Source organism: Mesorhizobium sp. B2-9-1 (assembly GCF_006439455.1).
GTDB lineage: Bacteria > Pseudomonadota > Alphaproteobacteria > Rhizobiales > Rhizobiaceae > Mesorhizobium.
On record NZ_VFTP01000008.1, the window covers coordinates 112,158 to 207,291 of the forward strand.

Sequence of the window (95,134 nt, forward strand, 5' to 3'; positions counted from 1 at the left end):
ACGCCATTCCAAAAGATTTTGCCGGCTGACGAAGAGCCGATAGATGGTGCGGATGATGGCATCGCCCATCATCCAGGCGAGATGCGCCATCAGAAGCACCTTGAGCGCCACAAGCGCTGTGCCGAACACGGTATCGCGGGCCAAGGCGGAGAAATGGCCGCGCGGCGTCTGGTCGCCGCTCTTCGGCAGGATGCCGTTCACGATGTCGAAGGTCGGCGCCATGAACAGGCTGAGGATCATAAGAGCCTGCCACTGCGCCGCCTGGGTGAAGGGCAGCAGCGTCCAGCCGGCGACGCAGGCCATGACCCAGAAGATCGGGGTGACCGAGCGGCGCAGATTGTCGACCATCTTCCAGCGCGACAGCGCAGGCACGCCGGACCGCGGATCGAAGATGTAGCCGAGCAGCTGCCAGTCGCCGCGCGCCCAGCGGTGGTGGCGCGAGGCGTCGACCGAGTAGCGGGTCGGATAGTCCTCGACCAGCTCAACGTCGGTGACCAGCGCGGCGCGCGCCAGCGCGCCTTCGAGCAGGTCATGGCTGAGGATGGTGTTTTCGTCGATGCGGTTCTTCAGAGCCGCTTCGAAGGCGTCGACATGGTAGAGGCCCTTGCCGGTGAAGGAGCCGTCGCCGAAGACGTCCTGGTAGAGGTCGGAGACCGCGAAGACATAGGGGTCGAGGCCGCGATTGGCCGAGAAGACGCGCTGGAAGAAGGAGGCGTCGTCGCCGCTGGTGAGCGAAGCGGTGATGCGCGGCTGCAGGATGGTGTAGCCGGCGGTGACGATGCGCTTGACCGGATCGAAATGCGGGCGGTTCAGCGGATGGGCGAGCTTGCCGACCAGGTCCGAAACCGCGTCGCGCGTGGTGCGCGTGTCGGCGTCGAGCGTCATCACATAGACGACGTTTTCCGGCAGCGGCACGTCGAGCGGCAGGAAGGTGGTATCGCTGTCGCCGCGCAAAAGAAGGTTCAGCTCATGCAGCTTGCCGCGCTTGCGCTCCCAGCCCATCCAGCAGCCCTGCGCCTGGTTATAGAGCCGGCGGCGATGCAGGAGGTAGAAGCGCGGCGAACCTTCGGACGGATAGCGGGCGTTGAGCCTGGCGATCTCGTCGCGGGCGTATTGCAGGATCTCGATGTCGGCGACGTCGATCTCGGTCTTGGAATCCGGCCAGTCGGACAACAGCGCGAAACGGATCTCGTCCGCCGTGTTGGCGAGGTGGTGCACCTCGATGTTGCGGATGTTTTCCTCCACGTCGTCGCGCGAGCCGATCAGCGAAGGCACCACGACCAAGGTGCGCGATTCGGCCGGAATGCCGTGCTTGTTGTAATCGTAGCCGACAAGCCTGGTCGGCTTCAGGAACAGCGCCACCACGGTGTTGAAGAAGGCCAGCGCGCCTTCGCTGGCCGGAACGGCAAACAGCGCCAGCATCAGCGTGATCGATTCCACCGACAGGCCGAGATTGACGAGCGCTTTGCCCGACAGCACCAGCAGCAGCGCCGTCAAAAGGAAAACCGGCACGACGATGCCCAGCCAGCCGGCGCTGGCAAAGCCTCGCTTGAAGGTCACATAGAAAGGCGGCCGGTAGCCGATCGCCCTTTCCAGTTCCTGCCGGCGCGGCCCGACCAGGAAGAAGCCGACATCGGTGTGCACGGCGGGGTCGGCGGTTTCCGGCACGCCGGACGCATCGGTGAGGCCGGGCGTGTGGCCGGCAAGCTCGATCGCCTTTTCGGCGACGCGGTATTCGGAGAGATGCGAGCGGCGCGCCAGCTGTTCGATCGCGGTGCGGTACTGGTCGCGCGAGAAGAAATCGAGGTTGGCGAAATCGGTCTTTTCGCGCAGCAGCGTGTCGATGCGGCTGACGCCCTCGAACCAGACCGTCCAGTCGACGTCATTGATGAGGCGCAGACCGCGAATGATGTTGCCGGTGGTGACATTGCCGCTAGAGAGCGTCTGATGCTCGGAGATGATGATCTCCTCGGCATCGGAACCGGTCTTTTCCAGCTCGCCTTCCAGCCATTCCAGCGCGCGGCCGGCGTTCTGCGACCCGTCGCGCAGGCGGTAGAGCAGCTGGGTGGCGAAGGTGGTGTCCTGCGCATGCGCGCTGTAGTTGGACAGGATCCTGGTGCGGTCGGCATTGTCGTCGGTCGCGAGAACCCGGTCGGCGACCTCGTTGGCGACATGGCGCATCTGCCTGGTGCGGTCGACGCGAACGGCGATGCGGCGCAGGTTCTCGATCAGCACGAAACGCAGCAGCGACGGCAGCGCCCAGAGTTCGCCGATCTTCATCGGCTCGACCGACTGGAAGCCCTCGACGATTGCCTTGAACATGCTGGCGGAGACCGAGCTGTCGGAATGCTCGACATAGCTCCAGGCAACGACGAAGGCGCGCGGCAAGACGGTGCCGTTGCCGAGCGTGAGCGTCGGCAACTGCCGATAGAAGCGGCGCGGCAGGTCGCGCTTGACCTGGAAGATGGTCTCCTCGACAAGGTAGTTGTTGTCGAGCAGCCATTGCGCGGCCGGCGTGATGGTCTCGCCCTTGGCCTGGGCGGCATTGGTCGAGCGGTAGACTTCGAGAATCTTCTTGGCGCTGTCGCGGATGCGGGCGTGGAACTCGAACGGGGCGAGGCCGAACAATTCCTTGACTTCACCGTTGGCGAGCCCGACGCCCAAGGCGCGCAGCCGGTCCTCAGGCAGGAAATTGGAGCGTATCGGCGCTTCCGTCGCCGCCGGGAAACCGGCGCTTGTCAGTTCAATCTTGTTCGGGTTCGTCTGAATGTTCATTGAAAATTCCGTAAGGCGGGCGCAATGCGGCGTCACCGCCACGGCAATGCCCCTAAAACCGGTTCAATTGCAATTGGTTGCATGACTGGTTGGCCGAAAGTTTGTTCTGCGCACCACAACAGGGGCGTGCCCTTTCGACAGCTTTTGGGCGAACGCCCCTCGCTCTCCGCCCCCGGTTGGATCAGGGCAAGGATTCAGGCTTTTTCGTGGTACATGCAAGGGGCCGGGCGATAATTCGCCCAAGCCGCGATCATGTTTGGCAACAGCCGTTAATGGTTGGCCGCGAGGCGGTGGAGCCCGATCACGAAAAGCAGGCCCCGCCCCTTGGGCTGAAGCCGCGATTCCGGGCTGTCGCGGTCGAGGATCAGCGTGTCGAGCGGTCCGAGGCTCGGCCGAGCGTCCGTGATGAGTGTGGCGCCGGCACCGACGGCAAGAACGAGGGTGGTGTCGGCGCGCGGCGCGATCCGAATCTCGGCGGTGAAAGACCGGCGCTCGACATCATGGGCCATGCGGCCACGGCGGGTCATGATGTTGAGATCGGTGATCGGGCCGCCGATCAGCGCCGCGCCGGTCGGCACGTCGCCCGGAAAGGCGAGCGGCGCTGAGGCGGTGGTCAACCGCGCCGGCGCCTGGCCGGCAATGTCGAGAATGATCCCCTCGCCTTCCAGCACCGACAGTGTTCGATCTATGCCCGCGAAGCTTGAGAACGGCCCGCTCGTCTCGACCCGGGCCATCGAGACGCGCCAGTCGAAATCCTCGAACCCGGCGCCGTCGGGCGAAACGGCGATCTCGGTGGTGGTGCCGCCGCCATTCTTCCACGGCATAACGCGGTAATCGGCGGCACGAAGGATGCGCATTCGGCTCAGACCCGGACGATTTCAAGTCGATTCGACCTGAAATCATCCAGCTCTGTCTTTTTGGTTAGGAGCATGATGTTGCCCGAAAACCGCCTCACACTTTTCGGCATCATGCTCAGCCCAGGATGCCCGGCAGGTTAAGCTGGTGCTCCTTGGCGCATTCGATGGCGATGTCGTAGCCGGCGTCGGCATGGCGCATGACGCCGGTCGCCGGGTCGTTCCACAGCACACGTTCCAGGCGCTTAGCCGCGTCAGCCGTGCCGTCGGCGACGATGACCATGCCGGCATGCTGCGAGAAGCCCATGCCGACGCCGCCGCCATGGTGCAGCGACACCCAGGTCGCGCCGGACGCGGTGTTGAGCAGCGCGTTGAGCAGCGGCCAGTCGGAAACGGCGTCGGAGCCGTCCTTCATCGCTTCGGTCTCGCGGTTCGGCGAGGCGACCGAGCCGGAATCGAGATGGTCGCGGCCGATGACGACCGGCGCCTTGAGCTCGCCCTTGGCGACCATTTCGTTGAAGGCGAGACCGAGCTGGTGGCGGTCGCCGAGGCCGACCCAGCAGATGCGCGCCGGCAATCCCTGGAACGAGATGCGCTCGCGCGCCATGTCGAGCCAGTTGTGCAGATGGGTGTTGCCGGGGGTGAGCTCGCGCACCTTGGCGTCGGTCTTGTAGATATCTTCCGGATCGCCCGAGAGAGCGGCCCAGCGGAACGGGCCGATGCCACGGCAGAACAGCGGCCGGATATAGGCCGGCACGAAGCCCGGGAATGCAAAGGCGTTCTCGAAACCCTCGTCCTTGGCGACCTGGCGGATGTTGTTGCCGTAGTCGAGCGTCGGCACGCCGGCGTTCCAGAACGCCACCATCGCCTCGACATGCTCGCGCATCGAGGCGCGGGCGGCCTTCTCGACGGCCTTCGGATCCGAGGTGCGCTTCTCGCGCCACTCGGCCATCGACCAGCCCTTCGGCAGATAGCCGTTGATCGGGTCATGCGCCGAGGTCTGGTCGGTGAGGATGTCGGGGCGGATGCCGCGCCTGAACATCTCCGGCACGATCTCGGCGGCGTTGCCGAGCAGGCCGACCGATCTTGCTTCGCCGGCCTTGGTCCAGCGATTAATCATCTCCATCGCTTCGTCGAGCGTCTCGGCCTTCTCGTCGACATAGCGGGTGCGCAGGCGGAAATCGATCGAGTCCGGGTTGCACTCGATGGCAAGGCAGCAAGCGCCGGCCATGACGGCTGCCAGGGGTTGGGCGCCGCCCATGCCGCCAAGGCCGCCGGTCAGGATCCACTTGCCCTTGAGGTCGCCATTATAGTGCTGGCGGCCGGCTTCCACGAAAGTCTCGTAGGTGCCCTGAACGATGCCCTGCGTGCCGATATAGATCCAGGAGCCGGCCGTCATCTGGCCGTACATCATCAGGCCCTTCCTATCGAGCTCGTTGAACTTCTCCCAGGTTGCCCAGTGCGGCACGATGTTGGAGTTGGCGATGAGCACGCGCGGCGCGTTGGCGTGGGTCTTGAAAACACCGACCGGCTTGCCCGACTGCACTAGCAGCGTCTCGTCCTCGCCCAGCGTCTTCAGCGAAGCGACGATGCGGTCGAAATCGTTCCAGGTGCGCGCCGCCCTGCCGATGCCGCCATAGACGACGAGCTCGTTCGGGTTCTCGGCGACCTCCGGGTCGAGATTGTTCATCAGCATGCGCAGCGGCGCTTCCGTCGTCCAGTAGCGAGCATTGAGCTTGTCGCCGCGGGGGGCGCGCACTTCACGGATGTTGTGACGAGGATCGGTCATCATTGTCCCTTTCAAGCAAGGCGGGCGGCGCGGGTCAGCGCCCGGCCCAGTCAATGGCGGTTTCGAGGATTGTTTTCAGCGTGGCGCGGATCGGCGCGGCGTAGCTTGGGTCGTAAGGTACCGGCCAGTTTTCCGGCGAACCTTTTTCCGCAGGCTCGCGCATGTAGCCGCGGTTGGAGAGCTCCATCTGCAGCGCATGCACGCCGTTCCCGGGCTGGCCGAAGCTTCTGGTGATCCAGCCGCCCTTGAAGCGGCCGTTGGCCACCCAGGTCTCGCCGGTCGCGGCCAGGATGGCGGCCACTTTTTCCTGCAGCACGGGATCGGCGCTCTTGCCATCATTCGTACCGAGGTTGAAGACCGGCAGCGTGCCGTCGAACAGGCGCGGCAGCACCGAGCGGATCGAATGGCAGTCATAGAGCACGATCTTGTCATGCATGCCGCGTAGCCGGTCGATCTCGGCCTGCAGGGCGGCATGGTAAGGCTCGAAATAGGCCGCGCGGCGCTGATCGATCTCGGATGGGCTCGGCTCCTCACCCATGCGGTAGAGCGGATCGCCGTCAAAAGTGTCTGTCGGGCAAAGGGTGGTCGTCGCCTGCCCGGGATAGAGCGAAACGCCCGACGGATCGCGATTGACGTCGATCACGGTACGCGAGATGGCGGTGTGCACGACCGTGGCGCCGAGGTCGGTCGCGAAATCATAGAGCTTGTCGATCCACCAGTCGCAGTCGCGCCGGCCGAGCCAGGTCGAGACGAGGCGCGAGTCGAGGCCGGCAAGGTCGATGCCGGTGTGCGGGATCGAAACCAGCAGCGGCGCGGTGCCCTGGGTGACGGTGAGCCAATTGGGTGAGGTCATGAGAGACCTCCGCAAGCTGGAACTCTACGGCGCCCCCCTCTGCCCTGCCGGGCATCTCCCCCTCTTGGGGGGAGATTGGCTGTCGCGCCGGCCTTCGCCAATCGCCTGCGTTGAAGGAAGAGCGGCGCCAAAGCCGCTGCTGATCTCCCCCCTAGAGGGGGAGATGGCCGGCAGGCCAGAGGGGGGCGCGACGGAACGCGACCTATCCTGGAGAGCGCTCTCACGACGCAATCCCCGGCAGCTTCACGGCACCCGCCGCATTCACCGCGGCGCCGCTGCGGACCATGGCGATCGCCTTCTCCATGTCGGGATGGAAATGGCGGTCATTGTCGAGATGCGGGACTTCGGCCCGGACCAATTTGCGCACCGCCTCCAGCGCATCGCTGGACGCAAGCGGCGCGTGAAAATCGCAGCCTTGCGCGGCGGCCAGCAATTCGATGCCGATGACGGCGGTCGCATTCTCGATCATGCCGAGCAGCCGGCGCGCGCCGTGGGCGGCCATCGAGACATGATCTTCCTGGTTGGCCGAAGTCGGAATGGAATCGACGCTCGCCGGATAGGCCTTCTGCTTGTTTTCGGAAACGAGCGCTGCCGCCGTCACCTGCGGGATCATGAAACCGGAGTTCAAACCCGGCTTCGGTGTGAGGAAGGCCGGCATGCCGGACAGTGCCGGGTCGACCAGCATGGCAATGCGACGCTCCGACAGCGAGCCGATCTCGCAGACGGCGAGCGCAATCATGTCGGCGGCGAAGGCCACCGGCTCGGCGTGGAAATTGCCGCCTGAAAGCGCGGTGTCGTCCTCGGCGAAGATCAGCGGGTTATCGGTGACGCCGTTGGCCTCCGTCTCGAGCGTATCGGCGGCCTTGCGAAGCACGTCGAGCGCGGCGCCCATCACCTGCGGCTGGCAGCGCAGGCAGTACGGATCCTGCACGCGCTCGTCGCCGACACGGTGCGATTCACGAATGGCGCTGCCGGCCATGAGATTGCGCAGCGCGTCCGCCGTCTCGATCTGGCCGCGATGCTTGCGCAACAGATGGATGCGCGGGTCGAAGGGGGCGTCCGAACCTTTGGCGGCATCGGTCGACAGCGCGCCGGCGACCAGCGCCGACTGGTAAAGCACCTCCGCTTCGAACAGGCCGGCCAGCGCGAAGGCGGTCGAGAACTGCGTGCCGTTGAGCAGCGCGAGACCCTCCTTGGCGCCTAATGTCACCGGCTCCAGTCCATGCGAGACGAAGGCGACCTTGGCCGGGAACCGGCCATGCGGGGTAAAGCATTCGCCGACGCCGATCATGACGGCGGTCATATGCGAAAGCGGCGCGAGGTCGCCGGAAGCGCCGACCGAGCCTTGCGCCGGCACAACCGGAATGACGTCGTTGGCGAGCATCGCTTCAAGCAATTCGATAGTCTGGGGCCGCACGCCGGATGCGCCTTGGGCCAGGCTGGCGAGCTTCAGCGCCATCATCAGCCGCACCACGGCGACGGGCATCGGCTCGCCGACGCCGGCGGCATGGGACAGCACGATGTTGCGCTGGAGCGTTTCGAGATCGTCAGCCGGGATGCGGACACTGGCCAGCTTGCCGAAGCCGGTGTTGATGCCATAGACCGGCTCGCCCTTGGCGACGATGCGGGCGACGGCCTCGGCGCTGTCCCGGATCTTCGGCCGGCAGGCGGCGTCAAGCCGCGGCACGGCGCCGCGATAGATGTCGCGCCAGTCGGCAAGCGTCGCGTTGCCGGGCGTCAGGGTAAGTTCGGTCATTGTCCTCTCCAGATACGGGCATGGAGCGGGTTGAAGCCCATGCGGTAGACGAGTTCGGCTGGGCGCACGATGTCCCAGATGGCGAGATCGGCCAATTTGCCGGCTTCCAGCGTGCCGGTGCTTTCAAGCAAGCCCAACGCCCGCGCGGCTTCGCGAGTGACACCGGCGAGGCATTCGTCGACGGTCATGCCGAACAGCGTCGCGGCCATGTTCATGGTGAGCAGCAGCGAAGTAAGCGGCGAGGTGCCGGGATTGGAGTCGGTGGCGACAGCCATTTTCACGCCGTGGCGGCGGAAGAGATCGAGCGGCGGCTTCTTCGTCTCGCGGATGAAGTAGTAAGCGCCGGGCAGGATCGTCGCCACAGTGCCGGCCTTGGCCATCGCGGCGGCGCCTTCCTCGTCCGTATATTCGAGATGGTCGGCCGATAGTGCGCCATAGCGGGCGGCAAGCGCCGCGCCATGCAGATTGGAGAGTTGGTCGGCGTGGAGTTTTACGGGCAGGCCGAGCGCCTTTGCCTTATCGAACACGCGCGCCATTTGCTCCGGCGAGAAGGCGATGCCCTCGCAAAAACCATCGACCGCGTCGGCGAGCTTTTCGGCGGCGACCTCGGGGAGGATCGTGCCGGCGACGAGATCGATGAACGCGTCCCTGTCGCCCTTGGCTTCCGGCGGCAGGGCGTGGGCGGCGAGACAAGTGGTGCGGATCGTCACCGGCCGCTCACTGGCCAGCCGGCGGGCGGCGCGCAGCGACTTCTTCTCATTGTCGGCATCAAGGCCATAGCCGGACTTGACCTCGACGGTGGTGACGCCTTCGGCGATCAGCGCGTCGAGCCGCGGCAGGGTCTGGGTGACCAGCTCGTCCTCGCTCGCGGCGCGCAGCGACCTGACCGAGGAGACGATGCCACCCCCTGCGCGTGCCACTTCCTCATATGTGGCGCCGGCCAGCCGCATCTCGAACTCGTTGGCGCGATTTCCCGCATAGACAAGATGCGTGTGACAGTCGATCAGGCCGGGGGTGATCCAGCGTCCAGCGCAATCGACAGTCTCGGCGCCCTGCCCGGCCGCAGCCGGCATGTCGGCTTCGGGGCCGGCATAGACGATAAGCCCGTCACGCGCGGCGACCGCGCCTTTCTCGACGATGCCGAGGCCGGCCGCACCCTCGGCCATGGTCGCCAGGCGCGCATTGCGCCAGACCCGATGGCCGCTCCTGTTGTTTGCTCCACCCATCATCTTTTCCATTTGAAAGGACGGCGATTATGTATATACATATTGAAACGCGACGCAAGCAATATCGTCGCTCACGCATCAAGATTTGGAGACGCAGGTGACGGCGATCTTTGCGGAACAGGCGCTTCTGCCCGAGGGCTGGCAAAGCAATGTGAGGATCGCTTTCGACGGCGGCCGCATCTCGAAGGTCGAGGCCGGCGCTTCCGCGCAAGCAGGCGACGAGCGCCACGCCATCGTCATGCCCGGCATGCCCAATTTGCACAGCCACGCCTTCCAGCGCGGCATGGCGGGTCTGGCCGAATTGCGCGGACCTTCGGCCGACAGTTTCTGGAGCTGGCGCGAAGTGATGTACCGCTTCGCGCTGTCGATGACGCCGGACCAGGTCGAGGCTGTGGCGGCGCAGCTTTATGTCGAAATGCTGGAGGCCGGCTTTTCGCGCGTCGGCGAGTTCCACTACCTGCACCACGATCGCGACGGACAGCCTTACGCCAATATCGCTGAGATGGCAGAGCGGATCTCGGCTGCCGCCTCAGACACCGGCATTGGCCTGACGCTGCTGCCTGTCTTTTACGCCCATTCGTCCTTCGGCGGCGCCGCACCCAACCAGGGCCAGCGGCGATTCATAAATGATGTCGAGCGCTTCGGGCGTCTGCTTGAGAAAAGCCGCGAGGGGGTTCATTCGCTGGAGCAGGCCGTCGTCGGCGTTGCGCCGCACAGCCTGCGCGCCGCAACACCGGACGAGCTCGATGCGATCGCCGCGATGGCGCCGGACGGACCGATCCATATCCACGTCGCCGAACAGGTGAAGGAAGTCGAGGACTGCGTCGCCTGGTCGGGAATGCGTCCAGTCGAATTCCTTCTCGCCAACGCCAAAGTCGACAAGCGCTGGTGCCTGATCCATGCCACCCATATGACCGAGGTCGAGACGATCGCCATGGCCCGGACCGGCGCCATCGCCGGGCTCTGTCCGATCACCGAAGCCAATCTCGGCGACGGTACGTTCGCGGCGCCACTGTTCATCGAGCATGGTGGCCGCTTTGGGGTCGGCTCCGACTCCAACGTGCTGATCGGCCTGCCGGACGAGCTTCGGCAGCTCGAATATTCGCAGCGCCTCGCCCATCGTGCCCGCAATGTGCTGGCCCGCGCCGGAGGCTCGACGGGGCGCGCGCTGTTCGACGCCTCGTTCGACGGCGGCAGCCAGGCGCTCGGCGCAGGCCAGTCGCGGATTGCCGCCGGCGGCCCTGCCGATTTGGTCTCGCTCGACGGCGGCCATGCTTCGCTTGCCGGCAAGGCGGGCGACGCGGTCCTCGACGCCTGGATCTTTGCCAATGGCAGCAAGGTCGATTGCGTGTGGGTGCATGGCAAAAAGCAGGTCAGCGGCGGCAGGCATGCCAAGCGCGAGGCGGTTGCCAAGCGGTTCCGCGATGTCATGACCGCATTGTCGCAGCGCTGAACAGGAACATCCGATGAGCCTTGTCGAGATAGATGACATCGAAGGCGGCGAGATCCTCTCGCTGCATCAACGCATCCTGTCGGATATCCGCGAAAAGATCCTGTCGGGCGCCTGGGCGCCGGGCCATCGCATCCCCTTCGAGCACGAGCTGACGGCTCACTATAATTGCTCGCGCATGACGGTGAACAAGGCGCTGTCGCAACTTGCCAAGGCCGGGTTGATCGAGCGCCGCCGCCGCTCCGGTAGTTTCGTGCGCCAGCCGCAGTCGCAGGCGGCGGTGCTGGAGCTGCACGACATCAGGATAGAGGTCGAGGCGCTCGGCCTGCCCTATCGCTATGAGCGGCTGGAACGTGTCAAGCGGCGCAGCGGCGCCGAGGACCGAGCGCTGCTCGGACTTTCCGCGCCGGGTCCGGTGCTGGCGCTGGAGGGTCTGCATTTTGCCGGCGAACGGCCGTTCGCGCTCGAGCAGCGGCTGATCAATCTTTCAGCGGTGGCCGAGGCCGGCGAGGAGGAATTTCTCGATATCGCGCCGGGCCCCTGGCTGATCGGCCGCGTGCCATGGAGCGAGGCCGAGCACCGCATCCGCGCCATGGCCGCCGACGAGACGATCGCCGATGCGCTGGATATCGACGCGAGCGCGCCCTGCCTGGTGGTCGAACGCCGCACCTGGAGCGCCGAGCATCCGGTGACACATGTTCGGTTCGTCTATCCGGCGGAAAGCCACACGCTGGTGGCAAGATTCACGCCATCGCAGGGGTGAGTGCCAGCGGTCCCTTCTCCCCTTGCGGGAGAAGGTGGATCGGCGCTTCAGCGCCGAGACGGATGAGGGGTGTTCCAGCGGAGTGAGACGCTGGCATTCCCTGGAGCACCCCTCATCCGGCCGCTTCGCGGCCACCTTCTCCCACAAGGGGAGAAGGAAAAGCGGGCGCTTAAATCGCCGCCGTCACAATGATCTCGACCAGATACTCCGGGGCGGCGAGCTTGGCTTCACCGGTGGCGCGCGCCGGGGTGTGGCCCTGCGGCACCCACTTGTCCCATTCCGAATTCATTTCGGCGAAGGTGCCTATGTCGGCCAGCCAGATGATCGCCTGGACGATCTTGGTCTTGTCGGTGCCGGCCTTGGCCAGCAATTCGTCGATGGTCTTGAGGATGTCGCGGGTCTGCGAAGCGACGTTGCCGCCGGGCTCGCCGACCTGGCCGGCCAGATAGACGGTGTTGCCATGGATGACGATCTGGCTCATGCGCGGGCCGACATCGATGCGACGAATGCTCATTGGAGGTTCCTTCGTTATGGGAGTCGCTGCTCTTTAGAGTCCGGGCCGGCGCGGGGCAAGGCCGGCGGACACGAAACCAATTGAGCCAATTGTCCGGTCTCTGCCGCCCACCTACACGGCGAGTTGACCGGTCGTGACACAATTGCGCCAGCCTGGCGTGTTGACTAATGTAATAACATCACATATCGACAGCGCACTCGATTTCGCGGACCGCCGCCCGATGACCAATGCCTGCCTGACCTTCCGCGACCTGACGCTGGGCTACAACAGCCACGCGGCCATCCATCATTTGAACGGCACCGTCCGCAAAGGTTCGCTGACCGCGGTGGTGGGCGCCAACGGCTCGGGCAAATCGACGCTGATGAAGGGCATTGTGGGCGTGCTGAAGCCGATGGAAGGCGCGGTGGTCCGCATGCCGGGCGTCCGTACCGCCTATCTGCCACAGCAGTCGGAGCTCGACCGCTCCTTTCCGGCGCGCGTCGTCGACCTGGTCTCGCTCGGCCTGTGGCCGAAGCGCGGCATGCTCGGCCGCTACACCGGGGAAGACCGCGACTCCGTCAGCAGGGCGCTGATGGCGGTCGGGCTCGGCGGCTTCGAGAAGCGGCCGATCGACACGCTGTCCGGCGGCCAGTTGCAGCGCACGCTGTTTGCTCGCGTGCTTCTGCAGGACGCCGATCTTATCCTGCTCGACGAGCCGTTCAATGCGGTCGACGCCAAGACGGTCGGCGATCTCATCCAGTTGATAAAGCGCTGGCATGGCGAGGAGCGCACGATCATGGTCGTGATTCACGATCTCGATCTGGTGCGGCAGAATTTCCCTGAGACGCTGCTGCTTGCCCGTCAGCCCGTCGCCTGGGGCGAGACCAAGGACACGCTGCGGCCCGAAAACCTGCTCAAGGCAAGGCGCTTCCACGAGGCGTGGGAAGAAAACGCGCCCTGGTGCGAGCCGAGTGGGCATGAGCACAGCCATGATCACGAAGATCATGATCATGCGCATGACCCCCGACACGACCATCATCACGGCTCCGGGCCGAGGGCGGCGTGATGGATTTCCTCTACGGCCTGTTCATCGCGCCCTTCGCCGACTTCGCCTTCATGCAGCGGGCGCTGTTCGGCTCGCTGATGCTGTCGCTCGGCGCCTGCCCGGTCGGCGTCTTCCTGATGCTCAGGCGCATGAGCCTGTCGGGCGACGCGATGGCGCATGCCATCCTGCCCGGCGCTGCCGCCGGCTTCCTGCTTTATGGCCTCGAAATCCTGCCGATGACCATCGGCGGGCTGATCGCCGGCATCATCGTCGCGCTCGGCGCTGGCGCCGTCTCTCGCTTCACCATCCAGCGCGAGGACGCCTCGATGGCGGCCTTCTATCTCATCTCGCTGGCCGTCGGCGTGCTGATGGTGTCGATCCGCGGCTCCAGCGTCGACCTGATGCATGTGCTGTTCGGCACGGTGCTGGCGCTCAACGACGAGGCGCTCATCCTGATCGGCGGCATCGTGGCGGTGACGCTCGCCTGTCTCGCCATCTTCTGGCGCGCGCTTGTCGCCGAATGCCTCGACCCGCTGTTCCTGCGCTCGGTGAGCCGCATGGGCAGCCCGGTGCATTTCATCTTCTTAGGCCTCGTCGTGCTCAACCTCGTCGGCGGCTTCCAGGCTTTGGGCACGCTGCTGTCGGTCGGGCTGATGATGCTACCGGCCGCCGCGGCCCGCTTCTGGACGGCGCGCGTGGAGCCGATGTGCGCGCTGGCGGTGCTGATCGGCTTCGCCTCCTGCATCGCCGGACTGCTCCTGTCCTACCACGCCTCGCTGCCCTCCGGCCCGGCGATCATCCTTTCGGCCGGCGTCGTCTATTTCTGCTCGATCCTGTTCGGCACGCGCGGCGTGCTGCGTGCCCGCATCGTGCATCACCGACACCGAACCGCCTGACCGCAATCCTCAAGCAAGGAGACCACCCAATGCTGAAATCCTTCCGTGCCGCGCTGACGTTGAGTGTTATAACATTAAGCGCTTTCGCAACATCGTCCGCTTTCGCGGCGCCGCTCAAGGTCGTAGCGAGCTTCACCGTGATTGCCGACTTTGCGAAAAATGTCGGCGGCGACCGGGTGAACATCACCACCATCGTCGGGCCGGACGGCGACGCCCATGTCTATGAGCCGAGCCCGGCGGACGCGGTGGCGATGGCCAAAGCAGACGTGGTGCTGGTCAACGGCCTGCATTTCGAAGGTTTTCTCCAGCGCCTGGTCGACGCCAGCGCCACCAAGGCCGCGATCGTGACGCTGACCAAGGGCGTGACGCCGATCGACTTCAAGCCGGAATTCGCCGATGCGGACGCCGCCGAAGGTGCTGGCACTGGCGGCGGCAAGACCGTCACCGATCCGCACGCCTTCCAGTCGATCGCCAACGCCAAGATCTATGTGAAGAACATCGCCGAGGCGTTCTGCACGGCCGATAGCGCAGGCTGCGACAGCTACAAGGCCAATGCCGCCGCCTACACCGCCAAGCTCGATGCGCTGGACGGCGAAGTGAAGGCGGCGATCCAGTCGATCCCCCAAGCCAAGCGCGTCGTCATCACCTCGCATGACGCCTTCGGCTATTTCGAGCACGACTACGGCCTGACCTTCCTGGCGCCGCAGGGCATCTCGACCGATTCCGAACCGTCGGCGGCCGATGTCGCCAAGCTGGTTGGCCAAGTCAAGCAGGACAAGGCGGCGGCGATCTTCGTGGAAAACATCACCAATCCGCGGCTGATCGAGCAGATCGCCGGCGAGACCGGCATCAAGGTCGGCGGCACGCTCTATTCGGATGCGCTGTCGGGGTCCGATGGACCGGCATCGACCTATATCGACATGATGCACAACAACATCACGCAGATCAAAGGCGCTATCCTCGGCAGCTGAGCGGCATCCTCGGCAGCTGAGCGGCGAGGCATCCAACCGGGCCGGCATTTTGGGTTGCCGCAGCGTCCATTGCGTGTCCAAGAGGTACGCGGCGCTGCGGGAGCCCGGTTGGATTTTCCGGCCCACATTCTCTATTTGGCAGAGAAATCCGCTCGTACGGATTGCCGCTCATGTCCCGGGGTGGCATGACTGCGCCAAAGAGATTGCGAGGACCACACCATGGAATACCGCCAGATCAGCGACGACTATTCGGTCTCCGGCCAGATCCAGCCGCAGGACATCGCCGCCATCAAGGACGCCGGCTTCAAAAGCGTGATCTGCAACCGGCCGGACGACGAACAGCCGGGCCAGCCTTCGGCCGATGCCGTCAAGGCGGCGGCCGAGGCGGCCGGCCTCGGCTTCCGCTACATCCCGGTCATCAGCGGCCAGATCACCATGGACAATGTCGAGGACCAAGCGGCTGCGCTCGACGAGCTGGAAGGCCCGGTGTTCGCCTATTGCCGCTCAGGCGCGCGCTGCACCAATCTTTATGGGCTGATCCAGCAGCAGCGGGGGTGACGGCTTAGCGCGATAGGCCAACTCCGCAGGCTGGCGATCCTTCGCGCCGTCGTATCCGATAAATTTGCGAAAATTTAAATCGGCAGCGCACCGGTTTCCTTAAGCGTCTCCAGCACGATCGCCGTCTTCACGTGCTGCACGGATTCGTGCGGCAGGAGCACGCCGTTGACGAATTCGGACAACGATTTGAGATCGGGCGTCACCACCTTCAGTATGTAGTCCATCTCGCCGGTCAGCGCGTGCGCCTCCTGCACTTCGGGCAGGCGGGCGACCAACTCGCCGAAGCGGCGGGCGTTATCGCGGTTGTGGGTGGCTAAAGTCACCGAGATGACGTTGACCAGCGAAAAACCCAGACGGTCGCGGTCGAGCACGGCGCGGTAGCCCTTGATATAGCCGTCCTCTTCCAGCCGCAGACGGCGGCGCGAGCATTGCGAGGGCGACAGGTTCACGCGCTCCGCCAGATCGCTGTTGGTGAATCGCGCATCATCCTGCAGAAGCGCCATTATCTTGCGATCAAATTGATCGAGACGCGCATCATCCATGAATTTCTCTCCATTCATGCACAAATTGCGCACATGATGAGCATTTCAAGCGGTTGAATGCAAGCACCGTGCGGATACTGCGCGCTATCATCGCGAAAATCGGCCAAGCACGGCCGCAACAGCTTTCGGAGGACTGCCATGGGCCCCTTCCCGCACGACGCCCCGCCAGCCAAGATCAACAAGCAAAACCCGGCCGGCACCGACGGTTTCGAATTCGTCGAGTTCGCGCATTCGGAGCCCGAAAAGCTCGCGGATTTGTTCACCCGCATGGGCTATGTCGCGGTCGCAAGGCACCGCAGCAAGGACATCACAGTCTGGCGCCAGGGCGACATCAATTATGTCGTCAATGCCGAGCCCGGCTCGCATGCGATGAAGTTCGTCGAAAAGCACGGCCCCTGCGCCGCCTCGATGGCGTGGCGCGTGGTCGATGCCAAACATGCCTTCGACCATGCCGTGTCGAAGGGTGCCACGCCCTATGAGGGAACCGACAAGGCGCTCGACGTGCCGGCCATCGTCGGCATCGGCGGCTCGCTGCTTTATTTCATCGAAGCCCATGGCGAGAAAGGCTCGGCCTATGACGCCGAGTTCGAGTGGTTGGGCGAGCGCGACCCGAAGCCCGAAGGCGTCGGCTTCTATTATCTCGACCACCTCACCCACAATGTCTATCGCGGCAACATGGACAAATGGTGGGATTTTTATCGCGACCTGTTCGGCTTCAAGCAGATCCATTTCTTCGACATCGACGGCAAGATCACCGGCCTTGTCAGCCGCGCCATCACCTCGCCCTGCGGCAAGATCCGCATTCCGCTGAACGAGTCCAAGGACGAGACCAGCCAGATCGCCGAGTATCTGAAGAAGTACAATGGCGAGGGCATCCAGCATATCGCGGTCGGCACCGATGCGATCTACGAGGCCACCGACAAGCTCGCCGCCAACGGGCTGAAATTCATGCCCGGCCCGCCCGACACTTATTACGAGATGTCGCATGAGCGCGTGCACGGCCACGACGAGCCGATCGAGCGCATGAAGAAGCACGGCATCCTGATCGACGGCGAAGGCGTCGTTGACGGCGGCACGACCAAGATCCTGCTGCAGATCTTTTCCAAAACCGTGATCGGCCCGATCTTCTTCGAGTTCATCCAGCGCAAGGGCGACGAAGGTTTTGGCGAAGGCAATTTCCGCGCGCTCTTCGAATCGATCGAGCAGGACCAGATCAAGCGCGGCGTGATCAAGCTGGACGGCAAGGCGGCCTAAGCCGCTCGATTCAGATTGTTGCGGCGCGATCAATTATGACCTAAATTATGGTCATAAAGGATCGCGTCCATGAATGTGTCCATCGCCGAAGCTAAGGCCAAATTGTCGGAGCTCGTAAGCCGCGCGGAAGCCGGTGAGGAGATCGTGCTGACGCGCCACGGCAAGGTGGCCGCGCGTATTGTACCCCCGGCAGTCGTGGAACCGCTGCCGCGTATCGGCGCCTTGAAGGGCAAGATCTGGATTGCGGACGACTTTGACGAACTCGGTCCCGAATGGGACGAGTACGTCAAATGACGACCGGCGCGTTTCTCGCCGATACGCATATCATCCTCTGGTCTATTTCGGACGATCGACGCCTCAGCGGCCACCATCGCGCTATCCTCGCATCGGAGGCAGTGGTCTTCGCCAGCGCGGCAAGCGTTTGGGAGATCGCCATCAAACGGTCAATTGGAAAGCTTCAAGCGTCAGACGATCTGCCGGTGTTGCTGCCGAGGATGCGGTTTCAGCCCCTGGCCGTTACCTTGCAGCACGCGCACGCAGTCGGCGACTTACCTCTGCACCACGGCGATCCATTCGACCGGCTGCTGATTGCACAAGCGCAAATGGAGAAGCTTGCAATCCTGACATCGGACCCGCATTTCGCCCGTTATGAGGTCGCATTGGCCTGACGCCATGCGATCGAGCTACTTTTGGAGGCCGGCGGCTTTGCGCAGGATATCGTTGATCCGGCTCTGCCAGCCGGGTCCGCCGGCGCGAAAGCGGGCAATCACGTCGCTATCGAGCCGCAGCGTCACCTGCTTCTTCGGATTGTCGAGCGCCGGTCGGCCACGCGATCGGCGAATGCTTTCGGCAAGGTCGGGAAAGACCTCGGTGAAGGGACGAGCGTTTCGAAAGTCCTCCTCAGTCCACTCGGGATTGTCGGAAACGGTGTCCCAGTCTTCCTTCGTGAAGCCCTTGCCTGGCTGGAATTCCTTGTCTGGCTTCGTGATGTTCAGCTTAGACTTTGCCATCGAACAATCTCCTTTCCGCCTGGTTGGCCGGCCGCATCGAAATTATCGAAATGCCCTCTTCAGGTCGTCTCGTTCACAACCCCAGTCGCTCGACTTCATCCTTTCTGAGCTTCAGGTCATAGTCGAGCAGGAATTCGTCGAGCTGCGGGGGCGCGACCGAGGTGCCGGAAAGCATGGCATGCACCTGCCCGCGGTGGTGGATGTCGTGCAAGAAGACATGCGCGAGGATGTCGCCGATCCGCTCGGGGATCATGCCGTCCTCGCGCCGGTCGGTGATGACGCGACGATCGAGATCGGCCTCGGACAGACCGTCGCAAAAGGCGATCAGCTTGCGGTCGAAATCGGCCTGTGCCTCGGACAGCCCGACTGCGTCGTTGAAGGGCACGAAATCATCATAAGCCGAGGCTCCGAGGCCACCGTTGGTCAGGAAGTCGAGATAGAGAAGGTCGACTGCCAGGATGTGGTTAAGCGTCTCCCCGATCGACGGAAAGAAGCTGGTGCGCCCGGCCTCGAACTCGCCGGGCTGAAGCGCCAGCACGGCACGATAGAGCCGGTCGTTCGACCAGAGATTGTTGCGCGCCATGCGGCGCAGGTGCTCCAGCATGGTCACCGGGTCAATGCTCCCCTCACTCCTCGTATTTCTCGACCTTCTGCTCGATGGCGCCGAAGATCGAATGGCCGGTTCTGTCCTTCATCTCGATGCGCACCGTGTCGCCGAAACGCAGGAAGGGCGTCTTCGGCTCGCCGCCTTCGATGGTCTCGATCATGCGCAGTTCCGCAATGCAGGAATAGCCGGCACCGCCCGCCGAAACCGGCTTGCCCGGGCCGCCGTCGAGCTTGTTGGAGACGGTGCCCGAGCCGATGATGCTGCCGGCGGCGAGCGGCCGGGTTTTCGCGGCATGCGCGATCAGCGTCGGGAAATCGAAGGTCATGTCGACGCCGGCATTGGCGCGGCCGAACGGCTTGCCGTTAACGTCGACCAACAGCGAGAGATTGACCTTGCCGCCGTCCCAGGCATCGCCCAGCTCGTCGGGCGTGACCGCGACCGGAGAGAAGGCCGACGAGGGTTTCGACTGGAAGAAACCGAAGCCTTTGGCCAGTTCCGGCCCGGTGATGGCGCGCAGCGTGACGTCGTTGACCAGCATAATGAGGCGGATTGCCTGCTTCGCTTGTTCCAGACTGGCGCCCATCGGCACATCGTCGACGACGACGGCGACCTCGGCCTCCATGTCGATGCCGAAGGTTTCGTCCGCCATGCGGATCGGATCGCGCGGCGCAATGAAGGAGTCCGAACCGCCCTGGTAGATCAGCGGGTCGGTCCAGAAGCTTGCCGGCATCTCGGCGCCGCGCGCCTTCCGCACCAGCTCGACATGGTTCACATAGGCCGAGCCGTCCGCCCATTGATAGGCGCGCGGCAGCGGCGAATGCGCGTCGTGCTCGTGGAAACGCGCCGAGGGAACTGCGTTGGTCTCAAGCGATTCGGCCATGGCCGCCAGATGCGGCGCAATGCGGCGCCAATCGTCGAGCGCGGCCTGCAGCGTCGGCACCAGGAAGGAAGCGTCGGTGAACCGCGTCAGATCGCGCGAGACCACGACCAGTTTTCCGTCGCGCGTCCCGTTCTTCAATGTGGCAAGCTTCATGCGGTTTCCTCTCCTGATGCGGCCTTCTGACCGCTTAGCCCCACAACAAGGCCGTCGCGGGCAATCGTCAAGTCGCCGGACCAAGTTTTCCTGACGGCGGCGGTCCAGTCGGCCTCGCCGATTGCCGGATCATCGGCTGGTATCAGATGGTTGAGCACCAGCCGCTTCACCCCGGCCTCGCTGGCGATGCGGCCTGCTTCGTCGGCAAAACTGTGGCTGGCTAGGAGATGCTCGCGCAGCCGCGCGCCGTTGCCGGTGCGGGCGACCAGTCGCTCCACGCCCTCCTCCAGCATGGCCTCATGGACAAGGATGTCGGCTCCTTTGGCAAACTCAGCCAGTGGCGGAAAGAAGGCAGTGTCGGCGGAAAATACCACGCTCTTGCCGCCCTGCTCGAAACGCAACGCAAAACAGTCGGTGACCGGCGGATGGTCGACGCGCAACGCAGTCACCGTCAGACCTCGCTCGTCCAGAACCGACCCTTCGCCGAACTCCCCGACCGTGATCAGGTCGCGGATGTCCGGCCTGCCTTCGTCGATGATGCGGATCTCGATGTCGAACTCCATCGCCTGGCAGAAGCATTGCCAATAATGCCCCGTGCCGGGTGGGCCAAAAACGGTCACCGGCGTCGCCAGCCCCGCCGTCCAGGCGGTGTGGATCAGTGGCCCGAGTTCCAGAACGTGGTCCGAATGCAGGTGCGTGACGAAGATCAGGTCGAGCGCCTTCAGGTTTAGGCCGGCATCGACCAGGCCGCGCGTGACGCCCAGCCCGCAATCGACAACAATGGTTCGTCCACCGAGTTCCAGCAGCGAGGAGGTCGGCCATGGACCGCCCGGCCGCAACGCCGGGCCGCCCTTGGAGCCCAGAAGCACCAGCCGGTCATTCATCGGGCGTGCCTCAAGACCAGTCGCCTTCCGGGGTGCCGTTGAAACGCTTCTTCAGGTCGGCCCAGCAGTCGATATAGTTCTCCTGCAAGGTGCCGAGCTCGGCGGCGTAGCGCGTCAGCATCTGCGGAAAGCGCGTCTCGAACATGAAGGCCATGGTGTTGTCGAGCTTGACCGGCTTCAGGTCGGCGCGCGTCGCCTTCTCGAAGCCGGAAGCGTCCGGGCCATGCGCCAGCATCTGGTTGTGCAGGCTGATGCCGCCGGGCACGAAACCTTCCTCCTTGGCGTCGTACTGGCCGTGGATCAGGCCCATGAACTCGCTCATGATGTTGCGGTGGTACCAGGGCGGACGGAACGTATTTTCGGCCACCAGCCAGCGCGGCGGGAAGATGACGAAGTCGACATTAGCCGTGCCCTCCTCGCCGCTCGGCGCCGTCAGCACGGTGAAGATCGATGGATCGGGGTGGTCGAACAGGATGGCGCCGACGGGCGAAAACGTCGCCAGATCATATTTGTAGGGCGCGTAGTTGCCATGCCAGGCGACGACGTCGAGCGGCGAATGGCCGAGTTCGGTGACGTGGAAGGCGCCGCACCACTTGACGATCAGCCGGCAGGGCGTCTCCTTCTCCTCGAACCAGGCGCAGGGCGTCTTGAAGTCGCGCGGATTGGCCAGGCAATTGGCGCCGATCGGGCCGCGGTCGGGCATGGTGAACTTGGCGCCGTAATTCTCGCAGACATAGCCGCGTGCCTCCTCGTCGGCGAGCTCGACCTTGAAGACGAGACCGCGCGGCAGCACCGCGATCTCGCCGGGGCGAAGCTCGATCACGCCCATTTCGGTGACGAAGCGCAGCGCGCCCACCTGCGGCACGACCAGCAACTCGCCGTCGGCGTTGAAGAAATGATCGTCAACCATCGACCGGTTGGCGACATAGACATGCGCGGCCATGCCCGACTGGCCAACCGCATCGCCGGCCGTGGTAAAGGTACGCATGCCGGATATGAAGTCGGTCGGCTCGGTCGGCATCGGCGTCGGGTTCCAGCGGTATTGGCCGAGCGCCAGCTCGTGGTCGCCGATATTGGGCCCGGTCTTCCACAAGGGGTAGCTGGCGCCCTTGAATCGGCCGGTGTGCTTTACGCTCGGACGGATGCGGTAGAGCCAGGAGCGCTCGTTGGTGCCGCGCGGCGCGGTGAAGGGCGAGCCCGAAAGCTGCTCGGCATAGAGGCCGTAGGCCGGCCGCTGCGGCGAGTTGCGGCCCTGCGGCAGCGACCCGGGCAGCGTCTCGGTCTCGAAATCATTGCCGAAACCCGGCATGTAGGAAAAGCCCATCCGATCCTCCCTGATCCCGACTTGCAAGCTTCAAGAACCTGGCCTGCCGGCGATGTTGACCAAACTGGTTTCATTTGTAACCATTGAAAATGTAACTATCAACGGCTGACGCTTTCGCGGTGCGACCATGGAAATCCTCGAGCTGGAAAGCTTCCTGCCCTACCGACTCTATCGGTTGGCGGATACCGTCAGCCGCGAATTTTCGCGCATCTACAAGGAGCGCCACGGTCTGACGCGGCCGGAATGGCGCACGCTGTCGGGACTTGGCGAGCGGGGCACGATGACGGCGACCGAACTCGGCGAACAGTCGGCCATGCACAAGACCAAGGTGTCGCGCGCGGTAGCCGAGTTGGAACGGCGGCGGTGGTTGACGCGCACGCCGGATGAGAACGACCGCCGCGTAGAGCGCCTGGCGCTGACCAGGGCTGGGCTCGCGGCCTATCGCGAGATGGTGCCGCTGGCGAAGGCGTTTGAAAGGGAGTTGCTGGGGAGGCTGAGTGTGGACGAGCGGGTGGCGATTGCGAGAGGGGTGGCTGCGCTGGAAGGGGCTTTGGAGGGAAAGTAGATGAGAGGCCGGCGGGACAGCGCCCCCCTCTGTCCTGCCGGACAGAGGGGGCGAAGGAACTCGACGTCTCTTCAGCCCCTCACCAGTCCATCACCACCTTGCCGGAATTTCCGCTCCTCATCGCATCGAACCCCACCTGGAAATCGTCGATCCCGATGCGATGGGTGATCAGCCCCGAGACATCCAGCGGGCCTTGCACCAGGGCGATCATCTTGTACCAGGTCTCGAACATCTCGCGGCCGTAGATGCCTTTGAGATGCAGCATCTTGAAAATGACCTTGTTCCAGTCGATCTCGAAGCCGGTCGGCGCGATGCCGAGGATGGCGATCTTGCCGCCATTGTTCATGGTGTCGATCATGTCGCGGAAAGCGGGAGCCGCGCCCGACATCTCCAGCCCGACGTCGAAACCTTCGCTCATGCCAATCGACGGCATCACGTCGCGCAGCTTTTCCTTCGAGGCGTCGACGACGTGCTGCACGCCGAGTTTTCGCGCCAGATCCAGCCGGACCGGATTGATGTCGGTGATGACGACCTTTCTGGCGCCGACGCATTGCGCCACCAGCGCGCCCATGATGCCGATCGGGCCTGCGCCGGTGACCAGCACGTCCTCGCCGACCAGATCGAAGGACAAGGCGGTGTGGACCGCATTGCCCAAGGGATCGAAGATGGCGGCGATCTCGTCCGGCACGTCGTCGGGGATCGGCACGACATTGTGCTGTGGGATCGCCAGATACTCGCCGAAGGCGCCGGGACGGTTGACGCCGACGCCGAGCGTGTTGCGGCAGAGATGTCCTCGCCCGGCGCGGCAGTTGCGGCAATGGCCGCAGACGATGTGGCCCTCGCCCGAGACGCGCTGGCCAACCTTGTATTCGGTGACCGCTGCGCCGAAATCAGCGACCGTGCCGACGAATTCGTGGCCGGTCACCATCGGCACAGGCACCGTCTTCTGCGCCCACTGGTCCCAATTGTAGATATGGACGTCGGTGCCGCAGATCGCGGTCTTCTTGACCTTGATCAGCACGTCGTTGGGGCCGATCTCCGGCACCGGCACCTCTTCCATCCAGATGCCCGGCTCGGCCTTGGCCTTCACCAGCGCCTTCATCATGTTCGACATGCGTCTCTCCAAACAATGCGGAGGCTTGCGTTCCTTCTCGCCCCCCTCTGTCCCGCCGGACATCTCCCCCACAAAGGGGCGCCGTAGAGCGTAAACATTCGCGATTATCCAATTATGCCCAGTTCCTTGCCGATCGCCCCGAACGCTTCGACCGCGCGGTCGATGTCGGCGCTGGAATGGGCGGCAGACATCTGCGTGCGGATGCGCGCCTGGCCTTTCGGCACCACCGGGAAGGAGAAGCCGATGACATAGATGCCGCGCTTCAGCATGCGCTGCGCCATCTCCTGCGCCAGTGCCGCGTCGCCCAGCATCACCGGGATGATCGGATGATCGGCGCCAGCCAGCGTGAAGCCGAGTTTGCCCATCCTGGAGCGGAACCGGTCCGCATTGGCATATAGGCGCTCGCGCAACGCGTCGCCATGGCGGATCAGGTCGAAGACTTTGATCGAGGCGCCGGCGATCGCCGGCATCAGCGTGTTGGAGAACAGATAGGGGCGCGAGCGCTGGCGCAGCCAGTCGACCACCTGGCTTTTGCCCGACGTGTAACCGCCCGAGGCACCGCCCAGCGCCTTGCCGAGCGTGCCCGTGATGATATCCACCCTGCCCTCGACGCCGCAATGCTCGGCCGAGCCACGGCCGTTCTTGCCAACGAAGCCGACCGCATGGCTGTCGTCGACCATGACCATGGCGTCGTATTTCTCGGCGAGGTCGCAGACGCCCTTGAGATTGGCGATGATGCCGTCCATCGAGAACACGCCGTCTGTGGCGATCAGCCGGAAGCGGCAGTCCTTGGCCTCCTTCAGCCGGGCCTCGAGATCGGCCATGTCATTGTTGGCGTAGCGGAAACGCTTGGCCTTCGAGAGCCGCACACCGTCGATGATCGAGGCGTGGTTCAGCGCATCCGAGATGATGGCGTCCTCCTCGCCGAGCAGCGTTTCGAACAGGCCGCCATTGGCGTCGAAGCAGGAAGAATAGAGGATGGTGTCGTCCATGCCGAGAAAGGAGGAGATCGTCGCTTCGAGTTGCTTGTGTTCCTCCTGCGTGCCGCAAATGAAGCGCACCGAGGCCATGCCGTAGCCGTAGCGGTCGAGCGCGTGCTTTGCCGCATCGCGCAAATCCGGGCTGTCGGCGAGGCCGAGATAGTTGTTGGCGCAGAAATTCAGCACCTTTTCGCCGCCGACCTCGATCTCGGCGGATTGCATCGAGGAGATCACCCGCTCGGACTTGTAGAGTCCGGCCGATTTCAGGCCTTGAAGCTCGCTGTCGATATAGGAAAGGAATGCTTTGCTCATAGTCCGGCCCTGTTCGGTTCGAGGCCGGACTGTCGCGCTACGGGCACGAAAAATCCATCGCAAAAGCGACCGCTTCGGTGGCGCTGCGAAAGCCCGGTCGCAATCCCTGCGATGGCGGGGCGGCAATACGATAAAAAAACGGGGTGCGGGAAAGGACGTGATAACCATCTTGCAAGCATTGTCGAACCGCCATGACAGCCGCCGCTCCCCCTTGCCGACCTGTTAACCCTTTCAAGGCAAGCATTTACCCGCCACGAATCCTTGGCAGGAATCCGTCGACCGGAGGGGTCACCCAGTTATGTCGCAGCAGCCAGTGCAGAGCGTTTCACGCACGCTGATCCTGCTCATCAAGACCGGCTACTGGCTGGCGCTGACGATCATCGCCGCCATGGTGGTGGCGTCCTTCATTCTTCTGCAGCAGTTGATGGCGCAGCAGCAACATAACGACGCACTGCTCGACATCGTCTCGACGCAGAAGGCGCTGTCGCAGCGCATCGTGTTCCTGGCCAGCGCCACGGGTGCTGCCTCGCGCGACAAGCAGCCGGCGCTGGTGACCGCGCTCAAGCAGGCGACCGGCGAGTTCGAGACCAACTACGACCGGCTGCTCACCGAGACCGGCGCCGACCCGCTGTCGCCGGCGCGCAACGATCCCAAGTCGATCGAATATGTGCTGTTCAGCAAGCCGTTCCATCTCGACTATTTCTCCGTCGGCCTGGTGGCCAACGGCGAGCGACTGGCCTCGTCTTTCGGATCCCAACTCGGCATGCAAAGCGACGGCTACAAGGGCGGCACCGAGCGCGCCGGCCTCGACGCCTCCGTCGCCAATGCGACCTTGTCCGGCTATGCCGCGCTCGGCCAGCGCATCAGCGCCTTTGCCGACGAACGCTCCGGTCAATTGCTCAACCTGCACCGCACGCTGTTCTTCGCCACCCTCGGCGTCATCGTGCTGGTCGCGCTGTTCATCTTCCGGCCGATGTCCAACGCTATCCTGCGCAAGACGCGCGAGCTGGTCGACGCGCGCAACTCGATGGCTTTCATCGCCGTGCATGACGGCCTGACCGGGCTGCACAATCGCACCTTCCTCACCGACCATTTCGAAACGCTGATCAAGGGCGCGCACCGCCGCCGCGAGCGGCTAGCGGTGATCCAGCTCGATCTCGATCGCTTCAAGCAGATCAATGACACGCTTGGCCATGCCGCCGGCGACTACGTGCTGGTGGTGACCGCGCAGCGCATGCGCGATTCCTGCCGCGCGTCGGATCTGTGCGCGCGGCTCGGCGGCGACGAGTTCGTCATGATCCTCAACGGCGCCGGCAGCACCGAGGACATTCATGCGCTGGCCAAGCGCATTCTCGGCGAGATCAACGAGCCGATCACGTTCCAGGGCACGACCATCATGCCCGGCGCCAGCGCCGGCATCGCCGTCTATCCGGTCGACGCCGACAACGCGCAGGACCTGCTCGTCCATGCCGATCTCGCGCTTTATTCCGCCAAGAAGCTCGGCGGCGGCAACTTCTCCTTCTTCTCCGAGGAACTGCGCCGCGAGCTCGACTACCGCAAACAGCTCGAACAGGACATCCGCACGGCGATCGCCAACAAGAGTTTTGAGGTCTATTTCCAACCGCAGGTATCGCTGACCAGCGGCAAGATCAGCGGCATCGAGGCGCTGGTGCGCTGGAAGCACGCGACGCGCGGCATGATCTCGCCCGGCGAATTCATCCCCGTCGCCGAGAAATGCGGCTTCATGCCGGATATCGGCCGCATCGTCATCGCCAAAGCGATCGAGGAAGCCGCCGAATGGAACCGCGCCGGCATCGATTTCGGGCGCCTCGCCGTCAACGTCTCGGGCACGGAGCTGCGCGAGCCCGATTTCGACGCCTTCCTGTTCGGCACGCTGGAGCGGGCCGGGCTGCCCCCACAGAAGCTGGCGCTGGAGATCGTGGAATCCGTCATCCTCGATGACGAGAAGACCGGGATCGCCGCGAAGCTGCGCCACATCCGCGCCGCCGGCGTGCATCTCGAGCTTGACGACTTCGGCACCGGCTATGCCTCGCTCAGCCACGTCAACCCCAACGAGATCGACCGGCTCAAGATCGACCGCCGCTTCGTCCAGAACATCAACGAGAACGGCGACAACTCCAAGATCGTACGCGCCATCACCGAGCTTGCGCGGGGGCTGGGCATCTCGATCGTCGCCGAGGGCGCCGAAACCGAGGCCGAGCTCGACTCGCTGATGGCGATCGGGTGCGACCAGGTGCAAGGTTATTCCATCGCCTTTCCGATGCCGCAGGACAAAGCGCGCGAATGGCTTTTGGCGCGCAGCCCGAAGAAGGCGAAGCTGAAGGTGCTGCACGGCAGCTTGGCCTAACTAGCCCAGTCTTCAACCAGCTTGACACGTCGGTTCAGCCATGGCGGCCTGAGAGACCGCAACCGGATCTCGCGGATGCCGCTTCGTCTTATCCTGCCGCTGCTGTTGTCGATCGCATCGCCGGCAGTGGCCGCCGATCGCACCATTTATCTCACCTTCGATGACGGTCCGCTGAACGGCACCAGCAACATCCTCGACGTGCTGCAGGCCGAGCAGGTGCCGGCGACGCTGTTCATGGTCGGCATGCACGCCGAGGCGAACGCAACCAACCGGGCGTTGCTGCAACGAGCAAAATCGGTGCCGCTGGTGACGATCGGCAATCACAGCTACAGCCATGCCTACAATCACTACCGGCATTTTTACGGCGATACCGAAGGTGTTGTCGCCGATATGCTCAGGGCCAATGCCGTGCTCGGCCTCAAGCCGGCCGTGCATGCGCGGCTGCCGGGACGCGACGTGTTCCGGCTGCCCAATTACTCGAAGGACGACAATTCGCTCGGGCTGGCGGAGGCGGGGCGCGAGGATCCGGACTACGAATTCGTCGCGGCCTCCGGCTTCTGGCTCTACGGCTGGGACCACGAATGGGTGCATGAAGACAGCGGCAAGCCGGTGCAGAGCATCGACCATCTGGTCAGCGAGATCGACCATCTGTTCGGCTATGGCCATTTCGCCAAGCCGAACAAGCTGATCCTGCTCATGCATGACGAAATGTTCCAGGACGCTTTTGACGGCAAGACGAAACTGACGGCGCTGATCGCGGCGCTCAAGCTGCGCCACTACGCCTTCGGCGCGATCACGGGTTACGACTGAGGCAGCTCGGCGTTGCGCCTAAGCGCCGCAAGCACCTCAGTGAATTCGGCGAGCTTGTCATCGGGGATGCCAGCCCGCAGACGCTTGTCGAAGGCGACCGCCGCAAGCCGTAGTTTCTCGAACAGCGCTTCGCCGGCTTCCGTCAGCGCCACTTGATGGACCCTGCGGTTTTCCGGATCGCGACGGCGCGTCAGCAACCCTTGCGCCTCCATGCCGTTGAGGTGGTGGGTGAGAGTCGCGCCCTGGATACCGATCATGCCGGCAAGCTCGCGCTGGTTCGCCAGTTCCTTCGACTTGACCGATAGCAAGGTCACCCAGACCGGCAGCGTTCCGCCGGCCTCGACCATCGCGGCGTCGAAAGCCTGCGCCACCACTTTCGAGGTGCGAGCCAGAGTCATGCCGACGGGCGGACGGTCAAACGGTGTCATGACCTGACAGTAGAGCAAAGCGATTGGAACATGAAACCTGGCTTCATGATTGACATCTAACCGTTAGATATCTAACTTTGTCTTATTGATGGCGTCGACATGCTGCGACGCGCGGCGGGCGGCAGAGAGGAATGCGGTCATGCAATATGTCTATATCGTCACCATCGGTCTGCACGTCATGGCCGGCGTGTTCTGGGCCGGCACAACCATTGCGGTTGCGCGCGATCCGGAGATCAAGGCGGAGCGCTTCATCCGACCGCAGCTCGGCGCCTCCGGCCTGGCGTTCCTGACCGGCATACTGCTTTGGTATTTCTTCCACGAGGGGGCTTTCGGCTCGATGGAGAAGGTGCTGGCGCTGGGCATTTTGACGGCGCTGGTCGCCGCCGGCGTGCAGGGCGCGCTTGTCGCCTCCGCCAGCAGACAGCTGGCCGGTGCCGATCAGGCGACGCAAACCCAGCTGCGGGCGAAGATGACCAGAGGCGAACGCATTGCCGGCGGGCTGCTGGTCATCACCGTGTTTTGCATGGCGTCTGCCAAGCTGTTTTGAAATCGCACGGCCGGCAAAACCGACCGGGCGCGGCGCGCAACGGACCAAAGCGGCAGGTGGCTCTCCTTGCAAAGGTCCGTTGCGCGTCACAACCCTCAGATCCTGATCCCGAACCGGATGCCGTCATAGATGGCGGCGTGGATGTTGCGCGAGGCGACAGCGTCGCCGATGCGAAACAGCACGAAGCCGCCTTCGGCATTGCGAGCGGGGAAGATGTCGCCGCCGCTCACCAGCCGCTCATAATCGACGGCACCGCAATTCTTCGACAGGGGTTTGAGCGACAGATAAAGATCATCGAGCGGTACGGTGCCATGCTCGACCACCACCTGGTCGACGCGCCGCTCGCCGCGCCAGCCTTCGGCGAAGTCCGATGCCAGCTCGGCGACGAGCTGATTGCCCTCGCGCCGCACCGAGCGCAGGCGGGTGTTGATGGTGACGGTGACGCCTTTTTCGTGGAAGGCGCGCATATAGGGCACGTGGTTCATGCCGCCCATTTCCGGCGCGAAGAAGCGCTCGGGCGAAACCAGTTCCAGCTTCGAGCCGCTGTTGGCGATGAGCTCGGCGGCGCCCATGCCCTGATGGCCGCCATTGTCGTCGTAAAGCAGCACATTCTCGGCCGGCTTGACGCTCCCAGCCATGATGTCCCAGCTCGAGGTCACCAGATTGTCGCCGGCCGTCAGCGGCGGGTTCTGCGGCATCCCACCGGTCGCCACGATCACCACATCCGGCGCCAGCGCCAGCACATCGTCCTTCTCGGCCCAGGTGTCGTAGCGGATCTCGACACCAAGGCGGTCGAGCTCGGCCAATCGCCAGTCGATAATGCCGATCAGTTCCTTGCGGCGTGGATTCTGGGTTGCGAGCCTCACCTGGCCGCCTGCCTGGCTGGAGGCCTCGAGCACCGTCACCTGATGACCGCGTTCGGCCGCGACGCGGGCGGCCTCCAGACCGCCGGCGCCAGCGCCCACCACCACAACAATCTTCTTCGGTCCTTCGCTCTTCGCGATGATATGCGGAATGGTCGCCTCGCGGCCGGTCGCCGCATTGTGGACGCAAAGCGCCTCGCCGCCCTCATAGATGCGGTCGAGGCAATAGGTGGCGCCGACGCAAGGCCGGATCTCGTGCTCGCGACCCTCCATCACCTTCAGGACGATATGCGGATCGGCGATATGGGCGCGGGTCATGCCGACCATGTCGAGCTTGCCGGTGGCGATGGCGTGGCGGGCCGTGGCGACATCGGAAATGCGCGCCGCATGGAAGGTCGGGAACTTCGTCGCTGCCCTCACCTCGCCGGCGAAATCGAGATGCGGCGAGGACCGCATGCCGGCCACCGGGATGACCTTGGTCAGCGACGCGTCGGTCTCGATCGTGCCGCGGATGATGTTGAGAAAATCGACCTTGCCGGATGAGGCCAAGCGCCTGGCGATCTCGACGCCAACTTCCTTCGAAATGCCCTTTTCGACGTCCTCGTCGGCGACCATGCGGATGCCGACGATGAATTCTTTACCGACCGCGGCGCGCACGGCGTCGAGCACCATGTCGGTGAAGCGCAGCCGGTTGTCGAGCGAGCCGCCGAACTCGTCGTCGCGATGGTTGGTGAGCGGCGACCAGAAGCCGTCCATCAGATGTCCGTAGGATTCGAACTCGATGCCGTCGAGCCCGGCTGCCTGGCAGCGCTGCGCGGCCGCGGCATAGTCGGCGACGATGCGCTCGATGTCCCACTCCTCGATGGTCTTCGGGAAGGCGCGATGCGCCGGCTCGCGCACCGGCGAGGCCGACAGCACCGGCAGCCAGTCGGCCTTGTTCCAGCCGGTGCGACGGCCGAGATGAGTGATCTGGATCATCACCTTGCAGTCATGTTCATGGCAGGCATCGGCGAGTTCGGCCAACCACGGCACGATCCTGTCGTCATAGACATGCAGGTTGCCGAAGGCGGCCGGGCTGTCGCGCGAGACGATCGCCGAGCCCGCCGTCATGGTCAGCGCCATGCCACCCTTGGCTTTCTCGGCATGATAAAGCCGGTAGCGCTCCTTCGGCATGCCGTCCTCGGAATAGGCCGGCTCATGGCTGGTCGACATCACCCGGTTCTTCAGCGTCAGGTGCTTGAGCTGATAGGGTTGGAGAAGCGGGTCGTTGCTGGTCATCTTCTTCCTGCCATTTCAATTGTGTTAAGGAGCCGCCAACAGCCGCGCCCGATTGGCTTGCGGCAGCAAGGAGCCACCATGACCGACGCCAAGAACCTCACCCAGCTCGGCAAGCACGTCGAGACGCCACAGAGCCCCGAACAGGCGGTCCTGGAGACCGTGCCGTTCCAGCGCGGCGACGGCCCGCCGGCGATCGTGCGCTTCACCTGCCCCGAATTCACCTCGCTGTGCCCGGTCACCGGCCAGCCCGACTTCGCCCACATCGTCATCGACTACGCGCCCGACCGGACACTGGTGGAATCGAAGTCGCTGAAATTGTTCATGACCTCGTTCCGCAACCACGGCGCCTTCCATGAGGAGTGCACGGTGATGATCGGCCGCCGCATCGTGGAGGCGACCAAGCCGCTCTGGCTGCGCGTCGGCGGCTATTGGTTCCCGCGCGGCGGCATTCCGATCGACGTCTTCTGGCAGACCGGCGCGCCGCCGAAGGACGTATGGCTGCCGGATACCGGCGTTGCGCCTTATCGCGGAAGGGGCTGAAATTTGTTGCGAAAGGCTGGCGAGACAGCGCGCGAAGGAACGCCAGCCCTGATCTTCAATAACCATTATCATTCGCACTGATATTGGCTGAGCGCCCATTCGCCGGTGACCGACAGAAGGTCGGAGACCTTCCAGGCGCCGCCGACCTTCTTCAGCTTCCATTCCAAGCGATGCTGATGGCCTTCGACGACGAAGGCGACGACCACCTTGGCCTCGTCGCCATTGACGGCTTCGATGGTGCGCAGGCTCCGGTCGATGGCGAGCTTGTCGTAATCTGCATTGTCGAGCGCCATGTTGGGGTCGAGGCACTCGCCCTGCCCCGAGACGCGTAGCGCATCGCTCTTGTCGAGCACGGTTTTCGCCGGATCGATGAAGTTCTTGCGCTGAGAAGGGTCGAGTTCCAGCCCGACATGTTCGTAGAACGGCTTCACCACCGCGGTCGGCGATCCGGGCAGGACAGGTGCGACGGGCGCCGGTTCGGCCGGCTTGCTTTCCGGCGCCGCGGCAGGCGGCGACTTGTCGACCGCTGGCGGCGAACTATTATCCGCTGGCGCTTTGTCGCCTGAAGACGCGTTCGGGGGCGGCGAGCCGAAGAGCGCCTGCGCCGAGGCTCCGCCATTCAGCCCCGCGGCCAGCATCGACAAGCTCGACAGCACGAGGACGAACCAGCGAAGCACGGCGTCACTCCGTCGAGGCGCCGCATTCCAGCGCGCTGAGCTTCCAGTCGCTGGTCTTTGAGGTGATATCGGCGATCTTCCACTTGCCGTCCACTTTCTTCAGCGACCACACCATTTCGCGTTTGGAGTCATCGCCTTCCGGAAAAAGATTGAAGCTTGCCGTCACCTCGGCGGTGTCGCCATTGACGGCCTCGGTGAGCTTCAGCGTCTTCGACAGGGTCTTCTGATCGAAGTCCTGGGCGTCGAGGCCGGGGTCGAAGTCGATGCAGGACACCTCGTCGGGCTTCTCCTTCTGCGCCTTGTCGTTGGCTTCGAACAGCTTGGTCACCGGCTCGGTGAAGCGGTCGCGGTATTTGGCGTCCGCCTCGAACCTCACTTCCGGCACATAGAAGAACTTCACAGTGTTGGAAGCCGGCCCGGCAAGCACGGCGCCGGGCAAGGCAATCGACATGGCAGCGGCAAGCACTATCGGCTTCATGCAGGATCTCCGAGGTTCGGTGCGTGGCGGCGAGATAGCCACCACGCATCCTGCATACCGGCTTTTTTGCGGCTCATGAAGTCCAGGCGCGCTCAGGCATCCAGCCAGACGTTCTGGAAGTCCATTTCGTAGGTCTGGTGCATCGAATAGTTCTTCACCTTCTTGTTCATGTGGCAGTAGAGCTTCTGCCAGAAAGGCTGGATGATGACGCCGGAATCCTGCAGGATCTGCTCGACATCCTTCATCACCTCCTTGCGCTTGGCGACGTCGATCTGCGACAGCGCCTCCTTGAGCTTGGCGTCGAACTCGGGGTTGGAATAGGCCGTCTCGTTCCAGGCCTCGCCGGTGCGGTAGCCGAGCGCCAGCACCTGCACGCCGAGCGGGCGCATGTACCAGATGGTCATCGAATAGGGATATTTCGTCCAGTCGTTCCAGAAGGTCGAGCCGGGCAGCACCGTGCGCTTCACCTTGATGCCGGCGTCGCGCAGCTGGCCGGCAATCGCATCGCCGGTGTTCTTCTGCCATTCGTCCTCGACCGTGATCAGCTCATGCTCGAAATCGGCCTGGCCAGCGTCGGCCATCAGCTTCTTGGCGCCGGCGGCGTCGCGCTCCTTCTTGGGCAGCGGGTAGTATTCGGGATGGATCGGGGCGACATGATGGTTCTCACCGACCGTGCCGCGGCCATTGTAGCCGAGCTGCATCACCTGGTTGTTGTCGACCGCCATCTGCAGCGCGTTGCGCACCCGCTTGTCGTCATAGGGCTTGTGCGTGATGTTGGTGCGGGCGACCAGCGTGGTCGCCGTCGCGACCTCCGACTTCACCAGGTCCATCTTGTCGAGCGGGTCGATGAAATCGGCCGGCGTTTCGAAGTCGAGGTCGATCTCGCCGGAATCGAAGGCGTTGAGCGTGGCGTTGAAGTCGGTGCCGTAGTCGATGAATTCCACCCCGTCGAGCGGCGCTTCGCCGCCCCACCACTTGCCGTTCTCGCGGCGCTTGACCACCGCCTTCTGACCAACCGAATAGGACACCAGCTCGAAAGCTCCGGTGCCGATCGGCTTCTTGATCGGATCGGCGCCGTCCTTGTCGAAGTCGCGGTGCACGACCAAGGCGGGATAGTCGGTGAGGCCGGGAATGATCGCGATGTCGGCTTCGTTGAGCTTCAGCTTGACCGTATGGTCATCGACCTTGGTGATCGCGCCGTCCTTGGCCTTGCCGGTCTTGGCATCGATCAGCGCGCCGACACGAGCCGCCATGGAATTGCCGGACGCCCCCTTCTCGCACCAGCGATTCAGATTGAAAACCACATCATCGGCGTTGAAGGCATCGCCATTGTTCCAGGTCACGCCCTTGCGCAGATGCAGCGTGTATTCGGTGGCGTCGTCATTGACGTCCCAGCTTTCGAGCAGCACCGGCTCGAAAGTGAACTGGTGCGTGTAGCGCACCAGCGGTTCCAGCCACGTGCGGGTGACGTTTGCCATCTCCGTCCAATCATAGGTGCGCGGATCCTTCTGCGCCTTGACCGACATCGCGACATGCAGCGTACCGCCCTTCTTGGGCTCGTCGGCTAGGGCCTTGGTCGGCGCGGCAAGGCCGAGCATGCCATAGGCGAAAGCCGTCGATGCGCCGAAGGCGCTTGCCAGGGCCAGGAATTCGCGCCGGTCGACGCGGCCCGCCCGCGCCTCCTTCGCCATCGCCTCGATAGCGGCCGGGACCCGGTCGCCATTGCTTCTGAAAAGTGTCATTCTCGTTCTCCCATTGATTTCTTCAGGTCTTCGCCCGGTTGGTTTCAACTGTCGTTGATCTGCATCAACTAACGCTGTCCGGCAGCTTTTCCTCACGCCGCGCGATCAAATCCGCGAGACCCTCGGCGATGCCCTCGTCGAGTTTCGGCTCCTGGTAGTCGGCCAGCATGGCGCGCGCCTTTTCGCGGCCGCGCGTATCGTGGTCCTTGGCGCCTTCGGCGCTCCACTGCTCGAACGAATTGAAGTCCATGATGTTGGGCATGAAGAAGGCGCTCTCGAAATGCTCGAGCGTGTGCTGCGTGCCGAGGAAATGCCCTTGCGGGCCGACCTCGCGGATTGCCGCCATCGCTTCCTTGAAATCGTCGAAGGGAACGCCGCCGGCATATTTATACCAGCCGACGAGCTGCTCGCAGTCGGTGGCGAATTTCGAATAGCCACAGGTGAGGCCCGCCTCCAGCCAACCGGCGGAATGCCAGATGTAATTGGCGCCGGAAAGGATCGCGGCATGCATCAGCATGTTCGCTTCATAGCCGGCCTGGGCGTCGTTGAGCTTGGAGCCGACATGGAAGCCGGAGGTGCGCCACGGCAGCTTGTATTTCCTGGCCAGGGCGCCCATCAGATACATCATCTGCGCCGCTTCCGGCGTGCCGCCCATCGGCGCGCCGGTCTTCATGTCGACTGTGACCATGAACTGGCCGTAGAGCTGCGGCGAGCCGGGCCGGATGAGCTGAGTGAGCGCCACGCCGGCGAGCGCCTCGGCGTTGACCTGCGCCACCGCGCCGACGGCGGAGGCCGAGGTCGAGGCGCCGCACAGCGCGAAAGGCGCCAGGATCAGCGGCTGGTTGTGGCTCGCATAGACCCGCATGGCGTCGATCATGGTGGCGTCCCAGACCAGCGGCGAATTGCAGTTGGTGATCGCCACCAGCACCGGGTTGTCGCGCACGAAGTCCTCGCCGAAGACGATGCCAGCCATCGCCATCGTGTCCTCGGCGCGCTCCTTCGACGTCACGATGCCCATAAACGGCTTGTCGGAATGTTTCAGCGCCGAATGGATGATGTGGAGATGCCGCTTCGGCACCGCGATTTCCATCGGCTCGCAGATGACCGAGCTCGACGAATGCAGCGCCGGCGCCATGTAGGCCATCTTGTGGAAATTGTTGAGGTCGGCGAGCGTGCCGTAGCGGCGCTTGTTGTCGACGTCGCGGATATAGGGAGCGCCATACATCGGCACGAAGATCGAGTTCTTGCCGCCGACGCGCACGGTGCGCTCCGGATTGCGCGCGTTGAGCGTGAACTCAGGCGGAACTTTCGAGACGAGTTCCATCAAGAGCGCGCGGTCGATGCGGACGCGCGTTTGCCTGACATCGGCGCCGGCCGCTTTCCAGAGCTCTATCGCCCCGTCGTCGCGGAATTCGCAGCCCACCTCCTCGAGGATCTTGAGCGATTCCTCGTGGATCAGCTCCACCGCCTCGTCGGGCACGATCTCATAGACGGGGATCTTGCGCACAAGGGTCGGGAAGGACGCGATCGGCGCGCTTCTCAGCGCCTTGCGGCCAAGACGGCCACCGCCGCGGCGGTGGGTCTGTTCGGTCAATTCAACGGCCGGTGCGTTCATGGAGGCTCCTTCTTCCCGCCACTCACGTTAGCGAGGCAAAATATGGCTGTGACGCTGGAAAATCCTGATCTTCTGTATAAGTTCACCTTATGCGAAGCCTGCGCCACCTCCTGCCCTCGGCCGGCAGCCTCATCGTCTTCGAAGCCGCCGGGCGGCTGTCGAGCTTCACCGCCGCTGGGCGCGAGCTCGGCATGACGCAGGCCGCCGTTTCCTATGCCGTGCGCGGGCTGGAGGAGCAGCTCGGCGCCAAGCTCTTCCAGCGGCGCCACCGCCAGGTGCTTCTGACGGAAGCCGGCGAGCGCTTCCATGCCGACGTCTCGCTCGGCCTGTCGCATATCCGCAAGTCGGCGGAGGATCTGCGCCTGCAGGCGACCGGCGGGCACGTGACGTTAGCCGCCTCGACGGCTTTCGGCTCGTTCTGGATGATGCCGCGCCTGCAGCAGTTCCGCGACGAACTGCCGGGTATCGACCTGCGTATCCAGACCGCCGACCGCGACCTCGATATCATCGCCGAGGGGATTCCGCTCGGCGTGCGCGGCGGCGTCCCGCGCGACTGGCCGGACTATCACTCGCTGTCGCTCTCCGACGAAGAGATCTTCCCGGTCGCCGGCCCGAGCTATCTCGCCAAATTCGGCAAGCCGAAGACGGTCGAGGAATTGGCAACGCACCGGCTGATCCATCTCGAGGAACCCTATCGCGAGGCGCCGAATTGGGACGAATGGTTCGCCTCGGCCGGAACCAGCCTGCGCAACGCCGAACGCGGCCTGCGCATCAACGATTATGCGTTGGTGATCCAAGCGGTGATGGAGGGACAAGGCATCTCGCTCGGGTGGCGGCATCTGGTTGAGCGGCTGGTGGCATCAGGGCTGCTGGTGCCGGTGACCGATCATGTCATGCGGACCGGCATCGGCTTCCACGTCATCTGGCCGAAGAACCGCGACCTCAGCGAGAATGCGCGCAGGGTCAGGGACTGGCTGGTGGCGCAGGCGTGAAGCTATCAATTTGTCGTTGTGCAACTCTATGATTTTTGGATAGAACTTATACCCAGAGGTTTTTGGTTGTTTATGTCATTGCCTAGGGAAAAATGGGAACGGTAATTGCGACATACTCCGAACGCGACCAACGCTTCTATAGATTGGCCCGCAAGCTCGAATTATCACCGGAAGGAGTTCGTCGAATACGCGCGTCCCCGATGCGTTACTGCCTTGGATCTAATATGCTTTATGTTCCTACAACGGATGACGACCATAGTCACCTTTGCTGGGCGAGAATATGGTCTCAAATCATTTCCGAATACTCACTCGATTTTGGTGACTCAATCGTGGGTAAAGGTGAACGCCTTGTCGGTATAACGGCCTTGGAAGAGGCTGGCATCATGATCGGCGATCGATACCTAAGAAGGTTGAAGGAGGAAAACGGGCAATTTGTTCCGGTACAAGAGTTTTGCTCTCAGCAATTGATAGACGCGCTTGCAGAAAACCCTGAGGCATTGCCATCTGTGAGCAGCGACGATTTCGAACAACTTTGCGCTGAGATTTTCGCGCGACGAGGTTTTAAGGTAGACCTGTTTCGCCGCACAGGTGACGGCGGCATTGATTTCCTCGCGGTCCAGGATGAACGCACTGATCCGACTATCTTTGCTGTCCAAGTGAAACAACCGCAAGAGCGGGCCGGAAAGGCCAGACGCTCTGTGGGGAGGCCCGTTGTCCAACAGATATATGGTGCTGCAAAAGCTTGGGATATGAAAGGGGGTATCGTCGTTTCAGGATCAACCTATAGTCAAGAGGCGAAGACCTTTGCCGAGATAAAGCCAGAAGAGATGAAAGTTCACGACGGAAAAGCTGTGCTTGAGTGGATCATGAAATACCGTTGGAACGAGGACGAATTAGCCTAAGGCAGGAAAATCGACTCTCCCCTACGCCGTTCGAATCCGCCTATAATCGCCTGATGCCCATCCGCCAGCTTTCCGAAACGATGATCAACCAGATCGCCGCCGGCGAGGTCATCGAGCGTCCGGCGAGCGTGGTGAAGGAACTGGTCGAGAATGCGCTCGACGCAGGAGCCTCGCGCGTGGAGATCGTCACCGCCGGCGGCGGGCTCAATCTCATCCGCGTCACCGATGACGGTTCGGGCATTCCTGAACAGGAACTCGCTCTGGCGATCGCGCGCCACTGCACCTCCAAGCTTTCCGACAGCATCCATGACATCCGCTCGCTCGGCTTCCGCGGCGAGGCGCTGCCTTCGATCGGCTCGGTGGCGCGGCTGTCGATCCGCTCGCGCACGGCTGGCGGCGACAGCGCGGCCGAGATCGGCATCGACGGTGGTCGCGTCTCGGCGGTGAAGCCGGCGGCGGCGAACCGCGGCACCACGGTCGAGGTGCGCGACCTTTTCTTCGCCACCCCGGCCAGGCTGAAATTCATGAAGGGCGAGCGCGCCGAAAGCTCGGCCACCAGCGACGTGGTGAAGCGCATCGCCATCGCCTTTCCCGCTGTCCGCTTCACGCTGGCCGGCGCCGACCGCTCGACGCTGGAACTGCCGGCAACCAGCGACACGCCGGAGGGCCGGCTTGCCCGCGTCGCGCAGGTGATGGGCAAGGATTTCCCGGACAATGCCATTGCCATCGATGCCGCGCGGGAGGGAGTTCACCTTGCCGGCCACGTCTCGATCCCGTCCTACACGCGTGCCAATGCGCTGCAGCAATATGCCTATGTCAATGGACGGCCGGTTCGCGACAAGCTGATCGCCGGCGCGATCCGCGGCGCCTTCGCCGACGTGCTGCCGCGAGATCGGCACGCGGTGACGGTGCTCTTCCTGTCGCTCGATCCCTCGACCGTCGACGTCAACGTCCATCCCGCCAAGGCCGATGTGCGTTTCCGCGATCCCGGCCTGGTGCGCGGGCTGATCGTCGGCGCCATCCGCGAGGCGCTGGCCGGCGCCGGCATCCGCGCGGCGACGACGGGCGCCGCCGGCATGATGGCGGCATTCCGGCCGGGCGCGGCGCCCTACTCGCATCCCGGCCCGGCCAACGGCCATCGCAGCTACGAGGCCGCTTATCGCGCTTCCGGAGGCTTCGACCCGTTGCGCTCGGCGCAGCGGCCGCTCGACATGGACGAGGCACGGACGCCACGAAACGGCTTCGCCGAGAACGAGCAGGCGGCCTTCGACACCGGGCCGCTCGCCAGCGCCGATGTCCGCGCCGGCATGGCCGAGCCGACTGAGGCGCTGCTCGGCATGGTGCTGGGCGCGGCGCGCGCGCAGGTGCATGAGAACTATATCGTCGCCCAGACCAGGGATTCGCTCGTCATCGTCGACCAGCATGCCGCGCATGAGCGGCTGGTCTACGAGGCGCTGAAGAATGCGCTGCATTCGCGCGCCGTGCCGTCGCAGATGCTGCTTTTGCCCGAGATCGTCGACCTGCCGGAAGAGGATGCGGAGCGGCTGGCGATGCATTCCGAGACGCTCGCCAAGTTCGGCCTAGGCCTCGAACGCTTCGGCCCAGGCGCGGTGGCGGTGCGCGAAACGCCGTCGATGCTGGGCGAAACCAATGTGCAGCAGCTGGTGCGCGACCTTGCCGACGAGATCGCCGACAACGACACCGTCGAGACGCTGAAGGAGCGGCTGGACAGAATAGCCGCCACCATGGCCTGCCATGGTTCGGTGCGCTCGGGCCGGCTGCTCAAGGCCGAGGAGATGAACGCGCTGCTGCGCCAGATGGAGGCGACGCCCGGATCCGGCACCTGCAACCACGGCCGCCCGACCTATATCGAGCTCAAGCTCGCCGATATCGAGCGGCTGTTCGGGCGGCGGTGAGCGTACGCCAAGGCCCCTCACCCAGCCTCCGCTTCGCTCGGCTGACCTCTCCCCGGTGGGGAGAGGAGACTTTCGGCGCCGGCGCCAATCTCTTCTCCCCGACGGGGAGAAGGTGGCCGCGTAGCCGCCGGATGGGGGGCAAGAAAAGAGCCGCTCGAAGCGGCTCTTTTCTTGAGTCAGGAAAATTCTTCAATTCACCGGTCTACCGCTTCAAATTCACAACGATCACGCCACCCAGCGCCAGCGCGCCGCCCAGGATGCCGAGCAGCGACGGCACTTCGCCCAGCCAGAAGAAGCCGATCAAGGCGGAGGTCGGCGAGACGAGGTAGAGGAAGTTCGAGGCGCGCGCGGCAGGCAGGCGGGACAGCGCGGTCGCCCATGCAGCATAGGCGATCAGCGAGGGCACGATGCCAAGATAAATGACGGCGCCGAGACCGGCGGTGTCGGCGACCGCCGCCTGCGAAAACGCTTCCGGCAGGAAGGGTGACAGACAGAGCGCGCCGAGCACCATGTTGGAAGCGGATATCGTCAGAGGATGATGGCGGGCAAAGAGCGGCTTCTGGACGATGGTGTTGACGGCGGAGCAGAGCGCGGAGCCCAGCACCAGCAGCGCGCCGGCGTTGAAATGCAAGCCGTGCCCGTCGGCCACCGCGATGATGCCGATGCCGGCGAAAGAAATGACCGTGCCGAGCCACGCCAGACGCGAGAAGCGCTCGCCGAGCAGCGCCATCGCCATGATGGCGGTGAAGATCGGGCTGACATTGATGATGAAGCCGGCCGCGCCCGCCGAGACGGTGAGCTCGCCGAAATTGAGCATGGCGGTGTAGAGCGCGACGAAGATGGCGCCGCCGAAGCCGAAGCGCCACAGCTCGCCCATCCGGGGCAGTGCCGGGCGCTTCACCGCGAGGAAGATGGCGGCCGGAACCGCCGCGATGGCAAAGCGCAGCGCGCCGAGCTCCAGCGGCTGGAAGGCGGCAAGGCCAGCGCGAATCGCCGGGAAAGCCGAGGCCCAGCCGATGACCGTCAGCGTCACCGCTATTGCGGCGGCGGTGTCCATGCGCTGTGTCTCATTCAACGTGCCGGTGTAAGCGCTCATTGCCGTAGCCTCGTCCTTCTGCGTCATGGATGCAGAAAACGCTATTGCCGGCCGATTGACAAACGACCAATTCGAGGGTCAGCTGTGACCATGGATCACAGCTCTGACCAGATATTGCCGCTGGAAACCCTGCGTGCTTTCGATGCGGCGGCGCGCATGGGGAGTTTTTCCGCGGCGGCTGAAAAGCTCAACCTCACCCATGGCGCGGTCAGCCGGCAGATCGCCAAGCTGGAGGACTGGCTTGGCTTGAAAGTGTTCGAGCGCAACGCGCGCGGCGTGACGCTGACGATCGAGGGCAACCGGCTGCATTTGAGGACTGCCGAGGCCTTCGCGCTGATCTCGTTCAACTCCGACCGCTGGGTCGAGCCGCGCGGCACCGCCGTGGTGCGGCTGGCCTCGATCCCGTCGGTGAGCGGGCTATGGCTAATGCCGCGCATGGCCGCGCTGGAGAACCATCCGACCAAGCTGCGCATCGTGCTCGACGTCGACAACCGCCAGGCCGATCTCGCCGACGAAGGCATCGACCTTTCGGTGCGCTGCGGGCGCGGCCGCATTCCGGGCCGCGTCTCGGTGCAGCTGTTCGAGGAACATATTTTCCCGATCGCCTCGCCGGAGCTGGCGAAGGAGATCGGACGAGGCGACCCTGCCCGGCTGCTGAAATTCCCGCTGATCAACGATTCCGACGCATCCGCCTGGCGCGCCTGGCTCGCGGCGCAGGACATGGACTATCGCCCGCGTCCGCAGGACCGGCGTTTCGAGGACTATAATCTGGTGCTCGATGCGGCCGCGCATGGGTTGGGCATCGCGCTGGCGCGGCCGCCGCTGACGGCAGACCAGCTCCAATCCGGCCGCATCGTTGCCGTCGACGAGCGCTCTGCGCTCAATCCGGTGTCTTATTGGATGGACCGCCCGGTCGGCCGGCCGCGCGCGGCGGCGGCGGACCTTGCCAGGCGCATTGCCGAACAGGCTGGGCTTGCTCCGGAAAAGCTCGAGGCTTTCCTTCAGGACGGCGTCTGAGCGGGCTTATCGAAGCAACAGAACCATGATGGTGGCGGTCACGGCCGAGACGATCGCCGTGACGACCGAAATTGTCCAGAGCGATACCGCAACAGAATCGGATCGCGGCGCGTGACCAGCCGGACGAACCGCGGCGCCGCGAGGCTGCGGTGCATTGGCATTGGCCGCGACCAGCATCGCGGCGGAAGCGACGGTCGGCGAAAATGTGGACAATGGCGGAGTGACCGCGGGGCTCGGCGTGGTGTCGATGACCGCTGCCGGTGGCGGGGCGAAGCCGCGCGGTGCCTGATCTGTATCCGTCGCCGCCCTGCCTGTCGAAGGTCTTGCCGGCGCATCGCCTGAGGCGGCATCGGGCTCCATGACGGCCCGGTAAGCGTCCTCGACCTCGGAGGACGACAGGCGTGGCGATGCCTGGGCGGCAGGGCGCGGCAGCGCGCTTTGCAGCGACTGGGCCGCAATTTGCGCCGCCTGCACCATTGATGGCACCGGCGGCTGGACCAGCGTCCTGATCAAAGCCGCCGTCGCCGGATCGGCCTTCGGCGACGGCACCGCCTGCGGGGTGAGCGCCTCATTGATCAACGTGTTCAAGCGGGTCGGAGTGATGTCCATGCGGGGGCTCCGGGAACCATTTGTCGCCGCAGCCATACCGGATGAGCATTGCGTCAAGCTTGACGTTGCTTGCGATTTATGGCGATTGAAACCCGATGAACTGCAGCGTCCTTTCATGATGAACCGTTTCGAAGGCCCGGGCGGCAGGGAAGCCCGGATCCGTTATCTCGACGGCGACTTCCAAGTCACCAGTCCGGGCTCTTTCGTGCGCTGTGCAGTGACGGGCGAGAACATTCCGCTCGACGAGCTCAAATATTGGAGCGTCGCCCGGCAGGAGCCCTATGTGAACGCTGCGGTGTCGCTTGCCCGCGAGATCGAGATGCACCCGGAATTGCGCAAGCGGGGATAACCCTTGCGAGCCCATGGCGCCTTGGCAGCCAAGCTCGACCGCTCAGGGTACTACATTGAAAAACTTCAGGAAATCTCTCAAGACACTTGTTCGCATGCCGCTTGTCATGCGTGCGAGATGGCGCGATCGGGCGGTGTCGAGGGCGCCCCGATTCAAGCTGACGGCCTGCGCCATCTTCCGCGAGGAAGCGCCGTTCCTGGCCGAATGGATCAGGTTCCATCAGAATGTGGGATTCGAGCATTTCTATCTCTACAACAACTTCTCGACCGACGACTTCAAAGCCGTATTGAACCCGTTCATCCAGGAGGGCCTGGTTACGCTGGTCGACTGGCCGCGGCCGGTGGGGCAGTTGTCGGCTTATGGGGACTGTATCCGCAGGCGCTGGCGCGAAGCGTTGTGGATCGGATTCTTCGACATCGATGAGTTTCTTTTCGCGCCCGACGGATGTGACGTAGCCTCGGTTCTGAAGGATTATCGCGACCTGCCAGGCGTTTGCGTCTGGCAAGCTTTCTATGGCTCCTCCGGCCAGGTCGAGCGACCGGAACGGCCGGTGGTCGAGGCCTATACGATGCGAGCCGGGCCGGACATCACGACGGTCAAGACAATCCTCAACCCGCGCATGGTCTACAGGGTGGGCGTCCATCAGTCGAAATTCCTGTCCGGTGAGGGGATGGACACCCGTCGACGGACCATCGTGCCCGGCATGCCTCCCCAGTTCGATATCCTGAGGATCAATCACTACTGGTCGCGATCGCTTTCCGACCTCGACCAGAAAATCCGGCGCGGCGACGCCTCGACTTCCGCGCTGCGCGACAGGGATTGGCATTTCGACTTCGAAAGCAAGCTCAATGTCGAGCGCGACGAGTCGATCCTGCAGGCGATGCGGCGCGCAGGATAGCCGTAGCCACCTGTTCGCCTCCCCTCATCAAGCTCGAAGCTCAGCCCCGCATCTTGCGCTGACGCCAGGCGTCGAGCGTCTCGTCGACGATGCGTTCGGGCACATGACCGAGCTCGAAGACGGCCTCGATATCGAGCACATCCAGTCGATCGAGGAAACCGGCGGGCGTCTCGCCGTGGCGCAGCCGCGCGGCGTCCTTTGCCGTGGTGACGAGGCGCAACCCCTCCTGCCGGGCTAGCGCCAGGAGATCGGCAAGCTCATCCTGGGCGTAGAAATGATGGTCCGGAAAGGCGCGCGACAGCGCGACTTCGCCGCCCGCGCCACGCACCGTGTCGAAGAATTTCTCCGGATGGCCGATGCCGGCAAAGGCCAGGAAGCGGCCGCCGGCGAAGCGCGACGGGTCGGCCGGCTCGACATGCGCCAGGAAGATCGGCCGGCCGGCGCGCGCCGCCTGGCGTACGACGCCGTCGGCGGCGGCCCCCTCGCCCATCTTCAGCAAGCCGCTGGTGAAGACCAGCTGGTCGATGACCTTGGCGCGGAGCGGCCCGCCCGGGATGACGCGGCCGTTGCCGATGCCGAAGCGGGCGTCGACCACGACCAGCGCATAGTCGATATGGATGCGCGCCGACTGGAACCCGTCATCCATGATCAGGAAATCGCAGCCATGTTCTTCGATGAGCAGCTTCGCACCGGCGGCGCGGTTCGCCGTCACCGCGACGGGCGCATGTTCGGCCAGGAGCAGCGGCTCGTCACCGACATGCTTGGCGGCGTCGTGATGCGCATCGACGACATGCGGCTTCGCGAACGAGCCGCCATGGCCGCGCGACAGGAAGCCTGGCGTGAGCTGCATGCGCTTGGCCTGCTTGGCCAGGGCGATGGCGACCGGTGTCTTGCCGCTGCCGCCGACGGTAAGGTTGCCGACGCATAGGACCGGCGCTGCGGCCTTCTCGCGCGGCGCGTGGCGCATGCGGCGGCCGGCGACCAGCCCATAGATCGCCGATGCCGGCGACAGCGCAAGCACGCGCCAGTCCGGCTTTTCCCACCAGAAGGGTGGCGCTTCGCTGGTCATCGCGCCCGCCCCATGCGTCTCGGCTTCGCGCATGGACTTTTCCAAAAATCGGATCCGATTTCTGGGGTCATGATCTAGCGCCCGTTTGCGCCTTTCAGGCGCGCCTTGACGACCAGAGGTTGGATATAGGGCTCCAGCGATTTCAGCGTGCGGGCAAGCGCGCCGCGCATTTCGTCGACGGTGGCGGCACCCGCCGCCATCATCTCGTGGCGCGCCGCTTCGTTGGTCAAAAGGAAATTGACGGCGCCGGCCAGCATGTCGCGGTCGCGCACCAGCTTGGCGCCGCCACTGTCGAGCAGGCGCTGATAGGCTTCGCGGAAATTCTGCACGTTACGCCCGGCCAGCACGGCGGTTTCGAGCATCGCCGGCTCGAGCGGGTTCTGGCCGCCTTGCGAAGTCAGCGAACGGCCGACAAAAGCGATCTCGGTCAGCCTCAGATAAAGGCCCATTTCGCCGATCGTATCGCCGAGCAGGATGTCGGTATCGTGGGAGATGCGGTCACCCTTGCTGCGCCTTGCCACGGACAGGCCCATGCCGGAAATCTGCGCGGCCAGCGCATCGGCGCGATCGGGGTGACGCGGCACGATGATGGTCAAGAGCCCGTGATGACGCTTGTGCAGGCTGGCATGGACCTCCGCGGCCACGACCTCCTCGCCGTCATGGGTCGAGATCGCAGCCCAGGTCGGACGGCCGCCGATCTGCCGCTGCAGGGTGGCCAAGGCCCGCTCGTCGACCGGCGGCGGGTTGGTGTCCACCTTGAGGTTGCCGGAAACGGTGACCGGCCGGGCACCCAGCGCGCGGAACCGCTCGCCGTCGACATCCGACTGGGCGATGACGTGGGCAAGATTCTCGAACAGCGCCTCGGCAACGCCGGCGCGCTTCTTCCAGGACATGAAGGAGCGGTCCGACAGCCGGCCGTTGACCAGAACCTGCGGCACGTTGCGGGCGCCAAGTTCCAGGATGGTCATCGGCCAGATTTCCGATTCGGCGATGATCGCCAGTTCCGGCCGCCAGTGATCAAGAAAACGGCTTACCGCGGGCTTCAGATCGAGCGGCACATATTGGTGGATGATGCGGCTGCCGAGGCGCTCTTCGGCGACCTTGGCCGAGGTCACCGTGCCCGTGGTCAAGACGATGTTGACGCCATAGTCGAGGATGCTCTCGACCAGCGGCACCACCGCGATCGTCTCCCCCACGCTTGCCGCATGGATCCAGATCACCGGCCCTTCCGGACGGGGACGGCCGGCGACGCCATAGCGTTCTCGGCGGCGGACACGATCCTCCTTGCCGCGCGAGGCGCGCCAGGCGACATAGGGGCCGATCAGCGGATAGGCGACCGCCCCCGCATAGCGATAGGCAGTCAGGGCCGCACGCGCCCAGCGCTCGCTCATTTGCCGCCGTCCACGAGGCGATAAGCCTCAGCCGTCGCGGCGTTGAGGGAGGCCGTGACCTCCTGGCGCTTGCGCTCCATCTCGGCATCATCGGCATCGGCGGGCACGAAGACAGGCTGGCCCACGATGACCGCGGAGCGGCCGAACGGCAGGTTGATGGTGGTCTTGTCCCAGCTCTTCTCCAGCACCTTGCGGCGGCTGGTGGCGATGGCCGATGGCAGGATCGGCCGGCCGGAAAGCCTTGCCAGGAGAACGATGCCAAGCCCAGCGTCGCGCGGCGTGCCATTCGGAATGTCGGCGATCATGGCGACGTTCTTGCCGGTGGCGAGCGCCTTCCTCAGCGCGATCAAGGCCTTGGCGCCGCCCTTGTCCAAATGCCTCGAATTGTTGCGGCCGCCGGAGCCGCGCACCGCCTCGATGCCGAATTTCTCGATCATCAGCGCCTGGAGCTCGGCGTCGGCGCTGCGCGAAACCATGGCGACCAGCGGCCGGCCCTCGGGATAATAGGCAGGAGTCAAAAGATGCTGGCCGTGCCAGAGCGCGATGATGCCCGGCTCAAGATGCGCATAAGCGCCGCCGGCTACTCGAGTCGAGCCGTCGACGAGCGGGCTGGTAACCCGAATCAACCGCAAGAACCAGGCGAACAGGTTGGCGATGAAGTTCTTGACGAAACTCGACTGCGCCAACGGCTCACGGATGCGCCGCCACAACGTGCGCGTTCCGCCGCGTCTGGCGGCGCGCGGCCGGGTCGCCCCTTTCACCGCTTCATGCTCCATCGACGTCAACCGCCGACCTTCGATTCTGGATCGAGCAAGCGGTGCAGATGAACAACGAAATAGCGCATATGAGCATTGTCGACACTTGCCTGCGCCTTCGCCTTCCAGGCGGCGTGCGCCGATTGATAGTCGGGATAGATGCCGACAATGTCGAGCGCGTCCAGGTCGCGAAACTCGGTTCCACCCAGCTTTTTCAGCTCGCCACCGAACACCAGGTGCAAAAGCTGCTTCTTTCCGTCTTCCACGGCCATGCCGATCCTTCGTAGATTCATGAGTTTTGTGAAACGTTTAGCCCAAAGCAGCCGATTTTGGAACTGCGGGCCGACTCACCCTTGGTCAACCCCGGCGATGACCCTGGCGAGCACGCCGAGCAGTTCGCCGCTGCCCGCGGCGAGCGCGCCATGGTTGATCACCTCGCCCGCATAGCGCGGCGGGTTGCCGGTGCGGTCGAGCAATGCTCCGCCCGCCTCGGCAAGGATGAGGTCGGCGGCAGCGATGTCCCAGTCATGCGCGCTCGGCTTGACGAAGGTCGCATCGAGCTTTCCGGCGGCGATCATCGCCAGCCTATAGGCAAGCGAAGGGATGTAGGCCGTCCGCCGCAGCCTGTCCTGCCATGCCGGCGGCATCAAGTCGACCAGCGGCTTAGGCCCCCCGATATCGACGCTTTCGCCCAGCGGGCGCACATGGATGCGCTTGTCGTTGAGATAGGCGCCCTCGCCCGGCAGCGCCCAATAGGTCTCGCGTTTGGCCGGGCATTCGAGCACGCCGGCGAGCGAGCGCCCGTTCTCGACCACGGCGACGCTGACGCACCACGAATGCAGGCCGTCGAGAAAGCCGCGCGTGCCGTCGATCGGGTCGACCACGAAGGTGCGGCGGGCCGACAGCCTGGCATGGTCATCGGCGGTCTCCTCCGACAGCCAGCCATAATCCGGACGCAGCCGGAGCAAGGTCTCGCGCAGGTAGGCGTCGGCGGCGTGATCGGCCTCGCTCACCGGCGAGGTGCCGCCCTTCATCCACACCTGCGGGTTCTTGCCGAAATAGCCCATGGCGATAGCGCCGGCCTCGCGGGCGGCGTCGCGCAGCAAAGCGAGGTCGTCGCGGGCGTCGCTCGAGGTCAATTGGTCAAGCGCCGGCAAGGGTCATCCCTTCGATCAAGAGCGTCGGCGCCGCGGTGCCGAAATTGCGGTCGAGATCGTTCGCCGGAACCATGTTGAGGAACATGGCCTTCAGGTTCGAGGCGATCGTCACCTCGGCGACCGGATAGGCCAATGCGCCGTTCTCGATCCAGTAGCCGGAAGCGCCGCGGCTGTATTCGCCGGTCACCATGTCGACGCCCTGGCCGAACACCTCGGTGACATAGAAGCCGCTCTTCAACGACGCGATCAGATCTTCCGGCGAGCGCTCGCCGGGCTCGATGGCAAGGTTGGTCGAGGACGGCGAAACCGACGAGCCGCTGCGCGAGCCGCGCCCGTTGGTGACAAGGCCGAGCTCGCGCGCGGCCGAGGTGGACAGGAACCAGTGATTCAAGACGCCCTTCTCGACCATCAGCAGCTTCTCGCCCTCGATGCCCTCGCCATCGAAGGGGCGCGAGGCCTGGCCGCGCCGCCGCAAAGGCTCGTCGGTGACGGTGATCGCAGCCGACGCCACCTGCTTGCCCATCATGTCGCGCAGGAAGCTGGTCTTGCGGGCGACCGCGGCGCCGTTGATGGCGCCGGCGAGATGGCCGGCAATGCCGCGCGCGACGCGCGGATCGAACACTACGTCGACCGGGCCGGTCTTCGCCTTGCGGGCGCCGAGGCGACGAACGGTACGTTCGCCCGCCTTGCGACCGATGTCCTGCGGCGTGTCGAGATCGGCGAAATGCTGGCGCGACGAGAATTCGTAGTCGCGTTCCATCGCGGTTCCCTCACCCGCAATGACGCTGGTCGAGCGCGAGAAACGCGAGGCAACATACTGGCCGACAAAGCCATGCGAGGTGGCGAGAACCATGCCGCCCAAGCCGGCGCCGGCGTTGCTGCCGGCGGAATTGGTGACGCCCTTGACGGCCAGCGCGGCCGCTTCGGCGGCAAGTGCTGCTTCCTTCAGCTCGTCTGCCGATACCTCTGTCGGGTCAAAGAGGTCGAGATCGCGCAAATTGCGTGCGAGCAGCGCGGGATCGGCGAGGCCTTGGAACGGATCTTCGGGCGAAACCCTGGCCATCGCCACGGCACGCTCGGCGAGCGCTTTCGGGTCGGATGCGGCGGTGGCCGAGACGCTCGCCACACGCTGGCCGACGAAGACGCGCAGCGACACGTCCTCGCTCTCCGACGATTCGGTGCCTTCGACCTTGCCCAGCCGAACCGACACGCCGGCCGAACGGCCGCGCACCGCCACCGCGTCGGCCGCATCGGCGCCGGCGCGCCTGGCGGCCTCGACGAGCGCCGCGACGCGATCGGTCAATTTCGCTGCGTCGAGCTTATCGGTCATGCGGTTGTTCCTGTCTGTTCACGCGGTCTGTCAGGTCGGGATCACGCCCGCGCCCATCCATCGATGCTCACGCACCGTCTGTGGATGCTCACGCACCATCTGCTGGATGCTCACGCACCATCTATTGTTCCATTGCCGCTTGTGCAATGGGCTCAGGACAATCAGGATACCGCGGCCAAACCGTCCAAAGCGACCGGAAGGGGTTCCGATCGCTGGAACAGTGTCACGTTCTGACGACGTGGGCTTGGCCGCGCGCGCTTCAGCGCCGGGCCAATGGGGGAAGGATGGATTATTTTGTCGACGGAGAGTTTACCCATGACTGGACCTCCCATCACCTGAAGCTTTGGGAGGAGTTTCTCGGCGACAAGGCCGGCACGGCGACGGCTGTGCTCGAAATCGGCTCGTTCGAGGGGCGTTCCGCGCTATTTTTCCTGCAATTCCTGCCAAAATCCCGCATTACCTGCGTGGACAGCTTCCAGGGCAGCGAAGAGCATCTCGAGCCTGGCTCGAAGCATGAATCGGATATGGCCGAGGTCGAACGACGCTTCGACCGCAACCTCAAGCCCTTCGCCGGCCGGGTCGAGAAACGCAAAGGCCATTCGTTAACGATCCTGCCCGGCCTTGCCGGCGAAGGACGGCTGTATGACGTGGTCTATGTCGACGGCGACCATTGCGCCACGTCCGCCTACAGCGATGCCCGACTGGCCTGGGACCTGCTCGACAATGACGGTGTCATGATCCTGGACGACTACCGGTGGGGGCCGGATCTGCCGCTGGCCAGGCGTCCCCAGGCAGGGATCGAAGCCTTTCTGAGCCAGGTCGCCGGAGAATGCGAGCTGTTGCACCGGGGCCAGCAGATCGTCATTCGCAAGAGCGAGATCGTCGCGGCCAAATCATTCACGATCGCCGGCCGCGACATTGACGGGCTCGCCGGCGGCGCGCTGTCGCCGCCGCTGGTCAGCTTCGTCGTCATCAACTGGAATTACGGCGGCTATGTCGGCGCGACGATCGATTCCATACGCAGACAGGACTATCCGCATTTCGAATGCATCGTCATCAACAACGGCTCGACCGATGACAGCGCGCAGGTGATTGCCCGGCATGTCGAAGGCGATCCGCGTTTCCGGGTCGAGACGCTGGCGCAGAACCACGGCCAGCTCGGCGCCGCGCTGTGGGCTCTGGAGAAGGTGAACGGCGGATTCGTCACCTTCGTGGACGCGGACGACGTGCTGTTCGACAACTACGCTTCGACGCACATCCAGGTGCATATGGCATTGCAACGAAGCGTCGGCTTCACTTCGGCCAACGTCGCAGAGATGGACTCGACAGGCACAGCCCTGACGGCCTCGTACCAGCAACTCCGGCTGAACAGACCGGGCGCGCAGCGAGGCCTGCGAGGTGAGCGGACCGTGCTGCGGCTGCCGACCGTCTCCCCGTCGCAATACCGGCTCCTCGACACCAGCACGGCGACCATACCGCGTGGGCACGTCGGCTGGCTCTGGGCGCCGGGCAGCGCCAACATGTTCCGCACCTCGGTCCTGCGTCTGTTGCGGCTGGACGATGGCGGCAACCGTTGGATGACGTCGGCCGACGGCTATTTCAATACGATATGCCATGCGGTTGCCGGCAGCGCGCTGATCGACATGCCCTTGTCCGGCTATCGCCTGCATTCAAGCAATTATTTCGCCACGGGCGAAAGCATGGAGGGCATTCGCACCGGAACCAGAGAATACGCGGCCAAATTGCGGAAATTCACATATGAAAGCGTCAATTATCTGATCGAAGGAAGCGAAAGGTTCGACTGGCTCTTAGGGGGCGAGTTCTGGCCGGTCGTGGACCGGGTCACGCGAGAAAACCCCGACAGGTTGCGCGACTATTTCAGCGACGAGATCGCGGTCGAGATATTCAAGCGCAACGCGCCGCAATTAAGGTCTGTTTTCGGTGCCAGGAGGTTCGGCAGAGAGGTCCTGGCCCGGTTTGCCGGAGCCCAGGCAAGATCCATCCTCAGAGCCGGTTTCGGAGGCCGAATTCCGATGCGCGTCCTCTCGAAATCGCTGTTCCGCGATGCCCGCATCTCTCTGAGGATCGGACGGAAGCGATAATGACCGCGCCAAAGATCAGCTTCGTCATCATCAACCACAATTACGGCCAGTATGTCGGCCAGGCGATATCGAGCGTTCTGTCGCAGGATTACGCCGAGTTCGAATGCCTTGTCCTCGACAACGCCTCGACCGATTCAAGTCGGGATGCGATCAGGCAATTCGAAAACGCGGACGACAGGTTGCGGATCGAATATCTGGATAGAAACCTAAATCAAATGGGTGGCTTCCTACATGTCATCGACCGGCTGTCGGGCGAGTTGGCCTGTATCGTCGATGCCGACGATTTCCTTTTTGCGAACTTCGCCGCGTTTCACGTCCAGCTTCACCTCGATTGCGGCGATCGTATCGCGGTGACATCGGGCGGCGTTTGTGAGGTTGATGGAACCGGCGCCATGCTGACGCCAAGCTACGCATTCTTTTTGCATAGCAAGGCCGGCACGGCGATGTGTCCCGGCGACGCCGAGGGTGTGCCGCGTTTGTTAAGCCAGTCTGACCGGGAGCTGTTGTGGCGACAATCGACACTCATCGCGCCACACGAACATGGGTGGCATTGGTCGCCAGGTACGGCGAACATGTACAAACTATCGTTCCTGAAACGGGCACGGCCAATGTTGAACGTGGTCAACTCAACGTCCACGGACAACTATTTCATGCCGTTCCTGAGCGCGTTGAGCGGCTCGGCTTGCATCGACATACCGCTTTCGGCCTATCGGATACACGGCAGGAATCGCTACAGCGTCGTTCCGGCAGGCCCGGGCTTAAGGCCGACCAGCAAACAATCCGCCGCGCGTACCTATGCAGACAGGAAGGCAATGGTCCGGACTCTGGCGTCGCGTGCCCGCGATTTTGTTTCCACGCACGCCGAGACGTTCTGGATGATAATGGACGCCGCCCCCGTCCCCGACGGGGTTTCCCGGCATGACTATTTCAACGATCCAGTTATCCAGGACATTTTGCGCGAACATTTTGACGAACTCGTCGCTGCGTGCGGCAAAACACAAACCAGCAAGGAATTGAGTGCGCGCATGGGGCGAAAGGGCTACGACGTGTTCATGGCCAGGGTGCGCGATGGAAATGCCGCAGCCAACAGGATAGCGCAATAAAGTGCTTGCAGCTCAGGTGCTGGCTACCGGTGCCCAGATCACGTCATCGACCCTTGCGGCCCCCGTCGCCAGCATCACCAACCGATCGAAGCCGAGGGCCGAGCCGCTGGCTTGCGGCATGATGGCCAAAGCGGCGAGGAAATCCTCGTCCAGCGGATAGCGCTCGCCATAGACGCGCTCTTTCTCATCCATCTCGGCGGCGAAGCGGCGGCGCTGCTCGGCTGCGTCGGTCAGCTCGCCGAAGGCGTTGGCAAGCTCGACCCCGCAGCAATAGAGCTCGAAGCGCTCGGCAACGCGCGGATCCTGGGCGCTCGGCCGGGCGAGCGCCGCTTCCGAAATCGGATAGCCGTATAAGATAGTGGCCCGCCCCTGCCCCAGCACCGGCTCGATTTTTTCGACCATGACCCGGCTGAACAGGTCGGCCCAGTTGTCGTCGGGCGCAGTGCGCAGGCCGGCGCGGACCAGTGCCGCGTGAAGGGCGTCGCGGTCCGTGCTGCCGTCGGCCGATACGGTCGCGAGCAGGTCGATGCCGGCATGGCGCAGGAAAGCCTCCGCCACGCTCAGCCGCTCCGGTTCGGCGAAGGGATCGGCCTCGCAACCGCGAAAACGGAAACTCTTCGCGCCGGCCTTTTCCGCGGCGAGCGCCAGGAATTCGGCGCAGTCATCCATCAGGCGCTCAACTGTATCGCCGACGCGATACCATTCGAGCATGGTGAACTCGGGGTGGTGCAATGGGCCGCGCTCGCGGTTGCGCCAGACCGGGCCGAGGCTGAAGATGCGTTTCTCGCCGGCGGCGAGCAGCTTCTTGCAGGCGAATTCCGGCGAGGTGTGGAGATAGAGCTGCCGGCGCGATGCATCGGGCCCGATCGCCTCGGTGGCGAAGGCGGCGAGATGCGCCTCGTTACCCGGCGAGACCTGCAGCGCCGAGGTCGTCACCTCGACGAAATCGCGCTGCGCGAACCAGCCGCGCAGGGCGGCGGCGATGGCATTGCGCGCCATCAGCCGGGGCCGGCGGTCGGCATGGATATGCGGCATCCACCAGGGCGAAGCGGCGGTCATGGGCAGGAAAATCGCCCGACAGGCTGGCGGTTCGGCGCAAGATGCGCTAGGGCGCACGCGATGGCCGCCGTCGCCGCTTCGCGGAAATCGATGCTTGCAGGCCGAAAAACTCGAACGGGATCGAATATCGTGGTCAAGGTCATCGCCAGTTCCTTACGCAAAGGCAACGTCGTCGATAAGGACGGCAAGCTTTATGTCATCCTCTTTGCCGAAAACATCCACCCTGGCAAGGGCACGCCGGTGACCCAGCTCGATATGCGCCGCATCGGCGACGGGGTGAAGGTTTCGGAGCGCTACCGTACGACCGAAATGGTCGAGCGCGCCTATGTCGAGGAGCGCGAGCACACCTTCCTCTATTCCGACGGCGAAGGTTTTCACTTCATGAACCCGGAAAGCTACGACCAGGTCGTGGCCTCGGAAGCCGTGGTCGGCGACATGGCGCCCTATCTGCAGGAAGGCATGGCCGTGCAGCTCGCGCAGTTCAACGGCGTGCCGATCTCGCTGGTGCTGCCGCAGCGCGCCACCTTCGAGGTGGTCGACACCGAGCCGGTCACCAAGGGCCAGACGGCGTCTTCGTCCTACAAGCCGGCGATGCTCTCCAACGGCGTGCGCACGGCCGTGCCGCCGCACATTTCGGCCGGCACGCGCGTCGTGGTGATGACCGCCGACGGCTCTTACGTCGAACGCGCCAAGGACTGAGATTTTAGGTCGATTTGTAATGGCTCGCCTGAGCACAGGCGGGCCTGCAATCACGCATAGTTGGCTTTTTTGACCCGTATCCGCCAGTTTCGCCTGCGGACGATCGCTTTACGCCTCCTTCAGCCGCGCGACCACGAATGCCGACACCTGAAAGCTGAAATATTGTTGGCACCAAAGGCGGGCGCCGGCTCATGTGCATTTGCTGATTGCCCAATGCCCAGCGCACGCTGCTTTTATCAAAGGCAGTTACACCCTGAACGGTTAGCGAAAGGCGAGGACGCTTGTAGCACCGCATCATTCCTTTGATGGATTTCAGAGGCCAAAAAGCAAGATAGCGTGCGGCGCGCGGAACGGGCGCGGTCGCCGTCATGCAAATAAGCAACAAACAGGCTCCTGCTCTGCAGGCAGTGATGAAAGAGGCCAAACGCGCCATAACGCCGCTGATCTGGTTCAGCGGCGGCATCAATATACTGATGCTCACCAGCTCGTTCTACATGCTTCAAGTCTACCACCGGGTGCTATCCAGCCACAGCGTGGAAACTTTAGCAGCATTGTCGTTGATGGCCTGCGCCGCGATCCTGACAATGGCAGGGCTCGAAATGGTACGCGCCCGCCTGCTGTCAACCGTAGGCGCCTGGATGAACTCGAGGCTGGCTCCAGTGCTGTTGACCGCGTCAGTGGAGCAGTCGGCCGCCGCGCCGGGTCAAGGCAGCACGCGGTCTCTGCGCGATCTCGACCAAGTGCGGAGTTTCTTCACCAGCCCGAGCATCTTCCCGATCCTTGACGCACCGTGGGCACCAATCTTCTTCATCGCCATCTTCTTCATGCATCCGTGGCTCGGTTGGTTGGCGCTGGCCGGCGGGTGTGTGTTGTTCGCGCTGGCATTGCTCAACGAACTCGCTACCCGCAAACCGCTCACAGAGGCCGGCAACGCACAGGTGAGGGCCTTCATCCGAGCTGACTCGACAGTCCGCAACGCCGAGGTCGTCCAGGCCATGGGTATGCTGCGGCCATTGCTCGCCAGATGGCAAGAGCAGCAGGATGAAGCGAGCGCCGGACAAGTCGCCGCCGGCAACCGCGCCAGCGCTATCGCGTCTGTCGCACGTTTCTGGAGGATGGCCTTGCAAATGGCCATCCTCGGCCTCGGCTCTTACCTGGTGCTGCAGAACGAGGCCTCTCCCGGCGTCATGATTTCATCCTCAATCCTGATGGGCCGCGCGCTGGCCCCGGTGGAGCAAGCGATCAGCACGTGGAAGGCGACACTCGGGGCACGCGCCGCTTACAAGCGTCTCACCGCGTTTGTCGGCGAGCGACCCGAGGCCAAAGCAGTGTGGTCTTTGCCACGCCCACAAGGAAAGCTCGAGGCAGAGAGTATTGTCCTCGCCCGGCAGGGTGGTGGTGAGCCTGTCTTGAAAGGCGTGAGTTTCCAACTCAAGCCCGGCGAAGTGATGGCGCTCATCGGCCCGAGCGCATCCGGCAAGACAAGCCTGGCCCGCGTTATCGCCGGCGCTTGGCGACCATCAGCCGGCCGCGCTTTGCTCGACGGCATGGACGTCGCCGAGTGGCCCGCCGAGGACCGTGGTCGGCACGTCGGGTATTTGCCTCAGGATATCGAGTTGTTCGCCGGCACAATCACCGAGAACATCGCTCGCTTCACGATGCTTAGCCCCGCAGTGTTCAACAACGTAGTCAAGGCCGCGCAACTGGCGGGCGTTCACGAATTGATCAAGGGCTTGCCGAAAGGCTACGAAACTCAAGTCGGGGATTCAGGCGCATCGCTGTCGGGCGGACAGCGTCAACGAATCGGGCTGGCGCGAGCACTTTACGGCGATCCGGCCCTCATCATCCTGGACGAACCGAACTCCAACCTCGACCGCGATGGCGAAGACGCGCTGATCGCCGCCATCAGCGCAGTCAAGGCAACGGGCACCACAATCATCCTGATCGCACACCGCCCAAACATCATGGAGAAAGTCGACAAGGTGCTGGTGCTCAATCAGGGCAGACAAGAATTATTCGGGGCGCGTGACACGGTTTTCAACGAACTCGCCGCCCGCGCCAGGAGAGTGGCCCAGCTGCCCAACACCACTCACGTCACGGCGGTCACGTCATGACCCGCGCAAACCCAGCAGACAACGATATGAACATAGTGGCTCTCCCTCAGCCACTGCCACCCCCGCCGACGTTGCAACCGCTCCGTCTCAGAGCCGTCACGAACGCCGGTTTCTCAATCATGTTCCTGTTCTTCGGCGTGGCCGGCGGCTGGGCGGCCTTGGCACCGCTCGACAGCGCGGCGGTGACGACCGGAGTGGTCAAGGTCGACGGCGACCGCAAACTCATCCAGCACCTCGAGGGCGGCATTATCGCCGAACTCGACGCGGTCAACGGCGATGTCGTCAAGAAGGGCAAAGTGCTCATCCGTCTCGACAACACGCAAGCCAAGGCTCAACTGGACTCGATCCAAAACAAGATCGCCACACGCGAGGCACTCGTCGCCCGTCTCAGGGCCGAACGCGATGGCAAGGACACGATCGAGTTCGACCAGGCATTGCTCGACAACCCGGACCCTGCCGTCAAGGACGCGGTGGCCACTCAACGTGACGTCTTCAACGCGAAGCACCGCAACCTGAAGGACGAGAAGGCAATTCTCGACGAACGGCGCCAGCAGACCGCCGAGCAAATTACCGGACTGCAACAGCTTATCGCGACCGAGGACAAGCGGATCGCGGCATTCGTGAACGAGAACAAAGACCTCGAGACTTTGCTCAGCAAGGGGCTCACCACCCGCGAACGCAACCTGACGCTTACCCAGCAACAGCGCCAGACCGAGGGAGAACGCGCCACGAATGTCGCATCGATCGCCCGCGCCCGCAGCTCTATCGCCGAAATCGACATGCAAATCCTCAACCTTACAACTCAACAATTGAACGAGTCCGTTGACGAATTGAGCAAGGTCGAGGCGGAGCTGTTCGACTTCCGGCAGCAAGCGCGCGCGGCCGCGGATGTCCTCAAGCGCACCGACATCACCGCCCCCGTCGACGGAATCGTGATGGACGTGAAAGTTCACACGGCGGGCGGAGTGGTGAAACCCGGCGACACGCTGATGACGGTCGTGCCGCTCGGCGAGAAGCTGGTTATCGAGACAATGGTCAAGCCCGAAGACGTCGAGACGATCGCCCCTGGCCAGACAGCCTATGTCAGCTTCCCGGCCTTCACCAAATACAACCTGCCGCAGCTCAGCGGAGTTGTGGAAACGGTGTCGGCCGATCGATTGGTGGATGAGCGCACGAACGCTCCCTACTTCTCCGCGACGGTGATCATCAACAAGAGCGAACTGGCCAAGCTCGACGGTCGCAGGCTGCTGCCGGGCATGTCGAGCGAGGCTTTGATCAAGACCGGCACCCGCACGGTCCTGGCTTATCTCGCCGAACCGCTCACACAAAACATCCGTCGCTCTTTGCGTGAGAAATAATGCAAACATCAGTGGCTCACGTGCGTATCCATGTCACAACAAGGGAGGATCCAGATTAAAGACACAAGTCTACACCTCACTCATTATGTCCATACCCACACTATAGAGTTATAAATCGCACAATTGTGTGCGCAGTAGGGAGGAAACACCGTGGCGAAAAATCCAGTAATTATAACAATCGGCCCCGATTTCTCGCTGTCAGCGGCCAGCGTCGACCTGAACTTGCATAACCACACAGTGCAGCTCGAAGAGAACCCCCCGAGCGCGACAGTCGTCGACGAGTCCGCTTACTTCGCCGGCAGTAACGGCATCGCCTACACCACCGACTTCACCAACCCCACCGGGGATTATCTCCGTGTTTACACCGGCTCGGAATTCTCAGACCGAATGATCGGCGACGATCTCCTCAACCATCTTCTCGGCGGCGGCGGCAACGATTTCATGTACGGCGGCGGCGGTAACGATTGGATTGAAGGCGGTGACGGCAGCGATTCTATTGCCGGTGACGCCGGCGACGATTCCCTCTACGGCAACGCCGGCGACGACACCATCAAAGGTGGTGACGGTAACGACTTTATCAGAGCCGGTGACGGTAACGATATCATCTACGGCGGGGCCGGTGATGACGCCATCTATACCAGTGACGACAGCCAAGCCCACTACTCCCCCGGTGTCGACATAGTCAATGGCGGTGGCGGCAACGATTTTATCAGGGCCGGCCGTGACGGCGGCATATTCAATGGCGACGCTGGCAACGACACCATCACCGGCAGCGAGGGCCAGGACACTATCAACGGCGGGGCCGGCAACGACACCCTCTACGGCGACAACGGCGCTATGAATCGCAACAGCACCGACACCATCCACGGCGGTGCCGGTGATGATTATATCGAAGGTGACGTCATGTTTCTCCCGTCCGGCAGAGCTAACTTCCTGTACGGTGACGGGGGCAACGACACTATCGTCGGGTTTATCGGTGACGACACCATCAACGGTGGGGCCGGCAACGACACCATCGAAGGGGGTAGGGCAAATTTCTCGATCAATTCCGGCAGCGACACCCTGACGGGCGGCGGGGGTAGCGACACCTTCGTCTTCCACAGCCACACCTTCGTCGCCGGCCAACATGACGTCATCACCGACTTCAAACACGGTGACGATAAGTTCGACCTGAGGGACACTCACGACACCGCGTTCCTGCAAGGCCCCAACTTTAACTCGGCACAGTCGGCTATCGATTATCTCCACGCGCACAATCTCTCTGTCGAGAGTACAGTAGTAAAGGTCATCGACGGTTCTGCCGTCGACCTCGTCAGTTTTAGCGACGACGCCGGCACTCTCGACCTCAACGTGTCGGTAAGCGCGTCGGCGGCGGCGCATATCACACAGGCGGACTTCCTCTTCGGCGCTCTGGTGTAACCTACAGTGAGGGGCGGCGCACAAGTCGCCCCCCCAACACCTGATAGTGAGATACACGTATGCGGACAGAGGTAGGGAGTGCGCGGTTCAGGGGGTGCCCGAAGCGGTATCAGAGCCGACCTGGCCGCCTCCATACACCTCGGCCTCGGGCGGCGATAATACAGACGGCTTCCAAATCTCCGACGGGCTCGGCGGCGTGGACAAAGTCTGCTGCCGGGTATGTCGAGCGAGGCCATGATCAAGACCGGCACCCGCACCGTGCTGGCATATCTTGCCGAACCGCTCACGCAAAATATCCGTCGCTCATTGCGCGAGAAATGAAATCTTAAACAGCTCCGTACGCGTCCTTTTCACAACAAAGGAGAACCTAGACCAAAGACACATATTTCATATCCGCAGTGTAGCGCCACAACGCGCACAATCTTGTGCACAACAGGGAGATGAATACCATGACTAAAAAGCCAGTCTTAGTATCAGTCGGCCCGGATTTCTCGCAGTCGACGGCGAGTGTCGATCTGAATCTGCACACCCACACAGTCCAATTAGAAGAGAACATCCCGCCGAGCGCGACAGTCACCAACGAGGCAGCTTATTTCGCCGGCGGGACCGCATACACCACCGATTTCACATACACCGGCACCTGGTTCGGTTCGGCTTTCTCCGACCGAATGATCGGTGACGATCTCACCAACCTATTTTCCGGTGGCCCCGGCAACGATTTCCTCCACGGCGGCGCCGGTGCCGACGCCCTCAACGGCGATGACGGCAACGATTTTATCACCGGCGGGGCCGGGGATGATCTTCTCGACGGCGGCGCCGGCAACGACACGATCAATGGCGGCGCTGACAACGACACAATCCGAGGCGGTATCGACAGCGACGTGATTTACGGCGGTACCGGGGACGACACTATCTACGGCGGCAGCGGGATTCGCCCGAGCGACGGTCAGGATCACACTCCCGGCGACACGAACGACACACTCTACGGCGGTGCCGGCAACGACACGATCTTCGGCAACGCCGGCGACGACTATATCGACGGCGGTGCCGGCAACGATACCCTCTACGGCGACGACACCGCCACCTCCCCCACCAGCGGTAACGACACCATCCACGGCGGTGCCGGCGATGACGTGGTAGAAGATAGTCACGGTACCAACACCCTATACGGCGATGCCGGGAATGACACGATATTGGGTGGAGACCAGAACGATACCATCTATGGCGGCAGGGGCGCCGACATCATCCTCGGCGGCGCAGGCGCGGACTGGATGTCGGCGAATAACGGCATCACCACCGGGGACGGCGCCCGGGACACCTTTGTCTTCTTCTCGGGCGACTCATCGGCGACCGTGCAGGACACCATCCAGGGATTCAAGCATGGCGAGGATAAAATCGATCTGCATGAATCGCGGCACATCGCTTTGATCCTTAACGACGCTTCCGGTAGTAGCGGAACTTTCGCCTCGTCTCAGGCAGCTCTCGACTATCTGCACGCACACAACATATCCGCCGAGGGAGCAGTGGTGAAAGTCGACACCGGCAGCAGCGGGCTCATTGTCGGTTTCAGCGACGACGCCGGTACAATCGACCTAAATGTGGCGGTGGGCGAGACGGCGGCAGCTCACATCACCGAATCAGACTTCCTCTTCGCGTAGAAAAGTTGCGCCTGTAAAACTTGCAGTGGAGTACGAGCGCCAAGTCTCGGTTACTGAGGTCAGCCCTTTTGGAGCGCGGTGCTCTGGCGGGGCGGCTGCGTAATGCCGACAACAGAGGGCCTCCCGACGCCGATCGAGAAGGCTGGCTGGTTGCGTGATTGTCCTGCCCGGTAGACGTGCAGGGTGGACAATGAGGATAAGGCGCTGCCATTGTGCCGACAGAAATCCATATCAGTACGGTAGAGGACCAGGGAGCGCTGGGCATCAGCCCGCCTGCGACCAAGCGGGCCACGGGTCAGCACGGTGTCCGCCGTCTGTCAGCGACGGCGGCAACAAAGTGGTGACCTTGGCCCCAAAGCCCCGCTTGGCTAGACTTCGAAAGATGCTGGACGCCATTCACCACGTCGCGCTTATCTGCACCGACTACGATCGGTCGCGACGGTTCTATGTCGAGCTCCTCGGCCTGGACCTGATCCGCGAGGTCTATCGGGAGGAGCGGCAGTCCTGGAAGGCTGACCTGCGGATCGGATCCGCCCAGCTAGAATTGTTTTCCTTCCCTGCCCCAGCGCCGCGGCCGTCTTATCCAGAGGCGACAGGGCTGCGGCACTTGGCATTTGCTGTGGGGAACCTCGAAGCCGTAGTTGTGCGCCTGGAGGCCGCCGGCGTTGCCGTAGAGCCAATCCGGATCGACCCATATACGGATCGGCGCTTCACCTTCTTTAGCGACCCGGATGGATTGCCGTTGGAACTCTACGAAGCGCAATAAAGTACCGTCTGATACGACAGTCGGCGTATCGCGCGCAGCAGCAATCCGGGCGGAACCCTAAGACGGGTGACCAGTTGAAAGGGATTGGAAAGGAGACAACGTCATGGCCGACGGTTCCGCCTTGCAACCCGCTGCTGCGATCGCTCACAAGAACCGCGCCCGCCAGCCGAACGAGAGCGTCGAGTACCGCAAGGCGCGCGAGGCCCTGTTGATCGAGGAGATCGAACTCAACCGCCATATCGCGCGCGTCGCCGCCCAGCGTCGCGCCTTGCCGCCTGGCGGCGAGGTGAAGGGCGACTATCAATTCATCGGCGAAGCCAGTAGCGTGGCCGGCGCCAATCCCGTCGGCTTCGAGGAGCTCTTCGGCGATAAGGACACTCTGTTCGTCTACAACTGGATGTATGGCCCCAAGCGCCAGCGCCCTTGCCCCATGTGCACCGCTCTGCTGAGCTGCCTGGACGGCAATGCCGACCACCTCCGCCAGCGAATTGCCCTCGCCGTCGTCGGCCTTTCGGCCATCGAGCGGCAGATCGCCTTCAAGGTAGAGCGTGGCTGGAAGAACCTGCCTTTCTACGCCGACGTCAACGGGAATTTTAGCCGGGATTACCACGCGATCATGGACGATGGGACCGACACCGCCGCCGAAAACGTCTTCACCCGGCGCGACGGAACCATCCGGCACTTCTGGGGCGCGGAATTGGGTTTCGAGTCAGCCGATCCAGGCAAAGACCCGACAACCGAGCCGGACTTGATGATGCTGTGGAACGTCCTGGACTGGACGCCGGAAGGTCGCGGGACCGACTGGTACCCGAAGATCACCTACTAAGCGGTCGAGATGGTTTGCCAGGGTCTGGCGTAGCGGAAAGGGTGGAGACCTGCCAATCCGCTCGCGGTCCCGCTTAAGGCATTCACCAGTTTGTCATCAAGCGTCTGCAACTGGCGCTCAGCGGTCTATCCGCTTGCGAGCGTTCGGCGTAGCGGCTCATGCCGATGCTGAATCAGAGTCGACATGATCTGAAAACTGCCGGTCGGCCCCCTTCGGAGACGTGACGATGAGAGCACCGTGGTGTAGAGTATGTGCGCCGAGAATAGAGTAGCAGGGTGGTGTCTCCTGCGCCCGTAAGGGTTCTTCCCCGCCACGGCGTCAAAATCCCAAGATGGGTGATGGCGCGTGGCCTCGTGGTTCGCTCCGTCACCAACAGGAGCGACTATGAACTACCTTTACCTAGCGGGTGCGATTGTAGCCGAAGTCGTCGGCACCGGCTTTATGAAGCAGTCGGACGGCTTTTCGAGACTGGTCCCAACCATCATCACGACGGTCGCCTACGCAATCGCATTTTACTGTCTATCACAGACGTTAAAGACGATCCCAACGGGCGTCGCGTACGCCGTTTGGTCGGGGTCAGGCATCGTGCTCATCACTGCAATTGCTTGGGTGTTCCAGGGACAGAAGTTGGACGTGCCCGCACTGCTGGGAATTGGATTGATAGTGGCAGGCGTAATTGTGATGAATATGTTCTCCAAGGCGGCAGGGCACTAAGTCGCGCGTCCGCTTTCCACCTAGGTGCGGACCTCCCCGTTTATGGGTTCACAGCCTAATTGGCCACGATCAGGCAACCACTGCCACCGGCAGGCCGGCGGCTTTCCATTCCGGCATGCCGTCCTCCAGCCGGCGCGCGGAATGGCCGAGCGCGCGCAGCGCCGCGACTGCCTCGAAGGACATCACGCACCACGGGCCGCGGCAATAGGCGACGATTTCGCGGCCGATAGCGGCGTCGGTCGACCAGGCCCTGACTTTCCCCAGCGGGACATTGATGGCGCCCGGCACATGGCCGAGCGCGAACTCGTCTTTCGGGCGGACGTCGATCAGCGTCACCAGTCCGTCGCGCATCAGCGTCTGAAGCTCGTCGCGCGTGACCGGCCGCATGTCGTCGCGCGCGTCGAAATAGCCGCGCACGATGCGGTCGACCTCGGCGAGCTGCCGCTCGGCGACGCCGCGCACAGCGGCGAAGGCGGAAAGCACGCTGTCATCGGCCAGCGAATAATGCACGAATTTACCGTCGCGCTCGGCCGAGACGATGCCGGCGCGGCGCAGCGCCTGTAGATGCTGGGAGATGTTGGCAACCGGCTGGCTAAGCTTCGCGGCGAGCGCCTCGACGCTGCGCCCGCCTTGCGCCAGATGCTCGATCATTTCCAGGCGCAGCGGATGGCCGAGCGCCTTGGCGACGATCGAGAACTGCTCGTACAGCGCCTGTTTCGGATTGCGGATTGACATAGCCTTTTCGCTAACGCATCGTCATTCAATAGAATTGTTGAATGACAGTTTCAGCTCAGACTGTCAAGCAAGGGCACGCTGCCTGACACGTTCGCCTGTTCGGAGGAAAAAGCGATGATTCTCAGGCAGTTCCTGCACACCGACCCGGTGGCCGCTTCCTATCTGTTCGGCTGCGGCGGCAAGGCTTCCGCGGCCGTGGTCGATCCGCTCGGCGACATCGCGCCCTATGTCGAGGCGGCGCGCGCGACAGGCATGCGCATCCTCTATGTCGTCGACACGCATATCCATGCCGACCACATCTCGGCCGGACGCTCGCTGGCCGAGGCGACGGGCGCGGAATACGTGCTGTTCGAAGGGGCCGAAGCAGGCTTCCCGTTCCGGCGTGTCAAGGATGGCGAGGTGCTCGAGCTCGGCAATGTCACGGCGACGATCTTGCATACACCGGGCCACACGCCGGAGCATCTGAGCCTGTTGGTCACCGACCGGACGCGGTCGGCCGAACCCTGGTTCGTGCTCACCGGGCACACGCTGATGGTCGGCGATCTCGGCCGTACCGAGCTTGCTTCAAGCGCCGAAGACGGGGCGCGCGCGCTTTACGCCAGTGTGCGCCGCCTGAAGGAGTTGGCCGACCATATCGAGGTGCTACCCGGCGCCTATTCCGGCTCGGTTTGCGGCCGCTCGCTGAGCGGCAAGCCGACATCGACCATCGGCTTCGAGCGACGCTTCAACAAGGCCTTCCGCATCGAGGACGAGGGTGAGTTCGTCGCCGCCATGACCGCCGACATCCCTCCCCCGCCGCCGCAGGCCGCCCGGACCCGGGCCGTCAACGCCGGAGCGAAATCTTGAACATAGCGGCGTCTGTCGTCGCGCTCGGCCTCAAGGCCAACTGGAAGCAGTTTTCGCTCCTGGTGCTGATCAACGCCTTTGTCGGCGGCATGGTCGGCATCGAGCGGACCGTGGTGCCGCTGATCGGCGCGGAGGAGTTCGGCGTAGCGTCGACCACGCTGGTCGTCTCCTTCATCGTCAGCTTCGGGGTGGTCAAGGCCTGCGCCAACCTCGTCTCCGGCCAGCTTGCCGACAGATGGGGCCGCAAGCGCGTGCTGATCCTCGGCTGGCTGTTCGGCCTGCCGGTGCCGTTCATCATCATCTGGGCGCCGAGCTGGGGCTGGATCGTCGCCGCCAACGCGCTCCTCGGCATCAACCAGGGCTTCGCCTGGTCGATGACGGTGATCATGAAGGTCGACCTGGTCGGACCGAAGTCGCGCGGGCTCGCCGTCGGCCTCAACGAGTTCGCCGGTTACCTCGCGGTCGGCGTCACCGCTTTCCTTACCGGCTATCTCGCGAGCCGTTACGGCTTTCGTCCCGTGCCGATCTATCTCGGCGTCGGCTACGCGATCCTGGGTGCGGCGCTGTCGATCCTACTCGTGCGCGACACGCGCGAGCATCTGCGGCTGGAGCTGGCCAACCATCCAAGACAAGCTTCCCCGCTCGGCTTCCGCGAGATTTTCATGCTGACCTCGTTCGGGGATCGCAATCTGTTCGCCGCGTCGCAAGCCGGCCTGGTGAACAACCTCAACGATGGCATGAGCTGGGGGCTGTTTCCGCTCTTCTTCGCCGCCAATGGGCTCGGCATCGAGCGCATCGGTATCCTCAAGGCGATCTATCCGGCGGTGTGGGGCATCTTGCAGGTCGCCACCGGGCCGCTAAGCGACCGCTGGGGCCGCAAGGGGCTGATCGTCGCCGGCATGTGGGTGCAGGCAGCGGGGCTTCTCACCACCGCCATGACCCGCAATTTCGGCTGGTGGCTGCTGGCCAGCCTTTTGCTCGGTCTCGGCACCGCGATGGTCTATCCGTGCCTGATCGCGGCGGTGTCGGACGCATCGCATCCCTCCTGGCGGGCGCGCTCGCTCAGCGTCTACCGTTTCTGGCGCGATCTCGGCTACGCGATCGGGGCGCTGTCCGCCGGCCTGATCGCCGACTTCTTCGGCTTCGTCGCCGCGATTGCGGCCATTGCCGCATTGACCTTCCTGTCGGGCGCGATCGTCGCGGTGACGATGCGTGAGCCGCGTTCCGCCACCGTGGTTCCGACATCGGGCGACAGTTGAGACCGCCTGCGAAACGAGGACCGCGTTTACGTTAATGGAAGCTTGATGCTGCGCGGGATGCGCCGGTCAGCTACAATCTGAACAGGTACATTTCCTCGAGATCGCGCATGAGCAACCCGAACCGCATGCCGTGGGTGGATACGGCAAAAGGTCTTTCCATCATTCTGGTGGTGATGATGTATGCCGCCTACAACACCGGTGAATACACCGGCGGCGTCGGCTTCCTGCATTATGTCATCGGCTTCGCGACACCGTTCCGCATGCCGGAATTCTTCCTGATCTCGGGCCTGTTCCTGTCGCAGGTGATCGACCGGCCATGGCGGCGCTATATCGACCGCCGCGTCGTCCACTACCTCTATTTCTACGTGCTTTGGGCGATCATCTCGATCGGGCTGAAGATCGGCATCTTCAGCCGCGACCCCGCCGGCATGCTGCATGATCTCGCGATGGCCGCCGTCCAGCCATACGGCGTGTTGTGGTTCATCTACATGCTGGCGGTGTTCGGGATCGTCATACGCGTGCTGCGCGAGCTTCGCGTGCCGCACTGGATCGTCATCTTGGCTGCCGCCGCGCTGCAGATGTGGGCGCCGAAGCCGGACAGCTACGCGCTTGAGCAGTTCGCGGCCTATTTCGTGTTCTTCTATCTCGGCTTCGTGCTCGCGCCGCTGATATTCCGGCTGGTGGCGTGGACGCAGGATCGGCGGGCGGTCGCCGTTCTCGGCCTGCTCGCCTGGGCGATCGTCAACGGCCTGCTCGTCTATTCGCCGGGCTATGCGATGCAACCGGTCGGCATGCAGATGGGACTGGCGGCATGGCCGCCGCTGCATCTGTCGCTTGCCGTCGCCGGCGCCGTGGCGCTCTGCGTTGCCGGCGGTTTCCTGTCAAAATTCGCTTCCATGGAATGGCTGCGCTGGCTCGGCGAGCATTCGCTGGTCGTCTATGTCGCCTTCACCATCCCGATGTCGATCTTCCGGGGCGTCATGCTGGCGAGCGGCCTGCTGACCGATACCGGCGTGCTGAGCCTGGCGGTGCTGCTGGTTTCGGTCATAAGCCCGGTGGTGCTCTACTTCATCGTCCAGCGCGTCGGCTTCGGCACCTTCCTGTTCGAGCGGCCGGCCTGGGCGCATTTCGACAGGCCGACAGCCGCCAAGGCCTCCGGCAAGCCCATGAGCCGGCCGGCACGCGAGGCGGCCTGACCGGGCCGCCCGTTCCGGCCATCCGTTATTTGCCGGCGCCGTATCCCGGCCGGCGCACGGCCCTGATCTTGCCGCTGCTGCCGCCGCCGCAAAAGAAACAGCCGTCGCCATCTGATTCCAGTCCCGATACACCGGAGGGCATCGCGACCTCCTGCAGCACGTCGCCCGTCTCGGGATCGATGCGCAGCAGATCGCCCTCCTCACCTTCCCAAGTGGCATGCCAGAGTTCGCCGTCGATCCAGGTGACGCCGGTGACGACGCGTTTCGACTCGATGCTACGGATCACCTCGCCCGTTTCAGGATCGATCTGGTGGATCTTATGGGCCCTGTATTCGCCGACCCAGAGCGAACCTTCGGCCCAGGCCATGCCTGAATCGCCGCCATTGCCCGGCGCGGGAATGGTGGCGACGACCTCGCCGGTCTTTGGGTCGACCTTGTGAATGCGGTCCTCGGCGATCTGGTAGAGGTGCTCGCCGTCGAAAGCGGTTCCGGCATGCGAGGCGACGTCGACCGATTGCACGATGGTGCCGCTCTCCGGGTCGAGGGCCTTCAGCTTGTCGCCGGTGGCGAACCAGACATTCTTGCCGTCATAGGTGACACCATTGACGCGCTCGGCGTCCGGAAAGGGACCATATTCGCGCAGGATCTCGGCGGCGGCTCTTTTCATTTTCGATCTCCGTTCGAACAATGGCGGCAAACTACTCGCTCGGCAGCGGACCGGGGAGTAACAAGACAGTCGGGAATCCGGTCATCGGCGGCATCATCCAGCGGCGCGCCCGGCCGCGGCCGACCGCCTGCACCTTGTGCTCGGCCGACAACTGCTCCAGCGCCCGCTGCACGGTGCGCGCGCTGGCGCCAAGCGCGATCGCCAGCGCCGAGCTCGACCAGGCCTCGCCATCGGTCAGGAAGGCAAGCACCGCGCCATGCTCATCCTCGACCGGCGGCGCCAGCACGACGATCTCGGCGGCGTTCAGCGGCGTCAACGCAAAGCCACCTGTTGTCGCATTGATCTCGGCCAAGCCGGTGAGCTCGGCGCGGAGCCGCCCCATCTCGACCCTGAGCCGCGCGCGGTGCGACTCGTCGGCGTGCCTCGCCCGGAACGCGCGCCTCAGCAATGTCTCGCGCGGGACATCCGCCGGCCAGGTTTCGGCGAGCGTGCGCGCCAGCGCAAACAGCACCGGCCGGGTCGCCAGCGAGACCACGGTGCCGCCTTCGCGCACGACGTTGCGGCAGGCATCGATGACCAGCGCGCCCGACCCCAGCAGCGCCTCGACCTTGTCGAGCAGCAACTCTTTCTCCGCGCCGCGCGCGATCAGCCGGCCCACCGGCGTGTTCAGCACCAGGGACGCCGCTTCGACTTCGGCCTTCAATGCCGGGATGTTGGCTTGATAGGCGGCAAGCGATGCCCGGCCGAATGCCGAGCGCGCCGCCTTTGTCCTCAGGCGCCGGACGGCGATTCCGGCCGCGGCCAGTTCATGCGCGACGCGCGCCACCGGCGGCAGCGGCGTCGGATCGAAGTCGGCAAGCAGGCGCTCGGCCTCGTCGAGGCGGCCGATCAGGATGAGGCGGCGCGCCTCGAGGCTGCCGGCATAAGCGGCGTTCAGCCGGTCGCCATGCGCGGCCAGCGTCGCGCGGGCGGACCGCAGCGCCTTCTCCGGCCAGCCGAGGTCGCGCGAGACCAGCGCGATCTCGGCCTCGGCGACGACACAGCGGGCGCGCGCCACCGCTTCCCTAGGGCTGAAGGCGCGGGCGGCGTCCTTCAGCAGCGCCTTGGCCTTGGCGAAATCGCCGAGCTGCGCCATCGCAATGCCGCGCAGCGCCAGCGCCGGCGCGTCGTCGCGCAGCGCGACGCGCTTCAAGGCGCCGAGCGGATCGCCTGCCGCGAGCGCGCGGCCGGCGGCGTTGATCAGCGAGTCCATGCCGTCGCCTCAAAGCCCGCCGCAGCAAATCGCGTCACAGTTGTAACTCTCACCATCGCCGGATGCGGCCCTATGTCTGTCCTCGTCACCCCCAACCAAACCCAAGAACGGGACAAGAGCAATGACCCAACATATGAAGACACCGCCGGTCGTTTCGCAGGAAGCGTGGGAAGGCGCCTATGAAGAGATGCTCGTGAAGGAAAAGGCCCTCACCCGCGCCCGCGATGCTTTGGCCGCCGAACGACGCCGCATGCCGTGGATGGAAGTCAAGAAGGACTATGTGTTCGAAGGCCCGAACGGCAAGATGAGCCTGCTCGACCTCTTCGAAGGCCGCCGGCAGCTCGTCGTCTACCGCGCCTTCTTCGAGCCCGGCGTCTATGGCTGGCCCGAACATGCGTGCCGCGGCTGCTCGCTCGGCGCCGACCAGGTCGGCAACCTCGCCCATCTCAACGCCCGCGACACCACGCTTGCCTATGCCTCGCGCGCGCCGCAGGCCGACATCCAGCGGCTGAAGCAGCGCATGGACTGGAAGATGCCCTGGTACACCATCACCGATAGCTGGGATAAGGATTTCGGCGTCGACGAATGGCATGGCCACAACGTCTTCATCCATGACGGCAAGCGCATCTTCCGAACTTATTTCGTCAACAACCGCGGCGACGAAGCCTTTGGCACCGTCTGGAGCTATCTCGACGTCACCCCGCTCGGCCGCCAGGAGGTGTGGGAGGATTCACCCGAGGGCTATCCGCAGACCCAGACCTACAAATGGTGGAACTGGCACGACAATTACGAGGAAGGCGCCGCCCCCGACCAGAGATGGGTCGAGGTGTCGGATGCCGGCGAAGCGGCGTTCCGCAACAAGAACGCCTGAGCGTGAAGCGGTTCCGGCGGCGCAAACCACGCGCCGCCGGAGCCGATCGCCTCACGCTTGTTCCAACGGGCTCGAACCCTGCCCGCATCAGAAGATGGATATCATGAGCATCGACAATCCTGCCCCTCGCCCAAACGGCCTGAGCGGCTTCGGCCTCGCCGACTGGCTTTGCCTCGCCGCGGCTCCCACCTTCGCCACGATGGCGCTGCTCACGGCTGTCTATGACGGCCGGGACATGATGTGCATGTCGGGCGCCTCGGCGCTCGGCGGCATGGTGCCGATGTATCTGTTGATGGCTGCGTTCCATCTGGCGCCGTGGCTTCGGCTGGCGGCGCGGCGGGCGTAAGACTGGACCGCGGGAGCATCGGCGAGCGGCCCTGAATATCCGGCCACGCGCGAGTTCGCGACGCACGGCCGTGTCAATCAGGTTCGGGGAATGCGCTGGCCAGAAGGTGCAATTCCGTTGGCAATCTCCATTTGGCCAGCAACGTCGTTGCTGGCCAAATGGATGGCAGGACGGAGGCACCGTTCGGCGGCCCTGCCAATTGAAAGAAAGGTGCCGACAGTCACCCCACCTGGCTTGGCTGGAATTCGTTGGTAATCACGCGCTCGTTGGGATCGATCGGACCCAAGTTTCTCACGACCCGGAATTGACCGCCCTGCGCCTGCGCGATGTACATATTCATGCGAACGTGATGCTGACCGGGAACCATCTCGGCCGCACCTCCTGGGCCTTCGGCGATACGAGCATGGTCGAGTGCCCGTATGACCGCGTCGCGCTCGACACTGCCCGCCTCGTTGACGGCAGCTTCCCACATCTTGATCGCCCGGTAGTGCCCAGTGCACCCGCTGCCGGCAGTCAAGGTAGCGCTGCCGGGGAACCGTTCACTGTAGCGGCGCAACAGCGCGCGGCCGAACGGTTCGTCGAGTTCCTGGTAATAGTCGAGGCAGCTGTAGAGGCCCTCGATCTGCTCGGACGGCACCAGGTTGAAGAAGTTCTCATCGAAGTAGGTGCAGACGATCCGGCCGCCGCGTTTGCCGAAGCCGGCCTTGTGCAGTTCTTCGAGGAACGGTGTCAGCCCCGGCGGGACGACGGTGTTGAAAACCACGTCGGTGCCGCTGGCCATGATCTGCTGCACCGTCCGCCGGAAATCGACGGTGTCCAGCGGAAAATACTCCTCGCCGACGATCTCGCCGCCATTGGCGAGCACCGCCCGGCTCGCAGCCTTGTTCAGCAAATGCGGCCAGATGTAATCGGCTGACGGAAAATAGAACCGCTTCGCTCCGGTGTTGTTCATGAGCCACGGTATCAGCGGCTCGACCTGCTGAGCGGGAACGGGTCCGGTGCAGAAAATCAGCGGATCGTTTTCCTGCCCCTCATACTGCTCGGTATAGATGTAAAGCGTCCTGCCCCGGGTGACCGCCTCGCTCTTGATGGCCAGGCGGGTCGAACTGTAGATGCCGCCGACGACCACATCGACCTTGTCGACGTCGACTAGTTTCGCAGCCTTTGCCTTGGCGACGCTTTCGACGGTCTCGCCGTCCTCGACGACCAGCTCCACCGGGCGGCCGAGGAGACCACCTTTGGCGTTGATGTCGTCGACAAGCATGGTGGTGAGGTTGGCGTTGGCGATGCCCATGAAGGACAATGGGCCGGTGAGCTCGGCGATAAGGCCGATCTTGATGGGTTTCGGATCCATCTGATTTCTCCGTTTCTGGGGGATTCGTTGGGCGCGCCGCCGCCAAAGGCAGGCGGCGCGCAAGATGGACTCTCAGGCCTCGTAGTGGCCCAGCAGCAGCGCCGCCTGCGGCTTGCCGACATGGCCGGCTTCCTGCAGGATCGCGGGAACCTCCGGGTCCGACACGAAATTCTTCCAACCCTCGGCGTCCCAGTCGAAGATCGCCCAGACGCGGTCAGGTTCGCTCGGGTCGCGGAACACGGTTGCGCCGTTCGAGCCGTGCAGCCGGCGCTTGTCGGCGCCCTTGGTCGAAAAGATACGGATGAAGTGGTCGACGTCCGCCACCTTGGTCGTTGCGAGAAGCATCTGATTTCCTCCTGTCGGTCGCGGCCACCATTGGTCCATCGACAGGATCACGATGCGCGCGCCGGAGCGGGCGCACATGGGGTGGATTCCCTATGCCGGCATTTCGCCCGGTCGGACAAGGCCGTGCTCGACCGCATAGAGCGCGGCACCGGCGCGGGTGGTCACGCCGACCTTGGAGTAGACGCTCTGGATGTGGTGGTCGGCGGTCTTGGGCGAGATACCGAGCTTGCGAGCCGTCTCCTTCGCCGTAAGGCCAGCGGCGATCAGGCGCAGCACCTCGATTTCGCGCCGCGTCATGCCGGCTAGCGCCTGCGGCAAAGCCCGGCGCGACTGCTGTCCGGCGAAGGACAACACGGCCTCGGCAGCGTCGGGGCAGATACAGCCGTCACGAACAGCCGCACGCAACTGCGTCGCCGCCGCCTCGCTGGACAGCGCCTTGCGGTGCGGGCGCTCCTCCCGCGACGTCTGAAAGGCCTCGGCGGCAGCCAGGATCCTGGCCGCCGGAGACAGATCGGAGCCGCTGACCTTGCGGTGATATCCCGAACCGTCCAGGCGCTCGTGATGGCGCAGCACGAGCGCGCCCATCGCGTCGCCGCCGTGGCCGAAGGAAGCCAGCGCCCGCTCACCGTAATACGCGTGCAGCTGCGCCGCGTCGCGCTCTCGCACCGACAGCGGGCCGTTGCGCATCCAGGTCGCCACCGGCACGACGAGTTCGCCGATATCATGGATGCAGCCCGACCAGCGCAGCGCGCGCACGTCAGGTTCGGGCAGCCCGATCCGTTTCCCCGCACCCGCGGCCAGCTCCGACACCATCCGCGAATGGCCTTGCGTGAACGGCATGCGCATGTCGATCATGTCGGCGATGGCGAGGAACGCCTCGTCGCAAGCCGCCTCGTCCAGCGTCACCGGCGGATCGGGCTCCAGCGCCAAAATCGTCTCGCGGTCGACCGTCGCGCCGATGCCCTCCATCAGCGCGGCAGCGTTGGCCGAGACGAGCCGGGCCAGATCCGCTTCGTATGGACCATCGCCGCGACTGGCGATGGTTTCGGCCATCGCGTCGATGCCGAGGGCATCGCTGAGCGCAATCACATCCTGCGCCAATGTGATCAGGCGCACGGCCGGCAGAACGTCCTCGCCGCTCAGCCCGCGCGGCAGACCTTTGCCGTCCCAGCGTTCGTAGATCTGGCCAAGGTTGCGCCGGATCTCCTCGGACAGGCCGAGCCGCTCGCCGATCCGCTGCGCGACCTCGCAATGCGCGGTCAGCACCGGGCGGGCCACCGCCAGCGCCTGCGCCATCGCGGCCTCTATCGCCCTGGCCTGCGCGTCAGGCTCGAGATCGTAGTAGAACCGCTTGAAGGCCTGCACGAAGACCCTGCCCAGTTCCGCGCGGTTGCCCATGTCGAGACCGACAAGATCCTGGCGGAGCGCGATCTCGTCGCCGAAGGTGGCCGCCAGCAGGTCGGTGTCGGCATTGCAGCCGACATAGCGCAGCATCGACTGGTGATAGGCATTACGCCGAACCTCGTCTGAAAGGCCCGCGAGCTTGGCGACCCGCATTGCAAGCACGCAGGATTTCAGCGCGAAATCACGCGAATGGCCGGTGGCAAGGTCCGAAGCATAGGCAAGGACCATCATGAAGTCCGCCCGGCGTATCGAGGCGTCTGTCATCTCCCGCATCCCCAGTGTGCCTCATGCTACCCCCACGAGCCAGCAATACCTAGCGGGAAAAGTCCTAAGCCTGCTGTCACTTGCGGCGAAGGTCGCATTGTCCCTGCCCCTCCAGGTCTTGACGAAAACAGGCGCGCCTGAGACACGGGAGCAGACATTTGCTCCATGGGAGACGGGCAGGCGGTGGGCAAGCTGTGAAGCGCGTTTTTCGATTGCTGGCCGCGGCGATCCTGGCGTCCGGCGCGACCGGATGCACCAGCATTTCCTATTACGCGCAGTCGTTGGAGGGCCATGTCGAGATCATGGCGGCGCGCAAGAATGTTGCGAAGCTGATCCTTGATCCCTCGACGCCACAGACATTGCGCGCCAAGTTGACGTCGGCGAGCGCGATACGCCGCTTTGCCACGGAAGAGCTGGCGCTGCCCGATAACAGCAGCTACCGCAGTTATGTCGACGTCGGTCGCAACAATGTGACCTTGGCCGTGTTTGCCGCGCCGCAATTCTCGCTCGCGCCGATAACATGGTGCTTTCCAGTCTTCGGCTGCGTTCCCTACAAGGGTTATTTTTCGCGCAAAGACGCGCTCGAAAGTGCCGCTGAACTGCAGCGGCAGAGGCTGGACGTCTATGTGTCGGGCGTCACCGCGTATTCCACGCTGGGCTGGTTCAGCGATCCGCTGCTCAGCACCATGCTGCGTCAGGACGACACCTACCTGGCAAGCCTCATTTTCCATGAGCTGGCGCATCAGAAAGTCTATGTGAACGGCGACTCCGCATTCAACGAGGCTTTCGCGGTTTCCGTCGAAACCACCGGTACGAGGAAATGGCTCCGCGCCACGGGCAATCGCGCCGGATTGCGCAGCTACGAGATCGATCGCAAGCGCAAGGCCGATTTTCTCGGACTGATATCGAAAACCCGGGCCGAGCTGAGGCAGGTCTATGGAAGTCCCCGCAGCCCGCAGCAGATGACGGCCGCCAAAGCAGCCGCCATCGACAGGCTGCGGATGCGCTACCGGCAAATGCGCGACAAGCGATGGGCCGGATACCGGGGATATGACGCCTGGTTCGATAGCCCTATCAACAACGCAAAGCTTGCCGCGACCGCTGTCTACGGCGAACAGGTTCCGGCGTTCCTTCACTTGTTCGACTTGTGCTCCGGCGACTATCCGAGGTTCTACGCTTCTGTTCGACGGATCGGAAATTTGCCCGCACCTTCCCGAACCGAAGCGCTTAGAACCGTGGCTACGTGCAATTGACCTTATAAGGAATTCGGCATCCGGAGGCCGCGCGGACAATGTTGGACAATTATGAGGTGGACAGGTTCGGCGTGATCCACCAGATCGACTTCACACCGATCAAATACGACAAGAAATACATCTCCTATTACGAGGACCTGAGCGACCGGACCATCAAGCTCGGCTATCAGCGGCTTGGCTGGGTGCTCGGCATCACCGGCGAGATACCTCGCTCAGTGCTGGAAATCGGATATGGCACCGGCACATTCATCGAAGCCGCGAAGATAACCGGCGTTGCCGATTGCGCCGGCTGCGATATCGCCGAGTTTCCCCTGCCCAAGGGTGTCCGCTTTGTCGATTGGGATGAGGCGCTCGCCGGCGCCTGGGACCTCGTCGCCATGTTCGACGTGCTGGAGCACATCCCCGATCTCTGTTTCCTTTCCCGCCTTCCGGCCCGCCACCTGGCTGTCGCCGTCCCCTATTGCCGCTGGCGCGAGCTCGGCGCCGACGGCGACGCGTGGTTCGCCAAATGGCGCATGCGTCTGCCCAACGAGCACCTGCACCATTTCGACCGCGACTCGCTGGTGGCGCTCCTCGCGGCCAACGGCTTCGAGTGTGTGACGCTGAACTGCTTCGAGGACGGGATCAGGCTGCGGCCAGGCGAAGCAGGTCCGAACATTCTGTCAGGCTTCTTCAGGAAGCTTTAGGCCGGCGGCCTTGCCGACGTATCGCTCGATCGCGGTCACGGAACTGGCCGCGCGGATGAGCGCGGTTCTTGCTGCCAGGCTTCCGAATGAGCCCGGGAATAACCCGTCCGCATTGCCTTCCGCGGCGGCTCGCACAATAGTCGGGCCGATGTTCGAGGCGATTGCGAGTCACTGGTCGACGCTTATCCTGATCCTGTCGCTGGCGATGGCGGCGGTGGGCATCGTGCATGCCATCATGACGAAGGAAGACGTGCGCGCGGCCACCGGCTGGGTGGGCGTGATGCTCTTGTCGCCCTTCCTCGGCGCGATCATCTACGCCATTGCCGGCATCAACCGCATCCGCCGCGCGACGATCAGCGCCATGCGGCCGGTCTCGCCCGAGGCCGCCGCCGCCAGGCATGATCGCGACGTCGCGCTGGAAGCCTTGATCAACGCCGAATTCGGCCAGCGTTTTACCGGGCTGAAGACGCTGGGCGACAGGGTGGCGCGGCGCCCGCTCACCTCGGGAAACACGATCGCGGTGCTCAAGACCGGCGACGAGGCCTATATGGCGATGTGCCGGGCGATCGACGCGGCGCAACGAAGCGTGCTTCTGGAAACCTATATTTTCGACAATGACGCGGTCGGAGCGCTTTTCGTGCAGTCGCTCGGCAATGCCGTCAAGCGCGGCGTCACCGTGCGCGTGCTGATCGACGCCGTCGGCGTGCGCTATTCCGTGCCCAGCATCCTGAAGCAGCTCAGGGAGGCCGACGTCACGGTCGATCTCTTCAACGGCAACATCGTCATGGGCCTGAGACTTCCCTATGCCAATCTCAGGACCCACAGGAAGATACTCATCGTCGACGGCACGGTGGCGTTCACGGGAGGCATGAACATCCGCAAGGGATTCTCGGCCGAATTCGCCGGTTCCGACAGTTCGCGTGACACGCATTTCGAGGTCACCGGGCCGGTGGTGGCCGATCTGTTCTCGGTGGCCGCCGAGGACTGGCGCTTCGCCGGCAACGAGGCGTTGAAGGACGGACCCTGGCAGGTCGAGCGCGTCGTGCCGCCGCCGGGGCAGCCGATGCTGGTGCGCGCGGTCGCGACCGGGCCGGACGCGTCCAACGAAACCAATCTCAAGCTGCTGATGGGGGCGTTTTCGGTCGCCCGCAAATCGATCCGCATCATGTCGCCCTATTTCCTGCCGGACCGGGAGTTCATCAGCGCTCTGACCACGGCCGGCCGGCGCGGCGTCGAAATCGACATCGTCGTGCCGGCGGTGAACAACCTCTTTCTCGTCGATCATGCGATGACGGCGCAGTTCGACCAGGTTTTGAAGCATTACTGCCGCGTCTGGCGCCATGAAGGCGCGTTCGACCATTCGAAGCTGATGGCGATCGACGGCGTGTGGGCCTATGTCGGCTCGTCCAATCTGGACGCCCGCTCGCTGAGGCTGAATTTCGAGATCGACATGGAAGTCCTGGATGAAAACTTCGCCGCCGAGATCGACGCCCGCATCGCCGCCGCCATCTCCACCGCCCAGCCGGTGACGCTGCAGACGCTGAAGGCAAGGCCGTTCGCAATCCGCGTCTTCGACCGTTTGCTGTGGCTGGGATCGCCCTATCTTTAGAGCAGGAAATCGAGCATCGGGATCATGGAGATAGACGACATCAAAGGACGCAGCCTGCCCGAGACCGTGCTGCTCTCGATCCGCAGCAGAAGCGCACGCAAGACGAAGGCGACGCCGCGCAAGCGCGTCAACGACACTGAAATCGTCGTTGCCTCCTACAACGTCCACAAATGCATCGGCACCGACCGCAGATTCGACCCCGAACGGACGGCACGCGTCATCCGCGAAATGAGCCCTGACGTGATCGCGCTGCAGGAGGCCGACAACCGCTTCGGCGACAGGGCCGGGCTGCTCGACCTGGCCCGCCTGGAGCTGGAAACGGGGCTGGTGCCGGTGCCGGTCAGCGGCAACGGCAAGGGCCATGGCTGGCGCGGCAATGTGCTGTTGTTCAAGCGCGGCACCGTGCGCGACGTCCACCAGCTCAAACTGCCGGGACTGGAGCCGCGCGGCGCGCTGGTCGCCGAGATCGATCTCGACGAGAAACGGTCGCTGCGCGTCATTGCCGCCCATCTCGGCCTGCTGCGTCGTTCGCGTTCGGAACAGGCCCGCGTCGTGCTCGACATCATGAGCAGCGCCGACGAGAGGCCGACGCTGCTGCTGGGCGACCTCAACGAATGGCGGCTCGGCAACCGGTCGGCGCTGAACACGCTGCACACGACCTTCGGCCCGACGCCGGCGGTGCCGACTTTCCCGTCCGGCCTGCCGGTGCTGGCGCTCGACCGCATCATGGGCAACCGGCACGACCTGGTTTCAGGCGTCGAGGCGCATGACACGCCGCTGTCGCGGGTCGCCTCCGACCACCTGCCGCTGACGGCCTTCGTGCATCTTTGAGAGAGGCCGCGTTCAGCCCTCCCGCAGCCACACCAGCATCTCGCCGGGATCGCGATTGTCCCAGGCGAAATAGGGAACGGCCTTGAGCTTTGTCTCCTGCGTCGCCGGCGGTTCGGAGCGATAGAGATCGGCGCCCCAGTTCTCGGTCTCGGCTCTGCTGCCGATGGCCGAGAGGGTGACGACGCCGCCGAGCAGGTTCGGTTCCTTGTGCGCCTCGATCCTGGCCGTGCGCGATAGCGCTATGCGATGCAGCCCGCCGCCATTGTCGGTTTCCTCGACGCAATAGATCAGCGGGCCGCGCGCGAGCGCCACGCGGCCGATGTCCTGGCGCACCTGCGGATTGGCGAAGAGGCGCGCCATCGACATTTCGAGGTCGAGCTCGACCTTGTCGCCCTTTTGCCATTCGCGGCGGATCGCGGCATAGCCGTCGACCGTCGCCGCTTCGAGATCGACGAGCTTGCCGTTGACCCTAAGCGCCGCCTTGCGGCACCAGGCGGGTATGCGCAGGTGAAGCGTGAACTCTATGGGCGCCTCCGGCCCGATCTCGATCGCAATCGCGCCATCCCACGGATAGTTGCTGGCCTGGACGAGGCTGACCTGCTGGCCGGCGATCTCGAAGCGGGCGCTCGAATCGCCGTAGAGGTGCACCGCCAGCGCATCGTCGGCGAGGCCGTAGAAATAGCTGCCGATCGACGCCACCATGCGGCCGATATTGGGTGGGCAGCACGGGCAGCGGTGCCATTTCCAGCGATGGTGGCCACCGCGGCTCTCCAGCGGGTTCTCGTAGAAGAACAGCGAGCCGTCGAGCGACAGGCCGGAGATCGAGCCGTTGTACAAAGCCCGTTCCATCATGTCGGCGTAGCGGGCGTTCGGGCCCATGCCGAGCATGCGGCTCGCCCAGAACACCAGGCCGACCGAAGCGCAGGTCTCGGCATAGGCGGTTTCGTTGGGCAGGTCGTAGTCGTTGGTGAAGCCTTCATTGTCGGCCGACGGCCCGAGGCCGCCGGTGACGTAAAGGCTCTTCGTCGTGAGATCGTCCCAGAGCCGCTCGAGCGCGACCTTGAGTGAGTCGTCGCCATATTCGGTCGCGATGTCGGCCATGCCGGAATAGAGATACATCGCCCTCACCGCATGGCCGACGACCTTGTCCTGCTCGCGCACCGGCTTGTGCGACTGGTTGTATTCATAGGTCTTGAAGTGGAAATCCTTGGGGTCGGCGCCGCGCGCCAGCGCCTCCTCGTCGAAATAATGCGGCTGCTGGCCGCGCTGGTCGATGAAGTACTTAGCCAGCTTCATATATTTGTCGTTGCCGGTCGCGCGCGCGAGCCTGACCAGCGCCAGCTCGATCTCCTCATGGCCGCAATAGCCCTTCCGCTTGCCGGGCTCGGGACCGAAAGTGTCGGCGATGTGGTCGGCATAGCGGCTCATGATGTCGAGCAGCTTGCGCTTGCCGGTCGCCTGAAAGTAGGCGACGGCGCCCTCGATCAGATGCCCGGCGCAGTAGAGCTCGTGGCAGTCGCGCAGGTTGGTCCAGCGCAGGCCGGGCTGGATGCGCTGGTACCAGCTGGAGAGGTAACCGTCCTGCTGCTGCAGCTTGCCGTACATGTCGATGACGGCGTCGATCTTCTTTTCCAGATCGGGGTTGCGGCGGCGGTAGAGCGAATAGGCCGCGGTCTCGATGGTCTTGCCCCAATCGGAATCCCAGAACATCTGCGTCGTCACGGTGCGCGCGGTAAAACCGTCGCTGACATGGAAGGGGATGACGACGCCGGGCGACGGCACGTCCGGATCGATCTGCTCCAGCATGTGCGCCTCGACACAGCGGTCGTAGAGGATGCCGGCGGTCTTGGCTGCCACTGCGTCGACACGGTCGCCCCAGAAGCCGTGGACATCGACCTGCGGCACTGGCAACGGGCGGAAGGCGAGCTTCGGCTTGGCGGAGGTGCCGGTCGGCGCGGCGGGCTGCGTTGCGGTCATGATTTCACTCCATTCGAATTACTTGACGGCCCCGGCCATCAGGCCGCGGATGTAGAAGCGCTGCAGCGCCAGGAACAGGATCAGGCAAGGCACCATCATCACCGTCACGCCGGCCTGCACGGCGCCCCAGTCGATGGCACCGAAGCGGCCGGACTGAAGCGCGGTCATCATCACCGGCAGGGTGAATTTGGACTGGTCGGTCATCAGCACCAGCGCGGCCAGGAACTCGTTCCAGGCGCCGAGGAAGGCGAACAGCGCAATGGTAACGACGCCTGGCCAGACCAGCGGCAGCATCACCTTGACGAGCATGGTGACATTGTTGGCGCCGTCCATGCGCGCGGCCTCCTCGATCTCGCGCGGCACGGCGTCGAAGGCGTTGCGCATCATGAAGATCGAGAACGGCAGCTGCAGCGTGACATAGACGCAGACCAGGCCCGTCAGCGTGTTGTGCAGGCCGAGCTTCGTCAGCACCAGGAAGATCGGCGTCAGGATCGACTGGAACGGGATCATGATCGTCGACAGGATGAGGACGAAGAAGAAATCCCTGAACGGAAAGCGGAAGCGCGAGAAACCGTAGCCGGCAAGCACGCTGACCAGCACCGAGAGCAGCACCGTCATAACCGAGACATAGATGCTGTTCTGCGCCGAGACCCAGAGCCCGTCGCCGAAGGAGTTCAGCGTCTGATAATTCTCGATCGAGAAGCCGGTGGTCGGCCAGGGCGGCAGCGGCGGCTGGCGCGCCTCCTGCGCCGGCTTGAAGGTCGACAGCACGGTCCAGACGATCGGCGCCAGGAACAGCACCGAGGCGATGATGCCGGTGGAATGCCTGGCCAGGCTGAAGCCGACTTTGCGGTTTTGCGACATCGCCTCGGCCATCAGTCGAGCCCCTCCGGCTTGCGCAGCAGCCAGAGCTGGATGAGGCTGAGCGCCACCAGGATCACCAGCAGCACCATGGAGAGCGCGGCGCCGTAGCCGAGCTTGAACGAGACGAAGGACTGGTTGAAGATCCAGTAGACCGCCGTCAGCGTCTGGTTGCGCGGACCGCCGCGCAGGATGATGTAAAACTGGTCGAAGGCGAGGATCGACCCCGCCACCGACAGGATCAGCGCCAGCGCCAGCGTGCGGCGCATTAGCGGCAAGGTGATGGCCCGGAACCTTGCGAACGGCCCTGCCCCGTCGATGACGGCCGCCTCCTGCAGATCCTGCGGGATCGACTGCAGCCCGGTCATCAGGATGATCATGGTGAAGCCGGCGACCTTCCAGACCACCATGGCGATGATCGACCAGAACGCCGGCTGGAACGTGGCAAGAAGATTGATCTTCCTGCCGGTCAGGCCGAGGTCGAAGGCGGCCGGACTGAACAGGCCGGAATCGACGTTGAGCAGCCAGGACCAGAGCAGGCTCGCCGAAGCGAAGCCCACCACCGCCGGCATGAAAAAAGCGGTGCGGTAGAGGTTGGTCAGCGGACGCGGTTTTTCGATGAAGATCGCCAGCGGGAAGGCGACGGCGAAGATCGCGATGGTGACGATCACGGTGTAGTAGAACGTAAATTTCAGCGCATTCCAGAAGCGCGTGTCGCGCAGGATGGCAAAGTAGTTGTCGAGGCCGATGAAGGCATGCTCGCCCATCAGCGGCCAGTTGTGGAGCGACATCCAGGCGGTCATGCCGAGCGGGATGACGAAGAAGACGGTGACCAGGGCGACGGCCGGCAGGACATAGAGTAGGCCCACCCATTGCCGGCGGCTGACGCCGATGCGTGAGCGGGCGGGCGCGGAGGTTGCGGTGATGGCGGTCATGGCTGCGCCTCCCCTTCCCCCCTTGTGGGGGAAGGTGGCCGCGAAGCGGCCGGATGAGGGGTGTTCCAGCGGAGCGAGACGTTGGCTATCCCTGGAACACCCCTCATCCGTCTCGGCGCTGCGCGCCGATCCACCTTCTCCCACAAGGGGAGAAGGGGGAGCGAACCTTGCTGCGCCGCAAATTGGTGAGCGTGCTTTCTCAACGCGTCAGTTCCTGCCATTCAGCGATACGGTCCCCGGCCGCCCGGCCAGGGAGACGGGGCGGGCGGCCGGTCAGAGCCTTGGCGACGAGGCGTTGCGCTATCCTCGCCGCCGTTTGGCCCTGGTGTCTACTTGTTCGGTGCCTGGTCGATGATCGACTGCATCGTCTCCTGCGCGTTCTTGATGGCGCCATCGACGTCGTCGCCGAAGAACACCTCGTTGATCATCTGCGTCCACGGCCCGTTGGCCGAGTTGATCAGGTCGTTGAACACCACCGAATAGGGAGTCTTGCCCTTGGCCATCGCCTCGGCCGCCACCTGGTAGCGCGGGTCGAGGTCCTTCAGCGCGTCCTTGGCGATGTCGTTTCGCACCGGCAGGCTGCCATATTTGGCGAGGATGGTCTGGCCCTCGAGCGAATAGGCGAAGTCCAGGAACTCCTTCACCACGGCGATCTTCTTGGTGCCCTTGGTGACGACGAAATTGTCGCCGCCGGCGAAGGACGACCAGCCGCCATCCTTGCCCGGCAGGAAGGTGATGCCGTAGTCGACGTCCGGGTATTGCGTGTTGAGCGCGCCGATGGCGAAGGCGCCGGACGGCGAGATGCCGATCTTGCCGCCGGCGAAGGCGGCGAAGAAGTTGGCGCCGGTGTCGGTCTGCGCGCCCTCGGGCACCAGCCCCTTCTTGACCATCGAGCGGTAGAGGTCGATCGCGCCGCGCAGCTGCGGGCTGTCCAGCGTTGCCTTCGAGCCGTCCTCGGACAGGATGTCGCCGCCCGAGGCCCAGATCAGCGGCGTGAAGGTGAAGATGTTGCAGCCGCCGCAATTGCCGGAGAAATAGAAGCCCTTGATGTCGCCGCCGAGCGCGTTGACCTTTTCGGCGTCGGCCTCGATCTCGGCCCAGTTGGCCGGTCCCTTCTCAGGGTCGAGCCCCGCCTGCTTGAACAGCTTCTTGTTCCAGATCAGCACCGAGGCGTCGGCCGAGAACGGCAGGCCGTAGATGCGGTCCTTGTAGGTGCCGGTCTTCACATGCGCCGGCGACAGGCTGGCGAAATAGGGCAAGGATTTCGCCCAGTCGGTGATGTCCTCCAACTGGCCGGCGGCGGCGAAGGACGGCGTGTAGATCAGGTCGAGCGAGAGCGCGTCGGGCGCGGTGCCGCCGGCGGCGGCCGCGCCATATTTCGGGATGATCTCGGCGTTGGGAATGATGTCGAGCTTGATCTGGTCCTTGTTAGCCTTGTTGAAGGCGTCGACGATGCGCGGCATGAAGTTCGAGCCGTCGGCGCGCACCCAAATGTTGGCGGTCTCGGCGGACGCCGCCTGCAGGCCGCCGCCGATGACGGCCGCGGCTAAGGCCAGCTTGGCAAACATGGTCTTCATCTTACTCCTCCTCATGGTTCTCCTCCCTGTTTTGGCCACGCCGCCCGGCGGAACCGAGCGCGTAAGCCTTGTTGCTTCATTGCGGCGGACTGCCGCATGACTGACGCACCACCAGCCGGCACGGCAGTTTCCTGATGCCCGGCGCGGCCGGCTGGCCGTCGACGAGCGAAAGCAGGGCAAGCCCGGCCTCGCGGCCGAGGCTTGCCAGGTTCATGTCGATGGAAGTGAGCGGCGGGCGCGTCGCCTCGGCCACGATCTCCCAATTGTCGAAGCCGATGACGCCGACATCCTCGGGCACGCGGATGCCGCGTTCGCGCAGCGCGTCGATGACGCCGCGCGCGATCTGGTCGTTGCCGCAGAAGACGGCGTCGGGCCAGCTGCCCGCCTTGCCGAACAGTCTTGCCACCGCATCGCGGCCCCAGGCTTCCGACCAGGCGCCCAGCAGCGGCTCGGCTGTGGGCAAGCCGTTCTCCCTCAGGACGTCGCGATAAGCCTCGGCCCGCGTATGCACCACGGCGAAGCTCGCCGGGCCGCTGACATGGGCGATGCGGCGGCGCCCGAGCCGCAAGAACTGCTCGACCGCCAGCCGCGCGCCGCCGGCATCGTCGGAGACGAGGCCGACCGCGCCGGGATCCGGCTGGGTGAAGGCGTAGACGACCGGGATGCGCAGGTTGGAGAGATCGACCGGCAGATGGCGGTCGATGCGCTTTCCGGTGGCGACGATGCCATCGACGCGCTTGTCGAGCATGGCCTCGACATGCAGCTGGCCGAGCCGCTGGTCGTCCTCGACATTGCACAGGAACACCGACACGCCCTTGTCGACCAGCGCATCTGAAACACCGGCCATCAGCGGCAGCGAGAAGCGGCCATAGGTATCGTTGGTGAGCAGCCCGACGGTGAAGGAGCGTTTTCGCAACAGACTCTGCGCCAGGCTGTTCGGCCGAAAGCCGAGCAGCCGCGCCGTCTCGCGGATACGCTCGCGCGTTTCCGCCGTCATGCGCCCCTGCCCGTTCAGCGCCTTCGAGGCCGTCGCCACGCTGACACCGGCCGCGGCCGCGACCTCGCGCAGCGTGACCGGCGGCTTGGCGGAAACTGGCGCTGGCTCGGCGTCGGAAGGCATGGGCGCGGCGAATTCCCTTAGCTGGGAAAAGGTTTTCTCTTGCCGCCCTGCGCGGTGATGACGGGTGAGGTCAGCGAGCGCGGAGCGGGTTGGGAAAAGGTTTTCTCAGGGACGAGATTAGGGGAAGGTGGCGGGGTTGGCAAGGGGGATGAGAGGCAAGTGAGGCGATCAATCGCTGCTAGTCCAGAATCTTGGCCGGATGAACTCGACGTTCCCAGGTGCTCCACTGGCGCTCGCGCGGGATAGCGTCAGACCGACCGACAAGATCGAAGATGACGACGACTATGTGAAGGACGTGAAGACGTTCATCCGCGCCCTGAAGTTTGTGGAATACAGGATGACCGGCGTGCGGCCGAAGACCACACGCTGCAGTGATGCACAGGCCGTAATCCCCCGGTTCTACTTACTGACGACTTGAAGAATCACGCGCACTCGTGCCTACAGGGCGCGGCTTGCGGATAGATTTTTCTGTGGGGGATCTTCACAGGTGAAAGCAAGACGGCCTCAGTGCTACCTGCAGAGTGCCGACAGCAACATGATGATATGGGCGATACTACGCTGAATCGCTTAGGAGTATCCGCAAGCCACCCCCATGACAGTCGTATCCCTTAAACTGGAGCTGTATCGGAAAGCGGAGGACATCACCGATCTTGCAAAGATTCTTGGTCTGAAGCCAGCCCACATCTCCTATGCGCTTTACCATTTGCCACTTGCCGACAGATACGAAGAGTTCACGGTCCCTAAAAAGACAGGTGGTGTCCGGACGATCAAAGCACCTCATAAAACGCTGAAAGCGATCCAAAAGCGGCTCGCGAAGGACTTGCTCGAAATCGAACAAGTTCTGGAAAAGTCGCGCGTAAAGAAGACAAATTGCATTCTCGCGCACGGCTTTAAGAAGAAGCTCTCCGTCATGACAAATGGGGAGAACCATCGTAAACAACGCTACGTGTTCAACGTGGACTTGAGGGACTTTTTTCCCACCATCAATTTTGGTCGGGTGCGAGGTTTCTTTCTGAAGCATAAGGATTTCGAGCTGAAGCCCGCTGTCGCAACTGTGCTTGCGCAGATCGCCTGCCATGACAACGAGTTACCCCAAGGAAGTCCATGCTCGCCAGTCATCTCTAACCTCATAGCTAGCGTTATGGATATCCGGCTCAACGAATTGGCGCATCGGCATAATTGCACTTACACCCGGTACGCAGACGACATCACATTCTCGACCAGCGAGAAGATTTTTGCGCCAGCAATTGGACGGCGGAATGTAAGCAGCATCAATCTGTGGGAGGCTGGAACCAGCCTCGCTAAGGTAATAAAAAATGCTGGGTTCAAGATCAATCCAGCCAAGACCCGTATGCAACTGGATTACTCTCGGCAGGAAGTGACCGGCGTCGTCGTCAATCAGAAGGTGAACGTTCCGGCCAACTACTACGCAGAAGCCGCTGCCATGTGCCATCACCTTTTCATGGATGGGGAGTGCTTCGTTAAAGTCGCAGGTGTCAAGCAGCCGCTGCCGCGCCGGAAACTGCGCGGGCGGCTCGCCTATATTTATCAGGTCCGCGGTAGAGGCCCGCTCATCAAAGCGGCGCCTGAGGATCAAGAGGAAAAGCCGAAAGGTGGGAAGCTCTGGGCGAGTTCTAAACTCTTCGAGAGGTTCGTGGACTACGTCGACCTCTATGGCATCGAACGGCCGGTCGTCCTTTGCGAGGGAGTGACGGACAACATCTACATCAAATCTGCCATCCAAGCACTTGCACCCGCCTACCCCACGCTCACGAACCCAGCCGGCGAACTGAAAATCAAGTTGTTTAAGTATACGAAAACATCGGCGGCACTGCAGCAATTGAGCGGCGGGGCCGGCGAGCTGGGAAAGCTGGCTAATACGTACCCAAGCCGCATCAGGAAGTTCAAAAGTGGTGGGCAACACCCACTAATTATAATCGGTGACTCCGATGATGGGTCGAAAAAGCTCTTCGCTGCTGTCGAATCCAAGACCGGGAAAAAGGTGGATGGTTCGCAGACCTGGTACCATATGGGGGCAAATCTCTACGTTGTGCCAATCCCTAAGATTGGGAATAAAGATACCGATATCGAGCGGCTTTTCGACGTTGCGCTTTTAAAAACGATCTACGACGGCAAGACGTTCGATAAGACCAATGCGGAGAAAGACGGCACCAAATTTTACGGGAAGAAGGTGTTCGCGACGAAGGTAGTCGCTGCGAACAAGGCAACTGTGGATTTTGGTGGTTTCAAGCCGTTGCTCGCGACTATCGCGGAAGTCATCGATCACCATAAAACCACGGTCGTCCCGCCTACGGTCGCAGCGGTGGCGGCTGGCGGACCTTAGTCGACTGAGAATAATTAGCGCCCTGCTGATCGATATTGGACCGACAACGAAAAGCAGCCCTAAGGGTGCTGCATGTGGTTTCCGCCGTTTATGCGTGGGTGTTGGACTTCGAGTCCAGGAAATGATCCACGTCCACTGACATATTGGCTGCATCGCAACGCCGTGGTCTCAGTGTGAAAGTCCCGTTTCACACTCTTGGACAGTTCGACGGAGTTTTGACGTCTGCTTTTGGGAACCTGCATAACAGTCCGCAATGACTGACATGAGGCGCAAAGCTGCCGATCATGTCGTGGAAAGCGCACATCGTCTCCGAGGCAATACAGCCCAATCACAGTTTGTCCTCCGAAAAAAGCCACGTGCGGTCAGCGGCCGGCCCGCCATTCCACCGCGTCCCGCCTTCTGCTTGAATACCGTCTCCACCACCCAGGAGCACCGCCCATCGCCACCGAACCCTTCGCCCCTCTGCGCCAGCGCTTCCTCGCCCGCTGCGCCGATCAGCTCGCGGAGCTGAAGGCCATCGCGCATGAAGCTGCTCCCCTGCCCGGCAACGATGCGCTCATCCGCCTCGCCCATTCGCTGGCCGGCGCCGCGGGCACATTCGGCTTCGCGGAGATCAGCGCGCGGGCCTCGGTGCTGGAGACGTTACTCGTCGAGCAGGCGGATGGCGCAAGCGTTCGCGCTGCGCTCGATGCTGGTAGCGGAGATCGAACGGACGCTGGCTTGACTGGCGCTGACCTGAGCGGGCCGGCCGCGCCTATTTCTTCGCGCCGCCGAGGGCAAGATTGGCCAGGAGTGAGCGCCAAGTCTCGGTCATAATTCTCCAGCTTCTTTTCCGGATAGATACCGGCAAAACCTATCCCGAGGTCTAAAGAGCCCTGCGCATCGCCCCGCTGGAGTGATTGCCACCGTCGGGCTGGCCATTTTCGGGAGCATCGCCTGCTTGTACCTGTCGTAACGGCAGTTTGCCCATGGGTGTGGTATTTTTGCCACCACAAATTCCCACAACCCCTGCTAGAACCTCGTCGGGTTTTAACTTGGGGTTCTGAATCATGCTTCTTCGTATTTCCGCGAAATCTGTTTTGTTGGGCGCCGTTTCGGCCGTCGCTTTGATGTCGGCCGCGCAGGCCGCCGACGTGGTCCAGCAGCAGGCTGCTCCGGGCTTCAACTGGAGCGGCGTCTATGTCGGCTTCGGCGTCGGCGCCGGCGCCAATGTTCACAAGCTCAGCAGCGATTTTGTGCCGGGCCTTTCGCTGAACGGCATCGGTGGTGAAGGCGTCTACGGCCAGGTGACTGCCGGCTATGATTACATGGTATCGCAGCGCTTCCTGCTCGGCGGCCTGATCGACGCGCATGTCGGCACGATCAAGACTTCGCTCGATGCCGGTGGCTTCAATGCCGATATCAAGGAAACTTACGGCTTCGATGTTGGCGTTCGCGCCGGCTACCTGTTGACGCCGACCACGCTGGGCTATGTCCTGGGTGGCTATGCCTGGCAGAAGTACAAGCTCGACACCAATGCCGGCTTCGGTTTCGATTGGGACCAGGGCGGCTACTTTGTCGGCGCCGGTGTTGAAACGGCTATCAGCAGCAACTGGACGCTAAAGGGCGAGTACCGCTACACCCGCTTCAGCACCAACGACAGCCTGCTCTCGGATGCCGGATTGCCGGCGCCGGACGGCACGCTCAACCTCGACACCTCGCGCCATACGTTCGAGGTCGCCGCCAGCTATCGCTTCAACGCCAATGACGGCGGCGGCGCCAGCTTCGAGACGCCTTCCTACAACTGGACCGGCTTCTATGTCGGCGGTGGGCTCGGTGCCGGCGCGGTCGTGCACCAGATCGAGATTCCGCCGCTCGCCGGCGCCAAGTTCAATGGCCTCGGCGGCGAAGGCGTGTTCGGCGAAGCCAGCATCGGCTACGACCAGGACATGGGCAGCTGGGTGATCGGCGGCCTGGTCGACGCGCGTCTCTCCGGCATCAAGTCGAAGCTTGATCTGGGTGGCATCCTGGGCGGTGTCGACTCGATCAGCCTCAATACCGATTATGGTTTCGACGTGCTCGGCCGCATCGGCATGAAGGTCAACGAGGCGACGCTGGCCTACGCGCTCGCAGGCTACAGCTGGCAGCACTTCAAGCTCGATGCTCCGGCACCGCTCGACGTCGATTGGGGCTCTAGCGGCTTCTCGGTCGGCGCGGGCCTGGAAACAGCTCTGTCGGACAAGATGACCGTCGGCATCGAATACCGTTACTCGCAATTCGAGAAGGAAGACTTCTCGGATGCATTACCGATCCCGAGCGGTCTCGCGATGGCGACGCCGTCCTTCCACACCGTGCGGATCGACGCCAAGTACAAGTTCAACTAAGCCAAGGCCTCCAGCCAAAGCGAAAGAGCCCGCCGGTCATTCCGGCGGGCTTTTGTTTTGTCGGGAACGCGCCGGCGTGGCCGTCCTATGGTGCGAGACCTAACCAATGGAGGATGCCATGAGAAAGCTCATCGTCACCGAATTCATCACCATCGACGGAATCGCCGAGCACGAGAAACTGCCAGAAATAGCTTGGAACGATGAGATGCAGGCATTCAAGGAGAATGAGCTTGCCGACAGCGGCGCCATGCTTCTCGGACGCGTGACCTACGAAATCTTTGCCGGCCACTGGCCTGCCGAAAAAGGCGACTTCGCCGACCGCTTCAACGCACTGCCGAAATATGTCGCCTCGACGACCTTGAAAGCGGTCGATTGGCATCCGGCCGAACTGCTCGAAGGCCCCCTTACCGATGCGGTCACCCGGCTGAAGCAACAAAGCGGCGGCAACATCTATGTGCATGGCAGCGTGAATCTCGCCCGGCAACTGCTCGGCGTTGGCCTTGTCGATACCCTCAGACTGCTCGTTTATCCGGCAGCCGCAGGCCAGGGCGAACGGCTTTTTCCTTCGGACAAACCGACAGCGCTCGAGCTTGTCTCGGCCGTGCCGTTCAGCAATGGCGTGGTGGCGATGGAATATAGGGCGGTCGCGAAAGCTTAGACTAGAGGGGCGGTTTTCCGTCCGGAATTGCGTCAAAACAAAGAGATAGGGCGTTTCGCCGTTTCCGTGAAACGGTGAAACGTACTGGTGGCCTACTGTCTAAATGCCCGGCTGATCTGGTCCTGCAGCGGCTTGACCAGATAAGACATCACCGAGCGATCCTCGGTCCTGATGAAGGATTCCACCGGCATGCCGGGCACCAGCTTGACCTCGCCGAGCCGCGCGACCTCCGCAGCGGTCGTGGTGATGCGCACGGTGTAATAGCTGGCGCCGGTGCGTTGGTCGGTGGTGATGTCGGGCGAGGTCCGTTCGACCACGCCGTCGATCTGCGGCGTGGTGCGCTGGTTGAAGGCCGAAAAGCGCAGCGAAGCGGGCTGGCCGACCCATAGCTGGTCGATGTCGCTCGGCGCGATCTTGGCTTCCACCGCAAGGCTGTCATTGTCGGGCACGACCTGCATGATCGTCTCGCCCGGCTTCACCACGCCGCCGATCGTATAGGCGATCGACTGCTGCACGACGCCGTCCTGCGGCGCGCGGATGTCGACCCGCTTCAACTGGTCCTCGGCGGCGACCTTGCGTTCCAGAAGCTCGCCCATCCGGCCGTCGACATCGCGCAGGTCCTTGTTCACTTCGGTGCTGAGGTCGAGATCGATCTGGATGATCTGCAGCTTGATCTCGGCGATCCGCCCCTGCGCCTGGGCCTGGGCCGCAATAAGCTGGCCGCGTTCGCCGTCGAGGCGCGTGGCCTCTCGCTCGGTCTGGGTCAGCCGGTCGATGGAGATGAGCTTCTTGGCCCAGAGCGTACGCACCGAGGCAAGCTCCTTCTGCACCAGCTCTATCTCCTTGCTCTTGGCCTCAGCCTGCGCCGTGTCGCCGGCGATCTCCTTCTCGAGCTGGGCGATGCGTTCCCCAAGCTGGCTCTTCTGGCCCGCACGCGACGTGCGCCGTGTCTCGAAATGCTGCTTCTCGCCGGCCACCGCCTCGGCGACGTCAGGATCGGCAATGCGGTCCAAAAGCTCGTTCGGAAAGATGATGGCGTCGCTGCCGCGGCGCTCCGAATCGAGGCGCGCCTTGCGCGCGGCGAGCTGGTCGAGCGCCTTGCTCACCACGCCAAGGTTGGCTGCCGGCACAGTGCGGTCGAGACGGACCAGAAGATCTCCAGCTTTCACGTGGTCGCCGTCCCGGGCGTCGATCTCCGCAACGATGCCGCCGGTGGAATGCTGTACGTCCTTGACGTGGGAATCGACGACGAGGGTGCCGGGGGCGATGACCGCGCCGGCGATCTCGGTGACCGATGCCCAGCCACCGACGCCGCCCGCAAGCAGGATCACCACGCCGACGCCAAGCCGCGTGTAGAAGCGGATGGATAAATGCGAGGCGCCTGATGTAGCCATGTCAGCGCCCTGCCTCGGTTCCGTCGGCAACGGCCAGATGGGGACCGTCGGAAGCCACTCTCAGTTGCGGGGCGCCGGCCGGCACCGGCCGCAGTGTCGGGAACATCTTGGCGAACACCTCGTCTTTCGGGCCGAAAGCATGGACGCGTCCCTGGTTCATCGCCAGCACGAAATCGACGGCCGCCAGCACGTTCGGCCGGTGCGCGACGATCACGACAACCCCGCCCCGTTCGCGGACACCCAACATGGCCTTGATCAGGGCCTGCTCGCCGTCCATGTCGAGGTTGGAATTCGGCTCGTCCAAGACCACGAGGAACGGATCGCGATAGAGCGCACGCGCCAGCGCGATGCGCTGGCGCTGACCGGCCGAGACCGCCTCGCCATGCTCGCCGATCTCGGTCTCGTAGCCTTCGCGGAAACCGACGATCAGCTCGTGCGCGCCCGCCGCCTTCGCCGCGGCGATGATGGCGCCGGCGTCCGCGTCCGGCTCGAAGCGCGCGATGTTCTCGGCCACGGTGCCGGCGAAGAGCTCGACATCTTGCGGTAGGTATCCGATATGGCGGCCGCGCTCCGCCTGAGACCATTGATCGAGGTCGGCGCCGTCCAGCTTGATGCGGCCGGCGAGCGGTTGCCAGGCGCCGACAAGCGCGCGCACCAGCGTGGACTTTCCCGACCCGCTGGGCCCGATGATACCGACGCCGTGGCCGGCCTCCAGAGCGAAGCTTGCGTCGTGGACCAGCAGTCTCTGCGTGCCCGGGGCGCCGACCGAGACGTTTTGCATGCCGACATTCGCGCTCGGCGGCGGCAGCAACATCGGCTCGGTTTCAGCCGGCAGCGCCGCCAGCACCCTGTTCAGCCGCTGCCAGCCCTGGCGCGCGGTGACAAAGCCCTTCCAGTTGGCGATCGCAAGATCGACCGGAGCCAATGCGCGACCGCTGAGGATCGAGGCGGTGATGATGATACCCGCCGTTGCCTGCCCCTCGATGACCAGCCAGGCGCCGAGACCGAGCATGGACGACTGCAGCAGCATGCGCAGGACCTTCGATATCGCGCCGAAGCCGCCTGCCACATCGCTCACCTTGCGCTGCTCGGCGATGTAATCGAGGTTGGCGTCTTCCCACCGCGCGGTAAGACCGCCGGCCATCCCCATGGCGGCAACGACTTCGGCGTTGCGATTGGCGGCGCTGACCAGGCCGTTGCGGCGGATGCCGCTCGACGTTCCGGACGAAACCGGCTTTCGCGTCAGCCGTTCGGCCATGATCGTGAGCGCGACCAGCACGATCGCGCCGACCAGCGCCGTCACGCCGAGCAGCCAGTGGAACATGAAGATGATAAACAGATAGAGCGGCAGCCATGGCAGGTCGAAAAGCGCCGTTGGCCCGCTGCCCGACAGGAAGACGCGGACGCTGTCGAGGTCGCGCATCGGCTGCAAGCTGTCGCTGTCGCGGCCCGTCCTGAGGGGCAGACGCAGGATTGATTGATAGACTCGGCCGCCGAGCGCTTCGTCAAGCGCCCCGCCGATGCGGACGAGCACGCGTCCGCGCACGAATTCGAGCACTCCCTGTCCGCTATAGAGAATGAGGAGCAGGATGGAGAGGCCAACCAGCGTCGGCAGGCTGCGGCTCGGCAGCACGCGATCATAGACCTCAAGCATATAGAGCGAGCCGGCGAGCATCAGAACGTTGAGCACGCCGCTGAACAGTCCTACTGCGAGGAAGGCGGAGCGGCAGGCGCGAAGCGCTTCGGCAAGTTCCGAGCGCTGAGGGCGCCTGGCGGGTTTTGCTGCCGGGCGAGCGCTGGCGCCGATGTTTGCGACTGTCGCGCGCCCACTGACGTCGTCAGAGCGCGCGCGAAACAGAACCAGACCGCCGAAGGCGGCGACCGCTGTTGCGCCCAACACCGTGCCCCCTGAGAGCGATCCGCGCGCAACAATCGCCACGCCAAAGATGAGAAGGACGAGGCCTGCCAGCGTCGTCCTCGCCTGCCCTGTGCCGAGCATGCCAGTTGTTGCCATGGCGGTTTTCACTAGGCCCGATTAGATCACACCGCTCAGCTGATGCCCGTCAGCCCCACAACCTCGTGCAGCGTCACCCAGAACTGGTCGAGCGTATTCGGGTGGTCGTCGACGATGCTGGTGCCGTTGAACCAGGCAACATGACCGCCGGGGCCGGGGCCGGAGGTCACCAACTGGCCCTGGTTGAACCACATCAGGGCGTTCTTCAAGCCTTCGCCGTCGGCTTCCTTGCCCCCGTTCCAGTCGGTGATGCCGGCAGGATCAGTCACGTCGACATATTTGGTCCAAGCATTGGTGTTAGTCTTGAGCGCGTTGCCCAGTAACGCTGTGCCGGCGCCGTTGGTGTCGATGAAGCCGTCATTGTTGGCGTCAAGGTTAGCGCCAGCCGTAGACCAGGCGCCTTGGCTCTTAAGCCACATCACCGCTTCGTCGATCAGATTATCGGGCTGAGCGACGCCGTTGTTGATGTTGAGCTGGGTTGCAATCGCCTGCTGCAGCATGATTAGCCGCGCGTCACCGCCAGCCGAGGCGGATTCGATCGACTTCGCCAGCGAGATTGAGATCCACAGATCGTGCGTGTCGTTGGCTATGCCGTCGGAGTTGGTGTCGCCAAGCAGAAGATATTTGCTCTCGTCGATCTTCGCTGTGGTCAGGTCGTCCTTACTCGGATTCACATCGAGGCTGGACAACACGCCCGAAGCGTATGCGCTCTTGGATGGATTACCTTCGTTGCCGCCGACGTTGTCCCAAACATCCGTGTGGCTGCCCCAGAACCCTTGCGTCAGCGCCTTGTTGGAGAAGCCCTCATAGTCGCTGCTATCCGTGGCGCTCGGCGTGCGCGAATGTTCGGCGGTGTCTGTATATGCGTCGGTCGTGGCCGTCGCGTTGTTGACATAGCTACCCACCTGCGCCGTGCCCGTGGCTTGGTAGTGCCAGGTTTCGCCGATGTCGAAGACGCCGTTCAAATTGCCGTCGCCGGTGTTGAACCCGCTGCTGGTGATCGCCGTCGCATTGAAGTCGTCGCTAGGATTGAGCGGAGTACCATTGTCATCCTTCACAACCACGTTGGTGAGCGCGACATTGCCGTCATTGGTCACATCGTACGTCCAGGTGACCGCCTGACCTTGGAAGATGTCGAGGCCGTGGTCGACGCCGTTCGTCTTCTTGTCGAGCGTGATGTGCGGATCGGCGCCGAAATAGCTGGAATCGTCATGGGCGGTAACCGGCACGCTGTGACCGGCATCGTCCTGATAGGAACTCGTGGCCGTGCCGGT

Annotated in this window: 87 protein-coding genes and 1 pseudogene (1 of these 88 running past the window's edge); 44 read left to right on the plus strand and 44 right to left on the minus strand. The window is 63.6% G+C overall.

All coding sequences use genetic code 11. The features are described from left to right. The 6 genes from FJW05_RS16615 to hutI all read right to left on the minus strand — a co-directional run. Positions 1-2,775, minus strand: the 5' end (the start) of a protein-coding gene (locus tag FJW05_RS16615) for a glucoamylase family protein (RefSeq protein ID WP_140634039.1). It extends 5,805 nt beyond the left edge of the window; only the first 2,775 of its 8,580 coding nucleotides appear in the window; its start codon is at positions 2,773-2,775; its stop codon lies off the left edge, out of view. A 269-nt stretch (positions 2,776-3,044) separates the two neighbouring features. After that, positions 3,045-3,632 carry a HutD family protein gene (locus FJW05_RS16620; protein ID WP_140634041.1) on the minus strand — a complete coding sequence of 196 codons (588 nt, stop codon included), beginning with the start codon at positions 3,630-3,632 and terminating at the stop codon, positions 3,045-3,047. A 115-nt stretch (positions 3,633-3,747) separates the two neighbouring features. Next, positions 3,748-5,421: a urocanate hydratase gene (hutU, locus tag FJW05_RS16625; protein WP_181164973.1), complete on the minus strand. Its 1,674-nt coding sequence runs from the start codon at positions 5,419-5,421 to the stop codon at positions 3,748-3,750. A gap of 31 nt (positions 5,422-5,452) precedes the next feature. Next, a complete protein-coding gene (gene hutG / locus FJW05_RS16630) occupies positions 5,453-6,271 on the minus strand; it encodes an N-formylglutamate deformylase (protein ID WP_140634045.1) in 819 nt (272 codons plus the stop codon). Between the two features lie 220 nt (positions 6,272-6,491). Further along, positions 6,492-8,027 (minus strand): histidine ammonia-lyase, encoded by a 1,536-nt coding sequence (hutH, locus tag FJW05_RS16640; protein ID WP_140634047.1) that lies wholly within the window; start codon positions 8,025-8,027, stop codon positions 6,492-6,494. After that, positions 8,024-9,253: an imidazolonepropionase gene (hutI, locus tag FJW05_RS16645; RefSeq protein WP_181164974.1), complete on the minus strand. Its 1,230-nt coding sequence runs from the start codon at positions 9,251-9,253 to the stop codon at positions 8,024-8,026. Before hutI ends, hutH begins: the two co-directional genes overlap by 4 nt. 97 nt (positions 9,254-9,350) lie before the next feature. Here hutI and FJW05_RS16650 point away from each other — a divergent pair, with 97 nt between their 5' ends. Further along, positions 9,351-10,706, plus strand: coding sequence for a formimidoylglutamate deiminase (locus FJW05_RS16650; RefSeq protein ID WP_140634051.1), 1,356 nt, complete (start codon positions 9,351-9,353; stop codon positions 10,704-10,706). A 13-nt stretch (positions 10,707-10,719) separates the two neighbouring features. Beyond that, positions 10,720-11,466: a histidine utilization repressor gene (gene hutC, locus FJW05_RS16655; RefSeq protein WP_140634053.1), complete on the plus strand. Its 747-nt coding sequence runs from the start codon at positions 10,720-10,722 to the stop codon at positions 11,464-11,466. 169 nt (positions 11,467-11,635) lie between these two features. On the opposite strand, the gene FJW05_RS16660 is transcribed toward hutC, so the two are convergent. Further along, positions 11,636-11,980, minus strand: a complete 345-nt coding sequence (locus tag FJW05_RS16660) for a RidA family protein (protein WP_140634055.1) — start codon at positions 11,978-11,980, stop codon at positions 11,636-11,638. A 220-nt stretch (positions 11,981-12,200) separates the two neighbouring features. On the opposite strand from FJW05_RS16660, the gene aztA reads away from it, so the two are divergent. From aztA to FJW05_RS16680, 4 genes are all read left to right on the plus strand, one after another. Next, on the plus strand, positions 12,201-13,025 hold the full coding sequence (gene aztA / locus FJW05_RS16665) for a zinc ABC transporter ATP-binding protein AztA (RefSeq protein WP_140634057.1): 825 nt from the start codon (positions 12,201-12,203) through the stop codon (positions 13,023-13,025). Continuing rightward, positions 13,025-13,900 (plus strand): zinc ABC transporter permease AztB, encoded by an 876-nt coding sequence (gene aztB / locus FJW05_RS16670; RefSeq protein ID WP_140634059.1) that lies wholly within the window; start codon positions 13,025-13,027, stop codon positions 13,898-13,900. Before aztA ends, aztB begins: the two co-directional genes overlap by 1 nt. A gap of 29 nt (positions 13,901-13,929) precedes the next feature. Beyond that, the gene (gene aztC / locus FJW05_RS16675; RefSeq protein ID WP_140634061.1) at positions 13,930-14,871 is read left to right on the plus strand and encodes a zinc ABC transporter substrate-binding protein AztC; all 942 of its coding nucleotides are present in this window, start codon (positions 13,930-13,932) and stop codon (positions 14,869-14,871) included. Positions 14,872-15,090: 219 nt separating this feature from the next. Continuing rightward, a complete protein-coding gene (locus tag FJW05_RS16680; protein ID WP_140634063.1) occupies positions 15,091-15,429 on the plus strand; it encodes a TIGR01244 family sulfur transferase in 339 nt (112 codons plus the stop codon). Between the two features lie 74 nt (positions 15,430-15,503). Here FJW05_RS16680 and FJW05_RS16685 read toward each other — a convergent pair whose 3' ends face one another. After that, positions 15,504-15,971: an Lrp/AsnC family transcriptional regulator gene (locus FJW05_RS16685; protein ID WP_140546798.1), complete on the minus strand. Its 468-nt coding sequence runs from the start codon at positions 15,969-15,971 to the stop codon at positions 15,504-15,506. A gap of 138 nt (positions 15,972-16,109) precedes the next feature. Between FJW05_RS16685 and hppD the strand changes: the two genes are divergently transcribed. The 3 genes from hppD (at position 16,110) to FJW05_RS16700 (ending at position 17,893) form a co-directional block, all read left to right on the plus strand. Then, entirely contained in the window at positions 16,110-17,225 is a 1,116-nt protein-coding gene (gene hppD, locus FJW05_RS16690) for a 4-hydroxyphenylpyruvate dioxygenase (RefSeq protein WP_140634065.1), read from the plus strand. Between the two features lie 69 nt (positions 17,226-17,294). Beyond that, the gene (locus tag FJW05_RS16695) at positions 17,295-17,519 is read left to right on the plus strand and encodes a type II toxin-antitoxin system prevent-host-death family antitoxin (protein ID WP_140634067.1); all 225 of its coding nucleotides are present in this window, start codon (positions 17,295-17,297) and stop codon (positions 17,517-17,519) included. Then, the gene (locus FJW05_RS16700) at positions 17,516-17,893 is read left to right on the plus strand and encodes a type II toxin-antitoxin system VapC family toxin (RefSeq protein ID WP_140634069.1); all 378 of its coding nucleotides are present in this window, start codon (positions 17,516-17,518) and stop codon (positions 17,891-17,893) included. The genes FJW05_RS16695 and FJW05_RS16700 overlap by 4 nt, the downstream gene beginning before the upstream one ends. A 15-nt stretch (positions 17,894-17,908) precedes the next feature. On the opposite strand, the gene FJW05_RS16705 is transcribed toward FJW05_RS16700, so the two are convergent. The 5 genes from FJW05_RS16705 to hmgA form a co-directional block, all read right to left on the minus strand. Then, positions 17,909-18,235, minus strand: coding sequence for a BrnA antitoxin family protein (locus FJW05_RS16705; RefSeq protein WP_140634071.1), 327 nt, complete (start codon positions 18,233-18,235; stop codon positions 17,909-17,911). A 73-nt stretch (positions 18,236-18,308) separates the two neighbouring features. After that, positions 18,309-18,845, minus strand: coding sequence for a DinB family protein (locus FJW05_RS16710; protein ID WP_140634073.1), 537 nt, complete (start codon positions 18,843-18,845; stop codon positions 18,309-18,311). A gap of 16 nt (positions 18,846-18,861) precedes the next feature. Continuing rightward, on the minus strand, positions 18,862-19,875 hold the full coding sequence (locus tag FJW05_RS16715) for a fumarylacetoacetate hydrolase family protein (protein ID WP_140634075.1): 1,014 nt from the start codon (positions 19,873-19,875) through the stop codon (positions 18,862-18,864). After that, positions 19,872-20,759 (minus strand): MBL fold metallo-hydrolase, encoded by an 888-nt coding sequence (locus tag FJW05_RS16720; protein ID WP_140634077.1) that lies wholly within the window; start codon positions 20,757-20,759, stop codon positions 19,872-19,874. The genes FJW05_RS16715 and FJW05_RS16720 overlap by 4 nt, the downstream gene beginning before the upstream one ends. A 10-nt stretch (positions 20,760-20,769) precedes the next feature. Further along, positions 20,770-22,083, minus strand: a complete 1,314-nt coding sequence (gene hmgA / locus FJW05_RS16725) for a homogentisate 1,2-dioxygenase (RefSeq protein ID WP_140634079.1) — start codon at positions 22,081-22,083, stop codon at positions 20,770-20,772. A gap of 127 nt (positions 22,084-22,210) precedes the next feature. Here hmgA and FJW05_RS16730 point away from each other — a divergent pair, with 127 nt between their 5' ends. Beyond that, entirely contained in the window at positions 22,211-22,648 is a 438-nt protein-coding gene (locus FJW05_RS16730; protein WP_140546806.1) for a MarR family transcriptional regulator, read from the plus strand. 79 nt (positions 22,649-22,727) lie between these two features. Here the strand turns inward: FJW05_RS16730 and tdh are convergent, their stop codons facing one another. Beyond that, entirely contained in the window at positions 22,728-23,762 is a 1,035-nt protein-coding gene (gene tdh, locus FJW05_RS16735; RefSeq protein WP_140546807.1) for an L-threonine 3-dehydrogenase, read from the minus strand. 104 nt (positions 23,763-23,866) lie between these two features. Beyond that, complete coding sequence (locus FJW05_RS16740) at positions 23,867-25,054, minus strand: glycine C-acetyltransferase (protein WP_140634081.1); 1,188 nt, start codon at positions 25,052-25,054, stop codon at positions 23,867-23,869. Positions 25,055-25,352: 298 nt separating this feature from the next. Between FJW05_RS16740 and FJW05_RS16745 the strand changes: the two genes are divergently transcribed. After that, the gene (locus FJW05_RS16745; protein WP_140634083.1) at positions 25,353-27,422 is read left to right on the plus strand and encodes an EAL domain-containing protein; all 2,070 of its coding nucleotides are present in this window, start codon (positions 25,353-25,355) and stop codon (positions 27,420-27,422) included. 75 nt (positions 27,423-27,497) lie between these two features. After that, complete coding sequence (locus FJW05_RS16750) at positions 27,498-28,232, plus strand: polysaccharide deacetylase family protein (protein ID WP_140634085.1); 735 nt, start codon at positions 27,498-27,500, stop codon at positions 28,230-28,232. Here the strand turns inward: FJW05_RS16750 and FJW05_RS16755 are convergent. Next, complete coding sequence (locus FJW05_RS16755; protein ID WP_140634087.1) at positions 28,223-28,660, minus strand: MarR family winged helix-turn-helix transcriptional regulator; 438 nt, start codon at positions 28,658-28,660, stop codon at positions 28,223-28,225. The genes FJW05_RS16750 and FJW05_RS16755 overlap by 10 nt on opposite strands. Before the next feature lie 139 nt (positions 28,661-28,799). On the opposite strand from FJW05_RS16755, the gene FJW05_RS16760 reads away from it, so the two are divergent. Further along, complete coding sequence (locus tag FJW05_RS16760; protein WP_140634089.1) at positions 28,800-29,207, plus strand: hypothetical protein; 408 nt, start codon at positions 28,800-28,802, stop codon at positions 29,205-29,207. A 95-nt stretch (positions 29,208-29,302) separates the two neighbouring features. Here FJW05_RS16760 and FJW05_RS16765 read toward each other — a convergent pair whose 3' ends face one another. Beyond that, positions 29,303-31,348 (minus strand): NADH:flavin oxidoreductase, encoded by a 2,046-nt coding sequence (locus FJW05_RS16765; protein ID WP_140634091.1) that lies wholly within the window; start codon positions 31,346-31,348, stop codon positions 29,303-29,305. A 78-nt stretch (positions 31,349-31,426) separates the two neighbouring features. Here FJW05_RS16765 and queF point away from each other — a divergent pair, with 78 nt between their 5' ends. Then, positions 31,427-31,888 carry a preQ(1) synthase gene (gene queF, locus FJW05_RS16770; RefSeq protein ID WP_095818451.1) on the plus strand — a complete coding sequence of 154 codons (462 nt, stop codon included), beginning with the start codon at positions 31,427-31,429 and terminating at the stop codon, positions 31,886-31,888. Positions 31,889-31,956: 68 nt separating this feature from the next. Here the strand turns inward: queF and FJW05_RS16775 are convergent, their stop codons facing one another. The 4 genes from FJW05_RS16775 to FJW05_RS16790 form a co-directional block, all read right to left on the minus strand. Further along, entirely contained in the window at positions 31,957-32,565 is a 609-nt protein-coding gene (locus FJW05_RS16775) for a hypothetical protein (protein WP_246673485.1), read from the minus strand. Between the two features lie 4 nt (positions 32,566-32,569). Continuing rightward, entirely contained in the window at positions 32,570-33,043 is a 474-nt protein-coding gene (locus tag FJW05_RS16780) for a DUF3828 domain-containing protein (protein WP_140542723.1), read from the minus strand. A 92-nt stretch (positions 33,044-33,135) separates the two neighbouring features. Beyond that, positions 33,136-34,785 carry an ABC transporter substrate-binding protein gene (locus FJW05_RS16785; protein ID WP_140634093.1) on the minus strand — a complete coding sequence of 550 codons (1,650 nt, stop codon included), beginning with the start codon at positions 34,783-34,785 and terminating at the stop codon, positions 33,136-33,138. Positions 34,786-34,849: 64 nt separating this feature from the next. After that, entirely contained in the window at positions 34,850-36,400 is a 1,551-nt protein-coding gene (locus FJW05_RS16790; protein WP_140634094.1) for a trimethylamine methyltransferase family protein, read from the minus strand. A gap of 89 nt (positions 36,401-36,489) precedes the next feature. Between FJW05_RS16790 and FJW05_RS16795 the strand changes: the two genes are divergently transcribed. From FJW05_RS16795 to mutL, 3 genes are all read left to right on the plus strand, one after another. Then, entirely contained in the window at positions 36,490-37,392 is a 903-nt protein-coding gene (locus FJW05_RS16795) for a LysR substrate-binding domain-containing protein (RefSeq protein ID WP_140634096.1), read from the plus strand. A gap of 224 nt (positions 37,393-37,616) precedes the next feature. Next, positions 37,617-38,294 (plus strand): restriction endonuclease, encoded by a 678-nt coding sequence (locus FJW05_RS16800; protein ID WP_181164975.1) that lies wholly within the window; start codon positions 37,617-37,619, stop codon positions 38,292-38,294. 53 nt (positions 38,295-38,347) lie between these two features. Next, positions 38,348-40,210 carry a DNA mismatch repair endonuclease MutL gene (gene mutL / locus FJW05_RS16805; protein WP_140634100.1) on the plus strand — a complete coding sequence of 621 codons (1,863 nt, stop codon included), beginning with the start codon at positions 38,348-38,350 and terminating at the stop codon, positions 40,208-40,210. 202 nt (positions 40,211-40,412) lie between these two features. Here mutL and FJW05_RS16810 read toward each other — a convergent pair whose 3' ends face one another. Beyond that, positions 40,413-41,306, minus strand: a complete 894-nt coding sequence (locus tag FJW05_RS16810; RefSeq protein WP_140634102.1) for an EamA family transporter — start codon at positions 41,304-41,306, stop codon at positions 40,413-40,415. A gap of 90 nt (positions 41,307-41,396) precedes the next feature. On the opposite strand from FJW05_RS16810, the gene FJW05_RS16815 reads away from it, so the two are divergent. Then, positions 41,397-42,323, plus strand: a complete 927-nt coding sequence (locus FJW05_RS16815; protein ID WP_140634103.1) for a LysR substrate-binding domain-containing protein — start codon at positions 41,397-41,399, stop codon at positions 42,321-42,323. Between the two features lie 6 nt (positions 42,324-42,329). On the opposite strand, the gene FJW05_RS16820 is transcribed toward FJW05_RS16815, so the two are convergent. Continuing rightward, a complete protein-coding gene (locus FJW05_RS16820; RefSeq protein WP_140634105.1) occupies positions 42,330-42,932 on the minus strand; it encodes a hypothetical protein in 603 nt (200 codons plus the stop codon). Positions 42,933-43,047: 115 nt separating this feature from the next. Between FJW05_RS16820 and FJW05_RS16825 the strand changes: the two genes are divergently transcribed. Continuing rightward, a complete protein-coding gene (locus FJW05_RS16825; RefSeq protein ID WP_040986608.1) occupies positions 43,048-43,281 on the plus strand; it encodes a DUF2093 domain-containing protein in 234 nt (77 codons plus the stop codon). Between the two features lie 94 nt (positions 43,282-43,375). Further along, positions 43,376-44,179 (plus strand): glycosyltransferase family 92 protein, encoded by an 804-nt coding sequence (locus FJW05_RS16830; RefSeq protein WP_246673487.1) that lies wholly within the window; start codon positions 43,376-43,378, stop codon positions 44,177-44,179. A 40-nt stretch (positions 44,180-44,219) separates the two neighbouring features. On the opposite strand, the gene lpxK is transcribed toward FJW05_RS16830, so the two are convergent. From lpxK to FJW05_RS16860, 6 genes are all read right to left on the minus strand, one after another. After that, positions 44,220-45,248, minus strand: a complete 1,029-nt coding sequence (gene lpxK, locus FJW05_RS16835) for a tetraacyldisaccharide 4'-kinase (protein ID WP_140634192.1) — start codon at positions 45,246-45,248, stop codon at positions 44,220-44,222. A 74-nt stretch (positions 45,249-45,322) separates the two neighbouring features. Further along, positions 45,323-46,639 carry a lipid IV(A) 3-deoxy-D-manno-octulosonic acid transferase gene (waaA, locus tag FJW05_RS16840; RefSeq protein WP_140634109.1) on the minus strand — a complete coding sequence of 439 codons (1,317 nt, stop codon included), beginning with the start codon at positions 46,637-46,639 and terminating at the stop codon, positions 45,323-45,325. Continuing rightward, positions 46,636-47,415, minus strand: coding sequence for a lysophospholipid acyltransferase family protein (locus tag FJW05_RS16845; protein ID WP_140634111.1), 780 nt, complete (start codon positions 47,413-47,415; stop codon positions 46,636-46,638). Before FJW05_RS16845 ends, waaA begins: the two co-directional genes overlap by 4 nt. A gap of 5 nt (positions 47,416-47,420) precedes the next feature. Beyond that, on the minus strand, positions 47,421-47,666 hold the full coding sequence (locus tag FJW05_RS16850; RefSeq protein WP_041002569.1) for a DUF4170 domain-containing protein: 246 nt from the start codon (positions 47,664-47,666) through the stop codon (positions 47,421-47,423). A 75-nt stretch (positions 47,667-47,741) separates the two neighbouring features. Then, the gene (locus tag FJW05_RS16855) at positions 47,742-48,551 is read right to left on the minus strand and encodes a 3'(2'),5'-bisphosphate nucleotidase CysQ (protein ID WP_140634113.1); all 810 of its coding nucleotides are present in this window, start codon (positions 48,549-48,551) and stop codon (positions 47,742-47,744) included. Next, positions 48,538-49,881 carry a TldD/PmbA family protein gene (locus tag FJW05_RS16860; RefSeq protein WP_140634115.1) on the minus strand — a complete coding sequence of 448 codons (1,344 nt, stop codon included), beginning with the start codon at positions 49,879-49,881 and terminating at the stop codon, positions 48,538-48,540. The genes FJW05_RS16855 and FJW05_RS16860 overlap by 14 nt, the downstream gene beginning before the upstream one ends. A 146-nt stretch (positions 49,882-50,027) precedes the next feature. Here FJW05_RS16860 and FJW05_RS16865 point away from each other — a divergent pair, with 146 nt between their 5' ends. Together FJW05_RS16865 and FJW05_RS16870 are read left to right on the plus strand one after the other, a co-directional pair. Further along, positions 50,028-51,983: a glycosyltransferase gene (locus FJW05_RS16865; RefSeq protein WP_140634117.1), complete on the plus strand. Its 1,956-nt coding sequence runs from the start codon at positions 50,028-50,030 to the stop codon at positions 51,981-51,983. Further along, positions 51,983-53,086 (plus strand): glycosyltransferase, encoded by a 1,104-nt coding sequence (locus tag FJW05_RS16870; RefSeq protein WP_140634119.1) that lies wholly within the window; start codon positions 51,983-51,985, stop codon positions 53,084-53,086. The genes FJW05_RS16865 and FJW05_RS16870 overlap by 1 nt, the downstream gene beginning before the upstream one ends. Before the next feature lie 12 nt (positions 53,087-53,098). Here FJW05_RS16870 and epmA read toward each other — a convergent pair whose 3' ends face one another. Next, positions 53,099-54,145: an EF-P lysine aminoacylase EpmA gene (epmA, locus tag FJW05_RS16875; protein ID WP_140634121.1), complete on the minus strand. Its 1,047-nt coding sequence runs from the start codon at positions 54,143-54,145 to the stop codon at positions 53,099-53,101. Between the two features lie 129 nt (positions 54,146-54,274). Between epmA and efp the strand changes: the two genes are divergently transcribed. From efp to FJW05_RS16920, 8 genes are all read left to right on the plus strand, one after another. Next, entirely contained in the window at positions 54,275-54,844 is a 570-nt protein-coding gene (efp, locus tag FJW05_RS16880; protein ID WP_140542739.1) for an elongation factor P, read from the plus strand. Between the two features lie 410 nt (positions 54,845-55,254). Then, complete coding sequence (locus FJW05_RS16885) at positions 55,255-56,958, plus strand: type I secretion system permease/ATPase (protein WP_246673489.1); 1,704 nt, start codon at positions 55,255-55,257, stop codon at positions 56,956-56,958. 26 nt (positions 56,959-56,984) lie between these two features. After that, positions 56,985-58,316, plus strand: coding sequence for an HlyD family type I secretion periplasmic adaptor subunit (locus FJW05_RS16890; protein WP_181164981.1), 1,332 nt, complete (start codon positions 56,985-56,987; stop codon positions 58,314-58,316). Between the two features lie 150 nt (positions 58,317-58,466). Then, entirely contained in the window at positions 58,467-59,735 is a 1,269-nt protein-coding gene (locus tag FJW05_RS16895) for a calcium-binding protein (protein WP_140634124.1), read from the plus strand. 449 nt (positions 59,736-60,184) lie between these two features. Next, entirely contained in the window at positions 60,185-61,393 is a 1,209-nt protein-coding gene (locus FJW05_RS16905) for a calcium-binding protein (protein ID WP_181164977.1), read from the plus strand. A gap of 382 nt (positions 61,394-61,775) precedes the next feature. Beyond that, positions 61,776-62,159 (plus strand): VOC family protein, encoded by a 384-nt coding sequence (locus tag FJW05_RS16910; protein WP_140634128.1) that lies wholly within the window; start codon positions 61,776-61,778, stop codon positions 62,157-62,159. A gap of 103 nt (positions 62,160-62,262) precedes the next feature. Beyond that, on the plus strand, positions 62,263-62,985 hold the full coding sequence (locus FJW05_RS16915) for a DUF899 family protein (protein ID WP_140634130.1): 723 nt from the start codon (positions 62,263-62,265) through the stop codon (positions 62,983-62,985). Between the two features lie 384 nt (positions 62,986-63,369). Next, the gene (locus FJW05_RS16920; protein WP_140634132.1) at positions 63,370-63,699 is read left to right on the plus strand and encodes an SMR family transporter; all 330 of its coding nucleotides are present in this window, start codon (positions 63,370-63,372) and stop codon (positions 63,697-63,699) included. Between the two features lie 69 nt (positions 63,700-63,768). Here FJW05_RS16920 and FJW05_RS16925 read toward each other — a convergent pair whose 3' ends face one another. Beyond that, on the minus strand, positions 63,769-64,434 hold the full coding sequence (locus tag FJW05_RS16925) for a metalloregulator ArsR/SmtB family transcription factor (RefSeq protein WP_140634134.1): 666 nt from the start codon (positions 64,432-64,434) through the stop codon (positions 63,769-63,771). A 114-nt stretch (positions 64,435-64,548) separates the two neighbouring features. On the opposite strand from FJW05_RS16925, the gene FJW05_RS16930 reads away from it, so the two are divergent. From FJW05_RS16930 to FJW05_RS16940, 3 genes are all read left to right on the plus strand, one after another. Then, positions 64,549-65,280 (plus strand): MBL fold metallo-hydrolase, encoded by a 732-nt coding sequence (locus FJW05_RS16930; protein WP_140634136.1) that lies wholly within the window; start codon positions 64,549-64,551, stop codon positions 65,278-65,280. Beyond that, the gene (locus tag FJW05_RS16935; RefSeq protein ID WP_246673491.1) at positions 65,277-66,539 is read left to right on the plus strand and encodes an MFS transporter; all 1,263 of its coding nucleotides are present in this window, start codon (positions 65,277-65,279) and stop codon (positions 66,537-66,539) included. The genes FJW05_RS16930 and FJW05_RS16935 overlap by 4 nt, the downstream gene beginning before the upstream one ends. A gap of 107 nt (positions 66,540-66,646) precedes the next feature. Further along, on the plus strand, positions 66,647-67,735 hold the full coding sequence (locus FJW05_RS16940) for an acyltransferase family protein (RefSeq protein WP_140634138.1): 1,089 nt from the start codon (positions 66,647-66,649) through the stop codon (positions 67,733-67,735). Positions 67,736-67,760: 25 nt separating this feature from the next. Here the strand turns inward: FJW05_RS16940 and FJW05_RS16945 are convergent, their stop codons facing one another. Continuing rightward, entirely contained in the window at positions 67,761-68,402 is a 642-nt protein-coding gene (locus FJW05_RS16945; RefSeq protein WP_140542750.1) for a DUF5074 domain-containing protein, read from the minus strand. A gap of 31 nt (positions 68,403-68,433) precedes the next feature. Then, the gene (locus FJW05_RS16950) at positions 68,434-69,654 is read right to left on the minus strand and encodes a helix-turn-helix domain-containing protein (RefSeq protein ID WP_140634140.1); all 1,221 of its coding nucleotides are present in this window, start codon (positions 69,652-69,654) and stop codon (positions 68,434-68,436) included. Between the two features lie 121 nt (positions 69,655-69,775). Here FJW05_RS16950 and FJW05_RS16955 point away from each other — a divergent pair, with 121 nt between their 5' ends. Beyond that, the gene (locus tag FJW05_RS16955) at positions 69,776-70,525 is read left to right on the plus strand and encodes a DUF899 family protein (RefSeq protein ID WP_095767840.1); all 750 of its coding nucleotides are present in this window, start codon (positions 69,776-69,778) and stop codon (positions 70,523-70,525) included. Between the two features lie 157 nt (positions 70,526-70,682). Then, positions 70,683-70,871: pseudogene (locus FJW05_RS16960) on the plus strand (hypothetical protein); the annotation flags it as partial. 220 nt (positions 70,872-71,091) lie between these two features. Here the strand turns inward: FJW05_RS16960 and FJW05_RS16965 are convergent. From FJW05_RS16965 to FJW05_RS16975, 3 genes are all read right to left on the minus strand, one after another. Next, positions 71,092-72,288, minus strand: a complete 1,197-nt coding sequence (locus FJW05_RS16965) for a substrate-binding protein (RefSeq protein WP_246673492.1) — start codon at positions 72,286-72,288, stop codon at positions 71,092-71,094. Between the two features lie 9 nt (positions 72,289-72,297). Continuing rightward, positions 72,298-72,570: a hypothetical protein gene (locus tag FJW05_RS16970; protein WP_027024197.1), complete on the minus strand. Its 273-nt coding sequence runs from the start codon at positions 72,568-72,570 to the stop codon at positions 72,298-72,300. 90 nt (positions 72,571-72,660) lie between these two features. After that, a complete protein-coding gene (locus FJW05_RS16975) occupies positions 72,661-74,238 on the minus strand; it encodes an HD domain-containing phosphohydrolase (protein ID WP_140634142.1) in 1,578 nt (525 codons plus the stop codon). A gap of 194 nt (positions 74,239-74,432) precedes the next feature. Here FJW05_RS16975 and FJW05_RS16980 point away from each other — a divergent pair, with 194 nt between their 5' ends. The 4 genes from FJW05_RS16980 to FJW05_RS16995 all read left to right on the plus strand — a co-directional run bounded on the left by FJW05_RS16980 (position 74,433) and on the right by FJW05_RS16995 (position 78,617). Further along, a complete protein-coding gene (locus tag FJW05_RS16980) occupies positions 74,433-75,491 on the plus strand; it encodes an aminopeptidase (RefSeq protein ID WP_140634144.1) in 1,059 nt (352 codons plus the stop codon). A gap of 38 nt (positions 75,492-75,529) precedes the next feature. Further along, positions 75,530-76,177, plus strand: coding sequence for a class I SAM-dependent methyltransferase (locus tag FJW05_RS16985; RefSeq protein ID WP_140634146.1), 648 nt, complete (start codon positions 75,530-75,532; stop codon positions 76,175-76,177). Between the two features lie 148 nt (positions 76,178-76,325). Continuing rightward, the gene (locus FJW05_RS16990) at positions 76,326-77,786 is read left to right on the plus strand and encodes a phospholipase D-like domain-containing protein (RefSeq protein WP_140634148.1); all 1,461 of its coding nucleotides are present in this window, start codon (positions 76,326-76,328) and stop codon (positions 77,784-77,786) included. A 24-nt stretch (positions 77,787-77,810) separates the two neighbouring features. Beyond that, positions 77,811-78,617 (plus strand): endonuclease/exonuclease/phosphatase family protein, encoded by an 807-nt coding sequence (locus tag FJW05_RS16995; RefSeq protein WP_181164978.1) that lies wholly within the window; start codon positions 77,811-77,813, stop codon positions 78,615-78,617. Between the two features lie 12 nt (positions 78,618-78,629). Here the strand turns inward: FJW05_RS16995 and FJW05_RS17000 are convergent, their stop codons facing one another. The 5 genes from FJW05_RS17000 to FJW05_RS17020 form a co-directional block, all read right to left on the minus strand. Further along, entirely contained in the window at positions 78,630-80,594 is a 1,965-nt protein-coding gene (locus FJW05_RS17000; RefSeq protein WP_140634150.1) for a glycoside hydrolase family 127 protein, read from the minus strand. 18 nt (positions 80,595-80,612) lie between these two features. Then, positions 80,613-81,470, minus strand: coding sequence for a carbohydrate ABC transporter permease (locus FJW05_RS17005; protein WP_140634152.1), 858 nt, complete (start codon positions 81,468-81,470; stop codon positions 80,613-80,615). Further along, positions 81,470-82,390 (minus strand): sugar ABC transporter permease, encoded by a 921-nt coding sequence (locus FJW05_RS17010; protein WP_140634154.1) that lies wholly within the window; start codon positions 82,388-82,390, stop codon positions 81,470-81,472. The genes FJW05_RS17005 and FJW05_RS17010 overlap by 1 nt, the downstream gene beginning before the upstream one ends. Before the next feature lie 329 nt (positions 82,391-82,719). Further along, complete coding sequence (locus FJW05_RS17015) at positions 82,720-83,967, minus strand: sugar ABC transporter substrate-binding protein (protein WP_140634156.1); 1,248 nt, start codon at positions 83,965-83,967, stop codon at positions 82,720-82,722. Positions 83,968-84,043: 76 nt separating this feature from the next. Next, entirely contained in the window at positions 84,044-85,087 is a 1,044-nt protein-coding gene (locus FJW05_RS17020) for a LacI family DNA-binding transcriptional regulator (RefSeq protein ID WP_140634157.1), read from the minus strand. A 199-nt stretch (positions 85,088-85,286) separates the two neighbouring features. Between FJW05_RS17020 and FJW05_RS17025 the strand changes: the two genes are divergently transcribed. From FJW05_RS17025 to FJW05_RS17045, 5 genes are all read left to right on the plus strand, one after another. Then, entirely contained in the window at positions 85,287-85,505 is a 219-nt protein-coding gene (locus FJW05_RS17025; protein WP_140634159.1) for a hypothetical protein, read from the plus strand. 174 nt (positions 85,506-85,679) lie between these two features. Beyond that, entirely contained in the window at positions 85,680-87,431 is a 1,752-nt protein-coding gene (locus FJW05_RS17030) for a retron Ec67 family RNA-directed DNA polymerase/endonuclease (protein WP_140634161.1), read from the plus strand. Between the two features lie 516 nt (positions 87,432-87,947). Then, entirely contained in the window at positions 87,948-88,247 is a 300-nt protein-coding gene (locus tag FJW05_RS27770) for an Hpt domain-containing protein (protein ID WP_246673498.1), read from the plus strand. 233 nt (positions 88,248-88,480) lie between these two features. Next, a complete protein-coding gene (locus FJW05_RS17040) occupies positions 88,481-89,794 on the plus strand; it encodes an outer membrane beta-barrel protein (protein ID WP_140634163.1) in 1,314 nt (437 codons plus the stop codon). Between the two features lie 118 nt (positions 89,795-89,912). Further along, positions 89,913-90,452 (plus strand): dihydrofolate reductase family protein, encoded by a 540-nt coding sequence (locus tag FJW05_RS17045; RefSeq protein ID WP_140634165.1) that lies wholly within the window; start codon positions 89,913-89,915, stop codon positions 90,450-90,452. Between the two features lie 92 nt (positions 90,453-90,544). Here the strand turns inward: FJW05_RS17045 and FJW05_RS17050 are convergent, their stop codons facing one another. The 3 genes from FJW05_RS17050 to FJW05_RS17060 all read right to left on the minus strand — a co-directional run. Next, complete coding sequence (locus tag FJW05_RS17050) at positions 90,545-91,846, minus strand: HlyD family type I secretion periplasmic adaptor subunit (RefSeq protein WP_140634167.1); 1,302 nt, start codon at positions 91,844-91,846, stop codon at positions 90,545-90,547. 1 nt (position 91,847) lies between these two features. Continuing rightward, entirely contained in the window at positions 91,848-93,860 is a 2,013-nt protein-coding gene (locus FJW05_RS17055) for a type I secretion system permease/ATPase (RefSeq protein WP_246673494.1), read from the minus strand. 35 nt (positions 93,861-93,895) lie between these two features. Further along, positions 93,896-95,134: hypothetical protein (locus tag FJW05_RS17060; protein WP_210239101.1), on the minus strand; the 1,239-nt coding region annotated here is incomplete at its 5' end.

What these genes read in the sequence shown, in the direction of transcription:
- FJW05_RS16620 (WP_140634041.1), bottom strand. Translation starts at nt 3,632, where the DNA reads ATGCGCATCCTTCGTGCCGCCGATTACCGCGTTATGCCGTGGAAGAAT.
- hutU (WP_181164973.1), bottom strand. Translation starts at nt 5,421, where the DNA reads ATGATGACCGATCCTCGTCACAACATCCGTGAAGTGCGCGCCCCCCGC.
- hutG (WP_140634045.1), bottom strand. Translation starts at nt 6,271, where the DNA reads ATGACCTCACCCAATTGGCTCACCGTCACCCAGGGCACCGCGCCGCTG.
- hutH (WP_140634047.1), bottom strand. Translation starts at nt 8,027, where the DNA reads ATGACCGAACTTACCCTGACGCCCGGCAACGCGACGCTTGCCGACTGG.
- hutI (WP_181164974.1), bottom strand. Translation starts at nt 9,253, where the DNA reads ATGGGTGGAGCAAACAACAGGAGCGGCCATCGGGTCTGGCGCAATGCG.
- hutC (WP_140634053.1), top strand. Translation starts at nt 10,720, where the DNA reads ATGAGCCTTGTCGAGATAGATGACATCGAAGGCGGCGAGATCCTCTCG.
- FJW05_RS16660 (WP_140634055.1), bottom strand. Translation starts at nt 11,980, where the DNA reads ATGAGCATTCGTCGCATCGATGTCGGCCCGCGCATGAGCCAGATCGTC.
- aztA (WP_140634057.1), top strand. Translation starts at nt 12,201, where the DNA reads ATGACCAATGCCTGCCTGACCTTCCGCGACCTGACGCTGGGCTACAAC.
- aztB (WP_140634059.1), top strand. Translation starts at nt 13,025, where the DNA reads ATGGATTTCCTCTACGGCCTGTTCATCGCGCCCTTCGCCGACTTCGCC.
- aztC (WP_140634061.1), top strand. Translation starts at nt 13,930, where the DNA reads ATGCTGAAATCCTTCCGTGCCGCGCTGACGTTGAGTGTTATAACATTA.
- FJW05_RS16680 (WP_140634063.1), top strand. Translation starts at nt 15,091, where the DNA reads ATGGAATACCGCCAGATCAGCGACGACTATTCGGTCTCCGGCCAGATC.
- FJW05_RS16685 (WP_140546798.1), bottom strand. Translation starts at nt 15,971, where the DNA reads ATGGATGATGCGCGTCTCGATCAATTTGATCGCAAGATAATGGCGCTT.
- hppD (WP_140634065.1), top strand. Translation starts at nt 16,110, where the DNA reads ATGGGCCCCTTCCCGCACGACGCCCCGCCAGCCAAGATCAACAAGCAA.
- FJW05_RS16695 (WP_140634067.1), top strand. Translation starts at nt 17,295, where the DNA reads ATGAATGTGTCCATCGCCGAAGCTAAGGCCAAATTGTCGGAGCTCGTA.
- FJW05_RS16700 (WP_140634069.1), top strand. Translation starts at nt 17,516, where the DNA reads ATGACGACCGGCGCGTTTCTCGCCGATACGCATATCATCCTCTGGTCT.
- FJW05_RS16705 (WP_140634071.1), bottom strand. Translation starts at nt 18,235, where the DNA reads ATGGCAAAGTCTAAGCTGAACATCACGAAGCCAGACAAGGAATTCCAG.
- FJW05_RS16715 (WP_140634075.1), bottom strand. Translation starts at nt 19,875, where the DNA reads ATGAAGCTTGCCACATTGAAGAACGGGACGCGCGACGGAAAACTGGTC.
- FJW05_RS16720 (WP_140634077.1), bottom strand. Translation starts at nt 20,759, where the DNA reads ATGAATGACCGGCTGGTGCTTCTGGGCTCCAAGGGCGGCCCGGCGTTG.
- hmgA (WP_140634079.1), bottom strand. Translation starts at nt 22,083, where the DNA reads ATGGGCTTTTCCTACATGCCGGGTTTCGGCAATGATTTCGAGACCGAG.
- FJW05_RS16730 (WP_140546806.1), top strand. Translation starts at nt 22,211, where the DNA reads ATGGAAATCCTCGAGCTGGAAAGCTTCCTGCCCTACCGACTCTATCGG.
- tdh (WP_140546807.1), bottom strand. Translation starts at nt 23,762, where the DNA reads ATGTCGAACATGATGAAGGCGCTGGTGAAGGCCAAGGCCGAGCCGGGC.
- FJW05_RS16740 (WP_140634081.1), bottom strand. Translation starts at nt 25,054, where the DNA reads ATGAGCAAAGCATTCCTTTCCTATATCGACAGCGAGCTTCAAGGCCTG.
- FJW05_RS16745 (WP_140634083.1), top strand. Translation starts at nt 25,353, where the DNA reads ATGTCGCAGCAGCCAGTGCAGAGCGTTTCACGCACGCTGATCCTGCTC.
- FJW05_RS16750 (WP_140634085.1), top strand. Translation starts at nt 27,498, where the DNA reads ATGCCGCTTCGTCTTATCCTGCCGCTGCTGTTGTCGATCGCATCGCCG.
- FJW05_RS16755 (WP_140634087.1), bottom strand. Translation starts at nt 28,660, where the DNA reads ATGACACCGTTTGACCGTCCGCCCGTCGGCATGACTCTGGCTCGCACC.
- FJW05_RS16760 (WP_140634089.1), top strand. Translation starts at nt 28,800, where the DNA reads ATGCAATATGTCTATATCGTCACCATCGGTCTGCACGTCATGGCCGGC.
- FJW05_RS16765 (WP_140634091.1), bottom strand. Translation starts at nt 31,348, where the DNA reads ATGACCAGCAACGACCCGCTTCTCCAACCCTATCAGCTCAAGCACCTG.
- queF (WP_095818451.1), top strand. Translation starts at nt 31,427, where the DNA reads ATGACCGACGCCAAGAACCTCACCCAGCTCGGCAAGCACGTCGAGACG.
- FJW05_RS16780 (WP_140542723.1), bottom strand. Translation starts at nt 33,043, where the DNA reads ATGAAGCCGATAGTGCTTGCCGCTGCCATGTCGATTGCCTTGCCCGGC.
- FJW05_RS16785 (WP_140634093.1), bottom strand. Translation starts at nt 34,785, where the DNA reads ATGACACTTTTCAGAAGCAATGGCGACCGGGTCCCGGCCGCTATCGAG.
- FJW05_RS16790 (WP_140634094.1), bottom strand. Translation starts at nt 36,400, where the DNA reads ATGAACGCACCGGCCGTTGAATTGACCGAACAGACCCACCGCCGCGGC.
- FJW05_RS16795 (WP_140634096.1), top strand. Translation starts at nt 36,490, where the DNA reads ATGCGAAGCCTGCGCCACCTCCTGCCCTCGGCCGGCAGCCTCATCGTC.
- FJW05_RS16800 (WP_181164975.1), top strand. Translation starts at nt 37,617, where the DNA reads ATGCTTTATGTTCCTACAACGGATGACGACCATAGTCACCTTTGCTGG.
- mutL (WP_140634100.1), top strand. Translation starts at nt 38,348, where the DNA reads ATGCCCATCCGCCAGCTTTCCGAAACGATGATCAACCAGATCGCCGCC.
- FJW05_RS16810 (WP_140634102.1), bottom strand. Translation starts at nt 41,306, where the DNA reads ATGAGCGCTTACACCGGCACGTTGAATGAGACACAGCGCATGGACACC.
- FJW05_RS16815 (WP_140634103.1), top strand. Translation starts at nt 41,397, where the DNA reads ATGGATCACAGCTCTGACCAGATATTGCCGCTGGAAACCCTGCGTGCT.
- FJW05_RS16820 (WP_140634105.1), bottom strand. Translation starts at nt 42,932, where the DNA reads ATGGACATCACTCCGACCCGCTTGAACACGTTGATCAATGAGGCGCTC.
- FJW05_RS16825 (WP_040986608.1), top strand. Translation starts at nt 43,048, where the DNA reads ATGATGAACCGTTTCGAAGGCCCGGGCGGCAGGGAAGCCCGGATCCGT.
- FJW05_RS16830 (WP_246673487.1), top strand. Translation starts at nt 43,376, where the DNA reads ATGCCGCTTGTCATGCGTGCGAGATGGCGCGATCGGGCGGTGTCGAGG.
- lpxK (WP_140634192.1), bottom strand. Translation starts at nt 45,248, where the DNA reads ATGACCAGCGAAGCGCCACCCTTCTGGTGGGAAAAGCCGGACTGGCGC.
- waaA (WP_140634109.1), bottom strand. Translation starts at nt 46,639, where the DNA reads ATGAGCGAGCGCTGGGCGCGTGCGGCCCTGACTGCCTATCGCTATGCG.
- FJW05_RS16845 (WP_140634111.1), bottom strand. Translation starts at nt 47,415, where the DNA reads ATGGAGCATGAAGCGGTGAAAGGGGCGACCCGGCCGCGCGCCGCCAGA.
- FJW05_RS16850 (WP_041002569.1), bottom strand. Translation starts at nt 47,666, where the DNA reads ATGGCCGTGGAAGACGGAAAGAAGCAGCTTTTGCACCTGGTGTTCGGT.
- FJW05_RS16860 (WP_140634115.1), bottom strand. Translation starts at nt 49,881, where the DNA reads ATGACCGATAAGCTCGACGCAGCGAAATTGACCGATCGCGTCGCGGCG.
- FJW05_RS16865 (WP_140634117.1), top strand. Translation starts at nt 50,028, where the DNA reads ATGGGCTCAGGACAATCAGGATACCGCGGCCAAACCGTCCAAAGCGAC.
- FJW05_RS16870 (WP_140634119.1), top strand. Translation starts at nt 51,983, where the DNA reads ATGACCGCGCCAAAGATCAGCTTCGTCATCATCAACCACAATTACGGC.
- epmA (WP_140634121.1), bottom strand. Translation starts at nt 54,145, where the DNA reads ATGACCGCCGCTTCGCCCTGGTGGATGCCGCATATCCATGCCGACCGC.
- FJW05_RS16885 (WP_246673489.1), top strand. Translation starts at nt 55,255, where the DNA reads ATGAAAGAGGCCAAACGCGCCATAACGCCGCTGATCTGGTTCAGCGGC.
- FJW05_RS16890 (WP_181164981.1), top strand. Translation starts at nt 56,985, where the DNA reads ATGAACATAGTGGCTCTCCCTCAGCCACTGCCACCCCCGCCGACGTTG.
- FJW05_RS16905 (WP_181164977.1), top strand. Translation starts at nt 60,185, where the DNA reads ATGACTAAAAAGCCAGTCTTAGTATCAGTCGGCCCGGATTTCTCGCAG.
- FJW05_RS16910 (WP_140634128.1), top strand. Translation starts at nt 61,776, where the DNA reads ATGCTGGACGCCATTCACCACGTCGCGCTTATCTGCACCGACTACGAT.
- FJW05_RS16915 (WP_140634130.1), top strand. Translation starts at nt 62,263, where the DNA reads ATGGCCGACGGTTCCGCCTTGCAACCCGCTGCTGCGATCGCTCACAAG.
- FJW05_RS16920 (WP_140634132.1), top strand. Translation starts at nt 63,370, where the DNA reads ATGAACTACCTTTACCTAGCGGGTGCGATTGTAGCCGAAGTCGTCGGC.
- FJW05_RS16925 (WP_140634134.1), bottom strand. Translation starts at nt 64,434, where the DNA reads ATGTCAATCCGCAATCCGAAACAGGCGCTGTACGAGCAGTTCTCGATC.
- FJW05_RS16930 (WP_140634136.1), top strand. Translation starts at nt 64,549, where the DNA reads ATGATTCTCAGGCAGTTCCTGCACACCGACCCGGTGGCCGCTTCCTAT.
- FJW05_RS16940 (WP_140634138.1), top strand. Translation starts at nt 66,647, where the DNA reads ATGAGCAACCCGAACCGCATGCCGTGGGTGGATACGGCAAAAGGTCTT.
- FJW05_RS16945 (WP_140542750.1), bottom strand. Translation starts at nt 68,402, where the DNA reads ATGAAAAGAGCCGCCGCCGAGATCCTGCGCGAATATGGTCCCTTTCCG.
- FJW05_RS16950 (WP_140634140.1), bottom strand. Translation starts at nt 69,654, where the DNA reads ATGGACTCGCTGATCAACGCCGCCGGCCGCGCGCTCGCGGCAGGCGAT.
- FJW05_RS16955 (WP_095767840.1), top strand. Translation starts at nt 69,776, where the DNA reads ATGACCCAACATATGAAGACACCGCCGGTCGTTTCGCAGGAAGCGTGG.
- FJW05_RS16970 (WP_027024197.1), bottom strand. Translation starts at nt 72,570, where the DNA reads ATGCTTCTCGCAACGACCAAGGTGGCGGACGTCGACCACTTCATCCGT.
- FJW05_RS16975 (WP_140634142.1), bottom strand. Translation starts at nt 74,238, where the DNA reads ATGACAGACGCCTCGATACGCCGGGCGGACTTCATGATGGTCCTTGCC.
- FJW05_RS16985 (WP_140634146.1), top strand. Translation starts at nt 75,530, where the DNA reads ATGTTGGACAATTATGAGGTGGACAGGTTCGGCGTGATCCACCAGATC.
- FJW05_RS16990 (WP_140634148.1), top strand. Translation starts at nt 76,326, where the DNA reads ATGTTCGAGGCGATTGCGAGTCACTGGTCGACGCTTATCCTGATCCTG.
- FJW05_RS16995 (WP_181164978.1), top strand. Translation starts at nt 77,811, where the DNA reads ATGGAGATAGACGACATCAAAGGACGCAGCCTGCCCGAGACCGTGCTG.
- FJW05_RS17000 (WP_140634150.1), bottom strand. Translation starts at nt 80,594, where the DNA reads ATGACCGCAACGCAGCCCGCCGCGCCGACCGGCACCTCCGCCAAGCCG.
- FJW05_RS17005 (WP_140634152.1), bottom strand. Translation starts at nt 81,470, where the DNA reads ATGGCCGAGGCGATGTCGCAAAACCGCAAAGTCGGCTTCAGCCTGGCC.
- FJW05_RS17010 (WP_140634154.1), bottom strand. Translation starts at nt 82,390, where the DNA reads ATGACCGCCATCACCGCAACCTCCGCGCCCGCCCGCTCACGCATCGGC.
- FJW05_RS17015 (WP_140634156.1), bottom strand. Translation starts at nt 83,967, where the DNA reads ATGAAGACCATGTTTGCCAAGCTGGCCTTAGCCGCGGCCGTCATCGGC.
- FJW05_RS17020 (WP_140634157.1), bottom strand. Translation starts at nt 85,087, where the DNA reads ATGCCTTCCGACGCCGAGCCAGCGCCAGTTTCCGCCAAGCCGCCGGTC.
- FJW05_RS17025 (WP_140634159.1), top strand. Translation starts at nt 85,287, where the DNA reads ATGAACTCGACGTTCCCAGGTGCTCCACTGGCGCTCGCGCGGGATAGC.
- FJW05_RS17030 (WP_140634161.1), top strand. Translation starts at nt 85,680, where the DNA reads ATGACAGTCGTATCCCTTAAACTGGAGCTGTATCGGAAAGCGGAGGAC.
- FJW05_RS17040 (WP_140634163.1), top strand. Translation starts at nt 88,481, where the DNA reads ATGCTTCTTCGTATTTCCGCGAAATCTGTTTTGTTGGGCGCCGTTTCG.
- FJW05_RS17045 (WP_140634165.1), top strand. Translation starts at nt 89,913, where the DNA reads ATGAGAAAGCTCATCGTCACCGAATTCATCACCATCGACGGAATCGCC.
- FJW05_RS17050 (WP_140634167.1), bottom strand. Translation starts at nt 91,846, where the DNA reads ATGGCTACATCAGGCGCCTCGCATTTATCCATCCGCTTCTACACGCGG.
- FJW05_RS17055 (WP_246673494.1), bottom strand. Translation starts at nt 93,860, where the DNA reads ATGGCAACAACTGGCATGCTCGGCACAGGGCAGGCGAGGACGACGCTG.